This window comes from Microbulbifer sp. ABF4_148, assembly GCF_056158985.1.
The window spans coordinates 2,486,649-2,601,991 of record NZ_JBSWUI010000001.1 but is presented as its reverse complement, the minus strand read 5'-3'; the positions used below and the strand labels follow the sequence as shown (position 1 = coordinate 2,601,991).

Sequence of the window (115,343 nt, the reverse complement as noted above, 5' to 3'; positions counted from 1 at the left end):
TCGTCTGATTAAGGCTCCCCTGTTCTTTATGGCGGTCGGCAGCCAGGCGAATGTTGGTGGCGCCGCTTCCGCACCGGTGGTGGCCGCCCAATTCCATCCCTCGCTGGCCCCCGTGGGTGTGCTGCTCGCGGTACTCGGTTACGCGCTGGGCACCATTGCCGCCTGGTTCTGCGGCCAGCTACTGCAAATGGTCGGGGCGGTTTAGCCGATTCGGCTTCGGTACCAATCCATGGCAAATCGGCTCCTCGCGGGGGGCTGATGTGCCATGTCCGTTGCTTGCTCCCAGCGGGTTTGACGATCTAAAAACTGCAGAGACGAGAATCGCGCCAGATCACTCAACACAGCAGCCAATGCAACCGGTCAAAGCGACGTCAGTAGCCAGAAAGCGTGAGCAACGATGGATTAGCGATGCGAGACCGCATCAAGACAGGAAAAGGAAAGCGTGCGCCCAAGACAAGGGACGCGGAACAACAGGCGATGGCCGACCCTGGGGCCGACCGAGCCTGAGATCTTTCAGGGAGGGTCAGACGGGAACGACGTCTTCCGCCAGCAGCCCCTTGTCACCCTTCTGCATTTCAAACTCTACAGACTGCCCTTCGTTGAGGGTCTTGTAGCCCTCTCCTCGGATACTGCGGTAATGCACAAAGATATCTTCGGTTCCTTCACCACAGGTGATAAAGCCATAACCCCGGGCGTTGTTAAACCACTTCACAGTACCGGTAACGCGATCAGTCATTAAAACAACCTCATTATTGTTATTGCGCTTGCCGAACGTTGCGGCTCGCACTACTCCATATCCAGCGGCTTATCCCAAGCCAACTGTTTACCGCGTAAAAAGCGGCTACCCCTTTAAATCACTCACAGATTCTTAGATAAAATGACGCCACTGTCTAGGTTTCTCTGTGAAATTATTACTACGAGAAATGTGAATTGCGCAATAAAACATCAGTATACGGTCGATCAACGCGCCTAAGCTGTACTATTGTTCTAATCTGTCATTCCGGACTACCGCGCGGATCCTTCCACTTGCGCTAACTGCAGCGCCTCGGGAACCTCTGCGATGTGCAGCGTAGAGGTTGGGAACGCACACGATGCACCATGCCCCTCCACGATCTGGAGGATCAACAGCAGAATCTCCTGCTTGATCTCGTGGTAACGCACCCAGTCTGTCGTCCGCGTAAAGGTGTAGACAAAGAAATCCAGTGACGAGGGGGCAAAGCTGTTGAAATTGACGATCAACGTCTGATTGGTATCGATTTCGGGGTGGGACTCCAGCATCGCCTTCACATCGTTAACGATTTTTGCCATCAACGGTGCATCTTCATAGCGAATCCCGATCGTCTCGTAGATGCGCCGATTGAGCATACGCGACGGGTTTTCGACCGATATCTGATTGAAAATCGCGTTGGGGATATACAGCGGTCGCTTGTCGAAGGTACGAATTCGGGTGAGACGCCAGCCAATGTCCTCAACTGTACCCTCAATTTCCTTGTCCGGTGAGCGCACCCAGTCACCCACGGCAAACGGACGATCCAGATAAATCATCAACCCGCCAAAGAAATTCGCCAACAGGTCTTTCGCCGCGAAGCCAACCGCTAGGCCACCAATGCCTCCAAACGCGAGCACACCGCTGATGCTATAACCGAGATACTGCATGACGACCATCGCGGTCGTGATAAAGATCGAGGCCCGAACCAGTTTTCCGATCGCTCGCACCGTCGTCGCGTCCATGGGCTTGCCCATGTATCGCGGATCGCGCAAATTCTCTTCAACATTACGCGTAAAGCGCAGGGCGAACCAGGTGATCACCAGGATCACACCAATCTCACGCACCGGCTCCGCCAATTCGAAAACGGCCGCTCCAGTCGCCCTCCCCGCGCGCTCGGCCGCAAGCGACAGGCCCAGTAACCAGATCAGCGCCGAGGCGGGAGGATTGATGGCACCGACAAGCGCATCGTCCCACGCATTAACGGTACGCTCCGCACGTTGCTTCAATTTGAGTACAAAACGACCAAACATCCAGGCGGCAAGCGCCGAAGCGAACACCATCAGGAAAATGGTGATAATCCACACCCTCTGATCACCAAACCAGCCTGCCAGCGCGGCCTGTAACGATTCCAGCACAACCCCTCCGTCAGTCAGGAACTCCCTGACACCAATAGCTCAGGCCCGGCTGACAGGCCGGGCCGAGTAACAGCAGAAATATTTATTGCGAATGCGAGGCTATGAAATGGGCGGGTTGCGGTCAATATCAACAACAACCAATCGCCGGCCCGGCGGCTTCACTGAGCGCTGGCCAGCAGATGATCCAGCCAGCCACGAGTCTCAAGCCAGCGCGGGCTTTTGACCAATTCCTCCCAGGAAACTCCATCGCCCCGGGCTTGCATTCGCTCCAGTCGGCGTACCGACTCGGCGGGCTGTTCGAAGCCTGTCAGTGCCTCTGCACATGCCAACGCACCAGCACGATTGTTACACACAATCCCCATATCGCAGCCGGCATCCATCGCAGCGCGGATACGCGCGGCATAACCGCCGGCAGCACCCGCGCCCTCCATCGACAGGTCATCACTGAAGATCACCCCTTCAAACCCCAGGCGCCGGCGCAAGACTTCCTGCAACCAATAGGGCGAAAAGCCGACAGAGAGCTGATCGACCTTAACGAAGCGGATATGCGCCGGCATCACGGCATCCAACTCGCCCGCGCGAATGCACTCAATGAACGGCAACGCATCGGTTGCAAGCACAGTTTCCAGATCTCGCTCGTCTTCCGGGAGCTCTTCATGACTATCTTCCAGCACATGTCCGTGGCCGGGGAAGTGCTTGCCCGTCGTCGCCATGCCCGCTTCGTGCATTCCCTGGATAAACGGACGAACGATCTCTGCCAGAGCGGCAGGGTCGGAACAAAAACTACGATCGCCGACAATGCGGCAATGCTGGTCATCTGCATCCAGAACCGGAGCGAAACTGAAGTCCAGGCCGTGTGCAATCAGCTCCGAAGCGAGCAGCCAGCCGACATCCTGGAGCTGCTGATGTGACGCATTCCGGACGAGCCGCTGCATGGATGGAATGCGGGTGAATCCGTCTTCCTTGAAGCGTTGTACCCGCCCACCTTCCTGATCGACGGCGATGAGTATCTCGGAGCGCTCGGCACGGATCTCCGCGACCAGTTCGGCAAGCTGCTGCCGGCTTTCAAAGTTCCGTGCGAAAAAGATAAGGCCGCCAACAACGGGGTTCCTTAGTAGCTCCCTGTCTTCAGCGACCAGGCGCGTACCTTCTATGTCCACCATCAACGGACCGATATTCCCAGCCATAGCATCCTCTCAAAGTCTGGGTGACAACCACGGGCGCGGCCGACAAGCAGAAAGGGCAACCGCTTACCTTTCCTTTCGCTCACCCGCCCGACCTTTCTCTGCCGCGCGGAGCCTTGCGAGCATAGGTTATTTTGGCGCAGTCAGCATAGCGCCGGCGACTGGCACCATGCGGTCCAGAGTTTCCTCCAGGCTACTTTCGGCACCGAAATCCTCCCTGAGGATAGCGTCGATGGCGTCAAAGCTCGACAAACTGAAGATTGTCGCGCCGAGCATGAAATATAGGCGCCAGTAGAACGTGACCGGATCCACTCCGGGCAACGCCTGGGCAAGCAGCCCCGCGAACCGGCGGTAAGTATTGCCGTATTGACTGACGATAAATTTGCGCAGATGCCCCTGATACTGGGTATAGGCAAGTCCTAACAATCGCATAAAGCGCTGTGGATCCCGGCCCTCCTTAATCAGGCTCGCCAGACCACCGCTGTAAAGACTCTGAAGCAGCCCCTCTACTTCGATGTGTCCGGCCTGCTCCGCGCGGCGATTGAGCTCCTCTTCGAGACGGGCGGTAAACGGGGTAAGAAAACGCTCAAAGACTGCCTGAATGAGCTCCTTCTTGGACCCAAAATGGTAATTCACTGCCGCCAGGTTCACACCAGCCGTACTGGTGATCGTCCGCAAAGAGGTTTCGGTAAATCCGCGCTCAGCGAAAAGCACCTCGGCAGCGTCGAGGATTCTGCTGACGGTATCTGTCTGGGCCATGAGAATTCAAACCAACAATTAAAACGCTCGTTTTGATTCCGGAGGTTAGCATAATTCCCCTGACTGGCATCCTGTAGATTTGTGCGCCGCCACACCGCTTTTGGGATGCCCGACCTACCTATAGCCCCGTATTAGCGTAATTTTTACACAAAATTAACAATTAACAGATGATTTTCACTAGCCCGGTGACAACTTTTGAAAAACGAGTCACTTTCGTAATTGAATGATGAAGCCCGTCCGTGCTCACATCTCACACGTCTGCATGTATTCAATGATGATGTCAGCCGCCTCATCCACGGTGTCGACCAACTGAAACAGCTCCAAATCTGAAGAGTCGATGCACGCGCGTTCAAGCACCGTATCTATCAGCCAGCGATGCAGGCCCGACCAGTACTTCTTGTCTACGAGCACAATGGGAAACTTCTGCACTTTTTTGGTTTGCACGAGAGTCAGTGCCTCGAACAGCTCGTCCAATGTGCCGTAGCCCCCGGGCAGACCCACAAAGCCCACCGCATGTTTGACGAACATAAACTTGCGAACAAAAAAGTAACGAAAGTTCAGGCTGATGTCCTGATAGGGATTTGGTACCTGCTCAAAAGGGAGTTCGATATTCAGACCGATGGAAATCCCCTCATGCGGAAACGCCCCGCGATTGCAGGCCTCCATCAGACCCGGCCCTCCCCCGGTCATGACGGGAATACCTTTCGACGCCAGCAGCTCACCGAGACGCATGCCCTGCTGGTACTCGGGACTCCCCTGTGGAAATCTTGCACTTCCAAACACTGTCACCGCGCACTTCAATGCAATCAGGCGCTCTATTCCATCCACCAGTTCGGACTGAATCCGCAGTACGCGCCAGGCTTCCGGCATTTTTGCATCAAGCATTACGATCGTCCCTGTATCCGCTAAAAATGGGGTTCTGGTGCGCCGTGAGACTCCACTTGTCATAAAAGTAGCAGCATTTCACCCGCGGCAGGCAGGGATTGCACCGCAACGGTTTCTGTATATAATCACAGCACCTGTATAAAAATACAGACCACTATCGAGCGTCTGACGCTCTGCATTTTGATGTCACCGATGCAGTTTGCGCAGATACGCCCAAGGGACGACGGGAAACGATTATGACCAATCTCACCGCGCGACAGGCTCAAGTACTTGAACTGATCAAAAGCCACATGGATGAAACGGGCTACCCACCCACCCGAGCCGAAATTGCGCAGCAATTAGGTTTTCGCTCTCCCAATGCCGCGGAAGAGCATCTAAAGGCACTCGCTCGAAAAGGTGCGATTGAAATGGTCGCCGGCGCCTCGCGCGGGATTCGAATCCCCGACCACCAACCAGGCCTGCCGATTATCGGACGTGTTGCAGCGGGCAACCCAATCCTCGCGGAATCCAATATTGAAGACTATTGCGATCTCCCCTCAGATTTCTTTCACCCACCCGCGGATTATCTCCTGCGAGTGCACGGTATGAGTATGCGCGACGCCGGGATCCTTGATGGGGATTTGCTCGCGGTCCAGCGTACCGATCAGGCGCGTAACGGACAGATTGTCGTAGCCCGAATTGAAGACGAAGTCACAGTGAAGCGGTTCAGGCGCAAAGGCAATCAAGCCACGGTGCAGCTGCTTCCCGAAAATGACGAATTCGATATTATCCAGGTCGATATGCGGGACAAGCTATTTGCCATTGAAGGGCTCGCGGTGGGCGTCATCCGACAGACTCCCTGAGCATCCCCGCCTGGGGCCTCAGGGCCCCATCTATCTCCACCCCAAGCGCCTCGCGTCATTATTGGCTACCCGTCGGAATTGCGTCTGGCGGAAGTCAGAACCACAGCCTGAACATTGCGCATCGCTATCGGCGCGCATTAGTCAGAAACGAAAAGAAAAATGGGACGAGAGAAGTCGAACCACCAAGGCCTTGGTGCGGAAGCTATAGTGCCACCCAGCCCTGGTTTATTGCGGGGGGATTAGTGAATGGTGTGCGAGATCGGCTCAGGCTCTTCCTCGTCGAAAAACTCTGCAGACACACTGTCTAAATTTTGCACAGCATCAATTCCGGCTTCGAGCATGGCCCTGGCCACGGCAATTTTGTGCTCACGAAGAAAATCGGCGCTCATCTCGGAAAAGTGGATACGTACGAGCGGCTCTTCACCCTGTGCACCCGCCCGGCGCAGAGCGACATCACCGTTCGCCAGCTCAATGATTTCAAAAGTCTCGGAGGACATGCACTTCTCCCTCAGCGTCAATTTTCCCGCAGTGTACCACAGCAGGAGTCATCGCGCTTAAGAAGCTACCACTCCTGGGACTGTGCGCGATGGCGGGTAACCAGCTCGTTCAATGCACTACGCCACTCTCTAAGCACCCCGGCATTGAGTTCAGGCGCAGGCCTGGAAGACACCGCAATGATATCCCCACCGGCTTCAGCCGCCGCCGAATCCCCTCCCTGAAACTGCCAGAGCGATTGCCAAACGGCATTGAGCTGACTCAGCCAACTGTCGGGCTCGGATAGCAGCAACCGCATTTCCTGTGCTTCAGCGCTATAGGTGCCGCGCCTCTCAGCAGCACTCGCAAGCGCTTCTGGCGTTTGCGGCTCTTCACCCAGCTGCAATTGAAACGCCGTCTCCGCGAGAAAGGACTGCACCCCCCGCCACAGGTGGAGCACCACCGCCTCCTGTAAGGCCTCCGCTTGCAGGCGGGGCCCAGCTTCAAGATCCAGCAGAAGCTGGGCTTTCCTCAGGGCAGCGGCAACACTACCGGTATACGGATTGCTCACTTGGATTTGGACGCGGCTTTTTTAGGTGCCGCTTTCTTTTTCGGTGCCGCTTTCTTGGCAGCCGGCTTTGCCTTGCTGGCCGCTTTACCCGTCACCTCACTCTGCCACTTGCCATCTCGATAGAAAGCCCGCCATCCGGTGGCCTTGCCCTCTTCTTCTGACTGAACGTACTGCTCCTGCGTTTTGCGGCTAAATCGAATCACCGTATCGCGACCCTGATCATCCTCTGCGGGCGCAGAAAACAGGAAGCTGTACTTCGGATCAATCTCCGACTTGTGCGGCAAAATTTCTTTCACCAGCGGTGCTCGCGTCTCGCGATTTTTCGGAAACTGGCTGGCAGCAAGGAAAAGCCCGGAGGCCCCATCCCGCAGGATGTAATGGTCATCTACCTTCTGGCATGCCAGTTCAGGCATCGGCACAGGGTCCATTTTGGGCGGTGCGGGCTGACCGTTCTTCAGAAGCTTGCGCGTGTTCTTACAGGACTCATTGGTACAGCCGAAGTATTTACCAAAGCGGCCGGACTTCAGCTGCATGTCGCTGCCGCACTTGTCACATTCAATGACAGGGCCGTCATAGCCCTTGATTTTGAAGGTACCCTGCTCCACCTCATACCCGCTGCAATCCGGGTTATTGCCGCAAATATGGAGCTTGCGCTGCTCATCGACCAGATAGCTGTCCATCGCGGTACCGCATTTCGGACAACGGCGCTTGTCCCGAAGCTGGCGGGTTTCCGCGTCTTCATCCTGGTCTGCATCGATAGCCTCGTCTCCGGAGACGAGGTTCATCGTATTGGTGCAGCGCTCTTTGGGCGGCAAACCGTATCCGGAGCAACCGAGAAATACGCCGGTCGAACCTGTACGAATTTGCATATGGCGACCGCACTTGCTGCATTCGATATCGGTATCGGTGGGAGAATTGCGGCGCATTCCTCCCTCTGCGGACTGTGCCGTTTCGAGTCGGCCAGAGAAATCTTTATAGAATGCATCGAGAAGATCCTTCCAGCCTCGATCGCCATCAGCGACCTCGTCCAGAGACTCTTCCAGGCTCGCGGTGAAGCCATAATCCATCAGGTCAGTGAAACTCTCGCTGAGACGATCGGTCACGATATCGCCCATCTTCTCTGCGTAAAAACGCCGGTTCTCGAGGCGGACATAGCCCCGATCCTGAATCGTCGAAATAATCGACGCATAAGTGGATGGACGCCCGATACCGCGCTTTTCCAGCTCTTTCACCAGTGCAGCCTCGCTAAATCGCGCAGGCGGCTTGGTAAAGTGCTGCTTGGGATCCAGCTTCTGCAGTGCCAGTTTGTCCCCGACCTTGACGTCAGGCAGCAGCATATCCTCATCTTTTTTGCTGGCAGGTGGGGCCACTTTGAGGAAACCGTCGAATCGAATGACACGACCACGGGCACGCAATTCAAAGTCGCCCGCGGATACAACGATCGACGACGACGTATATTGAGCCGGTGTCATCTGGCACGCCACGAACTGCTGCCAAATCAGGTTGTAGAGACGCTCTGCATCGCGCTCAACGCCAGAAAGCATATTCGGCTGCACTCGCACATCGGACGGGCGTATCGCTTCGTGAGCTTCCTGTGCGCCTTCTTTGCTGCTGTAGCTAACCGGATTATCGGGCAGGTATTTGTCGCCGTAATTCTCCTGAATAAAGTCGCGCGCCGAATCGACAGCTTCCTTACTCAGATTGGTGGAATCGGTCCGCATATAAGTGATGTGGCCAGCTTCATACAGCCTCTGGGCCAGCATCATGGTTTTCTTTACGCTAAATCCGAGGCGATTGCTCGCCGCCTGCTGTAGCGTTGAAGTAATGAAAGGGGCTGAAGGCTTGGAGCTGGTCGGCTTGTCATCGCGACCCGAAACAACATACTCGCAGCCTTGCAGCGCAGATACTGCGGCACTGGCCTGAGTCTCATTGACTGGCTTGAAGGCACTACCAGATTGTTTTTTAACCTCAAGCCGCAGCGGATTCGCCTTGGCAGTTTGAGTATCCGCAAACAGGGTCCAGTACTCTTCCGGGATGAATGCACGAATTTCTCGTTCACGCTCCACCACCAGCTTAACCGCGACCGACTGCACCCGGCCGGCAGAAAGACCGCGGGCCACTTTCTCCCAGAGCAGTGGGGAGACCATGTAACCCACGATACGGTCGAGGAAACGACGCGCCTGCTGTGCGTTAACGCGATTAATATTCAGGCGTCCAGGATCCTTGAACGCCTCCTGAATCGCGGACTTGGTGATTTCGTTGAAGACAACACGGCGATACCGCGCATCATTCCCACCAATGGCTTCTCTGAGGTGCCAGGCAATAGCCTCTCCCTCGCGGTCCAAGTCCGTTGCGAGATAGATTTGGTCGGCATTCTCGGCCAGCTTGCGCAACTCGCTGACCACCTTCTCTTTACCCGGGAGAATTTCGTAGTGGGCATCCCAGTTGTGATCCGGATCAATCCCCATCCGTCGAATCAACTGCTCACGATTCTTTTTGCGCTTGTACTTCTCTTTCGCTTCCGGCGAGAGCTTGCGGGTCTCCGCGGCACGACGTGCCCGCTCTTTTGGATCGACCGGCTGCTTGTTACTGCCTGCGGTGGGCAAATCCCGAATATGGCCAACGCTGGACTTCACAACAAAGTCCTTACCGAGGTACTTGTTGATCGTTTTGGCTTTGGCCGGGGATTCGACGATAACCAGTGACTTACCCATAACTGCCTGATTTTAAAAGGATTTCTCTCAAGTCTCACCACCCGGCAAAAGGCCTTCTGGCGGACCGCAATGCGCGAATATATAAGCCCCGCTCCGGGCCGGGTCAAGCGAGGAGGTCAAATTACTTTTCTTTTTTTGCAATTCAGACCGTGCTTTTTGGCGACATCCGGATGCCTTTTGCGACCAGTTTTTCACCGGTTCGACACTTCCCAATCCGCCGTTTCGCCACCTGGGCCAGCACGCTTGTCACGCCTGGGACCGAGGGCGAAGCGTGGCCTCTATTTCGGGCCGATATTTCGCCAGAGACGCTTCAAGCGCCTGGACAGCGGTCTCACCGCCGATCTCCCGCCACTGAATACCGAGCCCAGCCTGAAACGCTGATAGTGCGACAGCGTCCGCCGGCAATTCGTTCAATAATTGCAGCAGTATGGGCCACGCACCTTCGGGCGCTCGTTCACGGCCCACCCAATCCCACTTGCCGTCAAAATGCATCTCATGCGACATACGCTGTACTGCCAGAGACCAGCCCGTGTGCAACTTGCGGGCGTCACCCCAGCGCGCAATATAAAAAGCCGCCGAGCCATCGCCGCACGCAGGTGGTACGGAAGACATCTGGACAATCAGACCCTGTTTCGCTGCATGCTGGCGCATTGACGCAAGTCTGCGCTGACGATCCGTGGGCCGCAGCCAAAAAATCGGTCCAATGACCAGCGCAATAGCCAGTGCAATGATGACAATCGGCCACCATCCCCCCATGTGAACATCCTCATACAAATAAAATATTTAGTGCCAATTCTGCCCTGCGGGCATGCATCCGTGTCAATTGAATTGAATTACATTAGACTCTCTTGAGCAGGAGCCCGCCATTGGAACGCCCCCTTGCCTTGATCGCAACAGGGACGTGGCCTAACGACGCAGCCCCAGGGATACAAGCAAGGAGCCGAGCCCGGATGCCAAACTACAAAAAGATACTCGTCGGTTTGGACCTGTCTGAAGACTCAAGCCAGGTTTTGCACAAAGCGGAGGAAATCGCCAAAGCGTTTGATGCTGAACTGAGCCTTTCCCACGTAATCGAGCCGCTGACGTTTGCCTACGGTGGCGACATTCCCATGGACCTTACCGAGGTCCAGGAGCAACTCCAAACCCAGGCCAAGGACCAGCTCGCGAAAGCCTCAGGCCCCCTGGGCATTCCCGAGGAACGCCAACATGTCGTTCTCGGCCAGCCAGCCTCAGAGATTCACCGGCTCGCCGAGGAAATCGACGCGGACCTGGTCATTATCGGCAGCCACGGTCGTCACGGTCTCGCACTACTGCTTGGATCCACAGCAAATGGGGTACTGCACGGCGCGGGCTGTGATGTGCTGGCAGTCAGGGTGCGCCAGGAATAAGCCCAACTTCGCTCAGACACCCGCTCCGCGGCGCGCTCTCGAGAGAGCGCAATCCCGTTGGCGGCGTCAGCCCCCCTCGTCCAGCTCCGCCCATCGCTCAAAGGCAGCTTCGAGCTCTGCCTGCCGATCAGCCAGCACCCGCAATCGCTGGTCGACGATTTGGGGATCTTGCTGGTAAAAACCCGGGCCCGCGACTTCTTGCTCGATCGCTGCGATCTCAGTTTCCAGTGACTCTATTTTTCCTGGCAGGCTGTCGAGCTCGCGCTGAAGTTTGTAGCTGAGCTTTTTTGTTTTCTGGCGCTCCGGCTTTCCCGCTTCGCTTTTCGGCGATTCCTTTTCGCCAGTGCCATCGGCGCCATCAGCGACTGTCGTCCCGATACCCGACTGTTTGATTTTGTCGAGAAATTGACCGCCCTGACGGATAAAATCGGCGTATCCACCAACATACTCGCGTACGCGACCGCCCCCCTCAAAAGCCAGACACGAATCCACCACATTATCCAGAAACGCACGATCGTGGCTGACCAGCAACACCGTTCCTTCATAATCCAGTAGCAGCTGCTCGAGAAGCTCCAACGTCTCGATATCGAGGTCATTGGTGGGCTCATCCAACACCAGAACGTTGGCGGGCTGGCTGAACAGCTTCGCCAACATTGCACGGTTTCGCTCTCCACCGCTGAGTGCTTCAACCCGGGTACGGGCTTTTAATGGCGAAAAAAGGAAGTCGGCCAGATACGACATGGCATGGCGGGTGCGTCCGCCCACGGTAATGGACTCGCGTCCCTCGGCGATATTGTCCAGTACGGTAAGGTCCGGATTCAGCTGGTCTCTCCGCTGATCGAAATATCCCACCTGCTGGCGAGTGCCGAGGCGAATGCGCCCTTGCAGCGGCTCAATTTCACCCAGCAGTAATCGTATGAGGGTACTTTTCCCAACCCCATTTGGACCGATCAAGCCGACCTTGTCACCACGCATCAGGGTAAAGTCCAGGTTCTGGATCAAGGGGTCTTCACCCGGATAGCCGAAGCCAACCCCCTTGAGCTCTGCCACAAGCTTCCCGGAACGTTCCCCTGCATCCACACTGAGCTTCGCAACGCCCTGGCGAGAACGCCTCGCTTCGCGCTGGCGTCGCAGGTCCTTCAGCGCGCGCACCCGTCCCTCATTGCGGGTTCGCCGGGCTTTGATTCCCTGACGGATCCAGGTTTCCTCCTGCGCCAACTTGCGATCGAACAGCGCCTCGTGACGCGCTTCTTCTTCAAGCAGCTTTTCTTTCTGGTCGAGAAAGCGGTCGAAACCACATTCAAATTCACGCAAGTAACCACGATCGAGATCCCACACCCGGGTCGCCAGTCGCTGTGCCAGTGCCCGGTCATGCGTCACAAAGAGAAGCGCCCCGCGAAAGCTGGCCAGGAAGTCTTCCAGCCATTCGACCGCGGCGATATCCAGGTGGTTTGTCGGCTCGTCGAGAATCAGGAGATCCGGCTCTACAACCAGCGCCCGCGCGAGCGCAGCGCGCCGCTGCCATCCTCCCGAGAGGTCCCCAACGACGGCGGAAGGATCCAGCCCCATTCGATCGATAATGCTGTCGATCGCAGGCATTTTGTCCCACCCGTGCGCCTCGTCAATGCGCTCCTGCAGGTCTGCACAAGGATCATCCCTATAGGACGCCAACCAACTGCCCACAGGACCCAGACCCTCAGCGACAAAGCGATAAACCGGATCCCTGGACGACGATGGCAGCTCCTGGGCGAGCTCTGTACATACCAGCCCGCTCGCGCACACGATTTCGCCGGAGTCCGGCTCGGTGTGGCCGGCAATCAGCGAGAGCAGGCTCGATTTGCCTTCGCCATTTCGGCCCACCAGGCACACCCGGTCTCCTCTCGCGAGTGAGGCAGAGCCTTCATCTACAAGCACTTGGGCGCCATAGCGCAATGTCACGGATTCCAACTTGAGCAACATAGAACAACTACAATATTGAATAGGTACCAGAAAATGCTGTAGGCCAATTGACGCCAGGGTAATTGGCGCAGTATTCGACTAGTACACAGAAGTTAACAAAGCTTTATTTTACGCTTTATTCGTCGCTCCGAGCAGGCCACATTGCCCCAATGTTCACTGCAGCGTACGAAAGCCTAAAGCCGTCAATCGGGTGATATGGATGTCGATTGCACAAACTGGACGCGCTCTTGCGCTATTACTCGCGTTGGCTTCCTCCGTCTCGCTGTTCATTACCACTCCCGTACCTGCACAGGCCTCCGAGAACGATAGCCAGCGCAAGGCGGAGAAGGCTGTGGCCCAACGGGCTAAACTGCAGCGGGCCCGCGAGGCCATTGCCCGCGGCGATCGGAAAACCGTCGCGCAGATAAAGAAAGAGCTGGGCGACTATCCGCTGTTGCCGTACATAGAGTATTGGGACATCAGTCGGCGCATCTCCCGCCTGCCCTACCAGGACATCGACCGGTTCATCGAGCAGTACCAGGACACGGCGATTGGTGACTGGATGCGAGTACGGATCCTGCGCGAACTGGGGAGCCGGGACAGATTCCGAAAGTATCTCGAATACTACGACCCTGAAAAAATCCGGCGCACCTCACTGCGCTGCTACTACGCGGATGCGCTGTCACGGCACGGCAATAAAGAGGAAGCCTATAAGCTCGTAGAAGACCTCTGGCTGGTGGGGCGGTCCCAGGCTGACGAGTGCGACCAGGTATTCAGCCGATGGATCAAGGATGGCGGCCTGACCCAGGAACTCGCCTGGCAACGCCATCTGCTGGCCGTCAAAAACAATAACATCGATCTGGCCAAATACATTGCTCGTCGCATGGATCCAAAACATGCCCGAATGGCCACCCTACTCCGGTCGGTTCACGCCAAACCCAAACAGCTCACAGATGCTTCTCGCTTTGTCAAAGAGCAGCCAGAATATCGCGACATCGTCCTTCATGGCCTGCATCGCCTCGCCCGGTTGGACGCCAGCGCTGCGGATGCTGCGTGGCAAAAATTCGAGGCGAGCTTTCTGTTTTCCGATGAGGAGCGCGATGGCCTGATTCGCCAGCTGGCCACCCAGTATGCGCGCCAGGATGATACGGAGGGCCTGCGCCGGCTGATAGATCGTGTTGAGAGTTTCGCTGACACACGCACTATTGGCTGGCTCGCCCGCCAGGCTATGCGGGAGATGGACTGGGAACAGGTCGAATTCTGGATCGATCGATTGCCGGAGAGCGAGCAGGAAAAGGACGTCTGGGTGTACTGGAAAGCCCGTGTCATCGAAGAACTTTACGGCAAAGGTAAAGCAGATGAGGCCATCGCGCTGTACAAAAAGGTAGCCGCAGAACGCAGCTACTACGGGTTTCTTGCCGCCGACACCCTGGGCTTGCATTACAGTTTCGTCGACCGTCCGGCACCCATCACCAGCGAGCAAGTCACCGTAATGGCACAGCAACCCGGAATGCTGCGCGCCCAGGAACTGCAGGCGATTGGTGAGCTCTATCACGCGCGTCGGGAGTGGGACTATGCCACACGGGGGCTACCGCATTCCGGGCTGCTGTCCGCTGGCAAGGTGGCCAGCTCCTGGGGCTGGTACCACAAGTCAATCCAATCGGTGCTTGCCGCCGAATACCTTGATGATCTGGAGCTGCGCTTTCCCCTGGCATTCTCGGACATCGTGGCCGACGTGAGTCAAAAGATTGGCGAATCAACCGCCCTCGATCCGTATCTGATCTACGCCGTCGCACGCCAGGAGAGCCATTTCAATCACGATGCAAAATCACATGCCGGTGCTTTGGGATTGATGCAGTTGTTGCCATCGACTGCTCGCGCAACGGCGAAGCGCGCCGGCGTCAAATACCGACGCAGCTGGGATCTACTCAGTCCAAGCACGAATATCGCATTGGGTAGTTTCTATCTGAAAACCCTCCTGAAACGATTCGATAATAATCGCATATTGGCGGCCGCCGCCTACAATGCCGGCCCCACCAGAGTAGCGCGCTGGCTCAAGGAAACGGAAAGCAAGCTGCCCTATGACGTTTGGATCGAGACAATCCCGTATCGCGAGACCCGTAAATACGTTCAGAATGTCCTCGCCTACTCGGTAATTTATGCGTACCGAAGTGGGACACAAGCCCCATTACTCCGAGAGAACGAAGCCGCCAGTAAACTATAAATGGACGAATGCGCCGCTTGCTGGCGCACACTGGAGAGAAAGGAAAACGAAACGCTGGCCCTGCCACAGGGTCGTGACAGAAGCGTGGAAGGGGTGTGGAAGGGGCCTGGAAGATTGCCAGCGATTGGCGTAGTCGAATGGGTTACTGGAGCGAACAATATCCCCTCAACGGCAAACCTACCCGACCCGCGGCCATATGGTATTCGCCATTGAGGCGATTCTATTGCTTCGGTATCCCGCGATTCGCCAACCAATCGGACAATGCGGCGGAATCAAAAGGCCAGCCAAGCACATCATCGGGATCGCCAAGACCCACCACAGGAATCGACAGGGCAAATCGATCTTCGAGTTCTGGGTCACCAGCAATATCGCGTTCCCTGAGCACCAGGCCAACCCTGGACAGAACCGGCCAGATTTCCACCTTGGCCTTTTCACACAAGCTGCAACCCAGGGTGGTGTACAGTACAAGCTCCGCCGGCATGGCTTATAGGAATCCGTTGCTGCGCGCCCAGTACACACCCATTGCGGCCGCAGCGACCAGCAATATTCCGGCCCAAACCCGGAAGCCGCCCTGCCCCGATTGCGCCATGGTGTCTGCTTCGAAGCGCTGTCGCTCACGGGTCGGTTGATCGGCGGGCACGGCAGCACTTTGAGCGCGGCTGTCCGCCTCCTGACGCACCCCAGGGGCTGAAACCGCCGGCCGCAACGTCGTCTTATCCAGGTCATCTGCTGGCCCGACCACGCTAAAACTCAAGGTATCAAAACGCAGTTCATCGCCGCGGCGTACCCTCGCTTCAGTGACCCTGCGATTGTTCAAAAAGGTTCCGTTTGCCGAACCGAGATCGGTCACAAACATCAGGCCATCACGGACCTCAAGACGGGCATGGCGCCGGGACAAATGAGATAGAGAGAACGTGATATCGCATTCGTCAGATCGCCCGACGACGCTTGTGCGCTTCACGGGAAATACTCGCCCGGCGATCGCCGGGTGATTGGCTCGCAATGCCCAGGCCACTGAAGCGTGGCTGACACCGGCCTTGGCACGCACAGCTTTGGGATCCAGAACCGCCAGATCACGGCCGCCCACTTTCAGTTTGTCATTGGGTTTCAACGTGTGATCGCCAACCACCGGCACCCCGTTGACCAAAATTTCGCCACCCTCAGAAAGGTTACGCAGCGTAAGCACACCTTGATCAACAACAATTTCGGCGTGGAGCTTGTCGACCTGATCGTCGGCAATGACCAGGTTGCAGCTGGGGGCCCGGCCGATTGTTACACTGGGCGCCACCAACCAAACACTTTGGCTGGAATCCTTTAGATCACAGAGTTTTAGCATTGAACTGGCTCCGTATGCTCTGACTGACTACCGCGGAAACAGACACCGCGCCACCAGATCCGGGGCATGCGCCCCTTCGAACCTCATCCTGACGCCCTGACTCCCACAAAAAGGTCTCATCAGGCGTCCTGTTATCGTTTGCGGCAGTTTATCACGCGTAATTACATTGGCATGTGATTGAGTTTGCAGCTTACAATCTGCCAAGGCTCTATCATGCCCCCGCGAATCGCAGTCACTCAGGCTGAGCGGTTTCGGAGGAACTGGCGCTGGATAATAAGTTACAGGTAGTTGCACGCAGTGAGTGAAGCCCAATTAGGCGATGTTTCCAAGTACCACGACTCTGGCCAACAATCGAGCCAGGGGTACCGTAGCGCCGGCAGCACGCACCCCGGATATCGTCGAGAGCAAAATGAAGACGCTTTTTGGGGCGATGAAAACCGCGGCGTTTGGATTGTAGCCGATGGCCTGGGGGGCCACGAAGCCGGCGAGATCGCCAGCAAAACCGTAGTTGAGGAAGTCCAGCGCTCCGCGGCCACAGACCGTCATTTCGAACATGCGCTGCAGCGCGCCCACGCCCTGCTTATGGGCGACGAAACAAATGCAGCGAATATGGGGTCCACAGCCGTCGTCCTCGCTGAAGAAGGCGCCTATTACCATATTTACTGGGTGGGCGACAGCCGTGCGTACCTCTGGAGCCCATCAGCCCAGAGCGGCACACTCAAGCAAATTACCAACGACCATTCCTACGTCCAGATGCTGATCGATTCCGGCGCAATTCGCCCTCAGGAAGCAGCCAGCCACCCAAATCGTCATGTGATTACCCGCTGTATCGGCGGCAGCAGCAACCCAACCCTTGAGGTCGATCGGGTTTCTGCTCCCTGGCGGAAGGGGGATCGACTATTGTTGTGCAGTGATGGCCTCAGCTCGGAGGTGGAGGAGAGCGAGATCTGCACCATACTCGCCGACAATCCTGATAATCGTCGTGCTACCGACCTGCTGATTGCCGCGGCCCTCGATGCCGGCGGAAAAGACAATATCACCGTGCAGGTGATCGACGCGCCTGCCTGTCCGGAAGATGATCTAGCGTCCTCTGGCGATTACCCGAAAGCGCTGGCACGCCCCGTCGGAAAAGGCATCACTAAATCCACTCTGGCAGTAACAATTACTGGCGCCCTGGCGGTACTGGCGCTGTCGGCAATGTGGCTTCTCGACAAGCTGCCCATTTAACGAGGCGATTTCAATGGAGGTCGTGAGTTCCGGTCAAAATTCGCTGGAGATACCCGGCTATCGCATCCTGAAGAAAATCAATCAGGGCGGTATGTCAACGGTATACCTGGCCGTCCAACGCAGCGTCGGGCGGCAGGTTGCACTGAAAGTCATGTCTCCGGTGCTGAATGCGGATCCGATATTCAGCGAGCGATTCCAACGGGAAGCCAATATTGTTGGGCAGCTCTCTCACCCCAACATCGTCGCCGTGCACGATATTGGGCGCTACCGCAGCCTCAACTATATCGCGATGGACTACATGCCCGGCGGCTCTGTTTCTGACCGCTTGGCGACCTCAACGATTGATCCGGTCGATGCGCTCAATATCACCCGGGAGATCGCTCTCGCGCTGGATCACGCGCATGGCAAGGGATATGTCCACCGGGATCTGAAACCTGAAAACATCCTGTTCCGCGAAGATGGCTCTGCCGTACTGACCGACTTCGGTGTTGCCAAAGCCGTTGCCCGAACAACGCGGATGACCAACACCGGCATGGTGGTCGGCACTCCACACTATATGAGCCCCGAACAGGCCCGCGGCGCCTCCGTGGATGGTCGCGCCGACCTGTACAGCCTGGGCATCGTTTTTTACGAGATGCTCACAAGTGTCGTGCCCTTTCAGGCCGATGAAGCCGTCGCGATTGCGATTAAACACCTGACCGATCCGATTCCGCGGCTGCCTGCGCGACACTCCCTGTACCAGGACCTGATCGACCGTTTTCTCGCAAAAGATCCCGACAAGCGCTTTCGCCGCGGGCTCGAGGTGGTCGAGGCAATTGATCTCCTACTCGCCGCGCTGGCCGGTAAACCCGCAAGCCAGGTGGCGCATCTGAATGCCGTCACGGGTGTACATTCTGCAAGCCTGCTCAAGGCACTGCTTGTCACTCTGTATGGCACCGCGAGTGACTACCTTGCGGCAGCCTGGGCCAAGTTCCGCGATCGCCCTCTTGAGCAAAAGCCGGAACGCCAGGAGCAGGAAACAACGGTGCGTTTGCGCGAAGTACTCGCGCAAACCACCAGTGAACCCATGAAAGCGGGCCGCCGAAAATACGGGCTTGCCCTGTCCATCCTAACCGTGGTTATTTTGTTCGCGTGGCTCGGTAGCGGACCCTCACCTGAAGATACAGCACCTGCGGCCATAGCGGATCCCCCTTCGCCGGCCGCGGAGAACCGGGCGCTTTCCGGAACGGGGATGTCATCTCTGAGCATCCTTGCCCAACTCACAGATCGGGACCAACCAGCCTCTGGCGCGAGCCGGGACACCGTCCCCTCAGCAGGGGCACTGAAAGAAATTCGCGTACCACTGGATCCCCGCGCAACAGCTTCTGAGACCGCCTCAGCGGCTTCCGCTCAGGTTGAGGAAATCGCCGGCAGTGTTCCGTCAGACACAACAATGGACCCGACTGACGACAAACCTTTGGCCACGCCCAGCACATCAGATGCAGCCACCGCGCCGGTGCTGGCAGACACCTTCCCACTCACCATTCGAGTCGAGCCGCGGGACGCCCGAGTGCGCGTCATGAATATCAAACCGCGCTATGTGCCGGGCATTGAACTCAAACCCGGACGTTATGATATTGAAGTCAGCAAGCCGGGTTACGATTCGGTCCGACGCTGGGTCACAGTGGCCTCTTCTGCGGTCACTTTGCCTGTCGCGTTGCAACGGCGATATTTCCCCGGTAACACCTTTACCTCACCCACCCGACAGGGTGTCAAGGGCCCGGAGATGGTCGTTGTTGGAGAGGGTCTGTTTACCATGGGTGACAACCGGCAACTCGCCGCGAGCCCCGCGCACGCCGTTGTGATCAACAGGCCGTTCGCAATTTCCACACGGGAAATCACCTTCGACGAATACGACCGCTTTGCCAGAGCAACCGGAGCCGGACTGCCCGGGGACGCGAGCTGGGGGCGCGGCGACCGCCCTGTCATTAACGTAACGTGGGAAGAAGCCCGTAATTATGCCCGCTGGCTGTCACGGCAGACGGGCCAACGCTACAGGCTTCCGACGGAAGCGGAATGGGAGTATGCATCCCGCGCAGGTACGGCCACTCCCCACTGGTGGGGTTCGGACTCTCCCAAAGGGAAGTCAAATTGCCGACGAGGTTGTGGCAGCGAGTTTGTGGGTGTATTCAACGTGAGTACTGCACCGACAGGACATTTCGATGCCAATCCCTTCGGGCTCCATGACACCTCTGGCAATGTTGCCGAGTGGACCCAGGACTGCTTTATTCGGGGATATGCCAATGCATCGGGAACCAGCGCGGCGCGCACGCAGAAAAACTGCGCGATTCGGACAATCCGCGGAGGCTCAGTGCGGGACCCGCTACGCAATGTCAGCGCAACTTACCGAACCGGCCAAGATGCCAAAAGCCCATCAAAATACACTGGGTTCCGTGTGTTGATGGAGCTTTGACACCATCCTGTTGATCGTACGCGCCTGATCTCGGCAAGGCTTCGCTCAGGCGCTATTCTCTCCCGCAACGAACTAGTTGCGGTGTTTAATTTCCCAGACATTATGGATTTTCGGGTTGCGCTCAAAATCCTTGTCCAACATCCGGCGGGACAACTCTTCCACCACGAAGCGCTCGCTCAACGCTTCCGCCATGCGAAAAGATCGCAGGTTATTGGAAAACACCAGGCGACCGTCCCTGGCCAGCAATGCCATACACTGCTCGATGAGTCGCGCGTGATCTTTCTGAATATCCAAGACTCCACGCATCTTCGCAGAATTTGAAAAGCTCGGAGGGTCCAGAAAAATCACCTGGTACTGACCACGACGATTGTGTTGTGCAGATTCGAGCCACTGCAGGCAATCGGCCTCAACCAACTGATGCCGATACGGGTCCAGGTTATTCTGTCGAAAATTTCGAGAGGCCCAAGCCTGGTAGGTCTTTGACATGTCGACACTGGTACTCTCCGCGCAACCGCCGAGCGCCGCTTGCACGGTTGCCGTCGCCGTATAACAGAAGAGATTTAACAGACGCTTCCCTGCGGAAACTTCACGCAGGTATTTACGCACGGGACGATGATCGAGGAAAAGACCGGTATCCAGATAGGACCAGAGATCTATTTCAAACTGGGCACCATATTCTGATACCCAGAAAGACTTGTTGCCCGCTTGCCCCTGACGCTTCTGATACTGGCTGCCTGCAGACTTGTGGCTATGCCTGCGCCGCTCTTTGATACTGATATTCGACATCGGCAAATCGAGTACCCGCTGGACCGCACGCACCAGTTCCCGTAATCGCCGCTGGGCTTTTTCTTCCGGGATACTGGCAGGCGCACGGTACTCCTGAATGTGCGCAAACTGTGCCCCATCCACACTTCGGTAGAGGTCAATCGCCGCGGAAAATTCTGGCAAATCCGCGTCATACAATCGGAAATTCTCTACTCCGCTGCGTCCGGCCCATTTACCAATGGTCCGAAGGTTTTTACGCAGACGATTCGCCACCATTTCCGCTTCTGCCGATAGCGGACGCGGTCCGGTTCCGATCGCTGTATCCCCTTCCCTGCGCTCACGCACAGTGAACAGCAGCAGCTGGCTAGGCAAACTACCGTTGAACAACTGATACTGTTTATGGGACTTCAGGCCTGTCTCAAATCCCAATTCCGGGTTGCCGGTAAAAATACCGACTTTCCAGCCCGGTAATTCCGCTTTGAGTTGCCCGCCAAGCTCCGCATACGTCGCGCGCAGGGCCTCCTGCTCCCCCAAGCGCTCTCCGTAAGGCGGATTCGTCAAGACCAGGCCGCGCTTGATCTCACGATGACTCGGGATCTTGAACCCGGAAACCGGCCGACAGCTCACCCGCACAAAGCGCGACACCCCTGCCGCATCGATGTTGTGTTCCGCGGCGAACAGTACTTTGGCGTCGGCATCGTACCCGCGAATCTCCGGCAGTGATTGGTCCAGTCCATTGCGCTTTCGTGTCAGTGCATCTTCTCTCAGTTCGAGCCAAATATCTGACTGGTGATTGAGCCAACGCTCGAAGCCAAAGCTCTCCCGGGTTAAGCCCGGCGCAATATCAGCCGCCATCAGGGCAGCCTCGATCAGAATCGTTCCTGAGCCGCACATCGGGTCCAGCAATGCGCCACCCTCCCGGGCAATCTCCGGCCACCCAGACCGGATCAACAGAGCAGCAGCGAGGTTTTCCTTTAGAGGCGCTGCGCCGATATGCGTGCGGTATCCACGCCGGTGCAAGCTCTCTCCGCTCAGGTCGATGGCGACTTCAAGCGTATCTCGATGTAGACGCAAGGTAACAGAAAGGTCTGGACGGTCACGATCAACGATTGGCCGCGCCCCGGAATCCCGGCGAAGACGATCGACGATCGCATCTTTCGCTTTTTGTGCACCAAATTGCGTGTTCCGGATCTCCCGGTTTGTCCCCGAAAATTGCACCCAGAGCGTACCGGAAGGGTTCAAGTGCTCTTCCCAGGGAATCGCCGCAACCGCGCGATACAGGTCATCCGCAGTAACGATCTTCTCCTGCGCCAATCGTAAAAGAACGCGGTTGGCCAGTCGGCTCCACAGACAGGCCTTATAGCCGAGCGCGAGGGGCCCGGAAAAATACACGGCGGCCGGCTGTTCACGGAGCTCTGTGGCGCCCAGTGTTCTCAGCTCCTGCGCCAGCAGGCCCTCCAGCCCTTTGGGGCAAGTCGCAGTGAAATGTAGCGAATTACTATCTAAATTACGCAAAATGTACCTATAAAAAGCAAAAAGAGCACAGCAAAAAGGTCAGTGCGGCGATAACCAGTCTCCCGATACTCGTCAGTCAATGCACCCTGTCGATCGGCAGGACCGTCCCGCAACCAGCGCGCTTTGCCTGTGATTTAAACGCCCACACAATAACCTAGGAAAAGGGCGTTCACCCGTAATCTGAGTGCAACATTGGCTAGGCTTAAACATAGAGACATGGCGGAAGCCTATACGCCCCCGCCCTTTAGTCGAAGTACGCGAAAGATAACTCTCGAGGTGCTGCTTACGATGAAAAGCCACAAACGCAACCGGGCCGACCGGGCCTTCTACAAAGGTTACCTCGCCGCAACAGAAAACCGACCGATGGACAGCTGCCCCTTTTCCAGCGAGAACTCCCACCAGGAGTGGGTCAATGGCTGGCGAGAAGGCAGGGAAGATTACTGGCGAGGATACAGCAGAGCAACCCAGGCCCAGGTTCTGGAAAACTACCGGGCGGTATCACACAGTGTGCACCACCCGGATGGCTGGAGTACCGTATAACCGTCAAACCATGCTTGCAGGCAGGTAATCTTTTCTACCTGCCCCCATCGCAGTGTGCGCGGTGTGCGCGCCGGGAAACTAGTTTCCCTGGCGGCGCACCAACGAAATCGCATCTGCCGCTTCCCTGATGAGCTCGGGGCCGCGATAAATGAAGCCGGTATACATCTGAACCGCCGTTGCGCCGGCTCTGATTTTGTCAGCAGCCGTCACCCCGTCACAAATGCCCCCAACCCCAATGATAGGAAGAGCGCCATCCAGGGCAGTCGACAGCACGCTGATCACTTCGGTTGAGCGATCGGCCAGCGGTTTGCCACTCAATCCGCCCTGCTCGCCACCGTGTAAATAGCCAGTCACAGCACCTTTATCCACGGTGGTGTTGGTGGCGATGACACCATCGATTTCGAACTCACGCAACGCCGAAGCGATACCCTCGATCGCCTCGTTGTCCATATCGGGGGCGATTTTTACGGCGAGCGGCACATAGCGATCACAGCGCTGGGCAAGCTCGGTTTGCTTGTCTTTCAGCGCACCCAACAGCTGCTTTAGCCCTTCGCCAAACTGAAGGTCCCGCAGCCCCTGGGTGTTGGGAGACGACACGTTAGCAGTGATGTAGTCGGCATAGGGATGAACCTTTTCCATACAGATACAGTAGTCATCCGCCGCCTTCTCAACAGGCGTGTCAAAATTTTTCCCTACATTGATACCGAGCACTCCCCGGTATCGCCGGCGCTGCACCTGCTTCACCAGATAGTCCACGCCCTCATTGTTAAAGCCCATGCGGTTAATGATGGCTTCCGCTTCTTCGATGCGGAAAAGACGCGGCTGGGGGTTACCCGGTTGAGGCCGGGGCGTTACCGTCCCAACCTCAACAAACCCGAAGCCCAATGCGCCGAGGCCGTTAAACGCCTTGGCGTTTTTATCCAGACCAGCCGCCAGTCCCACCGGGTTGGGGAGCGTCAGCCCCATCAGCTCGACGGGATCGTCAACAGGCTGCCGGGCAAACAACGAGATCAGACCAAGACGCTCAACGGCACCAATGGAATCGAGCGCAACGTCATGGGCTCGCTCTGGGTCAAGCGCAAATAAAGCCTTGCGCAGATATTCGTACATACAGGTTCCCTGGAAACTGTGTTAGCTCATTAGGACTCGTCGGCAACCTCTTGCAACAGGCTTGGCTGGTCCGCTGTAGCGTTGGCCAGATACATCAGCTCTCGCAAGGCTACGGTGAACATGGCGAAATCGCCCGCGGGCGCCGCACGCAGCTCAGCCAGCAAACTACTCCACCGCTGAATCGCGGGCGCCATGATAGCGCCCCAACGTGCCATCGCGCTATCTACATCGAGCTCGGCATCGCCGGCAAGCCGCAAAATATGTACCGCAAGGCTACTCAACTGGCTGTCGAGGTCATCCATGCTGGTTTCCCTGGCCTGGGCCTGCCAGAAACTGTCGACCGGCAGGTCAATGATCTGATTGCCGAACCAGTGGAGATCGAGCATGTCTGCCAGGCGGAAATAGGTCTCGGCGACCTGCTCCACAGGGCGACCACTGACGCGTGCCGACTCTGAAATACCCAACGCCGAGTACAGGTAAGACGGTGATGCTGCCAACATCGCCACAGAATCCGGCACGCCGGCCTCCAGCAAGGTCTCGTGCCGCTCCTGCCACTCGTGCAGGGGCTCGCCACTCAACACTTCTGGTAGCGCGCTGATCACACGCTGCACCGACTCACGATAGGAGACCTCTCCGCCATCACCATCGAGATCGTGACGACGATTGCGAATAAACCAACGTGTGGCCCGACGTACCCGGCCAATCATCGCGCTAACGAGCTTAAGCTGCAGTTCAGCGGGCACCTTATAGTCCAGCTGCGCAATGACCTGCTGGAACTCGTCCATCCGATACACGTCCCGAGCACTGATATACGCGGCCGCCACCGTATTGATATCGGCTCCGGTCGCGCCAGTAATGCGGTGATAGAAGGTAATCCCCATATTGTTGACCAGCTCGTTCGCCACCTGGGTAGCGACTATCTGGCTGCGTAGGGGATGGTCATATACCAGGTCGCGGTAGCGCGCGACGAGCGCAGCGGGAAATGCTGACTCGACCGATCGCATGACTCTGGGATGCTCGGTAATCGGCGCACTCAGCAGCTCTTCTTTCAATTTCACCTTAACGTACGAAATCAAAACCGAAAGCTCAGGGCGCGTCAGATATTGCTGCAGGTTCTGACGCTCTGTGATTTGTTCGTTATCAGGGATAAATTCGAGACCGCGCCTCAGACGCCCCTCGTTCTCGAGCGCATTGATGGTGCGACGATACTCATCGATTCGACCGCTCACCTGAAACTCAGCAACACTCAAAGCGCCCGTCTGATCGTAATTGTTGTGCAATACGAGATCAGACACTGACTCGGTCATTTCCTCCAGCATCTGGTTGCGCTGCTTGTCGGTGAGGTCTCCATTGGCGACCACTTTATTCAGGAGGATTTTGATATTGACCTCGTGGTCCGAGCAATCGACACCGCCGGCGTTGTCGATAAAGTCGGTGTTGCAGCGACCACCATTCAACGAAAACTCGATACGGCCACGCTGGGTCATCCCCAGGTTACCACCCTCGCCAAAGACTTTTGCACGCAGCTCTTTGCCGTCCACGCGCAAGTTATCATTGGCCTTGTCGCCAACCTCGTTGTGGGACTCCTGGGAGGCCTTCACGTAGGTCCCAATACCACCGTTCCAGATCAGGTCGACAGGGGCTTTCAGTAATGCGCTGATCAACTCAATGGGATTCAGACGATCCTCTTCAATGGCAAAAGCCTCTTTCATTTCCGGAGAGATCTGAATGGACTTTGCGCTGCGATCAAATACCCCGCCACCGCGCGAAATCAGCTCGGCATTGTAATCCGCCCAACTGGAACGCGGCATCTCAAACAGCCGCTGGCGCTCCTGAAAGCTGGTGGTGGCATCAGGGTTCGGGTCGACAAAGATATGCAGGTGATTGAAGGCCGCTTTCAGGCAAATATGCTCCGATAACAGCATCCCGTTACCGAACACATCACCGCCCATGTCACCGATGCCAATGACCGAAAAGTCCTCCGTCTGGACATCCACGCCCATCTCGCGGAAATGCCGCTGTACGGACACCCAGGCGCCCCGGGCGGTGATCCCCATCTTCTTGTGATCGTACCCCTGGCTGCCACCAGAGGCGAAGGCATCTCCCAGCCAGAAGTCATACTCCGCCGCGATGCTATTGGCGATATCAGAGAATGTTGCGGTGCCCTTGTCGGCCGCCACAACAAGGTAAGGATCATCATCATCCCGCCGCACTACCTGTTCAGGCGGTACGATCTCGCCATCTTTCAGGTTGTCAGTGATGTCGAGCAGGCCCCGGATAAACGTCTTGTAGCAGGCAATGCCCTCTTCCAGCAACGCTTCGCGACTGGCCTCTTTTGGCGGCCGACGAACCACAAAGCCCCCCTTGGCACCACTGGGAACAATCACCGCATTTTTTACATTCTGGGCCTTCACCAAGCCCAACACTTCCGTGCGGAAGTCTTCCAGTCGATCAGACCAACGCAGCCCGCCGCGGGCGACCTTGCCTCCGCGGAGATGGACCCCCTCGACGCGGGGCGAGTACACAAAGATTTCAAATTCCGGACGCGGCTCTGGAATATTCGGAATGGCACGCGGATTGAATTTGATCGAGACATAATCCTTGGCCTGATCCAGCGCGGTTGTCTGGAAGGCGTTGGTCCGCAGAGTCGCAAGAATCAAATCGAGATAACGCCTGAGTACCTGATCTTCATTCAGGTTATCAACACCATCCAGGCCCTCATGAATCTTCTTGACAAGGCGCTCGATTCGAACCTGATCCTGCTCGCTATTGTTGTTGATACGCGGATCAAACATTGCGCGGAACAAGGCAACCAGATTTCGGGTGATTTCCACATGCTTTGCGAGCGTGCCGGCAATATAGGGTTGGCTCGCGCTGAACTTGGTTTGCTTGAGGTAACGGGCATAAGCACGTAACATCGCCACCTCGCGCCAGTTAAGACGTGCGGCCAGCACCAGCCGATTAAAGGCGTCACTTTCTGCGGCACCACTCCATATTGCCGCGAATGCATCCTGAAACAGCCCGCGGGAAGCTTGCGCGTCCACCCGGGTTGGCAGGCCGAATTCCAGATAAAATTCGTGCATCCACACATCGCCGATGGCCTTGGGACGGATGGTATACGGGAACTCTCCCATCACGCGCAATCCCAGATGCTCCAGCACTGGAATCACATCGGAAAGCGGCAATCCACCGCCCCAGTTAAATACCTTGAAGCGCAGGATGCCGGGCGCAGCGCCGAGCGGCTGATAGAAGCTCATCGCCACCCGGTTTTCCGACGACAACCCCTCAATCGCAGCGATATCCTGAACAGCGATACGCGGCTCGAAGTCCTCTCGATAACCTGCGGGAAACGCACGCCCATAAACACTAAAGAGGCGATTACCCTCTTCCTCTCCATGGGTTTCTATCAGGGATTTTTGAAAAACATCTTCCCAAGAACGGGTAATATCCACGATTTGCGCCTCCAGTAGCGCTACATCAAAGTCAACGGGATCTTCCGGTGACACCCGGAATACAAAGTGCACCCGGGCGAGAATGGATTCAGAAAAATAGGTGGTAAATTCGGATTCCTGCGCATGAATCGCCTTGGCAATGTGATCGCAGATCAACTCACGCACACTGCTGCTAAACGACTCCCGCGGCACGTACACCGTCGCAGTAACGAATTTGCCAAAAGGATCGCGACGCATAAACAAACGAATGCGCGCCCGCTCGTTCATACTCAACACACCCATGCTGGTTTCCAGCAATTCCTGGGTGCTGCCCTGAAACAGCTCGTCGCGGGGAAACGTATCGAGGATACGTCGCAGTGCTTTGCCATCATGGCTGTGCGCAGAAAGACCACAGGCTTCCAGAATGCCCGCGAGCTTGCGCCGGACGATGGGAATCTTGACAGAGCTCTCGGTATACACTGAAGAGGTGTACAGGCCCATTATGGCGCCCTCTCCGATCACCTCGCCATCAGCGCCAAATCGCTTGACCGTCACATAATCGGAGTAAGCCGCCCGATGCACTCGGGACTTCACCGAAGATTTGGCGAACGCCACATAATTCGGCCCTTGGAAAAATCGCTGCTTACCCTCGTTGAACTCAGACTCTGGCATCGCCTCCGCGGGCTCTTCCAGCCTTTTGAAGATGCCGAGACGACGATTGGGCAGCTCCCGCAGGACGCGGTCTCCGTCCTCTCGATCAAACTCATACTCTCGGTATCCCAAAAAGGTAAAGTTCCCGTCGCGCATCCACTGCAGGAACGAACATGCCTCTTCAAGTACGGGATCTTTGGGGTGCGCCGGACCATGGAGCTGATCTTCCAGGGCACTGCAGGTATCAAGCATCGGCAGGTAGTCGTCGACCACCAGTTCGACGTCGCCGAGAACATCCCTCAGGCTCTCACCCAGGTCCGCCGCATGATCCAGGGAAGTGTCAAGGTTGATTTCGATGTAAACCAGCGCCTCTTCAGAGGCCCCGGGATGCCGTTCCTCGCCAAACCGGAGCCGGGGGAGGAGTTCCAGTAATTGACCGTCTTTGTCGCGACGGAGCTGCATTACCGTGCTTTTGATGGAGTGAATGACGGTATCCCGACGATTAATCTCCATCCTTGCGGAATCGACCAGAAACGGCATATCCCTTTGCAGGACACCAACGACCGTATGCGAACACTCCCAACCGTCTTCCTGCAGGCTTGGGTTAAACACACGAATCTTGGGTCCATTACCTGGACGCTGTTGAATAAACAGCCACCAGCTGTAAATGCATCCGTAAACGTCAGACACCCGGCGGCCGGCAAAGTCCTCAATAGGATATTGCCTGAGAAACTGTTCCGCGAAGGAGATGACGGTTTCGGCATCATCTCCGAGGCGTTCGCTCGCCAGTTTACTGACCTGTTCCAGCAACTCATCGCGGCTGTCGGTTATCACCGTCGCCATCGCCACTTACTTACCTCCAATACCTTTTTATTCGTGTCCCACGCATACGTAGCGGAAACACCCTTTTATGCCCGGGCCAAGACCCCGACTGTACAATTTTCACACACCATTCTCGCGAACTTTTTCCTGCCAACCGTTGTCTACTGGGTCGCGGTAGTTGCCACAGACCCGAGTGCCGGTAAAATCATCCTCTCCCCGGCATGCCCGGGCAGAAGCTATATATAAAGAAGATGATAGATAGCAGCCCCCTGGTCCGGGGACAGAATTCGCTAAATCAGAAGAGACACTATGGAATCGACGCAGACAATCAGGGAGCGCATCACCGGCCTGGGAGATTGGCTGGAAAAACAAATCATCGGGCAGGAGGCCCTGGTCAATCGAATCCTCATTGCGCTGCTGGCGGATGGCCACCTTTTGGTGGAGGGTGCACCAGGCCTCGCTAAGACCAAAGCGATTAAAACATTGGGCGAGGCAGTTGAGGGTGATTTCCATCGCGTCCAATTTACGCCGGATCTGCTCCCGGCGGATGTGACCGGCACCGATATCTACAGACCGGAAACCGGAGAGTTCCATTTTCAGCCTGGGCCCGTATTCCACAACCTGATTCTGGCGGATGAAATCAACCGCGCGCCCGCCAAGGTCCAGTCTGCGTTACTGGAGGCCATGGCCGAGCGACAGGTCAGTGTTGGCAGAAAAACTTATCCGCTTCCGGAATTGTTTTTGGTGATGGCAACACAAAACCCCATCGAACAGGAAGGCACCTATCCCTTGCCAGAGGCCCAATTGGATAGGTTTCTCATGCAGGTGAATCTTGCCTATCCCGATGCTGTGGCGGAAGCAGAAATCCTGAGATTGGCCAGATCCGAGGCTAGTCTTGGCGAAAATCACCCTAGCGACGTGATTCCGCAAAAGGTGATTTTTGACGCGCGCCAGGCGATCCTTGATATGCAAATGGTCGAGGCGGTGGAAACCTATATCGTGCAGCTGATCGTGGCGACAAGAGAGCCCGAAAAGTACGACGGAGAACTGGCCTCCTGGATTGATTTTGGCGCCAGCCCACGGGCGACGATCGGGCTTGACCGGTGCGCCCGGGCACGCGCCTGGCTCGAGGGCCGAGACTTTGTAACACCCGATGACGTTATGAATGTGGCGCCCGACATATTGCGACACCGCTTGTTGTTGAGCTTCGAAGCAGAAGCTGCGGGTATCAGTACCGACCATGTGATTCGGCGCCTCTTACAACAGGTGCCGGCCATCTGATGCGTCAGTCGCCCAATCTCACAGAGCTCAGCCCCTCTGGGGCCTATCCGGCGGTAGAGGACCTGGTACGGCTGCGCTATCTCTCTCGCCAGCTCTCCCTGTTCAAACCGCGGCTCGCCCAGAGTGATCAGGCGGGCAACCTGCTCACGCGCTATCGCGGTCGCGGCATGAATTTCGCTGAAGTGCGCAACTACCAGCCCGGTGATGACGTCCGCTCCATCGATTGGCGGGTAACTGCACGAACAGGAAAAACCCACACCAAGCTCTATCAGGAAGAGCGAGAACGCCCCATCGTCATCCTGGTCGACCTCCGCTCGCCCATGTTCTTTGGCAGTCAGCAGGCATTCAAGTCCGTGATGGCCAGCGGCGTCGCGGCGGCGCTCGGCTGGGCGGGGCTGCAGCATAGCGACCGGATTGGCGCCCTCCTATTTGCAGACCAGAAGATTCAGACCGTCCGCCCACGCAGAAGTCATCACTCCGTGCTGTCAATGATTCATGGCATGGTGGACCTTTGTGGGCAGCTGAACTCTCCTACACCGACGCAGAGTATCCAGCCCATTTCACAGCTCCTCGAAGAGGCCCGCCGTGTCGTTCGTCCCGGAAGTGCGGTATTCCTGATCAGCGACTGCCACGATTTTGACGAAACCTGCGATCAATCTTTGTACCTGCTGACGCGGCACGCGGACATGCAGGTACTGCGCGTGACTGACCCGCTGGAGCATCAGCTTCCCGCCAGTGCGCTGACCGTGTCCGATGGACGCAGCCGCACCTATCTGGGGGCTGGCGACCGGCTCTCGAGGGCCCGCTTTGAAGAGCGCCAGCAACAACGGCGGGAAAATACCGAACGTCTCTGCCGGCGGCACCGGCTGCGGTTGCTCGACTTCGACAACAGCGCCCCACTCGTCCCGGCTCTGCTGTCGTACTTCAACGGACGGGAAGCCGAAAGATCCACTTCAGCCGTGGAGAATCGGCCCGCATGATGCCCAGAATACTGAATCTGCAAAGTGCCCCACCTGCGCCAACCCCTCTTCCCGCTGATCCAGAAGCCCAGGAGTTGCTGGCGCAGCTCCGTGATATCCATGAGCCAATACCGGTGCACTGGTGGCCCCCGGCACCGGGCTGGTGGATACTTGCCGCCCTGCTGATCGTGCTATTTGTTGGACTGTATCTGTGGTGGCGCCGCCATCGCCAGCTTGTTCGCCAACGCGCCTACCGTGTCGAAGCGAGCCGCCTGCTGCGGGAACTGGATTTGACCAGTCCAATTGCGCTGCAGGACATTAATGTCCTGTTGAAGCGGGTCGCCATCGTCAGTTTCGGTCGACCGGCCTGCGCGGAGCTCACCGGTACACGTTGGCTCGAATTCCTCGACAAAACCAGTGACGGAAACCGCTTTTTGTCCCCAGAGATAAGCAATCAGGTGATCCATCATCTTTATAGCGGACAGCCCGTAGCCCCTGAGACAGCCAGCGCCTTCAGGGAATATGCCCTCTCCTGGGTCGCACACCACGATACAGCCCCGCGCACAATACCAACAGGTGCAAGGGAGGTGGCCAGTGTTTGAGTTTGCGCACTCCTGGGTATTTTTGCTGCTGCCACTACCCCTCGTGGTGCGGTCGATCCTCCCGCGCGCCAAACCGTTGACCAACGCCCTCAAAGTGCCCTTTTACACGGACTTGCAACAACGCAAGAATCAGACACCTGCGAACGGTCTCAATCTGCTGATGCTCTGGCTACTGTGGTCATTGCTGGTGGCGGCCGCAGCGCGACCACAGTGGTACGGCGAGCCAATCAGTCAAACCAGTAGTGCCCGGGACCTTCTCGTAGCGGTGGATATTTCAGGGAGCATGGAAACCCCGGATATGCTATTGAACGGGCGCCCAGCCATGCGGATCGATGCCGTCAAGGGCGTTGTGGGAGACTTTGTCGAGCGTCGGGAAGGGGATCGGTTAGGGTTGGTGCTTTTTGGCACCCGGGCGTATCTGCAAGCCCCCCTGACCTTTGACAGGGAAACTGTCGGCACGCTACTGCGCGAGGCACAGATCGGATTTGCCGGCCAGGGCACCGCCATCGGCGACGCTATCGGACTCGCCGTCAAACGGCTGACACAGCGCCCTGCCGAACAACGCGTACTGATACTCCTCACCGATGGTGCGAATACTGCCGGAGAGGTCTCTCCTTTGAAAGCAGCGGAGCTGGCCAGGCAAGCAGGTGTAACGGTGTATACCGTGGGGATCGGAGCCGATGAGATGGTGCAGCCAGGCTTGCTTGGCAGTCGTTTCGGCTCCCGCAGGATCAATCCTTCCAGGGATTTGGACAGTGAGACACTGCAGGCAATCGCCGACGAAACCGGGGGCAAGTATTTTCGTGCACGGGACCCGCAAGAGCTTGCAGAAATCTACGAAGAATTGGACCGCCTCGAACCCGTCGAACAGGATGCCGCCGTATATCGCCCGCTCAAGGCGCTCTTTATTTGGCCCCTCGGCGCAGCCTTACTCATTACGTTGCTGTGGGGCCTGATCCCTTTGCTGATGGCGCTGCGAACTGAAGCAAAGCCAAACCGGGGAACACACAGCCACACAAAGTTCTCCCGTCATTTCGGCAGCCGCGAGCGCGGGGAGCAAACCGGATGACCACTGCCAGCCTTCAAGATCTGCACTTTCTCAGGCCTGAACTTCTCTGGCTGCTGCTACCCGCAGCGCTACTGTGCTGGGGACTCGCACATACCGTCTTTCATCGCGGACAACTAGAGCGGTTTATCGACCCCGGCTTACTGCCGCATCTCCTGATGAAAGGCGGCGAGCGCCGCCCTCTCATGTTCGCCGGGATTTTTCTGGTTCTCGCTTCCCTGATTCTCGCCCTGTCCGGCCCCGCATGGCGCAAGCTGCCCACACCGGTGTACAGCAATCAGGACGCCCTTGTCATACTGCTGGATCTTTCTCCCTCGATGATGGCCACGGACCTTTCGCCAGATCGACTGACGCGCGCTCGGCTGAAGATCCTCGATATATTGCGCCTGCGCCAGGATGGCCTCACCGCCCTCGTCGCCTATGCGGGGGAAGCCTACGTCGTCACCCCACTGACCGAAGACACCGCAACCATCGCAAACCTGGTACCGGCCCTGTCACCACGGATCATGCCGGTACCGGGCAGCAACATTGAAATGGCCGTCGAACAGGGGATTCAATTGCTTCAAGATGGCGCCAACGGCCGCGGCCAACTGCTGGCGGTAACCGATGGTATTGACGATGCCGCCCTGGGGACGGTAGCAAAACTGGTCTCTCCGCAGGGCATCAATCTCTCCGTCTTAGCAGTTGGCAGTGGCGAAGGAAGCCCTATTCCACGGGGTAATGGTGGAGGTTTTATCACCGATGACACCGGAGCCATTATCATTGCCGGATTCGATGCACCGGCTCTGCGCAAACTCGCGGACAGAAGCGGTGGACGCTACGCACAGATCTCGGTCAATGACTCAGATATCGAGTACCTCCTATCCGAGAACAATGCCCCCGAACAGGCTTCTCTCACGGAGCGCGAATTCGACCAATGGTACGAAGAGGGACCCCTACTCATCCTTCTGTTACTCCCCTTTGCGGCGCTGCTATTTCGTCGCGGAACGCTCGCTGCAATACTCAGCCCCGCCCTGCTCTTGACCGCCGGTCTGGCGACAACGCCACCTGCCAGCGCCGATACATGGAGTGACCTCTGGTTGCGCAAGGACCAACAGGCGAAACGACTGCTCGAAGAAGGCGAAGCAGACGAGGCAGCCAAGTTGTTTCAGGATCCTCAGTGGCGCGGCACTGCAGAGTTCCGCGCTGGCAAATTTGATGCAGCGGGCAAGGCCTTTTCCCAGGACACGGCGCCAGACAGCCAGTACAACCTCGGTAACAGTCTGGTCCAGCAACAACGCTATGAGGAAGCCATAGCGGCTTATGATGCGGCCCTGGAGCAGGCGCCAGACTTTGACGATGCACGTCACAATCGCGAAATTGCTGAAAAGCTGAGGAAACGCCAACAACAGCAAGGTGGCGGCTCTCAACAACAAGAACAACAACCGCAAGACTCCAGTTCCGAACAGCAGCAATCTTCAGGCGGACAGCAGGATAGCGAGAGCGGAGAAGAAAACAGCGATTCCGACCAGTCCGGACAGCCACAAGGCGGCCAACAAAATCCCGGGGAAGATGGGTCCGAACAAAATAATCAGGACCAGAGCGACGCGTCGGACGAACAAGATAATCAACCTTCTGATGGCGAGCGTCAGGAGCCAGGGAATGAAGAAGGTCAGCAGGGCCAAAATGCAACAGCGGAGGCCCAAAATCAGGAGCTCGATCCCGAGACCCAGCAAGCGCTGGATCAATGGCTACGTCAAATTCCTGATGATCCAGCAGGCTTGATGCGTGAGAAGTTCAAATACGAAAGCCTCCAGCGCCGAAGGGAATACCATCGCGGCGAATGGGAGCCACCGGAGAATGGAGCCACAAGAAGATGGTAAAGACAGCAGTGTGTATTTTGACTGACATCTCCAGGACATTGACCACTTCAATACGGTGTATATTCGCGATCTTGCTGGTGTCGCTTCCCTGCTTGGCACAAGCATCAGAGCTAACCGCATCCGTTGACCGTAACCAAATTGGTATCGACGAGACCCTGAACCTGCGGCTCAGATATTCCGGCAATGAGAGCGGACAGCAGCCAGATTTCGAATTACTGGAGCAAGACTTCGATATCCTGTCTCGCCAACAATCCAACCAATACCGCGTGATCAATGGCCGAGCAGAGACATTCATCGAATGGTCGTTAACCCTGGCTCCAAAACGTGAAGGCCAGCTGTTTATCCCGTCGCTTCATCTCTACAGCGAAGTATCTGATGCAATCCCTATTACGGTGTCGGCGGCCGGCGCGGGCCCGAACAGAAATGACCGACAGGCGTTTCTGGAAGTTGATCTGGACAAAGCGGAAGTCTTTGTGCAGGAACAACTGATCGTCCGTGTTCGACTCTATACGGTGATCGGACTACATGACATCTCGACAGAGGCACTTCAAATCCCCGGAGCGCATGTCGAAAAAATTGACGAACAGCGATACGAGAGGCGAATCAATGGCGTCGCCCACGCTGTCTACGAAATCGCCTATGCGGTATTTCCAGAGAGCTCCGGAGAGCTCACTATTCCCGAGCTCAGATACGTCGCCGTCGCAGGCCGCAGGGACCCCTTCTCCCTATTCAATCGCAATACCCAACGTTTGCGGTTACGATCACAAAGTGAGACGGTCACAGTAAAGCCGAAGCCAGAATCATATAGTGGAGAGCACTGGCTGCCAGCCGCAAGCCTGGGCATCGTCCAAACCTGGAGCCAGGATCCAGAGAACTTCCGGGTTGGAGAACCCATCACCCGAATCATCACGTTGCGCGCAGAAGGCCTCCGCGCCGCGCAATTGCCCCCCCTGCCCCCGATTGAGGTCGAGGGCCTGAAAACCTACCCGGACCAGCCGCAACAGGAAGACCAACAAAGCAATACCGGCATTACCGGCAGCCGTATCGAGACCACCGCAATCGTCGCCACGAAGCCCGGCGACTATCAGCTGCCCCCTATCACCATAAGCTGGTGGGATACCAAGTCCGGACGACAGCGTGTAACCCAACTACCGGCTTTTCGGTTTTCAGTAGCTGGAACGCCAGCCACAGACCCTTCTGCTCCGAATGAGGCAAACAATGAACTTTCTGAATCGGTAAACGTTTCAAGCGACGCCCGGACATGGCGCAATATTGCTATTGTTGCGCTCGTCGCAAATCTCCTGTGGCTTCTGTACTTTCTGCATTTACGCTTCCGCGATTCCGTTCGAAAACCAACTCGTTCTCGCTCAGCACGACCAACAGGGGCTGACGAAGCTCAACAACAGCTACTGCGATGCGCTCGGGATGGTGACACAGCTTCTTTGCGTCAAGCCCTCATAATCTGGCTTTCCTGTGAACGCGCCGATTTGGCCGGGCTGAGCCTTCCAGAAATCGCTGAGAAGCTTGATATCGAAGAACTTCACAAACTCATTGCGGCAATAAATCAATCGCTATACTCGCCAGGCCGTGAAAGCCAACAATCGAGAAAATTGGATTTCTTGGTACAGAGATTGGTAAAAAATCCAATTGTCAGAACCCCGAAAGATACCAGCCATACACGTGATGGCTCGTTACCCGACCTGTTTGTCTAAGAACCAGTAGGTTGTATATCGGAATGTCAATTCACGCAGTCATAGTCACTTATCACCCCGAAATGCGCCTGCTGCGAGAATCACTCGGCGCACTTGGTGATTCAGTTGAACATACATGGATAATCGATAACGATTCTCCTGAGCACCTTCAGCTCGACTCGCTTGCCAAAAACTCCAGAAATACAAGTCTCATAAAGCTAACGAGCAATCAGGGCGTCGGCACGGCACAGAATGCGGGTATAGAACGTGCCCTTTCCGCCGGGGCAAAACAGGTACTAATACTGGATCAGGACAGCGTTCTCTCAAGTGAGTCCGTACATGAGCTTTCTATTTCTTTGACCAAATTAGAGCAGTCTCACCAGGCCGCAGCAGTTGGACCACGATATCACTTGAAGGGGCACAACGTCCCTAGCCCGTTTGTCCGATGTCATTGGTTCTATTTGGGGAGAGTTCCCGCTGCTGAAGTCGAGCGCCAGCCCTACGTTGAGACTGACTTTTTAATCTCGTCCGGCACGCTATTTTCGGCAGATGCGCTTCGCGACGTTGGCCCTATGAACCCTGATTTTTTCATCGATCATATTGATACCGACTGGTTTCTAAGGGCAAAGGCAAGACAGTATCGGATTTTTGGTGTCACCACTGCTGATATGCAACATACTCTGGGCGAAGAAGTGTTTAGAGTATGGCTTGGCCGATGGAGATCATTACCACGCCATAAACCGTTCCGCTACTACTACACATTTCGCAATAGCCTGCTTCTCGCTCGCAAAGCTCATGCACCACTGAAGTGGATATCCGCAGATTGCGTACGGCTTCTCGGGATGGCAGTGTTTTGCCTACTGTCCTCTGGTGAGCGGCGACAAGCGCTGCCAATGATATGGCTTGGACTGCGTGATGGCATTCGCGGATCATGCCCACGATTGAAGATTGCAACCCCCTAAGTTGATTACAAATTTGTGAGGGCACACGCCCTTCGGCTTGGGAGTCGGTGATGAAATTTTTAGAGCGGAAATTACTATCCTTACTTTCATGAATCTACCACCTCTCTCCTAGTAGTCTCGATCGTTCGTGCCAACTCAATTCGACCAAAAAAACCCGGCAAGTCACTGGAAAGTCTATCCAGTGCATTTTGATACCCCACCGACCTCACTGTAGAAATGTGCGCCAACGCACAAATCTGACCTACTTTCTGGCGAAACTTCCTGCTCTCTCGTCAAGCCGAAAGGTAGAGCTAGCTGCCAAATACCACATGTACGCATACCCACTCCCAAAAGAAAGGCAAACAGGCACTTTCAACGAATGACTAGCACAAAGTGTTCAAAATGTGCTGCCAGACGACGCAAGCGGCAAATTAGGCGCCAGCTTGCACGCGGATGGAAAATTGGCCAGAATTGGGGACAGAAATTTGCGAAAATTTTTAGGAAACAAGGGGTTAAGCCAGTCGATTTCGTTTTATTCAAACACTTTTCGGCAGCAACATCCGGCCTGAAAAACGTCCGCAAGCAGCATCAGCGCAAAGTGGCTTATCAAGAATTCGCTTTGTAAGGAAGAAAGCTGAATGATTAGGATTTTACAAAGCGCCTGGGCAGACATTCACTCAGCCCTCCGACTTCGCAGCGTATGGATAGCGCTCGCCAGCGAAGATATCAGCGACCAACATAAGCGAACATCTCTTGGTCCTCTCTGGCTACTGATTAATTACCTAGCCTTCGCTTTTACGTTTATTGTCATTTTTCAACGAGGCCAGGGTATTCCAAACTACCCGGCCTACATCGCCCTTGGACTATTTGTCTGGTTTTTCATTAGTGAGATTATCTCACTGAGTGCCACCCTGTTTACACGCGAAGAGGGTTTTCTAAAGGGAACCACATTGCCCATCTTCGTATACGCCCTCAGGTTACTGATGCAGTCGATAATTAGAATGGGCTTTACCCTAGTCGGCTGTATTTCTATCCTGATTATTAGCAATACGGGTATCAGCTCCGGCGCTTTCGCCGCGCTTCCGGGCATCATGATCGTGCTTCTCACCGCCCCGGCTGTTGTAATAACAATCGCATTCCTTGGGGCTTACTTTCCCGATTCTCAATATATCGTGAGCAACATCATGAGAATCGGAATGTTTGTAACTCCTATCTTTTGGCACCCTGACAACAGTAGTGGTGCACGTAGAATGCTTTATGACTGGAACCCCTTTACTTACTTCATTGAAATGGTCCGAATTCCTGTTCTAGATGGAGAAATCCCACTCTTCGCTTTTGGGATTTGCAGCCTTTTTTCAATCAGTTTTTGGATATTAGCCTTACTACTACTCGGCACCTTTCGTAAAAAGGTCATATTTGTATTGTGACGACTTCTATTATCGCTAGAAACATTAGCCTCTCCTACCGATTCCGTCAGAAGATCAGCCTTGCGCCAAAATCGCGGAAGATCTTCTCTAGTTCTGATGGCAAAATCAGCGCAAATGGACGTTCAGGAAAAGTAAAGGCTTTAGATGGTATCAGCTTTGAACTCAATGCAGGAGATCGGCTCGGTATCACCGGCAGTAACGGCGCGGGAAAGACAACTCTACTCAAAGTACTTTATGGAATCTACGAGCCGACGCATGGTGATCTATCGATCAACGGCAGAGTTGACGCTCTTTTTAGTATTAACCTCGGTTTTCGTAAAGAAGCTACTGGCCGGCGCAATATCTTCCTAAGAGGCCTGATCAACGGATGGACTCCATCACAGATTGAAGAACGAATGGACGAGATCATCGAGTTTAGTGAGCTCGGTACGTTCATCGATATGCCACTCAAGTCATACAGCCAGGGGATGGCAGCAAGGCTGGCCTTTTCCGTGGCAACTTGCCTGGATCCTGAAATCCTTCTGATGGACGAATGGATTGGTGCCGGAGACCCCGCGTTTCAAGACAAAGCTAAAGAGCGGATGGAGAACCTAGCCAACAAGGCTGGCATCATCGTTCTTGCCTCCCACAACCATAATCTCCTTAAAAAAGTATGTAACAAAGTTATTCAACTGGAACAAGGGAAGCTTGTTGCAGAGGGCTCCGCCGAAGAAATGCTGGTTTAACCTGGCCTCAAGGTAGAAACAATTCGTGAACTCAATAATCGCTCGGCCAACACGCTTGTTTATACGACTAAAAGTCTATTACCACAACAACGGTGGTCGCCGTTTAGCTTGGGCAATACTTTTTAAAGTTAAACACAAATTGAAGATACTGCTTCGAGGCGCAAGTCTTAAAGTAATGCAGCAGTCGCAAAGTCTGTATCTATCATTATTTAGGCGCTTACCAGATACTGCACGCATAGAGCGCGCCTCCCGACCAGCCCACCATCTATTCAGAACAACTTCAGTCGCGATTATCGCGGACTTAGAGCTTCCCCAGTGTCGAAAATATCGTGTTATACAGAAACTCGAAGCACTTGACGAGATAGCAATACAGTCAAATTATAGCCACTGGCGCGATATACCCAGGGCCATGGAACTAATTCAGACGGCATCAATTGTTATTTTCTATCGCCTGCAAAACAACGAAATTTTCCAATCTTATTTACAAGAATGCCAAAGACTTAACATCATCACAGCATATGACATTGACGACCCGATATTTTCTCGATCTATATATGAAAATAATATTAACCTGAAGTTCCTTGAGAAACATGAACAGCAAGAACTTCTGAACTCGACCGAACGATACCTCAGCGCATTGAAGGACTGCGATTTGGCTATCGTCAGTACACCCCGGCTCATCGAAGAAATTGACACGCTTACCGGCATACCAGTCTATCTCTGGCGCAATGCCATCGATAAGGAAACTACGCGCGCCGCCGAGTGCCGAGATAGAATTGCAAGAGATAGGATAGAGACTGCAGAGCCAAACGAAAAAATCACTATTGCTTATGCTTCAGGATCCCGTGCCCATGAAGCGGACTTCAGAACGATCGCTCACAGCTTGAAAGAGATATTCAGTCGACATCAGAATATAGAACTCTCGATTATTGGCTACTTGGAGCTCCCGGAATCACTGAGAGAATTTTCCGACAGGATAACATCTATTCCATTTACTGAATACACTGACTACATACAGAATCTAAGCCGCGCAGATATAAACATCATCCCCCTCGTTGCTGACGATTTCAACGAATGCAAAAGCGCAATCCGCTTTATGGAGGCAGCACTGGTTGGCGTCCCTACTATCGCCACTGACATTGGCGATTTTAGCAATCTAATCGATCACAAACAGAATGCACTCCTTGCTCGAGACAAAGATGATTGGATCAGTAACTTTGAATTATTGATTCACTCCTCCGAAGATCGTGCATACTTGGCAAAGAATGCTAAAGAGTTTGTATCCCGAACATTGACTACTCGAGCCATCAGCAACCTCGTCGCCAAGGATATAAAGGTGATACTAAATGACTGAACATAACAGGCGCCGAGTTCTGGTCGGAAATGTGTTTTTTTCGCCTACCTCTTTTGGAGGCGCCACAATCGTCGCCGAAAACATGGCTTTAGAATTAAAAAGTCGACATAACTGGGACGTCATTGTTGTCACGTCAATAGATGACCCCGCAATTGCCGACTATTGTATTCGTAGATACACAACCTTAGGGATAGATGTTATTGGCATAAAGGTGCCAGACTCCCACTTCGGGTCAACGGACAATTGGAACAATGAGCGATTCAATAGAGTCTTTAGCAAAATCCTCGATCTGGTACAGCCCGATATTGTTCATATGCATTGCCTACAAAATATGGGGGGGGCATGCCTGGAAAGTGTAAAACGCAGAAAAATACCCCTAGTTACGACTGTACATGACTGCTGGTGGTTGTGTGAGCGACAGTTCATGATCAACAATAAGGGACGCTACTGCGACCAACGAATAATTGACCTTGACATTTGCCGTCACTGTGTCGATGACATTCAGGTTACCCGTGATAGACAAAAAACTCTTCTGAAAGCGTTGAACCACTCGGATCTAATACTTTTTCCGAGCCGGTTTCATAGAGACCTTCACATCAGGAATGGGCTTTCAGATGAAAAGTGCGTGGTAAATAAGAATGGAGTCACTCCACCGGGGCCACTTTATTCACGACAGGATCAGCGCGACAACCCAGTGCGACTTGGCTTTGTTGGAGGCCCGGGACCGATCAAAGGGGCTGATGTCATTCAAAGTGCGCTAAACTCCCTGCCACATACAAATTACGAACTCATGATCGTTGATGCAGGAGCTACTCGAAATAGCTCCTGGAAACACGACCCCACCTGGCAAGTACCGGGAAAAGTAACATTCTTACCCCCCTATAACCAAAAGACCATAGACGATTTTTTTTCAAAGATTGACGTACTGCTATTCCCCTCACAATGGAGAGAGAGCTTTGGTTTAACCGTCCGCGAGGCAATGTTACGAGGCGTGTGGACAATCACCAGTGACGCAGGCGGCCTTGCAGAGGATTGTATCGAAGGGGAAAATTCGACAGTAATCCCAATGACGCTTGACCATAGATACCTGAGGGAAGCTCTCAGATCAATTTTCGAAAACGGCGTTCCGCACGTAAAATCCATTGAGCATATTTCAACTATTAGTGACCAGGCAGAAGAGCTAGATCAAATGCTCGCCTCCTTGATCCCAATCAGAACGAAAGCAGATGACGAGGTGCCGGCATGACAGTCCCAAAGCTATTTCTATCAGTAGGTGCGATGAAAGCTGGAACGACTTTCTTATACAATGTATTCCGTCGCCACCCTGCCCTGTATTTCACGCCTGAGAAAGAGCTTCACTTTTTTGCCCATGCTAATGGACTTTCCAAGCAACTTCAAAGACCAACATCAAAAACACTTCTCAACGGACTATCTAGCGGGCTCTCGAGGAAAGGCGCCATCCTCTCGCACGAGTTCCGCAGGCATCGTCTATCGATGGTAATGCATAATCGGTATTCCAAACTAAATGATGCTGATGCTCTCAGAGAGATCGTAAAATGGTATTCAGACAAGTATCTAACGTCACCAATCGACGACAATTGGTTCAATAGCATTTTTTCGGAGGTGGGCGACAGATATGCATGCGACTTTAGTAATTATCATTCAATGCTGCCATCAAGTGGATGGGACCATGTAAAGAGAAGCACCTCAAAACTACGAGTAATATACATCCTGAGAGAACCAGTCTCGAGATTATGGTCCCATATCAAGTTTGATCTAATTCAATCCGGTCGGCGTCACGAGCTTGAAAGCTTTAATCTCGCTCAACTAGAAAAAATTCTTAGTGCAACTGGAATTTCCTGCCACAGTAGATACGGAGACATCGTACAACACCTCCAAAATAATCTGTCACCAGACCAGCTCAAGGTCATTCCATTCGAGCATTTTATTGAGGATTTTGATTCTACTGTACGTGAGGTTGAAGATTTCTTGGAGATTGAGCATTTTGAATATGATCATGTTGATACGAGTAAGAAATCTAATCCATCACTAAACCTGAAATTGGAATCGGAATTGAGAGAACGGCTAGGAAACGTAGTGCGACCGGAGATAGAAAAACTAAAACGACTTGGTTTTGACTTACCAGAAATCTACTACTCTTAATCTACCATCCTTGGTCGAATAAAGCTTCATACTTCGAAAGCGACAACCCGACCAAGGATAAAGGGACGCAAACGATCAATTCAGAAAACAGAAAATCATGAAAGGTCGCTGTATTTCTGGAAAATCTGGCACTCTATCTTGGCAATCCTATTAATGATCACAACGGAAGCCCCAGGATGTTTCTTGTGCAACCCCCGACTCAGCCACTCGAACCAATGTCGGCCGTTACGACAGCCTCACTCGGCTGAAGTACACGTGCAGCGCGACGCGCAATCTGAGGCATCATCGCAATCTCTTGGTTTACAAAAACCAGGTTAAATTGCTGCGGACGCTGCTTATCCTTCATAACCATCACAAATCCCAAGTCGATAAAAAACTTGGCCACATCGTGGTCGAGCCACTGACCATCCCAAATAGGGCTACTCTCCACCTCAATATACACAGCGGCAGCCTTTTCCAATACCTTTTGACTACCTCTCAATACCTGCTCACAGGCGCCCTCAACGTCTATCCACGCAACCAGCTTAGAAGGCACTTCGGCATCAAATATATCATCAATGCGGACCGCATCAATCTCAACCTCCTGATGATTACGCGTATTGAGGTTCTTATGCAGACTTGCCATCTGGTTATCCAATCCACGTGGTGAATTTCGATAATCAGTTGGCACGTTCAGCGTGATCTTCCCAGATGTATGTGCAACACAGCAATTCAGATACTCAACACCTGCAGCAACAACTTCTTCCCGAAAGCGCTCATAGACAAATGGGTTCGCTTCGAATGCTATCGCACGGCACGATGGGTTCATCGATTTCACTCGACGACTGAACCCTGCCTCAAACGCACCAATTTCTAGTGAAATTTCTGGCTCGATCAGCTTGCAAAATCCATGGAACGTACTCTTCACGCGACGACCCAACTCGCCAGGTTCAATACCGGCATTTACAGACGCACTATCCAGAAACCGCGATAGAAAGGTATAGCTTGCTGCAATCTGATTAGCTTTCGAATCAACATCACTCATATTATTTTACCTTCCTGGTAATTATCAACTTGTGAAGCATGACATGCTGAACTTGTATACATCCATCTCAGTGTATCTCTCAGAGGGGTGTCCATACCAACACCCAATTCATTCCGTAGCTTTTCCTGGCTACCGACCAGCCGTGAAGCATCATTTTTACGAACGAAACGCTGATTGACGTTTACCTTAATTGCGGCCCCAGAAATTTCTTTCATTATCTGAAGTACATCGCGCAGCGAGTATGCCTTCCCGGAACATAAATTGTATGTTCTTCCCGCACATTTTCCGCGAGATATTTCCACATATGCCCGCACGATATCCCTGACATCACTAAAATCTCGATAGACATCCAAATTTCCAAGCTCAATTTGAGATTCGGATTCGCGATAATGCGATACGATCTTGGGAACTACAAAATTTGCGCTCTGACCAATGCCAATGTAGTTAAAGGGCCTTACCAAAGTGATCGGAAGCTTGTCCATCCAGATGCGGGCTATATACTCCATTGCAACTTTACTCACTGCATAATCGTTCAGGGGACATATCGGCGCATCCTCTCCGATCGGCCCACCATCATTCCCGCCATAAACGGCAGCGCTACTAGGGATGACTACGGAGCTTGGCTGGATGCCAACAGAAGAAATTGCTTCGAGTAAATTCCGAGTCCCTATAACATTTGTCGTATAAATTTCATCAACGTTTCCATGAGGAACGAATGATATCGCCGCTAAATGAACCACAATATCCGGCTGTATAACTTCTACAGCGCGCTGCATATCTTTCAAATTCTCGAGGCCGACTCCCTTCCCTGCCCCCGCATAACCGAAGGAAACTCGACGGGAAATACCGGCTACAGAATAACCCTCTTTTTCAAATTCCTCGACAAGATAACGGCCAGTAAACCCGTCACATCCGGTAATGAGAACTCTGGGAACAGTACGCATCAGTACGATGCCCCTTCCTTTACTCGCCTTAGATCTGACTCAACCATCATCTTGCAGAGTGACTCCAACGATGTTTCAGCTTCCCAACCGAGGTGATCTCTGGCCTTGGCAGCGTTACCGACTAAAAGGTCGACCTCGGCAGGACGGAAGTACTTTGGATTCACCCGAACTAATTGTCGACCAGACGAGGCACAATATCCAACCTCACTGTCACCGGTGCCATCCCATTCGATTTGAATATCAACGGCCAAGAATGCGAGTTCTGCGAAATGACGAACCGTTTCCATTCTACCTGTAGAGAGAACATAGGTATCTGCATCATCTACTTGAAGCATCTTCCACATGCCCTCGACATATTCCCGTGCATATCCCCAGTCTCGTTCTGCAGACAAGTTCCCCAGTTCCAAACAGCCCTGCTTGCCAAGACTAATCCTAGCGACAGCATCTGTGATTTTCCGCGTAACAAATTCTCGACCACGCAGAGGGGATTCATGATTGAAGAGAATCCCACTACTTGCGAATATGCCGTAGGACTCACGATAATTTATTGTCGCCCAGTGCGCGAATAGCTTAGCGACACCATATGGGCTCCTAGGATAAAAAGGGGTAGACTCCGACTGAGGGACAGCCTGGACCTTTCCGAACATTTCCGATGTCGATGCTTGGTAGAATCTAGCATCAGGACGCACGATACGAACCGCCTCCAGCAGCGTCAAGGCGCCCAATCCAGTAATCTGTGTTGTCGTTATAGGTTGATCAAAAGAGACACCAACAAAACTTTGGGCGGCAAGATTGTAGACTTCATCTGCGCCTGACATCTCCATTAGACGGATACTTGCACTTAAATCCGTTAGATCATACTCAACAAGATTAAGATTCTCGTCCGCTGTAACACCCAGTTCGTCAAGGCGCCAAAAATTTGTTGAGCTTGTTCTGCGATATGCGCCAAAAACTCGATACCCTTTCTCAAGTAGCAGTTGGGTAAGATACGCACCGTCCTGCCCTGTTACACCAGTTACGACTGCAGTTTTCATTTTCTCTCCCAATTCAGCAACCACCTTAAGCTAAGGCAGCCAGACGAAGCCCCAAAGGGGGTACGATTACCGCAATAGCGAAGCTCTCTCGGCTAGAGCACCGACATACTTTTGAGACAGACGTTGACTAAACTGACTTTACGATCACACCAGAGATTAAAAATCAGCACCGAACTCTACGTGTGGATGCTCAGCATCGTAAAATCCACAACTCAATGTCGTCCCACATTTAGACAGGAAGGTCCAATTACTAACCTAAATAATTGAAACCTGCTCGAGTCCTTTCTTCATTTCTGTAAAGCATCTGGTCTCTAAATTATCACGGAAGTCAGATAACTTCTCTTCAAGCGCATTTACATCCACCCTACTCATTAACGCCGCATGCTTTAGTCCGCGCAGAAATTCTCCTCGCTCATAGCTAACACAAGGCGCCTCGTACACCCTCTCGGTCCAATCATCCAAAATAGCTGGTATACAGAAACCAACTGAAGTAGGCACCGCGGAAGTGAGCTTGAAGGTCCGATAATCAACACGCTTCTCTGGAAGCATCGGCAATATAAAGTCGGCGCGCCCCAATGCTGAGAAATAGGTAGAGTTATCAACAAAGCCCGTAGCCGGGTCTATCGAAGCAAACCGGACATGATTTGCACAGTTCAACTCTTCGACAAGTCCTTCCAATCGATCTCTGTCAGGCCCACCACCTACTATGCCAATCTCCAATGACTCTTCGGCTTGCTCAATCAGTCCTGGAAGCGACCGTACTACCGATATATAGTCACGACTTGCAAAGTTGACCGAGCCCGGAATTACTATCCGACGAGTACCACCCTGACCGCACGCAGGTTTTTGGACCGACTGCAAGCTCCAAAAGTTGTGGGACAAAGTGCCCACTTTCGCGAATAACTTTCGTGAGTGCGATCTCATCCATTCACTGACATGCGGCGCAAGAGAAAATACCGAAGCCTGCCCCGACGCCAAAAGAGAGACACACTTGGGTTGCGCCATGAACATTTTTGGATTATGTACAATTCCCAGGATCGGCAAATTAGCTCTTTCGGCCCAATTTGCGACACCTTCGCGCTGAAAAGTATTCAGGAAAAGTGCATCATAGTTCTCGCGCTTTACAACAGCGAGCAGATTATCCCAGTCTTTTCTTGTGTTTATATCTGGATAGTGGACCCTTCCCTTGGTCTCTGGGATTCCCCCAAGCAAATCTCCTCGACGTAAACAGACGTTTGCATTGACATAAATCTCGTAGTCAACACCGCATCTTTGCAGGGCCCTGGCAACAGATGGAATCACCTCTTCGTGCACTGATTCAAATTGGATTATTGCGATCTTTGCCTTCGCCCGCTTTCCTCGTGGCGCCTCAGGGTTGGACGCCCCGATAATACGGCGGACTGCACGCTCAAAAACTCCCATCACGACTTCCCTGTATTCGTTTAAATGGCATCACTCGATAGCTTTAGCAAAAACATCCGGCTCACTAGATACCAGACTAATTCGATCTCAGAAAATCTAAATTCTTGTTCTATACCAGCGAAAAAACATCCCAGGGTAATTTTTACAACCATATTCCAAGCAAAAATTTATACTAAGAAAGGTCTGAAAATTATCATCTCGCCATCGTAAAGTATTGGATTTGGCAAGAACACTTTATCATTTTTATTACCTTTCCTTTGCCATCTAGACAGGTATCGATGGCCGGGCTTCAAACGTATAGATAAGTCACACAAAAATATATTCAATTCAGTGAATTCGAGATCAAGAGTGGACATAAGCCTAAAATCTGCCCTGGCGCAAACTATGCTCGATTAACACTCATGCTTCAACTTTGTATTCACCAGGAGATGCAAACTCCACCAGCGATTCTTCATCATACTCTTCATTTTTTCCGGAAAACTCTGAGATCTGTCTAGCCAAAGATATTGGATCCAGCAGTGATTTTTCATAGGAAACGAGTAAACATGGTCCATTCAATTGAGCCAATAATTGAATGTTTTTTGATTGGATACGATGTGCGTGCTCCAAAGCATCACAAACCGGCTTTCCCTGACGCACCATCCGGGCAGTATTTGCCAAGACATCGCGCCATACAATGATGTAGTGTGGGTTTCTTAGTTGTTCCATCACCTCGCCCAAATATGACGCTGCACGAGGAAACTTCCAACCCCAGGTCTTCTTTAACCGATTCCTTCTTTCAATTTCATTTTTGATTTCAGAAAGCGGAGCGGATGAAAATACCGGATCCTCCAAATTAATCGGCAAATTTTCACCGATATCTACCCCGACTCGCCTGGCGACCCCGGCCACCATCGTAGTACCGCCTCTTGGAACGCCAAAAATAACAATTGTTTTTGGCTGAGAATCTGTGTCTCGTCCAGTATGCACACCGTCTGGAATGTAAACAAAACCAGGCTTTCGAATATCCATTTCTCGCAAGACCACCTTATTTTGATTTGTAATCAGATCAATTTCATACCACGTCAACGCTTCAAAAACATATTAATTACTCGTCCAGCAGAATACCGCAACCAGACACAGGACCGTATAAAGTAGGATCTCTCAAAGATCTCTAGCCTATCACGTAAAGACTGACTCTCAACGCTTGATTGTTTCAAGGCCTTACCATACTCGGATAATTTTTGCTCAATCTCACGCCGCTCTCGCCCCTTCCTCTCTATTTCCGACTCACGTTCGAGCAATTCATTCTGTGTACTTGTCAAAAGTTTAATTTGATCAAGAGCCTGCTCGCTATATTTGTTTTCCCTAGCGCTCAGTTCTTCGAAAATAGCGCCACCCATCACAGAACAAACCTGGTCAAAATCACTACGGACAGATGAGACCATCTTTGCCGCAGACTTAGATTTCGATGAGGCTTCATATTTCTGAAGGGCGGAATATATCGTTTTGACCCACTCGACTAGCCTAGAGGAACACCCTATATGATTGATGGATGACCTATGGTGCTGCAGCTCAGGGGATAAAAAATCTTCAAGCTGTTCTATCTTTGAGTCGCTAACGCCATCAAATTTTAGCGCAAGCTCCGACTCAACAGCTCTTACGCTGGCTCGCCAATCTGCTAATAGCCCTTCATATGAGATCACAGCCCGACTCTCACCATCACTAAACCGTAATGCATCAAGGATGTGTCGAAGCCACAATGCTGCAGAAAAATCGGAGGTCATTTGATCCCGCATCTTTAGAGAATCAATCACCGATAAAGGATCACGATATGGAATCAAAAATTTGACATCAATATCTAGCGCCTTGAATACATCCTTATAAATCGCCGCGAGCCTGCAAATTCTTGGATCTTTTAACAGAAGAAGTGAAGAACCACTATATTCCGCTTTAATCGCTTCGCTTATTTTTGAGGAATACTTCACATATTCATCTTTTGAGAGTCGAGTGAGATCGACTTCACGCCAGTCATCCCATCGACTTCCACAAGAAGCCAGTAGCTGATTGTTTATCTCAATCAGATATTCCGCTTCCCAATGACCTGTTTTATTTCCAGAGCCAGCACCGAAAACATGGCGAGGTAATTCCGCGCCAAGCAAGTTCAAGCATCGAGTCCATGCGCTCGTGCCCGAGCGATGCATCCCCAAGACAATGATCGCAGTCCGTTTGCTAACTACTGAATCTACGACATCGCTATTAAACTGATTGTGCTCTTCCATCACTTGGTCAGATCATTCAACTCGCAGGTTTATTAACGAAATAACTAATGAGATCAATTTCTGTTGGGGAGTAACCTCAAGCTACAACGCCCCCATAATACACGCAAATGCCAGTGCAACTTGATCGACAGGTGTCTGGCGATAAATCCCTGACTCAATGAAGCTGCTAACCCTCCGGGTTACGTGCTCGCTTTTGCATTTTCTTAAAAAATTCAAAGTATCTTGGGCCTCATCAGAGAGGAGATATCGACATTTTTCCAACTGTTCCAAATTAAGCGCATTCCAGTCTCTATAACCACCGGTGATCAGCCGTATAAGCCGCATACTTTTGGCCTTTATTGACCTGTTCTCACCGACCACGTTATTAGCGTGCTGACGGTAGCTGATTCTCGCGTCGGGTGAATAGTGAACATGCCCACCGACGCCGGTCACTATCAAATAACACCACCAATCGTGACTTACAAATGTACCAATACGGGATGCCTCGGCAATCACCTGATGAGCAGCTCGATTCATTACCATCGTATTTGCACCAGCAATACTTTGGACAATGGCATTTTTAAAACTAGGTTTTTTCTTGAACAGCGGAGAATGGCCAATGATCGTACCATCCGCAGTTACTGTCCGCGTGCGGGTACAATAGAGAGCCGGAATTTCTTTAGGCTGCATTGCCAACCACTCGACTGCGGCAGATAGCTTGTCGCTATCCCATAAATCGTCTTGATCGCAAAATGCCAGGTAATCTGCTTCGACTTTGGGGTTGATTATCAAAGCCCGAAAGTTTTCCACAAACCCTTTTCCAGGACCAGTGGAAATGTGAACGCTGCCCTTCGTCCATTGATCAGCAGTTTTGGAGAGAATACTGAGCGAATTGTCGCTGGAACCATCGTCCGAAACCCACAAATCGAGGTTTGTCACATCCTGGGACACCAGTGACTGAATCTGTTGAGATAGAAAACGCTCGCCATTGTATGTTGCCATCAAAATAGCGAGCCTGGCATTGTCTGTTGATCGTATGTTCTGTACGTCCAATGCTAAATCCAGCCTGCAAATCCTTTTGACCGTCGCGGCAATAAGCTATGCCCCAACACATTTACTTCCTGTACCGCAATAAAGTGCCCGTGTTTAGCCGAGCCAACCCAGTTTCGATCTGCATGTCTCGTAAAAGTTGTGATCGAGTGGGTGAATCAGTGTCATTCTATGTGGTTTCTTATGAATTCTCACGACGTCACCAGGTTGCGTTACGACCTGATCATGCCCATCGCACGTCACATACGGCTTGGCAATGTTCTGCTCCCCGATGACGATTTTAAACTCACTGCTCCCCTCGACGACAATTGGACGGCTACTCAAGGTGTGGGGGTTAAGCGGGACCAATACAATCGCATCAAGCTTCGGATGCATTATAGGTCCACCACCGGATAGCGCGTATGCCGTTGATCCGGTAGGCGTTGAAATTATCAATCCATCCGACCGGAGCGTATAGACAAATTGCCCATCAATGAACAAGTCAAACTCAATCATCCGGATAAACTCACCGGGATGAACAACGACATCGTTTAGCGCGGAACCCTTTCCGATTGGCTTTCCATCGCGCGTCACCGACATATCCAGTAAAAATCGGCTTTCTGCCATATATTTACCGGACAGGACCTCGCCTACTTTTTGCTCAATTTCATCTGGTGAGATATCTGTCAAAAACCCCAGCCTGCCCCGATTAATACCAAGAAGCGGAACGCTGTATTTGGCCAAAGCACGCGCCGCGCCTAACAGGCTGCCATCACCACCGACAACAATTACCAGATCACAAAGCTCTCCAAGTTTATCTTTTGAAGTAGTCTGAGCTGAATGACCGACCAAAGCATCAGCGGTATGTTGCTCAAGTATTACGGTGTAGCCAGCCTGCTCGAGGAAAGACATTAGTCGGCGCAGCGATGGAATTGCACTCTCACTTCCCGTCCGTCCGATTAGGCCTACATTTTGAAATTCTGACACCAATTCTCTCTATGTCCTTGTCTAAATCCACAGTACGCTAAATTAGCGTTGTTATCTCGTCTAAATCCACAATTTTATCTAGACATCTGGTGTCGACGAATACGCATGCCGACCAATGACGCCAAATTCAACATATCCGGCCATCCAAACCACTTGGCGCATAAATCAATCAATGTTGTTATCGAACATCTACAAGGTCTCGCGCGCCCTGAAGCCCCCCCGAGTGGATGCATAAAACCGATTTTCCTTTCAAAATGCCTTTTTCTACCACCTCCATGTGCAACGCATAAAACAGCTTTGAGGTGTACACGGGATCGAGCCAAATACCACTTTGGTATTCAAACCTTTGCCTAAATACTTCCAGCTCCTCCGTAACTCTGGCGTAACCGCCGCAATGATAGCGCGTGAGAAGCTTGGGTACCTTCCCTGCGCCACGGTCAAGCGCGCACCACTTTGAAATATCCTGCTCCACAGTATCACCCGCCTTAAGCACCGCGACGCCGGTCAATTGGCTGGATGGGGCTGCCTTTTGGAGACCAGAAACGAATGTTCCTGTCCCACAAGCGGTCCAGATGCCATCGAAAGGTGTGGGCGCGGTGTACTTAATAACCTGCCCCAACAACTCAGCGCCCCTTCTACCCATCTGATTTGCCCCACCCTCCGGTATATAGAGGGCATGATCGTTCTCAACCCCGATCATCTTCAGAAAATCGCAATGACCTCGCTCTCGGTACTGCTTTCTGGTGACAAAAACGAGCTGCATACCCCAACGCTCTGCATCCACAAGTGTCGGGCTTAGTCGTTTCGGGCGCTCACCACGAATGATGCCAACGGTCTCGAACCCGAAGCGATAGCCAGCGGCAGCGACTGCGTGAATATGATTTGACCAGGCACCGCCACAAGTGATGAGCGTCTCCATCCCCTTTTCCCGCGCATGCTGCAGCGCGAAGAACAGCTTGTAGGCTTTGTTCCCGATGATGACTGGATCGATCAAGTCGTCCCTTCTAACCCATACCTCAACGCCAGGGTACAGATCGGTTTCGAGGCGCTGATAAGGTACCGACATCGATAGTTTGTAAAACTCAGACGTCTTCAACGATGTCCAGACGCGAGGCACTTGTTGATAATCAGGACTTTCGAGATGCAACGAAATTGGGTGGTCGATCATGTCAGTATTTGGATGCGGCAAAATCTAGGCCCCTAACCGGACAGCAGAAAATAGGCGCTATGATCGTACTACAGCTATGTAAGCGACGTACTTTTAGACAGCTAATAGGCTGGGAAATAGCGCTAGACAGAGGAATGGGTGGCGCTTTATGAGGTGGGCAAACTGCGCGGGAGTGATTCGCGAGTTGGTCGAGCATTCATGGCGCGTCCTTCAGTGATTAAGCAACTTTGCCTCTACGACCTGGTGGAGCTTGTGTGTGGAGTGACACGCGCCATCATCGCCCGCGCTATATAGTGCCCCCCCTGGATCGGAGTCCAACACGACTCCGGACAAATCTCTTGCGTGGCGCTTGCTCTCAGAGATCCAGTAGCAACAAAAGAACCTCACTTTCGTGAGATTCTTTGCGGATGGGACTGATTCGCGGCGTTACCGCTCACCCTTCGGGCGCCTGCGGCGTCCATCAGCGCTGCGCGCTGTTGTCGAACGGGGGTTCTCTCACACCAATCAGCATATACAAAAAAGGCTCTCACTTTCGTGAGATTCTTTGCGGACGGGACTGATTCGCGGCGTTGCCGCTCACCCTTCGGGCGCCTGCGGCGTCCACCAGCGCTGCGCGCTGTTGTCGAACGGGGGTTCTCTCACACCAATCAGCATATACAAAAAAGGCCCTCACTTTCGTGAGATTCTTTGCGGACGGGACTGATTCGCGGCGTTGCCGCTCACCCTTCGGGCGCCTGCGGCGTCCACCAGCGCTGCGCGCTGTTGTCGAACGGGGGTTCTCTCACACCGATCAGCATATACAAAAAAGGCCCTCACTTACGTGAGGGCCTTTTCGTATATGGCGGACCGGACGGGACTCGAACCCGCGACCTCCGGCGTGACAGGCCGGCATTCTAACCAACTGAACTACCGGTCCGCGGTAGTAGCATTTTCCTGACATCCAGCCTGGCTGAAGTGGAAAATGGTGGGTGGTACAGGGGTCGAACCTGTGACCTACGGCTTGTAAGGCCGTCGCTCTCCCAACTGAGCTAACCACCCTGCTCTGTGTTGTGAGGGCCTTGCCCTTCGAGCGACGCGCATAATACCGGATTGCTTTGGCGTGTCAATCATTTACCAGGTTTTTTTCCTGGCATCGACACCAACTTCGCGGCCTCATTCAATCCCTTGATCGGAGGCCGGGAGAGAAACCGGCAACGGTACCTCCTCAACGGGCTCGGCTTCCAGTTCACCCTCAGCAACCCGTTCGGCAGGTTGCCGATAGTCAGGGGCAATCAAATGACCGGCAATCGATACAGGGGATGTGCCCGGAATAAGGTCTTCACGGGGACGTGCGAGGTCTTGCAGCTCATAGTCACAGACGCCGGTTGGGAAGATGCGCTGTAGGTCTTCCAGTCGCGCAGTCGCCTGCTCGGTAGCCGCCCCATAGAGCCCCCTGGATAGCGCCTGTTCAACCGGCTGCCGCTGGCACTTGAACACATCGCCCGTCATCGGGCCTCCCGCCTCCTGTCGCGGCGAACTGTGGATTGGGAACGTCGCCATACAGTTGCCCAGGCTGCGGCCATTCCAGTCGCCATCCCAGACACCGTGACCAGAATCAATGACGTTTCCGCGACGGTCAAAGCATTGATCATTGGCGTCCACGGGGCGATTGGCAGCGACGCCCAGTTGCGGGCTTTGGATAATGTTCTGCACCCAGCGATCCATGGTATCGAGGGCTTCGTCGAGGGGCGTATAGTCCTTATGGCTCACCCAGATCAGTTGATTATCCGCGTGCCCTCGCGCGCGCCGGATACGCTCTCGGCTGGAGAATGACGCCATGCTGTGATGCATATCCAGATCTTTGTCGAGATAGTGACGCAGATCGATCACCGGGATTTCGATATCGCCAAGAAACACATGCCCGGAGCGATAAATCCCCTCAATAGCGGCTGAGCTGGCTCGACTCCTGGGCGCCGGCCGATCCAGCCCTCCCAGGTTCATATTGTGCTCGCTCCAGAGCGCGAGTTCTGCCGGAAATAGATCACCATTTAGGAACCAGAGCTTCTCATCCACCAGATCAATGGGCGCTTTCCAGCCACCGACCGTTGCATTGAGCCGCAGGAACGTATCCAGCTCGATCTCTCCACTCGCCAGGGCACGCAGCCCGTACTGGACACCTTCGTTATCCCACACGGAGTTCGCATAACCGTCCTCAGCGACGCCGTAAAAGTCTTTAAGATCCTCCCAGTGCGACCAGTGCGTTTTTTCTGCCACTGCATCGACATAGCTGCGGGTAAAGTGCGCAAAGTTTGGGTTGTTGACCAACGGCACCAGGCCGCGCCACCCCTCCGTACACTCGGTTGCCCCGGATCGGCTTCGATAACGGCCATCAAATAATGCCGCAGCCGCCGTTAACGGACTCAACCTGCTATCAATTTCTTCACTCGCTGGCAGCCCCTGAATAATGGTGCGCTCTGAGGCGTCACGCCAGCGCGGGTTGGCAGCGTCGACAACGTCGAAGAAGTACTCCAGCGGCTCACAGTCAAATACGTAAATGGTCTGGCTCACCATATCCGGATAGGAGTACAGCGGGATTGCCGCGTCGAGAAGCCCTGGTGCATTTTGCGCGAACAGATATTGCTGAATCGCACCACCGGAGCCACCCACACCTACGGTATAAAGCGGATCGCCATAAAGCGCTGAGAATTGCCGCTTCAGGCGCCATGCGGTGTCCTCGGCAAGCCAGATATTGTAATGATTGCTGGTTTGATTCGCCGTCGAATACACAATCGCGTAGCCGCGAGCGAGTTGATCCGCGCGGCGAGTGACAATATCGCCTTTGGTAATATCTCCCTGTCGACGACCAATACCGACGCCGCCGCGTAGCTGGTAAATCAGGCGACGGTTCCAGTTACTGGCATCCGGCTTTTCGGCACTTTCGTTTTCACCACGCAACACCGCGATCGCATAAAAATGGCGATTAATAGTCCCTGTCTCTAAACGCACGACAAAGTCGACAGAGCGGCCATTGACCGTCACCTGATCAATATCCGCTGGGTCTTTCAGATCTTTCAGCGCGCGAATGTCGCCGGTCGCTGCACTGCGGTAATAGTACGTCACCTGTGTTTGATGACTGCAATCACGGCTGTATCCAATGACCTGGTCGGTTTGCTCACCATCTTCTGTCACCGCATATACGGGCACCCCTTCCTGTTCCTGGTTGTCGACCAGCGGCTGAAGATCAGTGACATTATTTTCGCCACAGAAGAAGGGATAAACCGACGGCCCGGAAAAGAGTGTCTCCGTCGGCCCCACGTCACCCACACGAATGGGAAAGGGGAAATATTCTGGCGGGCGCTCAATCGTCCGCGGATGCGGTCCGTTGTACGCTGGCTGTGGCATGCGATCCAGTGCACCCTGAGGAACACCAACTACAGGCGCCTTTGGCACGCCTGGAATCCGCGGTAACTGTTGAAAACCTATCCAAACTGCGAGGGCAGCGAGCACTGCTGCTACCACCGCCAGTACAGAGAGAATCCTTACCCTCCGTCCAAACATTCTGTCGCCTCCACATCTTATATGGCTTCCGCTTTGCATTGAGTATATGTACGGACTCGGAGAGCGATTTTAGAATTGGCGCCAGTCACTACACGGGAAGTGAACAGTCAGCCACCGGCCGTTGGCTGCACCGGGATAAGAGAAAAAGAACTGGTGGCAACGAATTTTAATGAAGCCAGAGAAGCGGGAAAGCTGTGCCAGAGGTTGGGCAATTCACCTCCCTACTGGTCCACTCGCCAAAAGAAAAGATGGGCCGAAGTCACTCAACTGTGAGCGAAACAAAAAAGGCGCCCTAAGGGCGCCTTTTTTGTCGATTGAGCGTTAGACAATAATGCCGCGCTCTTGCAACGCCTGAATGATGGTTTCGACCTCTTCTTCCAGGCTCATTTTGTCGGTACGCAAATGAAGTTCAGGGGACTCCGGCGCTTCATAGGGATCGTCGATTCCAGTGAAACCACGAATTTCACCGGCGCGCGCCTTCTTGTACAGGCCTTTCGGGTCACGAGACTCCGCCTCTTCCAGCGGACAATCTACGAAGACTTCCAGGTAAGGTAGGTCGCCTTTCTCGTGGATCTCACGAACCATATCGCGGTCTTGGCGATAAGGGCTGATAAAGCTGCTCAGCACAACGACACCAGTGTCAGCGAAGAGACGAGAAATCTCACCGACTCGGCGGATATTTTCCTGGCGATCTTCCGCAGAAAAGCCCAGGTTAGAGTTGATGCCGAGACGGATATTGTCACCATCCAGACGGTAGCTCAGCACACCGCGGGCGGCCAACGCTTTCTCCAATGCAACAGCCACGGTGCTCTTGCCAGAACCGGACAATCCGGTGAACCAGAGAGTCACACCTTTGTGACCCAGAATGCTGGCACGGTCTTCCCGATTAATTTCCCCATGATGCCAGTGCACGTTAGTTGCTTTTGGCTCTGCAGTAACTGTCACGAAATTCTCCCTTATCCTCAAAATTACAAATCAACAATACTTTCCATGTGCTTAAGCACCGCTTGCGAGAATGCAAAAAGCCTGCCCGGGAAACCCTGAGCGTGGCGCATTTTATCAGATTCCCGGCCATTCTGAACGTTTTATAGGCAGAACTGCTTTGTCGAAATCGACTTTTTAGTCTTCCGCTGCGCTTAATGAAGAAAAACGAAAAAGCCCCGCACTGGGCGAGGCTTTTAAGTCCTTGATAAACAAGGATTTTGTATGGGGTGGCCGACGGGGATCGAACCCGCGACCTCAGGAGCCACAATCCTGTGCTCTACCAACTGAGCTACGGCCACCATTAAACGTGACTACTGCAATGCCCTGTGGCTGCATTGCCTTGTTCGCCAGCCCTTTGGGCCAGCAGGGATATCTTGCGACATGAGCCTCCTAGCGGGAGACCGAATCCACCTGGTCGAAACCACCTAAAGTAAGGATGGCACGCCCGGCAGGACTCGAACCTGCGACCATCCGCTTAGAAGGCGGATGCTCTATCCAGCTGAGCTACGGGCGCAAAGAAACCCGGTGAATCTGGTCGGGGCAGAGGGATTCGAACCCCCGACATCCTGCTCCCAAAGCAGGCGCGCTACCAGACTGCGCTATGCCCCGATATCGACGTGGGTGACTGCTGCCTCCCTGTCGAGTGCGCGCATAATACTGACAGCCCCCGAGGGAGTCAACGCCGCTAAGCTATTCTTTTTGCAGAATTTTTGCAGAAACACAGACATCGGCCTGAGGACCGCGACCAGATAGGGAAATTATTCGCGGCCTGTGCGAAAATGGCGCCCCTCACCGACCGGGACCCTGACTCGCTAGATGTCTCGGCTCACTGTTTCGTCAACAAAATGTAGATTCACCCGTCTGCATGCACCAGATGGCAGCAAACCGCGCCCTCGTGAATTGGCGAAACCGGAACAAACCAATCAACCCTTTGGAAGAGTAAGTAGAGACCCCCTATGTCAGCACTGGTTCTGGACGGCAAAGCCCTGGCACAGAAAACTGAAGAGGAACTGTCTGCGCGCGTCGCGACCCTGAAGGAAAAGAGCGGTGGCCAGACCCCGATTCTCGCCACCATTCTTGTCGGTGACGACCCCGCTTCTGCCACCTATGTAAAGATGAAAGGCAACGCCTGCCGCCGGATCGGCATGGATTCCCTTCAGGTAGAGTTGCCCTCTTCCACAACTACCGAACAGCTTCTCGCGAAAATTGAAGAGCTGAACGAGAACCCGAATGTACACGGTATCCTCCTGCAGCATCCGGTACCGGAGCAGATTGACGAGCGTGCCTGCTTTGATGCCATCCGTCTGGATAAAGATGTCGATGGGGTGACCTGTCTCGGCTTTGGCCGAATGGCCATGGGTGAGGAAGCCTATGGCTGCGCCACGCCCAAAGGCATCATGCGCCTGCTGGAAGCCTATCAAATCGAGCTGAGCGGCAAACACGCCGTGGTCGTTGGTCGCAGCCCGATTCTCGGCAAGCCCATGGCGGCTATGCTGCTCAATGCCAACGCCACCGTCACTATCTGTCACTCCCGCACACAAAACCTCGCTGACCACATTCGCCAGGCCGACATCGTCGTTGGCGCAGTGGGTAAGCCCGAATTCATCAAGGCCGAATGGATCAAAGACGGTGCGGTCGTCGTGGATGCAGGTTATCACCCAGGTGGTGTTGGTGATATCGAACTCGCCCCCCTGGTAGAGCGTGCGGCCGCGTATACGCCGGTCCCTGGTGGTGTCGGTCCGATGACCATCAACACATTGATCTATCAATCCGTGGACTCTGGCGAACGTAAAATTGGCTGATCTCAGACTCGACAAAGCCGTCAGCCAGGTAACCGATCTTTCCCGCGCGCAGGTCAAGCGCGCGGCAAAGTCGGGCCTGATCACGGTCAATGGTGTGGTGGTCAAAGATCCGGCGACCAAAGTGAGCGACGCTGACGAGTTGTGCCTCGATGGCGAGCCACTGGCGGAACCTGGCCCGCGCTATTTTATGCTGCACAAGCCGCTCGGTTACGTCAGTGCGACCAAAGATAGTGAGCACCCGACCGTGCTGGACTTACTCGATGAGCCCAATAAGCAGAAACTGCATATTGCCGGCCGCCTGGATATCGATACGACCGGCCTGGTGCTCATCACCGACGATGGTCAGTGGTCTCACAAGATCACTTCTCCAAAGCATCACTGCGATAAGGTCTACTATGCGCACCTTGCCGAACGCATTGATGAAAGTGCAGTGGACAAATTTGCCAAGGGTCTCTGGCTCGAGAATGAAAAGAAGCGCACCAAGCCTGCAGCGCTTGAGATTCTCTTTGCCAACGAGGTGCGGGTCTCTATCTCCGAGGGGCGCTACCATCAGGTAAAGCGCATGTTCGCAGCGCTGGGCAACCGCGTGCTGGAACTTCATCGCGAACGTATTGGCGACATCCTGCTGGATGAAGATCTGCAAGAAGGCGAATATCGCTCACTGACCCCCGAAGAAATAGCCTCGATAACCTGACGCGTCCCATGCTTGATTTACTCAGCCAATCCCTTCTTCGCAACCCATCAGAGACACTCTGGATTGCAGATGAAAACAGTAAAGCGTTGATGCAAGGAGGCTTTGCGTTTTCGGGAGATGTGCTGACCAATCGCTGGGATATTGCCAAGCTCGCAGAGAAGCATGCGGAACGTTGCTTCTTCAATGACTTTAATCTGGCCGATACCGAGCGACACTATCGGCGCGTGGTATTCCCGGTTTCCAAAGAAAAAGCCTCGGTCCATTACGTTATCAACGAGATTCCTGAATATCTCGGCGAAGGTGGCGAATTGATTCTGCTGGGCGGCAAGCAAAGCGGCATCAAGACTTATGCCGCGAAGGCGGCACAGCGATTGAAAAGCCATAAGCAGGTCGAGAAGCACGGCAACGACTATCGGAGCGTTACCGTACGCAACGGTATCTCGCAGGAACGGCTGGATGATCAGGATTACCCGACTCTGAGACAACCTCCCACACTGGGGGGGCTCTTCAGTAAACCCGGCCAATTTGGATGGGACAAGGTCGACCGGGGTAGCGCATTGTTGGCGGGGCAAGTCCGGGGGTTTCTCCCGGAAAGCGGCGCGAATATTGTTGATCTGGGATGTGGCTACGGCTTTCTCTGCCGAGAAATAGCGCAACTGGGTGATTTTCACTTCACTGCAACGGACAACAATGCCGCCGCTTTACGAGCCTGTGCGAGAAACCTCCAACAGCTGGGGCTCGCAGGGATCGCCACGCCCTCGGACGCCGGCGCAGAACTGGCCCCCGCGATTGCTGATCTGCTCGTTTGCAATCCGCCGTTTCACCAGGGGTTTCAAGTGGAAGGAGACCTGACAGAGCGTTTTTTGCAAAACGCCGCTCGATTGCTGAAGCGAGAAGCTTCCGCTCTATTCGTGGTCAACGAATTTATCCCTCTGCCCCGCAAGGCCGCTTCCTATTTCACTACGGTGAACCAGCTGGCACGACAAGACGGCTTCGCAGTCTATCGACTAAGCGTTTAACCCGTCTGGGTTAATAGTCTCTCAAATTGTAGAGATTCATGGCCAGAGTGTGTTCTTCGAGCTCTTCCAGCTCCAACAGGCGCTCGAACGCCTTTCGAGCAGAGGGCGTGTCCGCGCCTTGTGCAAGATCGCGATACTGATCCGCAAGATAGACCTCGATATCCATTGCCAACTTGGCAATCGCATCCAGATCATCCAGATCGACATTTCGGAGACGCTGCAAAAATTCGGGCTCGCGTCCCTCCGGGGCAAACTGGACCCAGGTTCGCAGTGCACCGGGGGAAATATCCGCACGGAAATTTTCCAGCGAATGGGTCATCGCCTCTTCCCTTCGCCGTAACTGGTCAAGCAGCAGCTCGATACGACGATCGGTCACTACCTGTTCATACTCGCCATATTGACGCGAGAGCTGGGAATGAAACTCCCTCCCCTCCTGAATCACATCTTCTACCGTTTTGTAGCGCATTCACGGAGCCCCAAAAAACGTCTACCTACTCAGGAGTATAGTCAGCATTCTGCGATTGGAATGAATTTACGCCACGGCAGAGTATTGAAAACCCGCGTTTGAAACCGAGCAGTCAACCTACTCCCAAAGCAAAGGTCAGGCGAGGCGACGAAAGTGGCAATCTAGCCGGCACGCGGGGTTAGCGGGATTGATCGCAGCGGGGGCACGCGCTTTCAGCGACCGCAGCAACAACGGGGCGCGGGAAACCGCAAGAATCTCGTTCTCGTAGCCAGGTAACGTAAGCCGCCAACGGCCCTTCATCGCCGAAGAAATCGGCGGCTGCCGCCAGCCGCTGGCTGCCAACTCGCGAGGACCGGCAAAATTGCTCACTACAACACCGTCAGGTGACAACAACTTGAGCAGTGCGCGGCACCAGGGTTCGTCGGCCGTAACCGCCCGACTGGCTTCACCATCCGCATGTCCAAACAGATCATCAATGATCAGGTCAAACTTCTGCTCGCCGTCCGCCTCTCGGACAAAATCTTGCGCATCGGCGCAAATGAGATCAGCACCTCGCACCCCAAAATGGTTCCGAGCCACCTGCAGGTGCGTACGGTCCAGCTCAACGCCAACGATGACCTCCGGGTCAAGGTAGCGCTGCAGCAATTTGATCACTGCGCCGCCCCCGACACCGAGAACCAGCACCGATCGTGGATGACCGGCAGGCAAAAAGAAGGCGGGCAACAACAAGAGCTCCCAGAGGGAGCCCTTTAACGGATCCCGAGGATTCCACTGCGAGTGGAATACCCCGTTACTATAGAGACGTATGCTGGCGCCATGGCGGCGAACCTGATAATGGCTGTCCTTTACACGCTTTTCCCAAACCAGTGCCATTGGCTAGGGGGCCCTATTTCGGCAGGTCAGAACAGGACAGTAACATCTTGGCAAACTTCTCTAGCCCAACCACGTCCGCGGGGCTAAACCGGGCAAGAGAGGGACTATCAACATCCAATACCCCAAGGCAGCGGTCTCCATCGTAAAGCGGGATAACCACCTCAGAAGCCGACACCGCATCACAGGCGATATGCCCAGGGAATTCATGCACATCCTCTACCAGCTGGGATTCGCCGTTGGCAACGGCCGTACCACAAACGCCGGCACCCACGGGGATGCGCGTACAGGCGGGCTTACCCTGGAAGGGACCGAGCCTCAACTCGTCACCGTGCAAAAAATAGAAGCCCGCCCAGTTGATATTCTCGAGCTCCATGAAAAGCAACGCACTCGCATTGGCCGCGTTGGCCAACCAGTCGCGCTCGTCAGTGAGCAGACCTTCCAGTTGGGCGCAAAGGGAAGCGTAGAAATCAGAAGACATATTTGTACCTTACCGCTGAGGGGATGATTGGGCCCTGAAGCTACCAGGTCGGCAGTGTACTGTGAAAAACAGAAAAGGCCACAGTATTAGAACACTGTAGCGTCATCGCGGTGTATTGTAGTCTGCGCCAGCCGCAAAATCGCTGGCGCGGACAGGATCATCTTCGACCAGTACGAAAACTACTGGTAAGGATCAACGGCTGCGCCCTGATCGTCAGCCCGTTCTGTCCGGTAGGCTTCCGCATCGACAGTCGGTCGACTCCATTCGCGATCCTCTTCTGATGCTTCGCGATCGCTGATCGCTGGACGGGTGGGCGTGACATCGCCAGCGCTAAAACGGGTGCGCTCAGTGGAAGCGCTCTCGGAACGAACGCTGGGCTTGGATTGCGGCGCGCGAGCTGGTGCAGCCTGACGCGGTGCACCGGCTGAGGCCAGGGTCTTGAGGTCGGGCCGACGTCGGTCTGCCAGTTTTACAGATTCCAGTTCACTGTTGAGGCGGTTAACTTCCGCCTGCAAGTCACCCACCTTTGCCTGCAAGTCGGTCAACTGGGAGAGCACCCCTTTCACCTTGCGGCTTTCCTGCTCATAAAAGACAGCTGCACCGCCAAAGGCGACAGCAATAATGACCAACAATGGAAAATGACGCATAACGAACAACCCCCTTTAAAATCCCTTTTACTACAACTCTATTCTTTGGCCCTCTCCGGGACTCAAATATATTCGACTAAGCATGCCACCTGACGCAAGGGTTTAGACGCCTATTTTGTGACCAGAAACACACTTATCGGACGGTGAGGCCCCTGCTGGGGCTCAAATACCATTAAGACTCTTCCAGCAACTCCATAAAGTCCAGAGAAGCCTGCTGACGGATCGCGCGGCGATGGTTGGCCCACAACTCGGCGATACGCTCGGTATTGCATACTTTGCGATCAACATAGACCCGCGTATTCAGCTGGCCCACGGGCTTGGCGCTTGGGCACTTGCTGAACACAAACTGGTTGGAAATAAGGTCCATAAACGGACCCGACTTACTACTCGGCATAATGAACACCAGCTGCAGACCCAGCGTTTCGGTCAGGTAACGAATCACTTCACGCGAGCGTGTCTCATCCATCTTCGAGAAGGCTTCATCCACCAGTACCATCTGCAGATGGGTATTGCCCTCATTAAATCGGAATGCTGAGGTGACCGCCGCGGAGCGAATAATGTACGCCGGTGTTTCCAGCTGGCCTCCGGAGCCCGTGCCGTATTGACTCAGCGCGATCGGCTCCTTGCCCTCGGGCTCTTTGAAAATTTCGTAACTGCGGTAGTTGCGGTAATCGCTAATCCGATCCAGCTCACGCCGTGCCAGCTGCTCGTCCTCGGTCAAAAGCATATCCAGCAACTTGTCGCGCACCTGACGATGCTTCGCGCCAAGGTCCGCATCAAACAGACTCTGCTCTTCCCCAAGGTTCGGCAGTTCGATCACCGCTTTAAAGAAGCCCCAGTACTCGCGGAACTCCGGCACCCAGTTGTAGGCAAAGCGGAAACGCTCTCGATCTGCACCGAATCGGTGATGTTCCAGCTCTTTGTTCAGGTCATCCAGTACCCGTTTGCCGTCGTTGATCGACTGATAGATGGCATGACACAGGTGGGTGACAAAGGTCGTGTTAAAGGACTTCTTCAGGCCCTGCAACTGCTCGTGGCGATCCACCAGCATATTGTTTTTCAGCCGGTTTCGCAGCGCCTCGATCTGGCTGTGCAGGTTGCACACCAGCTTGAACAACGCTTCGCTATGCCCTGCGCTCAAATCCGGTTCAAAGACCAGCGTGTCGCCACCAGACTCGGTACCGTTGTAATCCATCACGGCCCGATCCAGGCGGCGACGATAGGTATCCAGGTTACCGGTCCAGACCTCGATATCTGCGCTGAAATCAAAGCGCTCGCCGGCGTTTTCCGCCTGTTCGTCAGCCAGCGCGAGGGCGGCCTCGACATCGTACTCGGGATGGAAATGCACGATGCGGCGTACCGCCGCCTCGCAATCGCTGAGGACCTCATCGAGGCTGTCCAGGTCCGCAGAAAGCGCATTCAGCTGTTTGCCGGTGTTCTCCAGATCCCGCTCGAGCTTACCGGCTTCCTGCAACAGTGCACTGTGCCCCTGCTGCTTCTCTGCCAGCGCTGATTTGAGCTGGCTCAATTGCTCTTCCAGCGCCTCGCTGTCCTGAAGGTCGAGGTTTTCCAGGGATTGCTCGGCGTTACGCCACTCGCGCTGGGCAGCCATGGCGATATCCACCACCGGAGTGAGTTCCAGTCGGCTGAAATCACGTACCGCCTTGGCCACGCGCCGGAAGCGCTGTTGCTGCTCATTGACGGATCCAGCCTCCAACAGCAACTGTTCCTGCGCGCGCAGCTGCGCCGCAAGCGCCCGGGCCCTAGCACCCTGCCCAAATACCAGATCGGAATCATCGATGTCACAGCGCCACATGGAGTAATTGCCACTGGCCAACCCTTCTGCCGTTAGGCCCCGGCGCGTGCCACGGAGCGCCTGGGCATCACTGACCTGCTGGACAGAACCATAAGAGGCGCGCAGGTAGTACTCCGCGGTCTTATGGGAGAACGACATCAGTTCGACAATGGAGTCTTTCGCCAGGCTCGCGCGCTCTGCATCACGTCTGGCTTTATCCCCCTGAATCACCCGTGCGCGACTGTTTTTCCCGGGCAAGTTACGCACAATACTAATCGCTGTAGCCTCGTGCTCCGGCTCCACCAGTATCGCGAAGCGGGCGCCGCCGAGATAGCCTTCGATCGCCATCTGCCAGCGCTCATCCAGTACTTCGACAAAGTCGCACAACACCTGGGGCTCTGCCTGTGGGCATTGCTCGCGAATCGCCGCAAGCGCCTGCTCGACGGACTGCGGATAGCGCACGCGATTGGACTGGAGGTGCTGAATACGGTTTTCCTGAGCCTGCAACTGTTTCTGCAGTTGCTGCACTTTTAGCTGCCAACGGGTGCCCTGCTGACTGACCTGCTCGCGCAATGTGCCTTCGTCCGTTTCGCTTTCCGCGAGCAACGTATACAGTTGGTTTTGTGCCGACTGGCTTTCTACCGCAGCAACGCGTAACGGCTCCAGTGCACTCAGGTCAATCCAGTCCTTGCCCAGCAATCGCTGCAGATCCGGCAAGTCCTCTTGTCGAGCGACCTCCCGAACCAACCGCGTCAGTGACGCATCGCGCAGGCCGGGAATATCCAGGCTCGCGGAGCTGCCATTCAACAGGTCCAGTAACTCCACTGCCGCTTCACGGTTACGTTGCCATTTTTGCTGCTGTTCAACCAGCGGCCGACCTTGCGAGGAGAGCTGCTGGTGCGCACGGGCAATACGCTGCTCGAGGGCGTCCTTGTCCCGCAACGCGGCAACGCCCAGACGCTGCGCCTGCAGTTCAACCAACTGGCGGTTCAGCTCTTCCAGTTGTGCTTCTGTCGCACTGGTGTCGCGACTATTGGATTCCTGTCGGGCTTTCAGATCCCGCTGGCTGGACTTGCCGGCCAGATAGGTTTTCTGCACACGTAGATGGCGATGACGTGCCTGCAGGTACTCCTGCAGGCGCAGTTGCAGCCATTGCTCGCGATACAGTTCTGCGGATTCCGCGAGCTGCTGCAGGGCATCAACCCGCTCAACAATATGCCGGGCCTCCTGCTCCATCGCATGGATGGTCTTCATCAGTTCGGAAACAGAGCGAATCGCCTCGCCCAGATCGCGCTTCTCCAGCACTTCCTGAGCCACAAAGTCGTTGATGCTCTTGACTGGCTTGTACGCCATAAAGTTAGAGAAAGTGCGGGCCGCGTGCATCGCTTCGCGATCCGGGACTGCATCCCGGCGACCGCGCAATGCGCCGTACAATCTGCGCAGATAGGCCTTTTTCTTGTCGTACTGCTCTACCTTGGCATTGGCAAACTGTTTGGACAGGACAGCAAAGAACTTATCCAACGGCAACAGGTGCTTACCGTCTTTGTATTCGCGAATAAAATCGCCAATCGCGAGCTGCTCGCCTGGGAATATAAAAAACTTCAGGTCACTTTGACGGGCCTGGGCCGGTTTACTGCTGGTATCCAGGTGTGCGCGAATCGCCATTACCGAAGTAAAGGGTTCACCCTCTTCCCCATTGGTCGGATAGAAGACCCCGGCGATATAGCAATCCGTTGGCTGCAGGCGAGCGAAACTGCCATCGTCACAACCCAAGACATAAGACGCCAGAGTACGCACCTGTTTACCGCCGCGGCCACGCTGAGTGGTCTCATCCTGCCCCGGGTTAAACGTAAACAGGGTATCATGCGCGGCCGTCATCAACGTCTGGATCGCATCGGCTGCAGTCGTCTTCCCGGAACCATTGCCTCCGGAAAAAAGATTGATCGGACCAAAATCATATTCCAGTTGCGGAATATTGCCCCAGTTAATCAGGATGAGTTTCTTCAAAAACATAATATTGGTCGCAGGTTCTTTGCCTGTTCTCTATTCCTGTGGCGGTAGTGCAGTTGCCCTACTCGCTTTCCTTTTCGGTCTGGGTGTCGGCAAGCAAATCTTCATTGCCAAACAAGCTGTGCTCTTCCATCACGGGTGTGATTCGCTCAACCGGCTCGGGTACATCCTCGTCCGTGTTCCCGCTCGTCTCCATTGCGGAAGCCGCCTTCGAAGTCGTTGCAGCAACGTCTTCACTGGCATCGGCCGCAACAGCTGCGGTCTCCGAGACAGGTCCAGAGGCTTCCTCTGCATTTTCCTCGAGCGGCTCATTGAGCAGCTGCCGAATCGTGGACTCCGTCACGAAGTGCGCGATGGTTGGCCGAATGCGCAGCCAGATTTCCGCTACGGACTCACCATCCTCGCCCGACAACTGCACCAGGCGCAGTTGACGTAATTTTTTCAATAGCGCCCGGCGATCCAGCAACTTGTCTGGCAAAGACATCTTTAACAGGTTGCGAAGCCCCAACTCGAGCGCTTCCAGCGACAGTGCAACACAGCCATGCTCATCCACCTGCCCTTCGCGCAGCGCCTTGTCATACTCCACCCGCAACACGAGAATCGCGGCCACTTCCTGCTGACTCAGGCGTCCTCGGAAACCACCGTGATGGGGCTCTTCCTGATCAGGCATTGCCGGCACCTCGGCCCCGGGCGGATAAACCCGAATGAACTGGAAGCGACTATCGTGTAGCAGCCGCAACCCCAGTGGCGACAACCACTCGCGCACCAGCTGCTCACAACGCTGAAAGCGGTCATACAGAACCGTTTCCACCTGACTTTCGTCGCGACAGATCACGCCATAATCGAGCAGTCGCACTAACAACTCGGAAAATTCTGTGCGGGACAACTGACACTTGGTCAACGCCTCTTCGAGGGCCTGTTCAATCACTTTCTTTTAGCTCGAGATAGTATTCGTCAAATTGGGCGAAAAATTCATTGCTGGCGGTTTCCCCGGTGAATTCAACCTTGATCGCCGCACTGCCAGACTGGTTGACCGCGGCGGACTCCAGCGCATGGCTCATCGCCAGTAGATCCCGTGCGTCTGTCAATGGCAGTTCACGACTATGGATGCGGCGCCCACTGCCCAGTGCTTTCGACAGGTAGTCCCGCAGGTCAGCGCTATTGAAGTTGAATGCCTGATCGAGCATCTGCTGTAGCAGGATGTCACGGCGGTTATCGTCTCCCAGATCCTCCACTTCTTCGACCAGGGTGTTAACCGGCTGACGTCGCTGCCGCTGCCACAACTGGGTTTGCTTTGGGTCAAAGAAGCGCAATTGGAAACCACCCAGCCGGGCACCCAGGCTATCGAGTAGTTCGTCGCGACCAGGCGCGTCACCTAACTGCTGGCAGAGGTCCGAAAATTCACCTTCTGCCTGGCTATTGATGTAACTGAGCTGGCGAATAATGATGTCCGCGCGCTTGGTAAAGCCCTGCAATGCACGGCGCAATGCCGGCAACTTCACTTCACAGGCGCGCTGCATGCGGTCCTCGATGGTATCGAGCATTAGCCAGAGTAAAGATCGGCCAGGCTCTGCCAACTCAGGCAAGAGCTGACGCAGGCGTTTTTCCCACTCCGCCTTTTGCTCGCGATCTTTGCGTCGGATCTTCGCAATGACCTTGCCAATCGAGTCGCGATGTTTCTCCACGCTGTCTGCGGACAGCCGAATGGCCAGGTCCGGCTGGAAACGGCTCTCCATAAACGAAAAGAACTCATCGGTGGCCTGTTGCACCAGCAGCTGCGCCTCCACTTCGCGCACCAGTTCGCGCTTACGCTCTTCGAGCTCTGCGATCATGTCAGTGAAGTCGGCAACGATACGCTCGGAGTATTCCCAGGCATCGATCAGATCATGGATTTCCCCACGGGAGGCAAATGCGTCCAGCGCGTTGAGGGTATTGCGGGTATTGCGATGGCGGGTGCGCACACGAGTGCTATTAGCCTCCACCAGAGGCTGCGTGAACAGGCGCCCGCGTCGGCTGAACGGATAGGAGGCGGTCAGGGTCGCTCCATCGACCTGCTTCTCCAGCCAGCCGAACTCAATCAGGCTATTTAAGACCCATCCCGCCTGCTCGCGCAGATTGCGGAATCGCCCTTCGGGCTCTCCCGCGCTGTCATCACTATCGAGCTGGGGCGCGCGCGTCAGGGCTTCGGCAAAGATCTCGAGAATCTGCTCCCGCGAGAGGGATTCCCCATAATCAGCCTTGGCGGTATACAGGCGCTCATACAGCAAACGGAGGCACTCGACCACCTGCTCCCGGTATTTGCCGGTCAGTGGTCGAAAGAAGTGCTGAAACGAATCCGCGAAAAACAACTTGGCGGTTCCGCTATTACTCGGGCTTTTGGTTCAGTACGCAGAACTTGGTGTAGTCGCCGGCGTCTTCGAAAGTCCACTGGCCCTTCGGCGTCTCGTCCATTTTCTTGCACCATGCATCAGAACCACGCTTGGGCTCACAGGCAGTCAGGAAAACAACAGCAATGGAAACGGTAATCAAAAGACTAAGTTTTTTCATGGTCTCGCCATTCTAGTTTTTATCGTTGGGTTGCCCGGTGCCAACACCGGGCAATGGTCAAATTCTATCTAACGCATCGGCAGTAGCGCGGGCGCCAAAGTACAATCGCTTATTCGCGACGCCACTTGGTACCTTCCCGGCTATCTTCGAGAACAACACCTTTGGCTTTCAGCTCCTCACGGATCTCATCCGCGCGGGCAAAATTCTTGGCCTTTTTGCTCTGCTTACGCTCCTCAATGAGCGCCTCGATTTCCTCCTCGGAAATCGCATCGCCGCTGTCGCCACCGCGTACCTGCTTGAACCAGGCTTCGGGATCCTGCTGCAGGATCCCCAGCAGCGCCCCGGCCTGTAGCAATACCGCCTTGTGACGCATCTTATCCGCACCCTCAGCCTTGTTCAGATCCCGCGCGGCCTGGTGCAGCGCGCTGATGGCCAATGGGGTATTCAGGTCGTCGTAGAGCGCGGCAATAAAATCACTACCGGCCAGATCCACATCGTCCACAGCGACTTCAGCGGCATCGCGCAGGAAACCATACAGAGTATCCAGACTACGCCATGCCTGATCCAGCAGATCCGCACTGAAATTGAGTTCAGAGCGATAGTGGGCAGAAAGCAGCGCGAAACGCAAAACTTCCCCGGGGTAATGCTGCAGCAGATCATTGACCATGCGGAAGTTGCCCAATGACTTGGACATTTTCTCGCCGTCAATGTTGACGTAGCCGTTATGCATCCAATAGCGTACAAAATCCACACCATTGGCGCAGCAGCTCTGTGCACGCTCATTTTCGTGGTGAGGGAACGTCAGGTCCCGACCGCCACCATGAATATCAATGGTTTCACCGAGGTGCTTTTTGATCATCGCAGAGCATTCCAGATGCCAACCCGGACGACCTCGGCCCCAGGGGCTGTCCCAGCCTGGCTCATCCTCATCGGAAGGCTTCCACAAGACAAAATCACCGGCGTACTTCTTGTACGGCGCTACTTCTACGCGGGCCCCTGCCAGCATATCGTCAAGAGAGCGCTTCGACAGCTTGCCGTAATCGTCCATCGATTCAACCGCAAACAGCACATGGCCCTCCGCGGCATAGGCGTGCCCTTTTTCGATCAATGTCTCAATCATGGAGATCATTTCTGGCAGGTGCTGGGTTGCATACGGAATGACATCCGGCTCAAGGTTGTTGAGCGCTGCCATATCGTCGAAATAGGCCTGGGCAAAGCGCTCTGACAGGATACTGATATCTTCGCCCTGCTCCTTCGCCGCCTTCATGATCTTGTCATCGATATCAGTGATGTTCCGTGCGTAGACCACATCGGCAAACTCGCGCTGCAGCACCCGGTAGAGCGTATCGAATACAACCGCCGGCCGAGCGTTGCCAATATGCACACGGTTGTAAACGGTTGGCCCGCACACATACATGCGCACGCGATCCTCAACCAGCGGCTTGAAGGGTTCTTTCTTTCCTGAATAGGTGTTGTAAAGCTGTAAGGCCATAACTTCCGATCAAATTCCTGTTTGTGGCGCCATCTGATGACGTCCAGTCAGCGGCAACCGGCTCCGCTCGGGCGGAGCCCCGTTCCGATGGTTTTACTTACCCTGTTCTTTGGCCCAGCTATCGCGCAGGCCGATGGTGCGGTTGAAAACCGGCTGCTCAGCGCTACCAAACTTGCTGTCCCGGCAGAAGTAACCGTTTCGCTCAAACTGATAACCCTGCCCCACTTCCGCATTCGCCAGACTGACTTCGGCCTTACAGCCGGTCAGCACCTTGAGATTGTCGGGGTTCACATGATCCAGGAAGTTCTTGCCACCGGCATCCGGCGCTGCGTCGTCGAACAGGCGGTCGTACAGACGAACTTCGCAGTCGACATGCTTGTCGGCAGACACCCAGTGGATCACGCCCTTCGGCTTGATGCCGTCGGCCGGATCGACGCCACGGCTATCGAGGTCAACGCTGCACAATACTTCGACGATCTCACCCGCGTCATTCTTGATCACTTCTTCCGCAAGAATCACATACGCGTTACGCAGGCGAACCTTCTTGCCAAGCACCAGACGCTTGTACTTCTTGTTGGCTTCCTCGCGGAAATCCTCACGTTCGATATACAGCGTGCGACCGAACGGGAGCTCGCGCTCCGGCAGATCGTCACGGACCGGATGCCCCGGAGCGGTGACGGTTTCCGTCTGGCCTTCCGGGTAGTTGGTCAGGGTAATCTTCAGCGGGTCCATCACGCACATGGCACGCGGCGCATTCTTGTCCAGGTCGTCGCGGATGCTGTACTCGAGCATGCTCACGTCGACAACAGAGTCGGAGCGGGTCACACCGATCATTTCACAGAAATTGCGAATCGCTGCCGGGGTGACGCCGCGGCGACGCATCCCGGACAGGGTTGGCATGCGCGGGTCATCCCAGCCGTCCACATGGCCCTCGTCGACCAACTGCTTCAGCTTGCGCTTGGAAACCACGGTGTAATTCAGGTTAAGGCGCGCGAATTCGTACTGGTGCGGCTGCGCCGGCACCGGCAGATTTTCGATAAACCAGTTGTACAGCGGCTTGTGGTCTTCGAACTCCAGCGTGCAGATCGAGTGGCTGATGCCTTCGATGGCGTCGGACTGGCCATGGGCAAAGTCGTAGCTCGGGTAGATGCACCATTTGTCACCGGTCTGGTGGTGCGCCATTTTCTTGATGCGATAGATGATCGGGTCGCGCAGGTTAATATTGGGCGCGGCCATATCAATTTTGGCACGCAGGCTACACTCGCCCTCTTCCATCTCACCGTTTTTCATCTGTTCAAACAGCGCGAGATTTTCCTCCACGGAGCGATCCCGGTAGGGGCTGTTCTTACCCGGCTCCTTTAGCGTGCCGCGATACTCGCGCGCCTGCTCCGGCGACAAATGGCATACATATGCCTTGCCCTCACTGATCAGATGCAGCGCCCAGTCAAACAGCTGGTCAAAGTAGTCCGAGGTATAGCGCACATCGCCGGCCCAATCGAAACCGAGCCAGGACACGTCCTGTTTGATGGCCTGAACAAACTCTTCTTCTTCCTTCGCCGGATTGGTGTCATCAAAGCGCAGGTTACAGGTGCCGCCGAATTCCTGTGCCAAACCGAAGTTCAGGCAAATGGATTTGGCGTGGCCGATATGCAGGTAGCCATTAGGCTCCGGCGGAAAGCGCGTTGCCAGTTGGCTGACGCGGCCTTCGGCCAGGTCTTCGCGAATAATGTTCTGCAGGAAGTGAGCGGGTTTGCTCTCGGATGTCATAGGAATCTCAACTACAGCGGTCCAAAGATAAGCGGCGGATTATAGCGTAGTTCAGGCCGCCGGCACCGGTTTTCCTTTGCCCAATTCATGCCACAGAAATGCGCACGCTTGGCACCCAACCCGACGCTCAATTTTTAACCAGAACAAAAAACAAACACCTGCCCCACCCCTGCAACGGCCACACCGAAAATGTCGTTTTACTGGCCACCCCAAACGGGTATCATGCCGCCCCAAACTCACCCGGATTAGGATGTTTTATGATCACCCTGCACACCACCCATGGCGACATCAGCATTGAGCTGGACTTCGACAAAGCGCCGAAAACTGCCGCCAATTTCCTGCAGTACTGCCGTGACGACTTCTACACCGGCACCATCTTCCACCGAGTGATTGACGGCTTCATGATCCAGGGTGGCGGCATGACCCCGGATATGGAACAGAAGGCAACCCGCGAGAACATCGAGAACGAAGCCGACAACGGCCTCAAGAACGACACTGGCACCCTGGCCATGGCCCGCACCATGGACCCGCACTCTGCCAGCTCCCAGTTCTTTATCAATGTTAAGGACAACGACTTCCTGAACTTCCGCAGCAAAGACCAGCAGGGCTGGGGCTACTGTGTGTTTGGCAAAGTCTCTGACGGCATGGACGTGGTCAACAAGATCAAGGGCGTGAAGACCGGCACCCGCGGTTTCCACCAGGATGTACCCGTGGACACCGTTGAAGTTACCGGGATCACCATTTCCGACGCTTACGCCGATAAGTAAGCCTCGAACCACCCCTCCTGATTTCCGCCGGCCTTTGCCGGCGGAATCGTTTTGACTGCCAGGGAATGCAACTTGACCAGCTACCTCATCTCAGACCTGCATCTGGACGAGAGCCGCCCGGAAATCACCGAAGCTTTCTACCAGTTCCTGAACACCCGCGCCGCCGGCGCCGAGGCCCTGTATATCCTCGGGGACTTCTTCGAGGTCTGGATTGGGGATGACGATGATGCCCCCCTGGTGTCGCAGGTAGCAGAAGCACTCAGCGCATACAGCGCAACGGGTGCCGAGGTCTACCTGATGCACGGTAATCGCGATTTCCTGATCGGCCAGTCATTTGCCCAGCGCGCTGGCGCAACCTTGCTGCAGGACCCCACCATTGTTGAGCTGGCAGGGCAAAAAGTCCTGCTGATGCATGGCGACAGCCTGTGCACCCGCGATGCCGAATACATGGCTTTTCGCCAACAGGCGCGGAATCCACAGTGGCAGGCGGCGTTACTGGCCAAAACGCTGGACGAACGCCGGGCGATCGCCGCACAGATCCGCGCCGCGTCCAAATCCATGAATAGCCTCAAAGCCGAGGACATCATGGATGTCACCCCGGAAGAAGTGGTCAATATCATGCGTGACCACGGAGTGCGCACCCTGATCCACGGCCACACCCACCGCCCGGCTCGCCACAAGGTCGATATCGACGGTGAATCTGCCGAGCGCATCGTGCTCGGCGACTGGGGTGAATCCGGCTGGTGCATTCGCGCCAGCAAAGACACCCTTGAACTGGACCACTGGCCCGCGGCATGATGACCTGAACGTCATTCCTGTTTGGGACGGTCATGAAGAACCTTAAAAAGCGCGTCCTGATCCTCGGCGGCTACGGCAACTTCGGAGCCCGTATCGCGCGCATGCTTAGTAACGAGCCGGACATCCAGCTGATCATTGCCGGGCGCGACAAGGCGCGCGCCGACTTGCTCGCCTCCCAGCTGCCTGGCCTTGCCGAAGGCATGCGCCTGCAGCGTAAGGCGATTAATCTCGATCGACTGCTCAAAACCCTGCATCTCGACCTGTTAATTCATTGCGCGGGGCCGTTCCAGCGGCAAGATTACAGCGTTGCCCACGCCTGCCTGGCTTCCGGCACACCCTATATCGATATCGCGGACGACCGTCGCTTTGTGTGTGATTTCGGGCGACTGGGAAACGCCGCCGAAGCCGCGGGCATCACCATGGTGTCTGGCGCCAGTACCCTGCCCGCACTGAGCTCCGCGGTGCTCGCTGAGCTCGAGCACGAATTCAAGGCACTCAACCGCGCGGATATCACCATCGCCCCGGCTCATCGGATCCAGCGGGGGCTCGCCACCACCAGAGCGGGATTCGAGAGTCTCGGCGTGTCTTTCCCCGTTCTGAAAGATGGCACCTGGCGCGAGGCATTTGCGGGCGGAGGCTTGCGACGCGTTGAACTGGCCCACCCGGTTGGGGAGCGCTGGGTGAGCGATTTTGATGTTCCGGACCTGGAACTGTGGCCACGGGCGAAGCCTCAACTGCAGACCGTCACCTTTGGCACCGGTGTGCAGCCACGAACGCTGCAACTTGGGCTGTCCGTCTGTGCGCACCTGTCACGCCGGCAACTCCCGGTCAGTTCGCCCACCATGGCGCAACTGGGACACAAACTCGCCGCTGCCTGGCCGGGCGGATCACCCAATGGCGGACTCAAGATTCGACTGGAAGGTATCGACGAACACGGCCAGCCGATGATCTACCACTGGCAAGCACTGGGCCTGAATGGGGATGGACCCTGGATTCCCGCCGCTCCGGCAGCCGCACTCGCGCGTAAAATGCTCAGGGGCCAGGGCCCCCAGGCTGGCGCACACGCGTGCTGGCAGCTGCTGACCCTGGAGGAGATTCTGTCGGAACTGACCTCGCACTCAGTGGTGACCGCGGTGCTACGCGATACCATCGAGGAAAAAGCGCTACGCCAGGCTGCAGCCAGCCTCGCATGAGCATTTATCTCACCCTGAAGACGGTACACATTCTCAGCGCCATGATTGTCCTCGGTACGGGCGTGGGCATTGCATGGTTTTGCCTGCGTGGATGGCTCAGTGGTGATGACACAGTGCGCAAATGGATCAGCGAGGAAGTGGTCGTCGCGGACTGGATTTTCACCGGTCTTGGTGGACTTTGCCTGCTGGCCAGTGCCGGTGGCATGTTGGCGATCAACCCCGGCTGGCTCGCGCAAAGCTGGGTGCAGCTGGCGACCACATTGACCGCGGTGGTTTTTTTACTTTGGGCAATCGTCGTGTGGCTGCAATATCAACTGCGCGCAACCGCGTCTGGACAGCATGAAGCCGACCCTACGGCACGCGTCGTTGCGACCTCAGCCCCTTTGAAAGCCTGGTGCATACTCGGAGCCATCGCATTTCCATTGATGTTGATGATTCTTTACCTGATGGTCGCGAAGCCGACTTTCTAAGATCGGCGCGCTGTCGCGATTCAACGCACCAGCCAGAACATTACCAGGTGGCACAGAACCACGATCAGGCTAACGCGCATCCGCATGCGGAAATACCCGTAGAGCCCTGCCCGGTTCGGGTTGAGATAGGACTCGGCACACACCAACAGGGCAAAAGCAAACCCCAGAATCAGCACCCCCCACGCACTGCGGTAGGCAAGTAGCCCAATCCATCCAAGCATACAAATCGTATTACTCCCGATAGCGAGTAAAGACCGATGCGGATGGTGGGGACGATTCAGTGCTGCGGCCCACCATACCCCACAGAGAAAGCTGAGAATGGCGCAACTGTAAGCGCAAAACAGGAAAATACCGTCAACGCCAAACACGGCCCGGTTGCTAGACTGAAGAAATAACCCCGCCAGAAATGGCAGGATCCCGGCATAGGCCAGCCCCACAAACAGGCTGCCCTTCTCGGCCAGCCGGTTTTGATTGCCCTCTGGTTGCACAGCGCGCCCTCCTACTCATTGCCCTAAAGATAGGAGATCTCTACGCAGTAACGGGCAAGAACTATCAAAGACGAAAAGGAAAACCCGTGGAACTGGAACAAAAAGTCGACGTAATGCAGGCGCTACGCGTGTTTGACCGGGCCACGAAGGAAGGGGAAAAGCGGGAGGACGGCTGGCACTATCACGGTATTGTCGCGAGCACCGATTTCGATGGTTACACGGTGTTTATGCGTACACCCAAGGTCGAGCTCACCATCTTCTTCCACAACAAATACTCGGTGGACTGTAGAAACGCCCTGGACTTGCAGGAGTTTGTCGAACTCCTGCAAAAGCTCGACCGCGACTAGTTCAACATCAGAGAACGCTTCGCCTGCCTGTTAGCGCGCGGTGGGAACGCCACTGTGGAAGCGAAACTCACCATCGCTGCCCTCTACCAGCTGACGCTCTACCTGTAGGAGCTCCTGCACGCGCGCGCTGATATCGGTGTCACTCATCTTCTGCGCCAACCCGAGATAATCGCGGAAATGCCGCGCTTCGGACTTGAGCAGTGATAGATAGAATTTCTGCAATTCCTCATCCAGGTGAGGGGCCACCTTGGCAAAACGCTCGCAAGAGCGCGCCTCGATAATCGCGCCGCAAATCAGGGTGTCGACCAGGCGCCCCGGCTCAGCGCTACGTACTTCCGCACGCAAACCCGCAGCGTAACGGGAAGCTTTCACGTGAGGATAGGAAATACCACGCGCCTGCATAATCGCCAGCACCTGCTCAAAGTGCCGCAGCTCTTCACGGGCAAGACGGGACATTTTATTGAGCAGCTCGAAGTCGCTGAGGTACCGGAACATCAGGTTCAGGGCCGTGCCCGCCGCCTTCTTCTCACAATTGGCGTGATCCACCAACAGCATCTCCGGCTCCTGCAGAGCAGCCTCCACCCAGGCGTCGGGCGTCGGGCACAACAGGAATTCATGGATGGCAGAGAGATCTGGAACGGGCGCGCTCATGAGTGGGGACCGGGTAAACTGCTGAAAAAATGGTCAAAATGCGAGAGCGCGGATTATAGCGGCAGCCGCTCCCCATCGAAACCCTGCCGCTCAACCAAAGAGCAAAGCCCCGGCTCTGACTGATCGCGCTGTGCCGTTCAGGCAGCCCGTTTGTCCATCCGTTCGATACGCACCGCCAGCGCGTCCCGGTAGTCCCGCCACCCATGAAGCAGCTGACCCAGCTCGCCTACCACCCGGCCGCGCTCCGCATCCTCAACGAAGTCCGTGACCAGGTGCCAGGCGACCTTCCGTCGCCCGCGCAGCGTTTTACGGCGCAGGTGGAAGAATTTCAGCGCTTTGGGATCTACCCCGTAGAAACGGACCAGCGGGTGCGCCCGGTCAGAGTAGTCCGGTGACGCCACCGCAGGATCAAACAGGTTGCGCTCCCACGGCATAGCGGGCAAAAACAGGCTGGAAGTCGCCACCCCAATCGCCCAGCCATGACGACCGGAGTTCGAGCGAAGCAAACTTTGAAAGACCTCGGTAGACGGCAGTAATCCGCAGCTCCCCAAAACCGGGCGTGAAACGCCGAGCGCTTCAAGCAATGCGCGGTACAGACTGGCGTGGGGCTCAGTCTCGGTCAACTGGCCCGTCTCTACTTCATAGACATCCCGCGCCATCTCAGCCCGCACCTTCTCTAGCGGGCATTGGGCACTGGCATACGACAGTAAACGGCCGTAATCGCGAATCCAGGCCAGGTAGTCCTGCACCAACATTTCGCGCACGCCCTCCGGAGAGAGACGCCCCGTTAGCAGGGCTTCATCCAGCGGGTGCTGTTTACGCTCCACTACACGTAGCAGCGCTTCACGGAATTCGAGACGGTTCATATCCCGTCATACTAGGGCGCCGTCGTTCAACTCCGTACTCCGTTTCGACAGAGCACCCCGATCGAGCACGCAAGCGACGCTGACCTCGGCAGCCAGCCCCCCCACTACTGATTAACCAAAACATGCACCGCAGCCCATGCGATAATGTATTTGACAATTTGATAACGACTTAATAATTAGTAATATATATGCAATTCCATTAGTCGGAAGCCACCTGTGACAACCGTCAAGCCCTCATTAAACGCCCGACAAACCAGCGCCGCGGCCATTCAGTCCACTTTAAGACAGGTGGAAGATGCGCTGTTACCGCTGTGCAGCGCCCTCCAGGCAATCAATCAGTCGGCGAGCCACTTCGAACATTACCTGTTACATCCCCCATTCGCGCAAAGCGCCGCTGAGTGGCTTGGGGGAGAATTCGACAGACCTTTTTCCCTCTGCGCAGCCCTGTTCGGGCAGCTGGACTATCTCGATGCCGAAGGCGCCCCGGCAGATGCGCGCACTACCCTGCAAATCCCCGGCCTGCTCGCGGTGCCACAGGAGATCATCGATTACGCCCAGACTCTCAACATCGCCAAGCAACAATTTACGGATGCCATCGCAGATTTCCGTGCAGCGTGGTCCGACAAGCCCGCCCACGAGGTCGACCGGCAACTCCGCGAGCAGCTTGCCACGGCCGGCCACCCCCGCCTGCACCTGCGCCAGACCTACCGGCAGGTATTACTGTGTCCGCAGCACCCTGACGCCCTCTCGCTGAGCTGGATCAAAGCGCGTAAATCCATTCGCAAGGTCAGCATACGCTGGTGCGAGAAAAAGCTGATCCAGCTGGACCCACAGGGATCTGACCCGGGTATTCAATACCAGTTACAGTTGCTCGCCGACCTCCCCGCAAATCAGGGGGAGCTGCTCCGACAGGTGCAGATACAGAGTCGCCCCAACCTGCAGGTTGCCGAAATTTTTCGTGGGGAAGATGGTGAGGAAGACACTTACCGTCAGGTGGGATACGCCACCATGCCAGTACTGGTAAGGGCCGACCCGGGCGGCCGCCTGCCTGAATTTTCGCGGGTTGATCATCAGCCTGCAGCAGGGCGCCGCCGCCAGCGACGCGACCTGGCTCTGGGTCGGGATCCATTTCTGCCCGCGCTCAGGGTCTATCTACGTGAAGGGTAAGCAACCCATCCAACTGAACCACAGAGAGCAGCGCGCGCTTGCGGAAAAAGAGCCTCAGGCAGAGCGCATGCCAGGCGCTACGAAGCGCTGATAGTACGCCACCGACAAACCGAAAAAATCTTCATCGATACGCTGGCGGAGCTCCACCAAAGGCACTCCCTGCCCTTGCGACGTCGGGCGCAAACCATAGTCGGCAGGGTTCTCAATTTGGCTGGCGCCTGCACGCAGTAACTCGAACACCCAGCAATACGGGTTGAGCGATTCATCAAAGCGGATTTGCTGGTGGCGCAGCTGGGCCAGCAACAAATCCTGGTTCACGATCTCCAGCTGGCTGCGTACCGCATTGACCAGATAGCCCTCGCGGCGATCGGCAATCGTGCGGCGCTGCTCTTCCGTATAGGCATTCCAGTCAATCACCTCGTGGGCGAAGCGCTTGCAGCCACGGCAGACGTTGTCACCAATACCAGTGGAGCAAACGCCAATACACGGTGTGCGGACTTTCTTGTACATCGGGAGGACTGATACTCAAACGGAAACGATCAAGCGGTATTTTGCCTGTGGGAACCACGCTGACGCCAGACTATTTTTCCCGAGATTTGGATCAGATAATGACTGCTCAAAAAACAAACTGTATTTGTTTGGTGAATATTGGCAATTTACGTAACTGATTGATTTTTCAATAAACTTAACAGGAATGCGGGTTTCCTGTAGAATTCGCGCCCGTTCCAGCGGCCCAGAATCCGGCGCAAACGCCCGCGTACTATTTCCGTGGTGAATTCCGCCAGCTGTTGGTCTCACCTACAACAAAGAGGGACTTATCCGTGCTTGAAGCTTATCGCAAACACGTCGCCGAACGCGCCGAACAGGGAATCCCGCCCAAGCCTCTGGATGCAGAGCAAGTGGCTGGCCTGGTCGAGTTGCTGAAAAATCCCCCCGCCGGCGAAGAACAAGAGCTGGTTGAACTGCTGACCCACCGCGTACCGCCGGGCGTTGACGAAGCTGCTTACGTAAAAGCTGGCTTCCTGTCTGCCATCGCCAAAGGCGAGACCGAGTGCAAGCTCATCGACCGCAAGCACGCTGTTGAACTGCTGGGCCAGATGCTGGGCGGCTACAACATTTCCACCCTGGTTGAGCTGCTGGACGACGCCGAGCTGAGCGAGTTGGCTGGCGAACAGCTGAAAGGCACCCTGCTGATGTTCGACGCCTTCCATGACGTCGAAGAAAAAGCCAAAGCGGGCAACGCCACTGCCAAGGCTGTTATGCAGTCCTGGGCCGACGGCGAATGGTTCACCAAGCGTGACAAAGTGCCAGAGAGCATCAAGGTAGCCGTGTTCAAGGTAACCGGCGAAACCAACACCGATGACCTGTCCCCTGCCCCGGATGCCTGGTCCCGCCCGGACATCCCGCTGCACGCGCTGGCCATGTACAAGATGACCCGCGACGGTCTGGAGCCAGAAGAGCACGGCGTTACTGGCCCGCTCAAGCAGATTGAAGAAGTAAAAGCCAAGGGCCTGCAGGTAGCGTTCGTAGGTGACGTCGTTGGTACCGGTTCTTCCCGTAAGTCTGCCACCAACTCCGTACTGTGGTACTTCGGTGAAGAAATGCCGGGCGTACCGAACAAGAAAGGTGGCGGTATCTGTATCGGCGGTAAAGTAGCCCCGATCTTCTACAACACCATGGAAGACGCCGGTGCGCTGGTCTTCGAAGCACCCGTTGATGACCTGGGCATGGGCGATGTAATTGAAATCCGCCCATACGACGGCAAGATCCTGGCCGAAGATGGCAACGTGCTGTCCGAGTTTGCCCTGAAGTCCGACGTATTGCTCGACGAAGTACAGGCTGGTGGCCGCATCAACCTGATCATCGGCCGCGGCCTGACCACCAAAGCGCGTGAGGCCCTCGGCCTGCCCGCTTCTGAACTGTTCCGCAAGCCAGAGCAGCCTGCCGACACCGGCAAGGGCTTCACCCTGGCACAGAAGATGGTCGGCAAGGCCTGCGGCGTAGACGGTATCCGCCCGGGCACCTACTGTGAGCCGAAGATGACCACCGTTGGCTCCCAGGACACCACTGGCCCAATGACCCGTGACGAGCTGAAAGACCTGGCCTGCCTGGGCTTCTCCGCCGACCTGGTCATGCAGTCTTTCTGTCACACCGCGGCTTACCCGAAGCCCGTTGACATCGACACCCAGCACAAACTGCCGGACTTCATCATGAACCGCGGTGGCGTTTCCCTACGCCCGGCGGACGGCATCATCCACAGCTGGCTGAACCGCATGCTGCTGCCGGACACCGTCGGTACCGGTGGTGACTCCCACACCCGCTTCCCGATGGGCATTTCCTTCCCGGCCGGTTCTGGCCTGGTCGCGTTCGCCGCTGCCACCGGCGTCATGCCGCTGGATATGCCGGAATCGGTTCTGGTGCGCTTCAAGGGCGAAATGCAGCCGGGTATCACCCTGCGTGACCTGGTCCATGCCATCCCTTACTACGCGATCCAGCAAGGTCTGCTGACCGTTGAGAAGAAAGGCAAGAAGAACATCTTCTCTGGCCGCATCCTCGAAATCGAAGGCCTTGAGAACCTCACCGTTGAACAGGCGTTCGAACTGTCCGACGCCTCTGCCGAGCGCTCCGCGGCTGGCTGTACCATCAAGCTGGGCGAAGACACCATGTCTGAGTACCTGCGCTCCAACATCACCCTGCTGCGCTGGATGATTGCGGAAGGCTATGGTGATACACGCACCCTCGAGCGTCGTGCACGCGCCATGGAAGCGTGGCTGGAGAAGCCGGAACTGATGGCAGCGGACGCCGATGCCGAGTACACCGCGGTTATCGAGATCGACCTGGCTGACGTCAAAGAGCCGATCGTTTGCGCACCGAACGACCCGGACGATGCACGCCTGCTGTCCGAAGTCGCCGGCGACAAGGTAGACGAAGTCTTTATCGGCTCCTGCATGACCAACATCGGTCACTTCCGCGCGGCCGGTAAACTGCTGCAGCAGAACAAAGGCAGCATTCCGACCCGCATGTGGATCGCTCCGCCCACCAAAATGGACGAGCACCAGCTGATGGAAGAAGGCTACTACAACATCTACGGCGCTTCCGGTGCCCGTACCGAGATGCCCGGCTGTTCCCTGTGTATGGGTAACCAGGCGCGTGTAGCGGCAAACAGCACCGTGCTGTCGACCTCTACCCGTAACTTCCCCAACCGCCTGGGCGATGGTGCCAACGTGTACCTGACCTCCGCGGAACTGGCCTCCGTCGGCGCTATCCTGGGTAAACTGCCGACTCCGGCTGAATACCAGGAATACGCCAAGAACATCGATTCCATGGCAGCGGACATCTACCGCTACATGAACTTCGATCAGATCGAGGAGTTCCAGAAGTCCGCCGAAGAAGGCAAGCGTATTGCCGCAGTTGAGATCCAGAATGTTGCTGTATAAGCAATAGCCTGATCCCAAAAAGCCCTGCCCTCACCGGCGGGGCTTTTTTTTGCGCTGCGCAAGCCCAAGTTCAGCAGCACTGGTCACGCAAATCAGCCTAAACACCGTAACTCTTTGATTTCAGAAGCAACTCGGATAGCATCCTTTCCAGAAATACGCCGAATTATAGAGAAACTCTGCTGCTTAACTTTGGCAAAAAATTTTGCAATAGCCACATGGTGTTGATTTTCAAAGAGAAATCTGCCAGTCCCGCGCAAGAGCTAACGGAATTATAGAGAACCAAGTTATACAGCAGCGTCTTTTGAATAAACTGTTATGCGGTAAAGACATGAAGCAATTTTCAGAGTTAGCGATAAAAATTTTTGCGGCATATCTAGTTCTTAGCAACTTAGGAAATGTCATACCCTTGCTCTTCCCGCCTGCTGCATGGGGAACTCAAAGTGACGTGCCCATTTGGCCTCTAATTGGCTGGTTGGGCATTCCTCTGATGATCGGTATATTTCTTTGGTTTTCGGCATCAAAAATCGCACAAAAAACAATCGGAAATGATGAGAACGACGCGTCACTATCTGAAGACGGCCTGGTAGCAGCAGGAACATTTCTTATCGGAACTTATTGGGGATTGAAGTCTATAGGGACTGTCGTCGGCCAACTGTCATCCGTAGGCACTTTGAATTACGGATACGTCACTGTATTTGCAATTTCAATGCTCATGATATGTGGTAATAAAACTATCACCAGAATATATCGTAAACTTCGCACTGCGGGGGTTACCGCATAACAAGCGGTTGTAATCGCCGCGAAAGACGCGGCTGGGACGGCTTACGCTATGCTCCAGCCGCCCCTAAACCGAGCGTTAGGCGCTGAAGATGACTTACTACAAAGATTTCACTCAGTGTGGCTACTGTGAAAATGTTGATTTTGCATGTCGTCTTATGGCCGTAGGCTGGATTGAAAATAAGTACCCTTTTGAAACCGGAGAAGTTCCCCAAGGACTAGTTGATTCTTTAAAGAGTCTAAAGAAGGGTTTTGAGGAAAAGCGGTTCCATGGAACCGTTTATAGGGGGCTTCATACCTGCTCAATTTGCAATGAAACTCTAGGCGGATCGCATTGTAATCTATATGTTCCACATAGAGGTTTCATTTTCGTCGCCCCAGGAGGCATAGATCATTACATAGAAAAACATGGGTATAGGCCTCCTGAAAGCTTCATACATTCGGTCAGTCATTGCCCTGATCCGCGTTCGGAGAAATATAGGGAGAAGATACAGTCCTCTAATCGTGGGCATGATGCAAAATATTTCTTTGATGGTCCTAGAACGTATAGAGACTTCCCGGAGTAAAAGGAATTTGGGCTGCCGTCGAGGCGCCTAACAAGCGCGTGAAGAGCGACACCTTAAGCTTTGCTTCGCTTTTGTGTTGCTCGCTGCGCTCACAATTTAAACACAAAAGCGGCGCGCCGCTTGGTGCGCCTTACGCGGGCGTTAAGCGAAGATGAACATCGAAGCACCGATTGAGATAAAGGCCGAGTGGTCCCAGTACGAAAGTCTAAGAGATTCTGGTTTAAAGAAGCAGGCTAACAAAGCATTACTGTCAGTTATTTCCAAAATAGAGGGGACTCAGTCTGGCTCCATCAATGAGTTCTTATTATCTCTTTGCGAAATTGGATTGGGTCAGAATCTTGAAGTCAAGATTCAATACCCACTATATGTACAATGCATACTGCCAATACTATTAGATGGTTTAAAACGAAAATCGGCACGAGAGATATCTTATATTGTAAGGTCTAATTCATGCGGTTTTGGGAGGGAAATCTACGATTCAATAGGCGACATTAGCAATCGAGAGCTTCTTCAAGTAGCGCTTGAATCAGAGCCCAAGAATGTAGGTGTAATTAATCAATTGGTTTACGATTATATCGATGATTTATATTTTGGTGCCCACCATCTACCTGAGGGGCTGATAGTAGAATTAGAGTGTGCACAAGAAACAATTAAAGAGAGTGCGGAGTTTATTCTTAAAAACCGCGAATACGTCCGAGAAGAACTCATCAATGAACATAAATATTATTCGGGCTTATATAAAGACTATGCAGACTGGAAAAACAATACCAAAGGGGAAACATTTGCAGACTGGTGTTCGTTAAAAGGCAAAAACTATAGTTGGGTTACTACCGTTTACTATGAGAAGTAGAGCCCGCTTAACAAACACAGGCAAGGGACGTCAAAAAGCTATACTCGTCCCTCGCTCCACTTTTTGCCGCCCCTGCTGTGGGCGTTAAGTGTAAGACTTACCCACGTTTAGTAGACACCCTGTATAGTTAGGTTTCGGCCTAACACGGAGGTGTACCATGGGTAAGAAAAGAACTCAGGCGTATACGGAAGAGTTCCGCAGAGAAGCGGTTAAGAGGGCAGAGAGGCCCGGTGCGACAACCGCATCAGTTGCTCGGGAGCTTGGTGTCAGTGCCCAGCAGATCTATAACTGGCGTCGACAGTTTCGGCGACTGTCCGAAAAGCAGTTCAATAGCCTGGATGGCGTTGACTATTCCAAACAGGAAAGTGCGGAAGTTCGCAGGCTGAAGAAGGAACTGCATGAGGCTCGGCAGGAGGTCGAGTTCCTAAAAAAGGCAGCTGCGTACTTTGCGAACCACCAAGAGTAAAGTACGCACTGATACAGGAGCATGTGGGACTATTCCCGATAGGCTTGATGTGTCGGTGTTTGGAAGTCTCAAGATCGGGATATTATCGTTGGCTCGGCCGCTTGGTGTCCCCTAGAGCTCTGAGAAGGGTTCGGATAGCCGAGAAGGTGAGGGAGACCTTTGCAGAGTTTAGAGGCCGCTATGGAGCGCCCAGAATCACTCGGGAGCTTCAAGAGGCGGGTGAGCCATGCTCAAAGAACTATATCGCTGCGCTTATGCGAAAGGAACATATAAGAGCGAGAAACGGCAAAGGCTTTCGATACAGCAAACCGGCTGAAGCCAATATCAACGTCGCGGCCAACTTGCTTAAGCGCTGTTTCAATGTGGATCAGCCAAATCGCCGTTGGACTAGTGATATTACATACATCTGGGTGCGAGATCGCTGGTTGTACCTGGCCGTAGTGATGGATCTCTACTCTCGGCGTATCATCGGCTGGGCGTTCGATTCCCAGATGAGCGATGAATTGACGCGGCGGGCGTTGAAGATGGCTTTGGCGCAGCGACAATCGAGGCCTGGATTGATTGTTCACTCTGACAGGGGGGTCCAATATCGGTCGCAGAAGTATCAGGATCTATTGTCTGAGAATAAGTGTAAGCCCAGCATGAGCCGTCAGGCCAACTGTTGGGATAATGCCGCAATGGAGTCCTTCTTTAGTCGACTAAAAGTTGAATTGGTCTACGCAGACCCGTTCCAAAGTGAAGAACAGGCGAAATCCGAAGTGTTTGAATACATCGAGGTTTTCTACAATAGGATCCGTAGGCACTCCGCCTTGGGCTATGTGAGCCCGGCAGAGTATGAGCGCAAATGCGCATAGTTAGAATGTCTACTTTTTGTGGGTAAGACCAGTGTCACAAGGGATCAACGTGATCGAGCAAGTATCAAAGAATAATTTGAGGGAAATATTGCCTCTATTCCGCGAGTATCAGGAATTCTATGGGGTCAAAAGTATCTGTGACGATAAAAACTTCGAGTTTCTGTCACAGTTTTGCGATTCGTCTGATCTTGGTGGCCAGTTTTTGTATCGCCACAATGAGAATGTAATCGCCTTTGCGACTGTCTATTTTACTTTCAAATCAACAATTACCTCAAAGGTCGCTGTGCTCAATGATCTATATACTTCGCCAGGTAACCGAGGCGTCGGAGTGGGCCGCAAGCTTATTGAGCACTGTCGTGAGTTCGCGAAGCATAGAGGTGCAGCCAAGCTACAGTGGGCAACTGATCTTAATAATGAGGCTGCCCAAAAACTATACGACTCAATGGGTGCGGCGAAAAGTACATGGCACTTCTACACATACAACACTTAACAATCACGGGCAGTGAGGCTGCGGCCCCTCGGGCCTCCGAGGGACGGCTTACCTTATGCTCGTTCTGCGCAGGTCGCTTCGCTCCCATTTTCGCGCAAATCGCGCATAAGGTAAGCCGCCCTTGCGGTGGGCGTTATGTGAATATTTATGAATAGAGCAAAAATAGTAATCGGAATATCGGTTCTCTTTCCCCTCCTGTTAGCCCTATATTTGTGCGGCAAAAGCATGAGTAGTTGGGAAGTCTTGGAAGACGAAGGGAGAACTGAGCGAGCCTATATTGCATTAGCTTCTGAAGTAGAGGCTGGAGAATATACGAACGCAGAAATTTCCGATAAGTTTCGTGCGCTTGCGGCGGCTGAAGGTAAGATAAGTGAGGGTGCTAGTTTGGCAAAGCTAAGCTACTACTATTGGGCAGTAGCGTTTATTGCGGTATTCATGCTTCAAGGCTTTATCTTAACCCGGGTGCTGGACTCACATAACAAGCGGTTGTAGTCGCCGCAAAACACGCGGCTCGGACGGCTTACGCTGTGCTCCAGCCACCCCTAAACCGAGCGTTATATGTAAATGAAAACTGACGAGCTAATCATTTGGATCCTTTTGGCCATCGGCCTCGTGATAACCCAATATGTCACATGGAAGAGACTCATATGTGGCTTTTTAATTGTAAAAGCCTATAAAAATTATCAAGGAAAATACTGTTCGCATAGAAGATCGCCGTTGATGGTGGTACTCAAAAATAATTCCTTTAGAGAGCAGATCGTAGGAAGAATCGATTTCCTTGACCGTATGAGAAACCTTGTGTACTCCATGGATATGAAAGACACCAGTATCAAGTCTGGTAGAAGCTCATGTATAGATATTGGGAGATTGGAGTCACGGTTTGGAAACACGTCAAACCCAACGTGTTTTGTAAGAGTATTGATGCGGAGCGGCAAGGAATATCACGGAAAAATTAGTGAAAAACAATGGTATCACATATAACAATCGCAGGCAGGATGCTCCGGCCCTTCGGGCCTCCGTGGGACGCCCAACGCGATGCACATTTTGTGCAGGTCGCTACGCTCTCATATTCGCACAAAATGTGCATAGCATTGGTCGCGCCTGCTGCGGGCGTTAACTGGCTAGGCGCTATAACACCATGATGGAACCTGTAATAAGAATAGATGGCACAGGAGCAAATGCATGCGAAGGCCGCGTTGTTTTTGACCTCCGTAAATCATTCTGGAATCTTGGAATAATTTTATGCGCGATATGCTTTGCGCCAATCACTTTCTCGCTAACTTCTTTTATTCTATTTTTAATACTCACCTACACCACGTTATTGATAGGTCATAGCGCTGGCATGCATAGAATGATGATTCATCGTTCTTATGAGTGTAAAAAACCAATCGAAAGAGCACTTATTTATATTGGCGTACTCGTGGGCATGTCCGGGCCGCAAGGAATAATTAAGATTCATGACTTAAGGGATTGGGCTCAGAGACAAACGCAATGTCATGATTTCTTTTCACATAATCAAAATTATATTAAAGATCTTTTCTGGCAATTAACATCAAACTTTAGGTTCGATCATCCTCCAAAGATCAACATTGAAGACAAATATGTGTACGACCCATTCTACAAGCATTTGGAAGACTATTGGCAACTACATCAAGTATTGTTTGGATTTATTCTATACGGCATTGGTGGTTGGTCTTTTGTAGTTTGGGGTATTTTCGTAAGGGTATCAATCAGCATTATTGGCCACTGGACGATCACATATATATGCCACAATCCCGGACCTGGGCGATGGCGGGTCAAGGGTGCAGCCGTCCAAGCATCAAATATCCCAGGTCTTGGTGTTTTGACCTACGGTGAATGCTGGCATAACAATCATCATGCCTTTCCTGAGTCAGCAAAGATTGGACTAGAACACGGGCAGCATGACCCATGCTGGCTCTTCATATCTTTGATGCATCGATTTGGCTACGCGTATAATATTAACTTACCTCGTGACAAAGAAAGTCGGGAAGATTTATATACAGCCAGTTAACAAGCGCATGCAGTACGCTCGCGTTGCTCGCCGGAATCGTATTGGTTACGATAATGTTAGACAAGCATGCGCTTCGCGCTAAAACGCTTGCCATTATCTCCATCAACACTCCCCGCTGATGCGGGCGTTAGCATTTGATAGAAGCTTGAATATCGTAGATGGAAAAATATAGCCAAAAGTTCAAAACAGCAGTTTCAAAAACGAAAGAGCTTGGTCTGAACCAAGAATGTAAATTTCATGCTTACCAGCAAAGCTATAGCTGTGAAAATGTGGCTAAGAGCGCAATTCTTCACTTTTATCGTCGCGGATACTCTGCGAGAGACTTAAGTCAAAATTGCGCAAAAATTCACGCTGAAATTTATTACCTATTAAAAAGCCACAATGAAAATATATACCTTACCATCGGTAATGTGGTTATAGACCGGTGTCCATGGCTAAAAACGAGTTCTAAAATTTTGGAGTCCGAGCTACAAAAAGGTCCGAATAGATCGGAAATGAACATGCATGTCTGGCTGACTTTTCCTAATATGGCAATTCTTGATCTAACAATAGGTCATAACCTTGATTTAAATAATGGCTTTGAACGTCGCCTAGAAGATTCGCTAGTATATTGTCACCCAGATGAACACGATGAGCTTCACTATTATGAACCAATCTTGGTTGGGAATGAGTACTTGGAAAGGATTGGGGCTTACGAGGTCCGCGGCATATGCTAACAAGCAGCGGAAGAGCGACAGCCAGCGCTACGCACCTTTTGTGTTACTCGCTGGCGCTCAAGAATTAACAAAAAAGCTGCTCTGCGCTGGGCGTTAAGTGCAATATGACATATTCACGAATTTCAAAAATACTTGCGGCAGCAGCAATTTTTTTGCCTCTCCTGATGTTCGGCCTAATGGAAATGTCGTACGGCCTGGAGTGGTATGAGCTTGGCGAAGTGTTCTCCACCTTGTTTGTCTTGAGCTGCCCATGTTGGCAAGTTCTTTGGGGGGTGATGGCTGATCCAAGCAGCGCATCTCTGTTTGTAGGCTTGTTCTCCCAAGCACTGCTTGCGAATATTATTATTTACGAATTTATTGGATTGGGCGTTTTGGCGCTAGCTAGAAAGCTCGCAGCACTTAACAAGTTTAGGCAGGCGACGCAATAATACGCACGCCTGCTAAAGGCGTTAAGGTTTCGCATGGATCGACTTGATAAGGCGATTAAAAATTTAGGTATGATCCGCCTCTTAAAGCTTGAAAGTAGAAATATCTACCTGGCGGTTCTTTTAAAGAAAGAGGCATGGAAGCATTTGTCTGCTCCTTGGTGGCGGGGAAAAAGCGCTTCTATTGTTGGTGTAGATCTAGACGGTAACTTTGTCCTTTGCAAAAGCTCCGGTGAGTTTGTGCTTTGGGACCATAAGCTGGCGTCAGAGGTTTCCATATCCAACAACCTAGATGACATGCTTTCAATGTTAGAGCTAGATCCAGCCACTGTACCTTAACAAGCGCAAGCATACTGCTCCCGCCCTTAGGACCTCCGCGGGCGTTAATACTCCTATCGATTATGGATATTAAGTACGTAACTCAGATACAGAACGGAAAAATCGAATTATCGGATCAGGATAATTTTCTGCTGTATGACTCAGAAAAAAAGCTGGTTGAGCAAGTCAAAAGACCGATAGCAGATGGCTACGCATTTACAGATCAGCCAACCGGATGGCCACCAGCATCAGTATTGAAATATCTCAATGCTAAAAGGTCTACTCAACAAGACATTTAGGGCAATAACCTGGAGAGCACCTAGTGAGTACCGAATTTACGAGGTGGCGTAGCGCTAATAAGCACAGGCAATCTGCCCCTGCTTTGGGCGCTATGCGTAGACCAGTATGAAATTAGTTTTTTTCCTCATAGCCCTCCTTTCAATGATGGCGACATCTTTCTTCTTAGGTATGAAATGGGAAAAATACCGAATTTTGGAGTCGGACAGCTTGGAGCTTAAGACTCCATTCGTTCTGCAGTCGGATAAAGGCAATGGCCAATTGCCTGTTGGCACCATTTTATATCCATATTCATCTGGGCCTAGCATAGATACCTTTGTCGTCTTCATTAATACAAAAAACGGGGATTCATTAGAACCATTTTCATTCGAAAAGCCCTTCACCAGGGTTCCATTGGATGTATACCAAGAGTGAAACACATAACAAACACAGGCAGCATGCTACGGCCCTTCGGGCCTCCGCCGGAGTTGAGCAAAATATGAAAAATGTATTTCTAGCAATGTTAATAGGGCTCCAGATATTTTACCTCTGGGCATTACTTGGATTGTTTCAAACTCTGACAAATGCAGTCATGAGTTTTTCATCTGGGGATCCTGATCTACTAGCTGGCCTACTTTCTGAAGGTATAATTTTGTCTATTCTTCGATCCCTCATTGGCCTATTGGGACTAATTCTTAGTGTTGCGGTTGCATATAAAGTACAACTGTTACCAATCTGGTATACAAAAATAACCATCTATATGAGTTATCTTTGGGTGATATTTATACCCATAGGTACAGTATTGGCCGCCGTTCAGTTAAAAAGACTTAGGGCTGTAAATGCTTAGCAAGCGACTTTAGTCGCCACGCAAAGCATAGCTGCGACGGCTTTTTCACTGCTTCGCCGTCCAAATCCGTCCCTAATCCGGGCACTGTGGGTCGTTTATGGAGAATGATTGTTAAATTGATGAAGCTTCTATGGGTGGTTTACGGCCCTATAATTAAGTTAAAGAAAGTAGAGCGTGGTGCTGGCGGAGCCATAGGTCGCATTGCAGGCTTGTTATATATTTTATTGGCCCTTGTCCCTGTAGTTTTTTTGGACGTCTTGGGATTTTCAATTTTTTTCACAATAAAGATTCTTGTCACTTACCTCCTAGTCTTCGTATCACTAAGCTTTGTTGCTGACACTTATTTTCTCTCCAAAAAAAATATTGACATTTTCTATAAAAAATCATTGAAAAATCAAGATCTAAAGCCAGTGGTAAATACTTGCCTCTCGTTGACTTATTTTTGGGCATGGCTTTTTTGTCTATTTCTATTACTAGTAGTATTTTTTTCAATTCACTTCTATTATCTTGATAATTTTTTGCCTCAGTAACAGAAAGCAAAAATTGTCGAGCTAACTTGATAGTCTTAGATTCAAAGAGAGCCGATTAAGGGGGTTGTTAGAGCATGCGATGCGTTCAAACCATAACAATGCCAGACGGGATCGCGAAGCGTCTTCGGAGCTGGGTTGGACAGCCTACGCTGCGCTTCGGCTGCCCCTGCTAGCGGCGCTATATTTTTCGAGGATAAAGTGGAAAAGTCAGACAAGCAGACACTAGATAACATTGAGAAGTTTGGTTGCCATGTCCTAGGTGTATTGGAAGACGAAGAGTCACCAACGTTTACCTACTCCATAGGCATATATGAAACTCAGTCCAAACCTGAGTTATTGATTGTTGGCTTGGAGCCGAAACTTTCACAATCAATGGTGAACGAGTACTGTCAGCGACTTAAGGCTGGTGAGTCCTTTGAAGTTGGTCGATACTACTCAGGCTTTCTCGAGGGGTTTGATGTTTGCTTTATAGAGGTGGATAAAAAGTACCATGACGAGTATCCGCTTGCCTGTAATACGCATTATGGTGAATTGCCATACATTGTGTACCAGTTAGTATGGCCTACAACCTCAGGAGAATGGCCATGGGATTCTGGCACATCGGATTTTTACCAGTGGTCTCAACCAATCTTAAACCGCACCGGGGTGCTAGAAAAAATATAGCAAGATGCTGCAGGGGACGCTACGTGACTGAGAGTGTATGGAAGACGAGCTGTCAAAATTGGTTCTACGTTTAGAAGAATTCGATGATGTCTATGTCGAGACTCCTTGGGCTAAGCACCCAGGTATTGATCCTATCGAATTGAAAATTGCCCATTTTACTTCTCTGACGTTGCATGCGGAGACATAGTTTTAGCAGAGTATTCGGAAAAAGAGGAGCATCCGGTTTTTCTAAAAGTATTGGAATCGTCAGGCCATAAACTAGTCAGCATGATATTTGACCACGCAGTCAATGAAGAGGGTCCAGAAATGGATCATCTTGAAAATTTGATGGCTTTAGGTTGCACTTATGAGGGCGCAAACCCCAAGTGCATTTGCCTGGACATCTCTCCGGAAGTCGAGCTTGCAAACGTTACCGAATACTTGATCATTAACGGGTTAAATTGGTAACACGCAGCAACCTCGTATGAGACCATCTATATCAGTTCCGCGTAAATACCCAACAAGCAGAAGCAGAGCAACAGCCCACACTGGGCGTAAGGAATAAGTGTATGGACAAATCGTTAATCGCAAACATAGCTCAATGGAGTATATGGGGCGTTTTGATGGTCCTCGTAATGGGCTGGCTAAATCGAAGCCGCTCAAAATTACGGTCAGCAAACGAAACTAGAAATCTGAGACACCCCCTAAGCACGATAATAATCGGAGGAGTGTGCTTTTCGTTTTTTTTGGGTGCTGCAATACTGTCAAATGTATTTTCTAACGGCACAGAAACTTGGTGGACAACTGCGATATTTATAGGATTTTCCGCTTTATCTTTACCTCTTGTTGTCGACTATTTTGCAGCTAAGCATACCCTAGGCGAGTCTGGGATAGACTTCGGCCGTTTCAATGGTCAAAGGGTGTTCGTACCGTGGGACGAGATATCAAGCGTAAGGTACGCCTATATAATGAAGTGGTTTGTGATAAAAACTAAGAATGGAAAAACCATTAGAGTTTCGGCCATGCTAATGGGGTTGCCAGAGTTGGCAAAGAGTTTATTGGCTCTAAGCAAGATGGCTTCAATTGACGACGACACAATCGAGATTCTAAAGGAAACAAGCGATGGAAACCCTCCTTCCGTATGGACGTAGAAATTCCACAAAATCCGCTCAAGGCTGAGATTCTAGCGAAGTTTGTACCTCTACTGCCTCATACATTTTGTTCTTTAATAGCACAAATTATTCAACTCAGTTCCACGCGATTATAGCGACATGAGGCATTACTAATAATGGCGCAAGTAAGTAGATCGAGTGCCTCGTTGCGATTGATTGGTGGCACTCTTAACCCCACCGAGATATCCGCTCTTTTTGGGGTTGAGGGTACAACTATGTTTGCCAAAAGTGATGGTCGAGTTATAAAAAGAACAGGAAGAGAGATAGAGCGCAAAAGTGGTCATTGTTCACTGACTGTCTCTGAACACGAGCCAGAGGATATTGATGGTCAAATATCGGAAATACTTAGTTAATTACCGAGTGATCTAGACATCTGGAATGAATTGGCAAGTAAATACAGTATTGATCTGTTTTGTGGGATCTTCATTGAGAAAGAAAATGAGTGTATGGATATATCACCCAAAACTCTGACAGCCCTTGGCAACCGGGGCATTTTGCTGGCTCTAGACATTTACGATGGTGCAGAGTAACCCCAATGCCTAGCAAGTGTATCACCCATCGCCTCTGCGTGACTGGACAGCCAAACCTGCGCTTTGGGTTCTGACTATAAAGGCGCTACTAGAAATAAGGAAAGTACGTGGGAATCACTGTACATTTTGAGGGACAACTAAAAGACGAAGCCTCTTTTGAAACCATCCGCTCAAATGCAGAGGCATTTGCTAAAGAAATGGAATGGTCGTTTTCATTAATTTCTGAAGAAGAGGTAAAACTCGAAAGAGTTCGTAAAGAAGAGGATTGGGACTATATTGGCCCAGTTAAAGGCATCGAAATATTTCCACATGAAGCATGTGACCCATTTCGCCTGGAGTTTGATAAATATCTCTATATTCAAGAGTATACAAAGACTCAATTTTCACCGGTTGAAATTCATGTTCTTTTAGTTGACTTTCTCCGCTCTAATCTAGAACTGTTTAAGTCCTTCGAAATAATCGATGAGGGTGAATTCTTTGAAACATCTAATCTCGACCTACTCAATAAACATCTACAAGCCTGCAATGAGCAACTTAAGCATTATCTAGGGCAACCCGAAAAGTATTACGGCCCAGTAAAGTTAGAGACTGGTCGTATCGTTGACATTATAGAGCTTTAATGCCTCGCAATCGTTAATTGCCATATAGAATTGAAGTTATGCGCATAAAATTAAAAAAGATAGCCGACAATCTGAGCGATGAGGAACATTTGCACATCGCTGAAGAAATTCGCCAAGGAGAAATTGATGGAATATCCCTATCTCACCTTGGCGGCGCTTTTGGTCCCACCTGGTCTGCAGGTAGGGATTATAAACTAGATTTCTTGAAATATTATTCTGGCATACGGGCTTTAGAGATTTTTCTTCCTGCGCTAACAAGTATTAACGCTATTGCTGAGCTTTCGAATGAAATAGAGTTTCTGAGTCTGGGAGAGTTTAATACAAAGACTGTATCCTTAAAACCTCTATCAGATCTGAATAAGCTCAATTATCTCAGCCTGGTCAGAAACAAGAAAGATATTGATTCTATTGCTTCACTATCCAGCCTAAGATCGCTATGCCTTACAGGGTATCAGGATAAACAAATCCGGCATATAGCCAGTCTAGGAAATTTAGAAAGCTTATACTTTGGGTTTGGCACACTTGAGGATCTAAATGCCGTTAACGATTTATCAAAATTAAAAAATCTGGAAATACTTTGGGTGAAAAAATTACATGATCTAAGCGCACTGAAAAATTTGATATCTCTCGAGCGACTGAGTTTAAGTACTCTAAAGCAAGTCACATGCATTCCAAGCATTTCCAACCTCAGCAATCTTAAGAGCTTGATCATGAACACCATGAATGGGCTTTCCTCTTTGTCAGGCATTAACGGAAGCTCAATTAATGAACTGGCTATAATCAATTCAAATATCAACCCCTCAATATTTTCTGACCTAAATAGTCACTTGCCAATGTTACAACGACTTGTTCTTGGCCTAGGCACCAGAGAACAAACAGGAGAAGCAGCTAGTTTCTTTGATAGGGCTATTATATGTGACACACTTAACGATTTAGAATATGACACAAAAACAAGCTCTCGAATTGAGTACTGTAGTTAAAAGACAGCAGCAACAAGATACCAAACCAGAAACCCAACTTTCTGTAAAATTACTCACCACCTTTTCCAGCAGCTTACTCATCGTTATTTTTCATGGTGCAACGATGACAATATCTTATACGGAAAAACTGGATGGACTGCTCGAAGAATGTACGGCAGAGCCTGCCGGAGACGATTATTTCGAGATAGAATTATCGACCCTTAGCCAAAGCAATTATTGAGAGTGGGTGTCTCATCGCATGGGCTGGGACTTCAGTGATTGGACCACAGCCAATAACTTTGATAGCCAAGGGGGCTAAAAATGGTAGCCACTGGGAGCTCGTATCGCTACCGCGGACATCTCTCATTCGAGATTTAAGAAGGCACGCTTAACAATACACGCCTTTTCCCTTTCCCATCTGGCATTGTGGCATTTCTATCGATTTCCGTACACAGCGGATCGCTCAAAGTGACCTGGTGTTTTCACAACCTGCGTCAAATTGTTCTTCTCAAGAAAGCAGACCAATATTTTATGGCCGGAACAGTTTAGCGGTCTGACAGTTGACACCTTTCCTCCTGGCCACGACATAAATGCCTTTTGGCTGGCAATCTCAGATACAGTGTTTTTTGGTCTGTGGCGCTGTGTCGGTGAAATGTGCCGACCAAGGCAAGGTAACGAATTTTGGACGCTGTCAGGACAGCCCGGTCATCCAGCCGTAATCTTCTGACGCCTTCCAGCCACAACTTTCCTATAGTGGTGCTTACCCCAGAAGAAATGCGGGCAACTGAGCAGCCTCCACGTAATGATCCTGACGCTTAAACTCGCTTCAGCAGCACTGTTATTTACCTGCGGCGTTGCCGGAGGGATGCTGCCGTGGTGGGTGCAGTCAGGCGCGCGAGGCAGGCGCTGGCTCAGCTGGGGTATCGCGTTCGCAGGTGGCGTGTTACTCAGCGCGGGGCTCATTCACCTGCTCGCAGAGGGTAATGAGGAGTTCCAGCGCCTATGGCCTGACAGTGATTACCCCTGGGCCATGTTGTTGGCTGCGTCAGCATTCTTGCTCCTGCTCTTTCTGGAACGCGTGGCACCACGCGTCGCTCGTGTACCCGTTGGAACCAGTATCACCGATGAATTCCCGCGGATGATAAACGCGGTCGAGGCATCAAACTCTTATCCTTACCTGCTTCTACTCACCCTTTCTGTCCATTCTTTACTGGCCGGGCTGGCAATGGGTGCCCAAGCGTCCCTGAGCGATTTTGCAGTCGTGTTTCTTGCTGTGATCGCTCACAAGATCAGTGCCGGGTTTGCGCTAGGCGCCAGTCTCAACCGAATTGGGTTGCCGCGTCGCCGCGCGCTCGGGCTCATTACAGGCTTTGCCGTGATGACGCCCCTCGGCCTGTTGATTGGCACTCTTATATCGCAATTTCTGCAAAGCCATGGTCAGCTGTTGTTTGAAGCCATGTTTGATGCCATCGCAGCGGGCGCCTTTTTGTATATCGCCACGTTTGATGTCATTCGCGAGGAGTTTCTGCCCCCTCCACCTGACCGGCTCAGCAAATGGTTTGCGGCGGTACTGGGGTTGTCGCTGATGGCTGTTATCGCGGTCTGGACCTGAGCCCCGGCATAACAGGGATTGAGTCAAGCCGGCACCCCTTGACAGCCCGCGGACAGACCAAACACGATTAGCGCACCGCATGTCTAACTCGGAGGCGCCAACTATGCAGCAGGGGAACCTATTTTCAGATATTCCAAATGGCGCTTTTGATGCCGAACAGTTTCTGCAACTCGGCGGCTCGAGCCGTACCCTGATCGAAAGGATTCTCTCTCGGGGGCACAAGTCTGCGGAACACGACTGGTACGACCAGGAACGCGCGGAATGGGTGGTACTGTTGGCAGGGGCAGCAGAATTGGAGTTTGTGGACGGTTCGACGGTACGACTCGAAAAAGGTGATTATCTGGATATCCCCGCCCACTGTAGGCATCGGGTCAGTTGGACCTCAGAGGAGGAAACCTGCATCTGGCTCGCTATTCACTATCAATAGATATACCTTGCGGTCATTCTGATATGCAGAACATAGTGGGCGAGACCGACAAAGACCCTGCCCACCTACGTTCTCAGGTGACCTTACTCTTTCGGTTAAATTGCTCCGCCCGATAGAGTGCCTTCGCCATGACATGTCCCAGCTTATCTACCGCCTGCGCGACATCCTGGTAGCGCAGAAACAATGGCGAAAAGCCAACCCGTAAGATATCCGGCGCACGAAAGTCCGCGATGACTCCCTGCGCGCCCAACGCCTGACAAATCGCATAAGCATCCGCGTGTTTGTAGGCTAACTGCCCTCCCCTTACTGCATGATCCAGCGGGCTAACCAATTCGAGACTGTCCAACACTGGATTCTGCATCAGTAATGCGGCGAAGAAGTCTGCCAGACCCAATGCTTTTCTGTGGATTTGTTGCATGGATACATCCTCGAATAGACCCAGTGCGGCATCGAGGACACTCATGGATAGTACGGGAGGTGTGCCAGCAAGAAACTGGCGAACACCCGCTGCTGGATGGTATTCCGGCGAAAACTCAAAAGGCGATTGATGCCCCATCCAACCAGCAAGAGGCTGCTGCAAAGCCCCCTGGTGTTGGGTCGCCACATAAACAAAGGCCGGCGCCCCTGGTCCGCCATTCAAATACTTGTAACCACAGCCCACAGCGAAATCTACCTGCCAATCGTCAAGCTGTAGTGGCAGCACACCCGCGCTATGGGCCAGGTCCCAGATCACCAGCGCACCGCTTTCATGGGCGAGCCGCGTCAAATGCTGGATATCGTGCGTAAAGCCGCTGCGGAAATTCACTTGTGTGAGGAGGAGTATCGCAACCTCCTCATCCAGGGCGCCTGCAACCTGATCTTCTTCAACCTCGACCAGCATGCAGCGCTGCTGGCCAAGTAACTGCTGTAGCCCCTGGGCGACATATAAATCGGTAGGGAAATTGTCGCGCTGTGAAACGATCTTGTGCCGACCCGGATTGAGCGCCAAAGCCGCTGCGATCAGCTTGAACAGGTTTACGGAGATAGAGTCACAACAAATCACCTGGCCGGGGCCAGCACCCAGTAGAGGGGCAATTTTTTCTCCGACGGATTCAGGCAAATCAATCCAGTGATGCTTGTTCCAGCTGCTGATCAGGTCACGTCCCCACTGCTCGTCCACCACCTCGCGGGCGCGCTGCTGCGCAGCGTAAGGCAAAGGCCCGAGTGAATTGCCATCGAGATAGATGGTTTCACCGGGCAACGCAAACTCCTCACGCTTGCGTGCTAAAGGATCATCCCGATCCAGTTCTTCCGCCGTCGGTAGTATGGTCGAAGCGGCACCTGACGCACCGCATCGCTTAACGGATCGCTTGAGAAGTTCCAGCTGACTCATTGATACTCAAATCTTGTGTTGCCGTTTCGGTTGGTATGGCGTCCAGAACCGTTACTAACGTTTGAAATGCGGGCGTACCGGGGTGCACCCAGTCAAAGTGGCCAGCCCCGGGCTGAACTTTTTTGACAATATTGCCGGTCTTGAACCGGCGAAACTGATCCTCTGGAACAATCTGGTCGCCGTCACCCCGCAGTAATGCCACCGGTGATGAAATAACCTTCCCTACTGGATTGGCCGCTGCGTAGTCGTCGATCAGGTCTACGGGTGAACCGCCCATAAAAGCCTTCGCCGCCTGCTGACAACCACTCTCCCCATTGGCGTACTGAGCGATGTCCGTGATGGCTGCAAGCCCAACCGTTGTGACTCGCGGTGCGTTCTCCGGGAACATCTCGGACCAGCTCGCCGCCAATAGTAGCGCCAGGTGTCCACCAGCCGAATGCCCCACAATGACGACGTTATCGTTAGTCACGCCGTAACCATTGAGACGGGCGATCGCTTTCACTCCCTCACGCAAGTCGTCGTAGCTGCGAGGCCAGGAGCCACTTGCTTGGTCAGAGCGACGGTATTCCAGGTTCCAAACCGGATAACCCGCCTGTGCAAGTGCGGTAGCCAACGGATAGGTATGTTCGATGTCATACGCGTTCAACCAACACCCGCCGTGTACCAGAATGACAATTGGCCGCGTTGTCTCCACGGGCTGTGCCGGCAACCACAAGAGGCCGTACTGATCGGAAAGCTCACCGTATGGGATCTTGTGGTCATACGGGCGAAACGCGAGTGCCGTGACGTCACCATAGGTGGGGTTCCCGGGTACAGAGGCGTAATCGACAAATTTCGATTCCCCCAAGGTACCAGCCGATACACATAGAACCCCGCTTGCCAGCAGGCACTTCCACCTTTTCACAGACTCACCCTCCAATATCCCAAGTCAGATCCAGATCCGTTCCTGTCCTACCTCATTGACACCATGCTACAGGAAACTCGTCTGCTGTATCGCCAAACCTCTCCTGGAAAGAGTCCAATCTGAACCAATGGGTAAACGGTGGAGTGATCCGAGTAACAGAAGCGACGACCACATTTGCGCAATGTGAGTGATACGACTCTGCGCTTGGCGCGGATCTCCACGGCCAGCACCCCAGTCTATTTTCTGAGCACTAAATACTTATGCCCATCCGCCCTTAACAACCGGCGCAGTAGATTCGGGATTTCACGGCCTGCCGGCCTGGCACGCGCAAGGGAAGATCATGAACCTCGAATATCGCGACCTACGTTTTTCAGCCCTTGAAATCGGGTTCTGTGTTCGTTTAGGATTCGCGCCCCGCACAACCAGCATCAGGAGGTGCAACATGCAACCCACCAATACCTCAAGCAACTTCTTTTTTCGAGCCTACCAGTAAGCGAAGAAAGGGATTCCCGTCAGAAACCCAGGTCAAGCGTGGCGTACGCGTCGTTCACAAGGAAAAAGAGCTCCTCGAAAAGCTTGGCAGGAAAGACCCTTGCCCTTGCGGTTCCGGCCGCCGCTTTCAAAGCGTGCTGCATGCGTAATGGCAAGTACGAAGGTTCGCTAAGGGACCACTATTTTTAGGGAAATTTCATAGCCCCGCCGGCTTCGTTCTGGCGAGTAATGCTATGGCAGGCGCGGCCGTCCGCTATGGGCGGCCGGCGGCCTTAGTCCAGAGAGTAATGGAAACCTGTGACAACCACTGGGGGAACTGAGCCTCTCCAACAGGTTGGCCTTTGCCACGGACCGGCTAATGCATTCCGTAAGACCCAAAGTAAATCGGACTTGGGTGCTGAGATCGGATTGGTCACAGCTTGATGACCTATAAGGTCATACGTGAACAACCATGGCGATGTATTTTTGCAGTGCTAACTGCAAGATGCTCTGGGACTTACCGCCGGCGGACCTGGCGAAAACCTGCGCAGGTGGCTTGGCGCGACTGATTATAGAGAGGGTCTATCGTCGGGCGATGGCGGACCAAAAGCTTTCCGGAATACCACAAGACAACTTCAAGGGCAGCGTCTGGCATGGGATACAGGCTTTACAGCCGATATTTGACGTACGACTGCACAGCGAGAACGGAAACGATGTAGCTATCTGATCAAACGGCGAGTGTCAGCGCCGCAGATATCCTCCTCCGTTGGCCGGACAAGAGGATACTTGCGGCACGACGCCGCCGATGGGCGAGAGGCCCGACTAGTTCGGTAGCGTCTCGATTGGCCCGTGATCATCACAATGGCCATTGTGGGCGTGATGCAGACGGCCGTCGACGATGTAGTCGATATGGTCGCCATGAGGGACAGCCTCGTGACCGCAGCCAGGGCCATGCACGTGGTCACCGCAGGTATGCACCGGCTGGCAACCATCCGGATTGGCATCACTGACCTCAATCACATGGCCGTCACAGTGGTCTCCGTGCGGATGGTGCAGTTCGCCATCCAGGAGGTAATCCGTATGATCTCCATGGCGCACGGCGGTATGTCCACAACCTCTACCGTGTTTGTGCTCTGGATGTGAATGGGTGTTTGAGCAAGACATAGTCGTGTCCAGTTTGATGAGTTTTTCAATAGACTATTGGCAGCTTAGACCACTTACGGAACATCTGGCCGCTGACCAGTGGGTTCGCAATTCATACTAAGCGATGCTTCGAACATTTACGAACTGAAGCATTTCATTGGCACCGAAAGTATTTATTCTCTGCCGATCCGCAACGGTTATTCAGATCTCGGCCTGAAATCCTAGTGTACGGTCATGAGTGATTCAGATTTTCCCGGTAAACCTTTACCATATACAACCACTTTTAGAACGTTGAGCTTAAGGCGTACAGGTCCATCCGATGAAGTTAAAAGTCTATCTCTCTGGCGAAATCCACACCGACTGGCGCGAACAGATTATCCAGGGCTGTGAGCATCGTGGCATCGACGTCGCGTTCACGACCGCAGTCACCAACCACGAAGCCAGCGATGCCGCCGGAGATTGCCTTGGCAACGAGAGCGCACAATTCTGGCGCGATCACAAGTCGGCCAAGGTTAATGCTATTCGTATCCAAACAGCCATCAAGGATTGCGACATTGCAGTGATTCGCTTCGGCGACAAGTACAAGCAATGGAATGCGGCATTCGATGCGGGCTATTGCGCCGCGCTGGGAAGGCCCTATATCACGTTGCATGACGAAGCACTGATCCACGCCCTCAAGGAGGTTGATGGGGCCGCGCAAGCCTGGGCGACCAGCCCCGCCCAAGTTGTTGAAATCCTCTCATACCTGACCTCCCAGACCTGAGGAGGTCCGCCCGAAAATCTGATTACAGGGCTTGTCCGTGGCCGGCAATCGCCGGCCACTACCCACTCATTATTTATCGCCGCCCAGCTAGCAGTCTGCAGCCGAGCCATGTCTGTGGTGTGTATACTGTACCTGTCTGTTCGCGCCGATCGGAGACCTGCGCTATGTGCCGAGTATCTGAACGAAGTCTTGCTGCCCTATTGATTTGCGCCCTGCTCTCAGTGCCTGGACTGGCCGCAGAGCGGCTGCGCGATTATCAGTGGAAGCAACGCCTTCTTCTGATTCAGGCATCGGACAGCCCGGCTCCCCTTGTAAAGCAACTTGCTGAACAAAAATCCGAAATTGACGACCGTGATCTGATTTGGTTTCTGGTGACCCCCAACGGGATCAAAAGTAACTGGACGCAAAGTGCTCCCGCTACACTGCGCGATGAAATCAAAGAGACATTACGTCGATCAGGGGATGCCTCGATTCTACTGATCGGCAAGGATGGCGGTATCAAGGCACAATACACCGGGCTCGATCTACCCGCCGTCTTCCAGCGAATCGACAGTATGCCCATGCGGCAAGAGGAAATGTCCAATCAGTAATTGTCGCTCTGGCCCAGGTTGCATCTCCGATTCCGGTGCAAAATAATGACGGGCTGTTAAACCAAATAGGCAAGCCACCAGCATGACGAAAACGGCGATGGTACTGGGCGCTACCGGGCTGGTAGGTCGATCACTGGTGGATCTACTCGCGGAATCCGAAGCATTTTCCCATATCGTCACCCTCACAAGGCGATCGGCCCCACATCCCTCATCGAAGGTCAACAATATCGTTGTGGACTTCGAAGCGCTTACCGACCACCGGCCACAATTTACCGTGGATTGTGTATTCTCCTGCCTGGGCACAACCCGGAAACAAGCAGGATCTATCGAGGCCCAGCGTCGCGTGGACCTCGACTATCAATGGCAGGCAGCGCAGTTAGCGGCGGACCAACAGGCAGGCCACTTTTTACTGGTATCTTCTAGTGGTGCCAACGCCAACAGCCTGAGCCCCTATCTCCGCATGAAAGGTGAACTGGAGGAAATGGTTCTCCAGCTGCCACTCCAGCGGATCAGCATCCTGCAACCGTCCCTGCTCCTCGGGCACCGCGATGAAAAACGATTCGGCGAGCAGCTCGCAGCCAGGTGGCTCCCTCTGCTGTGCAAATTGCCGGGACTGAGAAAGTATCGCCCCATCACCGGAGAGCAAGTAGCACAGTGCCTGCTTTCCCAAACCCTTGAGTCCGGGCCTCCGCGCCAGACATTGGTCCTCGACGAGCTCTTCTAGCCCGGTGCTCTCACGGGTGTCGGGCGGCTTGCAGCCCCACGGGAAAGAGACAGCCACCATGGCACGCCCCATTTTCCCTGCCGGTTGCCACCGCGTCGGTTTCCGGGCTTTAATGATCCTGATGTCGACGCTGTTCCGGTCAGACTGGAAACCCAAACGCACATCGGAATGATTGAAGGGGGCGTTATGCACTCTCTGCGCGCAACTCGTTACCTGGTCGCGTATATCCTGCCACTGCTGGTCTGGATAGGCCTCACATTTGGCGGTCTCTGGACATTTGTTCCGCTGCTTTATCTGTATGGGCTGATGCCAATGCTGGACTACCTGGTGCCGGCGCCGACCGCCAATCTCAGCGAGCCCGATGAACAAGCAGTTCTCAGCGACCCCCTGTATGACGCCCTGCTCTATCTCGCCCTGCCGGTACAGTATGGGCTGCTGGCCTACTTCTTTTTCCGACTCCCGGACTTGCACGGTGTAGCCCTCGTTGGCGCGGTTACCAGTGTGGGGTTAATGTGCGGTTCCTTTGGTATCAACGTTGCGCATGAGCTGGGCCATCGCCCCGATCGAGCCGCCCGACTCACCGCCAAGTTGCTGCTGCTCTCCTCTCTCAACACCCAGTTTTTCATCGAGCATAATCGCGGCCATCACAAACGCGTCGCGACGCCTGACGACCCTGCCAGTGCCCGACGCGGGGAGCCCCTATATCAATTTTGGATTCGTTCGATTCGCGATGGGTATATCTCTGCCTGGAGGCTGGAAAGCCGGCGACTCGCCAAACAGGGATGTCACTGGCTGTCTCCCCGCAATGAAATGCTGTTCTGGCAAGCAGTCCAGATACTGAGTGTATTTCTGATGTTTTGGCTTCTGGGGGCCAAGGCCGGTTTCTGCTTCCTCATCGCTGCACTGAGCGGAATTCTGCTACTGGAGACCGTCAATTATATCGAGCATTACGGGCTGTCGCGGACACTGACTGGCAGTCGTTATGAACGTGTCACCCCGGTACATTCCTGGAACTCCAATCACCTGCTTGGGCGCCTCAGCCTGTTCGAGCTGTCGCGCCATTCTGACCATCATGCGCGCGCGAGCAGACCTTACCCAGTGTTGAGACACCACAACAATAGCCCTCAGATGCCTACTGGATACCCGGGAATGATGATGCTGGCTTTGGTTCCTCCACTCTGGTTCCGTGTCATGGATCGCCAACTGGAGAACCTGGAAGCGATTCACCCTTAGGAAAACAACGATAGTGCAATTCAGGATCATACTTTTGTGAATCATGCCGCCCCAGGAGCAGGAAGAGAGATTGTCCTGCTGTATGACAAGCAGTGTCCAATGTGCGATTACTATTGCCATCTGATACGGATTCAACAAGATCTGGGCACATTGAAGCTGGTCGATGCGCGGGACGACGGTACTCTGATGGAGGAAGTCACCCGTCGCGGGCTGGATATCGATCAGGGCATGGTGTTGCAGGTCGGCGACAATCTTTACTACGGTTCAGAGGCCATTCACATGCTATCCCTGCTCGGGGGAAAAAGCGGTCTGTTCAACCGCATGAACTACTGGATATTCCGCTCGAAACGCGTCGCTTCAGTCGTATACCCCGTTCTGCGCGCAGCGAGGAATTTGGTCTTGAAAGTCCTCGGTATCACCAAAATCAATAATCTGCAGCTAAAAGACAATGACAGATTCTAGGCCCACTCAGCGTGTCACCGAGCAAAACCGTGATGGCCTGACTTTGCTGCCTGCTGTCGAGACTGATTTTGAAGACGTCCTGGCCCTAAACAGAGCGTTTGAAGTTGAAACCAGCCCGCTTACTGCCGCGAAGCTGCAATCTCTCCATGCTCAGGCTTGCTACCATAAGGTCGCCAGTGTTGGCGGTACCACTAAGGCCTTCCTGATTGCTTTTCGTCAGGATGCGCACTATGAAAACGCTAATTTCCAATGGTTCGCGCAGCGCTATACCCACTTTATCTATATCGACCGAATTGTTGTCGCCGCAGACACAGCTGGCATGGGCTTGGGTACTGCCCTCTATCATAATCTGTTTAAGTACGCTTCAGAATGCCAAGTCCCTGTAATCACCTGCGAGTACAATCTGTCACCGCCTAACCTGCGATCAAAGCGTTTTCACGACCGTCTCGGCTTCCAGGAGGTTGGACAGCGGCGATTACAATGCGGAGAAAAACTCGTCTCGATGCAGGTCAAGACACTATAGTGCCCGGCAATCCATGACTATCTGCAGGAGAAGTCATAAACCATCATCTATCGGGAGAAAAAGCGGATAACGTTGACCAGAATAGTCAACACAATGGAAATCAAAATCATGGCCTTCCAGGGAAAAAATACCTTCACCCTTGGCCGATTCGAGTCTTCATGCTGCTCAATCGCTTTACGCGTATATTCTTCAATCTTCTTCTGCGCCTTGCTGGCCGCTCTCGGGAATAGTATGGGTAGTAAATTAACAAGGGTCGTCAGGACAATCGACGCCACCAATGAATAGATAATGAACTCTGCCATCTGGTACCCGTCTCCAATCCGAGTATTAACCTGTGTTTGCCTGCCAGCATAGCCTGCCGGCGGGAACCTCCCTAAGGACCTGCGACGCCAAGAATGAGCCGTAGGCATGAAAGTTGCTTTATACTGCGCGACGCTGCATCACTTACTGGAGTATCAAGTGAACATCCTGCTCGACGACCTCAAAGCCCCCCAGATTGCACAATTCCTCGAAGAGCATATCGACGATATGCGTGCTATTTCACCACCGGAGAGCGTGCACGCGCTGGATCTAGAGAGCCTGCGCCATCCCGACATCACTTTCTGGTCAGTTTTTGATCATCAAGAGCTGGTCGGATGCGGTGCATTACGTGCACTGGGTCCGCAGCACGGCGAAATCAAATCCATGCGAACTGCTGCTCATGCAAGGGGAAAAGGCGTCGCAGGCACACTACTTAAGCACATGCTGAACACCGCCAGAGAACGTGATTATCTTGAGGTCAGCCTGGAAACCGGGTCCCTACCATTCTTCTACCCTGCACATCGACTTTATCGACGATTCGGGTTTGCCGAGTGTCCCCCATTCGGCGACTATTGCGAAGATCCCAACAGCCTGTTTATGACACTCAAACTCTAATTGGAATAGCGCCATCTCTACGAGCTGAACCGCATATTTTGGCGCTTATTCTTTTAAATTCAGGGCTGCTGACAGCGAGACTGCTAGGCTTTTTTGCTGTCAGGCAAAAAAGGTTACCTCAATGTCACGCCAAATCCGGATGGCGCTCATTGCTGTATTGATCGTCCCTTTACTCCTCCTCACAACCGCGACGCAAGCCTCGGAGGCGCCAACAACCGAGGAGCCCCAGAAGCGCGCCAATATCCTACTGGTGGTTGCCGATGACCTCGGCTGGACCGATCTGGGCGCTTACGGCAGTGAAATCAAGACACCAAATCTCGACCAGCTGGCCAAGCGGGGCGTGCAATTCACCAGTTTCTATGCCTCGGTCAGTTGCTCCCCTACCCGCGCCATGCTGATGACCGGTACGGACAATCACGTCGCTGGCCTCGGTACCATGAGTGAGCTGCTTACCGAATCACATGCCGGAAAACCCGGCTATGAGGGTTTCCTGAATCAGCGGGTGATCACGCTCGCCGAGGTACTCCGCCATCATGGTTATCACACCTATATGGCGGGCAAATGGCACCTCGGACACCAGGCTGGACAATTCCCTTTTGATCGGGGGTTTGACACCGCCTTTTCGATGCTGTTTGGTGGCGCCAGCTACTGGCGTGATCGATTCGGCTTACTGGCTGGGCAGGAGGAATTTGCCGAATACACCTTAAACGGTAAACGCCTGGAAACCTTGCCGGAAGACTTTTACGCAACTCGAAACTATACCGATTTCCTGATTGAGGCCATTCGCAAAAATCGGGGTGACGGAAAACCCTTTCTCGCCTATCTGGCTTTTACCGCCCCACACGACCCGATGCATGTACCGGAACCGTGGCTGAGCATGTACCAGGACGACTACAACACGGGCTACGACCAACTCAAGGAAGCGCGCGCGAAGTCGGCGCAGCGCCTGGGCGTCATACCCAGCGCACGTGTTCCGGCTGCCCCCGAGAAAATGACCAAGTGGGAAGCCCTGTCACCCGAAGAAAAAGCTCTCAGCGCAAAAGGTATGGAAGTGTATGCGGGCATGGTAACCAACATGGATTACCACTTTGGCAGGGTCATGAACTTTCTCAGCGATATCGACGAACTGGAAAATACCATTGTGGTCTTCCTTTCGGATAACGGTTCAAATCCCTGGTTCAGTGAAGACTACCCGGGCAACCGCGGTAGTGAATGGCTGGCACAGTTCGATAACTCCGTCGGCAACATTGGCCACCCCGGATCGAACTACGCATATGGTATTGGCTGGGCACATGCGGGCTCGGGCCCTCTCGATCTATTCAAAATGACAGTGGGCGAAGGCGGCATTCGGGTACCGCTGATTATGGCCGGGCCCGGCATCAATGGCGGGCGACGCAGTAACGCCCTGAGCTATGTCTGGGACATCATGCCGACCCTACTGTCCTATGCCAATGCGCCTCATCTGAACGAGTTTCGTGGCCATGCGGTGGAACCGATGAAAGGTCGCTCTATGAGACAGTTATTGGCCGGTGATACGGCTGCACTCTACGCGCCAGAAGATCCGATCGCGGGAGAAATGGGGGGTGGCAAATGGATTCGCCGTGGCGATTTCAAAGCGGTATCCATTGCACCGCCTTACGGCGATGGTGAGTGGCAACTGTACAATATTGCCAAAGATCCCGGCGAGACCCGGGACCTATCCAGCGCACGCCGGGAAGTTATGCAAGAACTGATAGAACAGTGGAAAGCCTACGCACAAGAAGTCGGCGTGGTACCCTGACCGATCTCGCAACCCATCCGCCACCCCCTCGACTTGACCGAGGAACCTTTGCTCTATCCCAGCGGATTTCAAACAATGCATCGCGCTCTTTTTTCCTTATGGTTGTCGATACCATGTATGGCTGCAGTGATGAACTGACGTCGACAGGAACACCAGTTAAACTGTACGCCCAATAACAACAACCTATCCAATGGGACTACGTTTTATGCCCCCGAGTGCCGCCCTCTCTTGCTCTCGCATCTCAAAATCTACGATTGCAGGCGTTCTCCTGAGCGTATGCATGCTGTTGTTAACTACAGGATGCAGTCAGGAAACGGACTCCAAGCCGATTTTGTTTTATGGAGGAAATATCCTCACTATGGTAGAGGGAAGTCACCCCGAGGCGGTATTGGTACAGGATGGTTTCATTCAGGCAGTAGGCGCCCGCGAGGATTTACTTGCGCAGAGCCCACCACGCACCGAGCAGATAGATCTTCAGGGGCGAACCCTGATGCCCGGCTTTATCGACGCCCACACCCATCCGGATGTTGCCGCGTTTTCCAATAGCTTTCTCGACCTGAGTGGTTTCACCAATGAAACACCGCAACAGGTTTGGGAAAAACTGGAAAATGCGGCAGCCAAGGCAGAACCGGGTGAATGGATCTTTGCCAGGGGGTTCGACCCCATGCTGGTTGCGGGACTGGAAGCGCCAACACTCGACTACCTGGATACGATCGGCAAAGAAAATCCGATATTTATCGTCGCCCAGAGTCTTCATTCCGCCTGGGCCAATTCAGCAGCCTTCACAGCACTCGGTATCACCAGGGACATCCCTGACCCTGGCAATGGCAGCTACTACGAAAAAGACGATGATGGCCAGTTGACCGGTTTTATCGCGGAAATCGCTGCAATGGAGCCCTTTACCGAACAAGTACTCGAACTCGTCGACGTCAAGAGTGATGCGGTAGCGGTATTGGATACACTGGAAGCACGCGGTTTTACCAGCATTGCCACCCTTGGGTTGTTTGACAAGGACGGCCGCTCACTGCTGATGTATGACTACGTCTCCAGTCGAAAAGATTCTCTCAAGCACAGGATACTGGAGCTTGTCGGCCTGTTACCTGAACGCAAGGCACAACTGAGAAACTTCGTCTATTTGGTGGAGCCCGCTTCAGCGCGCCTGCCAGCCTCGCCTGAAAATGGTGATGATTTCTTTAAGGTGCTGGGTGTCAAACTCTGGTACGACGGATCTCCCTACACTGGCTCCATGTATCTGAAGGCCCCCTACCGTGACTCAAGGCTCATGCGCGACGGCCTGAAAATTCATGCCCCCCACACTGGTGAACCCGTGGTTCCACCCGAAGTGCTCGAAGGCCAGATTCGTCAGTTCCATCAGGCCGGATGGCAGGTCGCTGTGCATTCCCAGGGCGACGCCGCTGCGGCCGACGTGATACAGGCTTTCCGCAAAGTACTGAGCGACGCGCCCCGCAGCGATCATCGGCATCGAATGGAACACCTTTTGTTCCTGCCACCACCACAACTGGCCCAGGTCGCAGAATTGGGGCTCACCCCTAGCTTCCATATCAACCATATCTATTACTACGGTGATGCCCTTTCTCAGGACATCCTCGGGCCTCAGCGGGCACAACAACTGCTACCGGCGGGCAGCACAGGGCGTGCTGGCGTCCGGTTTTCCCTGCACGCCGACGCGCCCATGTTTCCTGCCGACCCGATGAGTCTGCTTCAAACCGCGGTCACTCGTCATACGCGCACGGGTAATCCACTAGGCGCAGACGAGGCGCTATCTGTACAGGAGGGTCTACGTGCCATGACGATCGATGCCGCCTGGCAGCTCCACATGGACGATCGGATCGGTAGTATTGCGCCCGGCAAGTATGCGGATCTGGTGATTCTCGATAACGATCCGCTCACTACACCACCTGAAAAGCTCCGTGAAATCGGCATATACCGAACTTATGTCGCCGGTGAACAGGTGTTCCCGGATATGCCAAACGCCGCGCGGCCTTAGGTTGAAATCTCCGCATCACCGAGGGAAATCTGGCAGCTGACCCAACACAACCCCACCCTTCGCACAGGCCGGCGGCGCAGGACCTCTACACTCCATAGTGCGCCCCTTTAACTTTGAATCGCGTTCAACCATTGTGTGGAGTCTCTCGATGGCCAAAAACAGGCTCACCTCACGTCTTTCTATTGCCGGCATATTGCTCTTCATGACCTCGCTCGTGCCAGTCATGACATCAGCCGCGGAAAAACCCAACATTCTTGTAATCTGGGGTGATGATATTGGCGTGTGGAATATCAGCGCCAATAGCAAAGGGATGATGGGCTACAAGACTCCCAACATCGACCGAATTGCCAAAGAGGGTCTTTCTTTCACTGACTACTATGGCCAGCAATCCTGTACTGCTGGACGCGCTGCCTTTCTCGGGGGAAATGTCCCCGTACGCACGGGCATGACCAAGGTCGGGCTACCGGGTGCCAAAGAAGGCTGGCAAAAAAGCGATGTCACCATTGCCACTGTGCTGAAATCACAAGGCTATGCAACGGGACAGTTTGGCAAGAACCACCAGGGTGACCTGGACGAGCATTTACCGACCAACCACGGGTTTGACGAGTTTTTTGGCAATCTTTACCACCTCAATGCCGAGGAGGAGCCGGAAAACCGTGATTACCCGAAAGATCCGGAGTTTCGCAAAAAGTATGGTCCCCGGGGCGTCATCAAGTCCTTTGCCGGAGGCAGCATCGAGGATACCGGGCCGCTCACCAGAAAACGTATGGAGACCATTGACGAGGAAACGCTAGCTGCCGCAAAAGACTTTATTCGCCGTCAGCATGAAGCCGACAAACCGTTCTTCGTCTGGTGGAACGCGACGCGAATGCATTTTCGCACGCATGTAAAAGAGGAGCACACGGGACTATCCGGACCCCATGGTAACGAATACCAGGATGGCATGGTCGAACATGACATGCATGTGGGTGAGCTGCTAAAGCAACTCGATGACCTGGGCATCACGGAAAATACGATCGTATTCTATTCCACTGACAACGGGCCACACTTCAATACATGGCCAGATTCCGGCACCACGATCTTCCGAAGTGAAAAGAACTCCAACTGGGAAGGCGCTTACCGTGTTCCGGCATTCGTACGCTGGCCGGGCAAGTTCGCAGCCGGAAAAACACTGAACGGGATTGTCTCCCATGAAGACTGGCTACCCACTTTCGCGGCTGCAGCCGGTGCACCCAACATCAGGCAATCTCTCGCCAAGGGCGTTCGCCTCGATGGACGCAAGTATCGCAATTTCATCGATGGCTACAACATGCTCGACTACTTCAAAGGTTCAGCAGAAGAGTCACCACGTAAAGAATTTATCTACGTCAACGATGACGGGGAGGTGGTTGCGATGCGCTACAACGCCTGGAAGGCGGTCTTCCTCGAGAACCGAGGGCGTGCGTTTGAAGTATGGCGTGAGCCGTTTGTACAGTTGCGCATTCCTTTGTTGTTCAACTTACGTCGGGACCCCTTCGAGCGGGCCCAGCACAACTCCAACACCTACAACGACTGGTTTCTTGATCGTGCCTATGTACTGGTTCCGATGCAGCAATACATTGGTAAGTTCCTGAATACCATGCAGGAATATCCACCTAGCCAGAAACCCGGCTCGTTCAATCTGGAAAAGATCCAGAAGCAACTTGAGTCGGGCGTAGGCAGTCGATAACACACGTCTTGGGGCTGCTATGCAGTCCCATTCGATTCCACGATGGATCACGCAGGCTGCGTTAAGAACCTCTATGAATGCCCGCTACATTAGCTCAATCATAATGGCCGCGATCCTTGCGGTGCTGGTCGCTTTCGCCCACGCAGCCCCCCGTCCTGGTGACAGTGCAAAAGGCAAACTGCAGTCGTGGAGTGATGGCAACGCCAGAACAAAGATCGTTGAGTTTGTCGAAGGAGTTACTGACCGGACAGCCAAGACCTATGTCAAACCGAGTGAGCGCATCGCGGTTTTTGATAATGATGGTACCTTGTGGAGCGAGCAGCCGATTTACGTACAGCTGGCATTTGCCATTGACCGAATCAAGGCGCTCGCACCAGAGCATCCCGAATGGAAAACCGAGGAACCCTTTGCTTCCATCCTCCGTGGAGATATTCAAGCCGCATTAAAGGGCGGCGAAAAATCCATGATGGAGCTGGTCATGGCGACTCATGCGGGAATGACCACAAAGGAATTTTCCGAGACTGTCACCGACTGGTTGAAGACCGCACGTCACCCGAAAACCGGGAAACGCTATACCGACATGGTTTACCAGCCGATGCTGGAATTGATCCGCTACCTTCATGAAAACAATTTCAAAGTCTTCATTGTATCCGGTGGTGGTATTGAGTTTATGCGTCCCTGGACGGAGGTCGTCTATGGCATACCGCCAGAGCGCGTCGTCGGTAGTTCTCTGGAAAGCATTTATGAGTATCGCGATGGCGACCCACGGCTGATTCGCCAGCCAAAGCTCCACTTCTTCAACGATGAAGGAGAAAAGCCAATAGGAATTCACCTGCATATTGGGCGCCGGCCGATTGCGGCATTCGGCAACTCTGATGGTGACCTGCAGATGCTGCAATGGACCGCGACAGGAGGCGGGCCGCGCCTTCCGGTCATTCTGCATCATACCGATGGCAAGCGAGAGTGGGCTTACGACCGGGAATCGCACGTTGGTCGTCTGGACGAAGCTCTGGACCAGGCCAAGGAAAATAACTGGTTGGTCATCGATATGAAAGAAGATTGGAAGACGGTGTACCCGCCGGAGTAAGCGACCATGACCATAACTATGCTGAGGCCGATGCCGATGCCACGCATTCAGGTGCCTGCCAGCCTCGCCCACACACTTCAATGCATTTCCTGGTCGCCGGAGCAGAACAGACTCCGCCGCGTCCTCTGACATGCCAATGCGACAATGGCCGATGGCCCTGGCGGTTTCTCTCAGTGGATTGCTCTCGCTACTCGGCCTGAGCAACGACGGACAGGCTAGCACCGGCAGAAAAATTACTCTGACGGCAGAAGTCACTGTCGAAAACCGCTCGCGCCAAGTCGTAGAGGGATACATTCACCGAATTGCGATGCCGGTATCCGGGCATCGGCAGCAATCACTCCTCAATGTGCGTTACGGGCCGCAAGAACACCACCAACAGAAAGAGCGATCGGCCGGCCGGGGTCGCTATGTTGAGATGCAGTGGGACATCCCTCCCCTGACCGAATCGACGAGAACCGTATATTTTGACCTTGAGTTAAAACCCTACAACTTAGCCCCCAAGTCCGTAGCCGACGGCGGATTTCGCCACGCCAGTCCGCAGCCGACTGACACCATTCCCGGGCGATATGTTGAGTCTGACACTGAAGCCGTCGTGCGGATCGCACGTTTGATTCAACGCTCGTTCAACAATGACGAGAGTCGGTTGCGCGCCGCCTTCCTGATTCCACAGGAACGACTCGAATACAAAGTCATGCCTTCACGAGGTGCCCTTTACGCACTGAACGAACGTCAGGGGGACTGCACCGAGTTCGCTGCACTGTTCGTGGCGATAGCCCGAGCAATGGGATACCCGGCGCGGGTGACCTCCGAGTTCCTGTTCCGCAAGCGGCAGGTATTTCGCCAACCAAATCACCATGCAGCAGAGGTATTCCTGAACGGCGAGTGGATTCCCGTGGACCCCAATCTGGCGCTGGATCCTGAATTTGGTTATGGCTTTGGGACTGGAGGATCTGAAAAGGTCATTCTCACGCGCAACTTCGGCTGGGTCTGGTCGAACTCCTGGCCCAAGGCATTCAAAGACCAATCCCATTTGGTGGACGTGGAGGTACGCTGGACCATTAGCGAGTAGCATTCTAATGAGTCGGATAGCGCAAATTCCCGCCTGAATACGATGAATACTGCAGCAGCCAAGCTGCATTACTGGAATCAGAGAGTTTTCTAATGGAAGAGAAAATCCAAATCGAAAGTCTGTTCAGGGACCGTTTTTCCCAGGAGCGTTTGTTGAACAGTGAATTACTCGAGGAAGAAAATGATTTCTCTGGCTCGCCCTATTTCTCTATGCAGGGGGATATCGACCAGCTACTGATTACCGAAACGGCCCGATTGCGGGGACTCGATTTAAACTATCTCACCAAGAGCATCTACACGGTTTCGGGCGCTGGCAA

At 53.6% G+C, this 115,343-nt stretch carries 108 protein-coding genes, 5 tRNA genes and 1 pseudogene (2 of these 114 cut by a window edge); 66 read left to right on the top strand and 48 right to left on the bottom strand.

The genetic code is table 11. The features are described from left to right. Window positions 1–205: the final stretch of a DUF819 family protein gene (locus ACXAD0_RS11435; RefSeq protein WP_475088526.1), read on the top strand. 1,031 nt of this gene lie to the left of the window's left edge; the window shows 205 of its 1,236 coding nt (coding positions 1,032–1,236); its start codon lies off the left edge, out of view; its stop codon occupies window positions 203–205. A gap of 318 nt (window positions 206–523) precedes the next feature. Here ACXAD0_RS11435 and ACXAD0_RS11430 read toward each other — a convergent pair whose 3' ends face one another. The 5 genes from ACXAD0_RS11430 to ACXAD0_RS11410 all read right to left on the bottom strand — a co-directional run bounded on the left by ACXAD0_RS11430 (window position 524) and on the right by ACXAD0_RS11410 (window position 4,952). Continuing rightward, a complete protein-coding gene (locus ACXAD0_RS11430) occupies window positions 524–736 on the bottom strand; it encodes a cold-shock protein (RefSeq protein ID WP_475088525.1) in 213 nt (70 codons plus the stop codon). 269 nt (window positions 737–1,005) lie between these two features. Beyond that, entirely contained in the window at window positions 1,006–2,121 is a 1,116-nt protein-coding gene (locus tag ACXAD0_RS11425; protein WP_475090369.1) for a mechanosensitive ion channel family protein, read from the bottom strand. Between the two features lie 161 nt (window positions 2,122–2,282). Next, the gene (gene nagZ / locus ACXAD0_RS11420) at window positions 2,283–3,311 is read right to left on the bottom strand and encodes a beta-N-acetylhexosaminidase (protein WP_475088524.1); all 1,029 of its coding nucleotides are present in this window, start codon (window positions 3,309–3,311) and stop codon (window positions 2,283–2,285) included. A 126-nt stretch (window positions 3,312–3,437) separates the two neighbouring features. Continuing rightward, the gene (locus ACXAD0_RS11415) at window positions 3,438–4,067 is read right to left on the bottom strand and encodes a TetR/AcrR family transcriptional regulator (RefSeq protein WP_475088523.1); all 630 of its coding nucleotides are present in this window, start codon (window positions 4,065–4,067) and stop codon (window positions 3,438–3,440) included. Window positions 4,068–4,310: 243 nt separating this feature from the next. Then, complete coding sequence (locus ACXAD0_RS11410; RefSeq protein ID WP_475088522.1) at window positions 4,311–4,952, bottom strand: LOG family protein; 642 nt, start codon at window positions 4,950–4,952, stop codon at window positions 4,311–4,313. 236 nt (window positions 4,953–5,188) lie between these two features. On the opposite strand from ACXAD0_RS11410, the gene lexA reads away from it, so the two are divergent. Continuing rightward, window positions 5,189–5,794, top strand: coding sequence for a transcriptional repressor LexA (lexA, locus tag ACXAD0_RS11405; protein WP_475088521.1), 606 nt, complete (start codon window positions 5,189–5,191; stop codon window positions 5,792–5,794). 239 nt (window positions 5,795–6,033) lie between these two features. Here the strand turns inward: lexA and ACXAD0_RS11400 are convergent, their stop codons facing one another. The 4 genes from ACXAD0_RS11400 to ACXAD0_RS11385 form a co-directional block, all read right to left on the bottom strand. Next, entirely contained in the window at window positions 6,034–6,291 is a 258-nt protein-coding gene (locus ACXAD0_RS11400) for a hypothetical protein (RefSeq protein ID WP_475088520.1), read from the bottom strand. Window positions 6,292–6,356: 65 nt separating this feature from the next. Then, window positions 6,357–6,839: a DUF6586 family protein gene (locus tag ACXAD0_RS11395; protein WP_475088519.1), complete on the bottom strand. Its 483-nt coding sequence runs from the start codon at window positions 6,837–6,839 to the stop codon at window positions 6,357–6,359. Continuing rightward, complete coding sequence (topA, locus tag ACXAD0_RS11390; RefSeq protein ID WP_475088518.1) at window positions 6,836–9,553, bottom strand: type I DNA topoisomerase; 2,718 nt, start codon at window positions 9,551–9,553, stop codon at window positions 6,836–6,838. Before topA ends, ACXAD0_RS11395 begins: the two co-directional genes overlap by 4 nt. A 246-nt stretch (window positions 9,554–9,799) precedes the next feature. Continuing rightward, complete coding sequence (locus ACXAD0_RS11385) at window positions 9,800–10,309, bottom strand: hypothetical protein (RefSeq protein WP_475088517.1); 510 nt, start codon at window positions 10,307–10,309, stop codon at window positions 9,800–9,802. 194 nt (window positions 10,310–10,503) lie between these two features. Between ACXAD0_RS11385 and ACXAD0_RS11380 the strand changes: the two genes are divergently transcribed. After that, complete coding sequence (locus tag ACXAD0_RS11380; RefSeq protein WP_475088516.1) at window positions 10,504–10,941, top strand: universal stress protein; 438 nt, start codon at window positions 10,504–10,506, stop codon at window positions 10,939–10,941. A 66-nt stretch (window positions 10,942–11,007) separates the two neighbouring features. Here ACXAD0_RS11380 and ACXAD0_RS11375 read toward each other — a convergent pair whose 3' ends face one another. Then, entirely contained in the window at window positions 11,008–12,900 is a 1,893-nt protein-coding gene (locus ACXAD0_RS11375) for an ATP-binding cassette domain-containing protein (RefSeq protein WP_475088515.1), read from the bottom strand. A gap of 199 nt (window positions 12,901–13,099) precedes the next feature. Here ACXAD0_RS11375 and ACXAD0_RS11370 point away from each other — a divergent pair, with 199 nt between their 5' ends. Continuing rightward, window positions 13,100–15,103, top strand: a complete 2,004-nt coding sequence (locus tag ACXAD0_RS11370; protein WP_475088514.1) for a transglycosylase SLT domain-containing protein — start codon at window positions 13,100–13,102, stop codon at window positions 15,101–15,103. Window positions 15,104–15,323: 220 nt separating this feature from the next. Here the strand turns inward: ACXAD0_RS11370 and ACXAD0_RS11365 are convergent, their stop codons facing one another. Together ACXAD0_RS11365 and ACXAD0_RS11360 are read right to left on the bottom strand one after the other, a co-directional pair. Beyond that, window positions 15,324–15,584 carry a glutaredoxin family protein gene (locus ACXAD0_RS11365; RefSeq protein ID WP_475088513.1) on the bottom strand — a complete coding sequence of 87 codons (261 nt, stop codon included), beginning with the start codon at window positions 15,582–15,584 and terminating at the stop codon, window positions 15,324–15,326. Between the two features lie 3 nt (window positions 15,585–15,587). Continuing rightward, entirely contained in the window at window positions 15,588–16,439 is an 852-nt protein-coding gene (locus ACXAD0_RS11360) for an FHA domain-containing protein (RefSeq protein ID WP_475088512.1), read from the bottom strand. A 297-nt stretch (window positions 16,440–16,736) separates the two neighbouring features. On the opposite strand from ACXAD0_RS11360, the gene ACXAD0_RS11355 reads away from it, so the two are divergent. Then, the gene (locus tag ACXAD0_RS11355) at window positions 16,737–17,666 is read left to right on the top strand and encodes a PP2C family protein-serine/threonine phosphatase (protein WP_475088511.1); all 930 of its coding nucleotides are present in this window, start codon (window positions 16,737–16,739) and stop codon (window positions 17,664–17,666) included. A 13-nt stretch (window positions 17,667–17,679) separates the two neighbouring features. Then, complete coding sequence (locus tag ACXAD0_RS11350; RefSeq protein ID WP_475088510.1) at window positions 17,680–20,118, top strand: bifunctional serine/threonine-protein kinase/formylglycine-generating enzyme family protein; 2,439 nt, start codon at window positions 17,680–17,682, stop codon at window positions 20,116–20,118. Window positions 20,119–20,190: 72 nt separating this feature from the next. Here ACXAD0_RS11350 and rlmKL read toward each other — a convergent pair whose 3' ends face one another. Continuing rightward, window positions 20,191–22,398, bottom strand: a complete 2,208-nt coding sequence (gene rlmKL / locus ACXAD0_RS11345; protein ID WP_475088509.1) for a bifunctional 23S rRNA (guanine(2069)-N(7))-methyltransferase RlmK/23S rRNA (guanine(2445)-N(2))-methyltransferase RlmL — start codon at window positions 22,396–22,398, stop codon at window positions 20,191–20,193. Window positions 22,399–22,686: 288 nt separating this feature from the next. On the opposite strand from rlmKL, the gene rmf reads away from it, so the two are divergent. Then, window positions 22,687–22,938 carry a ribosome modulation factor gene (gene rmf, locus ACXAD0_RS11340; RefSeq protein WP_475088508.1) on the top strand — a complete coding sequence of 84 codons (252 nt, stop codon included), beginning with the start codon at window positions 22,687–22,689 and terminating at the stop codon, window positions 22,936–22,938. Between the two features lie 78 nt (window positions 22,939–23,016). Here rmf and ACXAD0_RS11335 read toward each other — a convergent pair whose 3' ends face one another. Together ACXAD0_RS11335 and ACXAD0_RS11330 are read right to left on the bottom strand one after the other, a co-directional pair. After that, window positions 23,017–24,048 carry a quinone-dependent dihydroorotate dehydrogenase gene (locus ACXAD0_RS11335; protein ID WP_475088507.1) on the bottom strand — a complete coding sequence of 344 codons (1,032 nt, stop codon included), beginning with the start codon at window positions 24,046–24,048 and terminating at the stop codon, window positions 23,017–23,019. A 29-nt stretch (window positions 24,049–24,077) separates the two neighbouring features. Next, window positions 24,078–28,973, bottom strand: a complete 4,896-nt coding sequence (locus ACXAD0_RS11330; RefSeq protein ID WP_475088506.1) for an NAD-glutamate dehydrogenase — start codon at window positions 28,971–28,973, stop codon at window positions 24,078–24,080. Window positions 28,974–29,261: 288 nt separating this feature from the next. On the opposite strand from ACXAD0_RS11330, the gene ACXAD0_RS11325 reads away from it, so the two are divergent. The 12 genes from ACXAD0_RS11325 to ACXAD0_RS11270 all read left to right on the top strand — a co-directional run bounded on the left by ACXAD0_RS11325 (window position 29,262) and on the right by ACXAD0_RS11270 (window position 43,023). Beyond that, window positions 29,262–30,233: an AAA family ATPase gene (locus tag ACXAD0_RS11325; protein WP_475088505.1), complete on the top strand. Its 972-nt coding sequence runs from the start codon at window positions 29,262–29,264 to the stop codon at window positions 30,231–30,233. Next, on the top strand, window positions 30,233–31,213 hold the full coding sequence (locus tag ACXAD0_RS11320) for a DUF58 domain-containing protein (protein ID WP_475088504.1): 981 nt from the start codon (window positions 30,233–30,235) through the stop codon (window positions 31,211–31,213). Before ACXAD0_RS11325 ends, ACXAD0_RS11320 begins: the two co-directional genes overlap by 1 nt. Next, window positions 31,210–31,794, top strand: coding sequence for a DUF4381 domain-containing protein (locus ACXAD0_RS11315; protein ID WP_475088503.1), 585 nt, complete (start codon window positions 31,210–31,212; stop codon window positions 31,792–31,794). The genes ACXAD0_RS11320 and ACXAD0_RS11315 overlap by 4 nt, the downstream gene beginning before the upstream one ends. After that, a complete protein-coding gene (locus ACXAD0_RS11310) occupies window positions 31,787–32,863 on the top strand; it encodes a vWA domain-containing protein (protein WP_475088502.1) in 1,077 nt (358 codons plus the stop codon). Before ACXAD0_RS11315 ends, ACXAD0_RS11310 begins: the two co-directional genes overlap by 8 nt. Continuing rightward, window positions 32,860–34,722 (top strand): VWA domain-containing protein, encoded by a 1,863-nt coding sequence (locus ACXAD0_RS11305; RefSeq protein WP_475088501.1) that lies wholly within the window; start codon window positions 32,860–32,862, stop codon window positions 34,720–34,722. Before ACXAD0_RS11310 ends, ACXAD0_RS11305 begins: the two co-directional genes overlap by 4 nt. A 92-nt stretch (window positions 34,723–34,814) precedes the next feature. Beyond that, window positions 34,815–36,434: a BatD family protein gene (locus ACXAD0_RS11300; protein WP_475088500.1), complete on the top strand. Its 1,620-nt coding sequence runs from the start codon at window positions 34,815–34,817 to the stop codon at window positions 36,432–36,434. A 23-nt stretch (window positions 36,435–36,457) separates the two neighbouring features. Then, on the top strand, window positions 36,458–37,375 hold the full coding sequence (locus ACXAD0_RS11295; RefSeq protein ID WP_475088499.1) for a glycosyltransferase family 2 protein: 918 nt from the start codon (window positions 36,458–36,460) through the stop codon (window positions 37,373–37,375). A gap of 617 nt (window positions 37,376–37,992) precedes the next feature. Continuing rightward, complete coding sequence (locus ACXAD0_RS11290) at window positions 37,993–38,781, top strand: ABC transporter permease (RefSeq protein ID WP_475088498.1); 789 nt, start codon at window positions 37,993–37,995, stop codon at window positions 38,779–38,781. Beyond that, complete coding sequence (locus ACXAD0_RS11285; RefSeq protein WP_475088497.1) at window positions 38,778–39,506, top strand: ABC transporter ATP-binding protein; 729 nt, start codon at window positions 38,778–38,780, stop codon at window positions 39,504–39,506. The genes ACXAD0_RS11290 and ACXAD0_RS11285 overlap by 4 nt, the downstream gene beginning before the upstream one ends. 25 nt (window positions 39,507–39,531) lie before the next feature. Beyond that, entirely contained in the window at window positions 39,532–40,860 is a 1,329-nt protein-coding gene (locus tag ACXAD0_RS11280) for a glycosyltransferase (protein ID WP_475088496.1), read from the top strand. After that, window positions 40,853–42,106 carry a glycosyltransferase family 4 protein gene (locus tag ACXAD0_RS11275; protein ID WP_475088495.1) on the top strand — a complete coding sequence of 418 codons (1,254 nt, stop codon included), beginning with the start codon at window positions 40,853–40,855 and terminating at the stop codon, window positions 42,104–42,106. The genes ACXAD0_RS11280 and ACXAD0_RS11275 overlap by 8 nt, the downstream gene beginning before the upstream one ends. After that, window positions 42,103–43,023: a sulfotransferase gene (locus ACXAD0_RS11270; RefSeq protein WP_475088494.1), complete on the top strand. Its 921-nt coding sequence runs from the start codon at window positions 42,103–42,105 to the stop codon at window positions 43,021–43,023. The genes ACXAD0_RS11275 and ACXAD0_RS11270 overlap by 4 nt, the downstream gene beginning before the upstream one ends. A gap of 199 nt (window positions 43,024–43,222) precedes the next feature. Here ACXAD0_RS11270 and ACXAD0_RS11265 read toward each other — a convergent pair whose 3' ends face one another. The 16 genes from ACXAD0_RS11265 to ACXAD0_RS11190 all read right to left on the bottom strand — a co-directional run bounded on the left by ACXAD0_RS11265 (window position 43,223) and on the right by ACXAD0_RS11190 (window position 58,001). Continuing rightward, the gene (locus ACXAD0_RS11265; protein WP_475088493.1) at window positions 43,223–44,047 is read right to left on the bottom strand and encodes an FkbM family methyltransferase; all 825 of its coding nucleotides are present in this window, start codon (window positions 44,045–44,047) and stop codon (window positions 43,223–43,225) included. Beyond that, window positions 44,044–44,991: a GDP-mannose 4,6-dehydratase gene (locus ACXAD0_RS11260; RefSeq protein ID WP_475088492.1), complete on the bottom strand. Its 948-nt coding sequence runs from the start codon at window positions 44,989–44,991 to the stop codon at window positions 44,044–44,046. Before ACXAD0_RS11260 ends, ACXAD0_RS11265 begins: the two co-directional genes overlap by 4 nt. Beyond that, complete coding sequence (gene gmd / locus ACXAD0_RS11255) at window positions 44,991–46,025, bottom strand: GDP-mannose 4,6-dehydratase (RefSeq protein WP_475088491.1); 1,035 nt, start codon at window positions 46,023–46,025, stop codon at window positions 44,991–44,993. The genes ACXAD0_RS11260 and gmd overlap by 1 nt, the downstream gene beginning before the upstream one ends. Before the next feature lie 255 nt (window positions 46,026–46,280). Next, window positions 46,281–47,447: a glycosyltransferase family protein gene (locus ACXAD0_RS11250; protein WP_475088490.1), complete on the bottom strand. Its 1,167-nt coding sequence runs from the start codon at window positions 47,445–47,447 to the stop codon at window positions 46,281–46,283. 399 nt (window positions 47,448–47,846) lie between these two features. Continuing rightward, on the bottom strand, window positions 47,847–48,458 hold the full coding sequence (locus tag ACXAD0_RS11245; protein WP_475088489.1) for a hypothetical protein: 612 nt from the start codon (window positions 48,456–48,458) through the stop codon (window positions 47,847–47,849). Window positions 48,459–48,511: 53 nt separating this feature from the next. Further along, window positions 48,512–49,711, bottom strand: coding sequence for a sulfotransferase family protein (locus ACXAD0_RS11240; protein ID WP_475088488.1), 1,200 nt, complete (start codon window positions 49,709–49,711; stop codon window positions 48,512–48,514). A 78-nt stretch (window positions 49,712–49,789) separates the two neighbouring features. Then, entirely contained in the window at window positions 49,790–50,740 is a 951-nt protein-coding gene (locus ACXAD0_RS11235; protein ID WP_475088487.1) for a glycosyltransferase family 2 protein, read from the bottom strand. Between the two features lie 93 nt (window positions 50,741–50,833). Further along, complete coding sequence (locus ACXAD0_RS11230) at window positions 50,834–51,703, bottom strand: NAD(+) kinase (protein ID WP_475088486.1); 870 nt, start codon at window positions 51,701–51,703, stop codon at window positions 50,834–50,836. A gap of 178 nt (window positions 51,704–51,881) precedes the next feature. Then, complete coding sequence (locus ACXAD0_RS11225) at window positions 51,882–52,871, bottom strand: 1-aminocyclopropane-1-carboxylate deaminase/D-cysteine desulfhydrase (protein WP_475088485.1); 990 nt, start codon at window positions 52,869–52,871, stop codon at window positions 51,882–51,884. A gap of 839 nt (window positions 52,872–53,710) precedes the next feature. Then, window positions 53,711–53,787, bottom strand: a tRNA-Asp gene (locus ACXAD0_RS11220). Window positions 53,788–53,833: 46 nt separating this feature from the next. Continuing rightward, window positions 53,834–53,909: transfer RNA gene (locus ACXAD0_RS11215), tRNA-Val, on the bottom strand. A 114-nt stretch (window positions 53,910–54,023) separates the two neighbouring features. Beyond that, window positions 54,024–56,300, bottom strand: coding sequence for a DUF6351 family protein (locus tag ACXAD0_RS11210; protein ID WP_475088484.1), 2,277 nt, complete (start codon window positions 56,298–56,300; stop codon window positions 54,024–54,026). Window positions 56,301–56,729: 429 nt separating this feature from the next. Next, complete coding sequence (gene cysC / locus ACXAD0_RS11205; protein ID WP_475088483.1) at window positions 56,730–57,353, bottom strand: adenylyl-sulfate kinase; 624 nt, start codon at window positions 57,351–57,353, stop codon at window positions 56,730–56,732. A 262-nt stretch (window positions 57,354–57,615) separates the two neighbouring features. Continuing rightward, a tRNA-His gene (locus ACXAD0_RS11200) sits at window positions 57,616–57,691 on the bottom strand. Window positions 57,692–57,829: 138 nt separating this feature from the next. Then, window positions 57,830–57,906, bottom strand: a tRNA-Arg gene (locus ACXAD0_RS11195). A gap of 18 nt (window positions 57,907–57,924) precedes the next feature. Continuing rightward, a tRNA-Pro gene (locus ACXAD0_RS11190) sits at window positions 57,925–58,001 on the bottom strand. Window positions 58,002–58,348: 347 nt separating this feature from the next. On the opposite strand from ACXAD0_RS11190, the gene folD reads away from it, so the two are divergent. The 3 genes from folD to ACXAD0_RS11175 are packed head-to-tail and all read left to right on the top strand — an operon-like array spanning window position 58,349 to window position 60,907. Further along, window positions 58,349–59,194, top strand: a complete 846-nt coding sequence (gene folD, locus ACXAD0_RS11185) for a bifunctional methylenetetrahydrofolate dehydrogenase/methenyltetrahydrofolate cyclohydrolase FolD (protein ID WP_475088482.1) — start codon at window positions 58,349–58,351, stop codon at window positions 59,192–59,194. After that, complete coding sequence (rsuA, locus tag ACXAD0_RS11180; RefSeq protein ID WP_475088481.1) at window positions 59,187–59,888, top strand: 16S rRNA pseudouridine(516) synthase RsuA; 702 nt, start codon at window positions 59,187–59,189, stop codon at window positions 59,886–59,888. Before folD ends, rsuA begins: the two co-directional genes overlap by 8 nt. An 8-nt stretch (window positions 59,889–59,896) precedes the next feature. Next, a complete protein-coding gene (locus ACXAD0_RS11175) occupies window positions 59,897–60,907 on the top strand; it encodes a class I SAM-dependent methyltransferase (RefSeq protein ID WP_475088480.1) in 1,011 nt (336 codons plus the stop codon). Between the two features lie 10 nt (window positions 60,908–60,917). Here the strand turns inward: ACXAD0_RS11175 and ACXAD0_RS11170 are convergent, their stop codons facing one another. From ACXAD0_RS11170 to ACXAD0_RS11125, 10 genes are all read right to left on the bottom strand, one after another. Then, a complete protein-coding gene (locus tag ACXAD0_RS11170) occupies window positions 60,918–61,373 on the bottom strand; it encodes a hypothetical protein (protein ID WP_475088479.1) in 456 nt (151 codons plus the stop codon). 135 nt (window positions 61,374–61,508) lie between these two features. Continuing rightward, window positions 61,509–62,246 (bottom strand): spermidine synthase, encoded by a 738-nt coding sequence (locus ACXAD0_RS11165; RefSeq protein WP_475088478.1) that lies wholly within the window; start codon window positions 62,244–62,246, stop codon window positions 61,509–61,511. A 13-nt stretch (window positions 62,247–62,259) separates the two neighbouring features. Then, window positions 62,260–62,724: a GAF domain-containing protein gene (locus tag ACXAD0_RS11160; RefSeq protein ID WP_475088477.1), complete on the bottom strand. Its 465-nt coding sequence runs from the start codon at window positions 62,722–62,724 to the stop codon at window positions 62,260–62,262. Window positions 62,725–62,903: 179 nt separating this feature from the next. Continuing rightward, window positions 62,904–63,371 (bottom strand): hypothetical protein, encoded by a 468-nt coding sequence (locus tag ACXAD0_RS11155; RefSeq protein ID WP_475088476.1) that lies wholly within the window; start codon window positions 63,369–63,371, stop codon window positions 62,904–62,906. Window positions 63,372–63,543: 172 nt separating this feature from the next. Beyond that, the gene (locus tag ACXAD0_RS11150; protein WP_475088475.1) at window positions 63,544–67,179 is read right to left on the bottom strand and encodes an ATP-binding protein; all 3,636 of its coding nucleotides are present in this window, start codon (window positions 67,177–67,179) and stop codon (window positions 63,544–63,546) included. A gap of 58 nt (window positions 67,180–67,237) precedes the next feature. Further along, window positions 67,238–68,104 carry a DUF4194 domain-containing protein gene (locus tag ACXAD0_RS11145; RefSeq protein WP_475088474.1) on the bottom strand — a complete coding sequence of 289 codons (867 nt, stop codon included), beginning with the start codon at window positions 68,102–68,104 and terminating at the stop codon, window positions 67,238–67,240. Further along, window positions 68,097–69,524, bottom strand: coding sequence for a Wadjet anti-phage system protein JetA family protein (locus ACXAD0_RS11140; RefSeq protein WP_475088473.1), 1,428 nt, complete (start codon window positions 69,522–69,524; stop codon window positions 68,097–68,099). Before ACXAD0_RS11140 ends, ACXAD0_RS11145 begins: the two co-directional genes overlap by 8 nt. Window positions 69,525–69,540: 16 nt before the next feature. Further along, window positions 69,541–69,723 (bottom strand): DUF3012 domain-containing protein, encoded by a 183-nt coding sequence (locus ACXAD0_RS11135; RefSeq protein ID WP_475088472.1) that lies wholly within the window; start codon window positions 69,721–69,723, stop codon window positions 69,541–69,543. A gap of 109 nt (window positions 69,724–69,832) precedes the next feature. Continuing rightward, window positions 69,833–71,215 carry a cysteine--tRNA ligase gene (gene cysS, locus ACXAD0_RS11130; RefSeq protein WP_475088471.1) on the bottom strand — a complete coding sequence of 461 codons (1,383 nt, stop codon included), beginning with the start codon at window positions 71,213–71,215 and terminating at the stop codon, window positions 69,833–69,835. A 93-nt stretch (window positions 71,216–71,308) separates the two neighbouring features. Next, window positions 71,309–72,982 carry a glutamine--tRNA ligase/YqeY domain fusion protein gene (locus ACXAD0_RS11125; protein ID WP_475088470.1) on the bottom strand — a complete coding sequence of 558 codons (1,674 nt, stop codon included), beginning with the start codon at window positions 72,980–72,982 and terminating at the stop codon, window positions 71,309–71,311. A gap of 257 nt (window positions 72,983–73,239) precedes the next feature. Here ACXAD0_RS11125 and ACXAD0_RS11120 point away from each other — a divergent pair, with 257 nt between their 5' ends. From ACXAD0_RS11120 to ACXAD0_RS11105, 4 genes are all read left to right on the top strand, one after another. Next, window positions 73,240–73,749, top strand: coding sequence for a peptidylprolyl isomerase (locus ACXAD0_RS11120; protein ID WP_475088469.1), 510 nt, complete (start codon window positions 73,240–73,242; stop codon window positions 73,747–73,749). Between the two features lie 72 nt (window positions 73,750–73,821). After that, window positions 73,822–74,547 carry a UDP-2,3-diacylglucosamine diphosphatase gene (locus tag ACXAD0_RS11115; RefSeq protein WP_475088468.1) on the top strand — a complete coding sequence of 242 codons (726 nt, stop codon included), beginning with the start codon at window positions 73,822–73,824 and terminating at the stop codon, window positions 74,545–74,547. Between the two features lie 32 nt (window positions 74,548–74,579). Next, entirely contained in the window at window positions 74,580–75,740 is a 1,161-nt protein-coding gene (locus ACXAD0_RS11110) for a saccharopine dehydrogenase NADP-binding domain-containing protein (protein ID WP_475088467.1), read from the top strand. Next, the gene (locus ACXAD0_RS11105; RefSeq protein ID WP_475088466.1) at window positions 75,737–76,210 is read left to right on the top strand and encodes a DUF2269 family protein; all 474 of its coding nucleotides are present in this window, start codon (window positions 75,737–75,739) and stop codon (window positions 76,208–76,210) included. Before ACXAD0_RS11110 ends, ACXAD0_RS11105 begins: the two co-directional genes overlap by 4 nt. A gap of 20 nt (window positions 76,211–76,230) precedes the next feature. Here ACXAD0_RS11105 and ACXAD0_RS11100 read toward each other — a convergent pair whose 3' ends face one another. After that, complete coding sequence (locus ACXAD0_RS11100; protein ID WP_475088465.1) at window positions 76,231–76,698, bottom strand: DUF3429 domain-containing protein; 468 nt, start codon at window positions 76,696–76,698, stop codon at window positions 76,231–76,233. Window positions 76,699–76,784: 86 nt separating this feature from the next. Here ACXAD0_RS11100 and ACXAD0_RS11095 point away from each other — a divergent pair, with 86 nt between their 5' ends. After that, window positions 76,785–77,045, top strand: a complete 261-nt coding sequence (locus tag ACXAD0_RS11095; protein WP_475088464.1) for a DUF3081 family protein — start codon at window positions 76,785–76,787, stop codon at window positions 77,043–77,045. Window positions 77,046–77,075: 30 nt separating this feature from the next. Here ACXAD0_RS11095 and ACXAD0_RS11090 read toward each other — a convergent pair whose 3' ends face one another. Continuing rightward, entirely contained in the window at window positions 77,076–77,696 is a 621-nt protein-coding gene (locus ACXAD0_RS11090; RefSeq protein WP_475088463.1) for a MiaE family protein, read from the bottom strand. Between the two features lie 137 nt (window positions 77,697–77,833). Beyond that, window positions 77,834–78,562 (bottom strand): thiaminase II/PqqC family protein, encoded by a 729-nt coding sequence (locus tag ACXAD0_RS11085; RefSeq protein WP_475088462.1) that lies wholly within the window; start codon window positions 78,560–78,562, stop codon window positions 77,834–77,836. A 216-nt stretch (window positions 78,563–78,778) separates the two neighbouring features. On the opposite strand from ACXAD0_RS11085, the gene ACXAD0_RS11080 reads away from it, so the two are divergent. Then, a complete protein-coding gene (locus ACXAD0_RS11080; protein ID WP_475088461.1) occupies window positions 78,779–79,729 on the top strand; it encodes a hypothetical protein in 951 nt (316 codons plus the stop codon). Window positions 79,730–79,783: 54 nt separating this feature from the next. On the opposite strand, the gene ACXAD0_RS11075 is transcribed toward ACXAD0_RS11080, so the two are convergent. Beyond that, on the bottom strand, window positions 79,784–80,239 hold the full coding sequence (locus ACXAD0_RS11075) for a DUF1289 domain-containing protein (protein ID WP_475088460.1): 456 nt from the start codon (window positions 80,237–80,239) through the stop codon (window positions 79,784–79,786). 311 nt (window positions 80,240–80,550) lie between these two features. On the opposite strand from ACXAD0_RS11075, the gene acnB reads away from it, so the two are divergent. The 23 genes and pseudogenes from acnB to ACXAD0_RS10960 all read left to right on the top strand — a co-directional run bounded on the left by acnB (window position 80,551) and on the right by ACXAD0_RS10960 (window position 98,275). After that, window positions 80,551–83,166: a bifunctional aconitate hydratase 2/2-methylisocitrate dehydratase gene (gene acnB, locus ACXAD0_RS11070; protein ID WP_475088459.1), complete on the top strand. Its 2,616-nt coding sequence runs from the start codon at window positions 80,551–80,553 to the stop codon at window positions 83,164–83,166. Between the two features lie 301 nt (window positions 83,167–83,467). Then, entirely contained in the window at window positions 83,468–83,947 is a 480-nt protein-coding gene (locus ACXAD0_RS11065) for a hypothetical protein (protein WP_475088458.1), read from the top strand. A gap of 88 nt (window positions 83,948–84,035) precedes the next feature. Further along, window positions 84,036–84,509, top strand: a complete 474-nt coding sequence (locus ACXAD0_RS11060; RefSeq protein WP_475088457.1) for a DUF7919 family protein — start codon at window positions 84,036–84,038, stop codon at window positions 84,507–84,509. Window positions 84,510–84,660: 151 nt separating this feature from the next. Next, entirely contained in the window at window positions 84,661–85,359 is a 699-nt protein-coding gene (locus tag ACXAD0_RS11055; RefSeq protein ID WP_475088456.1) for a hypothetical protein, read from the top strand. Between the two features lie 157 nt (window positions 85,360–85,516). Then, window positions 85,517–85,825 (top strand): transposase, encoded by a 309-nt coding sequence (locus ACXAD0_RS11050; protein WP_475086650.1) that lies wholly within the window; start codon window positions 85,517–85,519, stop codon window positions 85,823–85,825. Between the two features lie 8 nt (window positions 85,826–85,833). Further along, window positions 85,834–86,679 carry an IS3 family transposase gene (locus ACXAD0_RS11045; protein WP_475090290.1) on the top strand — a complete coding sequence of 282 codons (846 nt, stop codon included), beginning with the start codon at window positions 85,834–85,836 and terminating at the stop codon, window positions 86,677–86,679. A gap of 49 nt (window positions 86,680–86,728) precedes the next feature. Then, a complete protein-coding gene (locus tag ACXAD0_RS11040; RefSeq protein WP_475088455.1) occupies window positions 86,729–87,169 on the top strand; it encodes a GNAT family N-acetyltransferase in 441 nt (146 codons plus the stop codon). Window positions 87,170–87,394: 225 nt separating this feature from the next. Beyond that, window positions 87,395–87,661 carry a hypothetical protein gene (locus ACXAD0_RS11035; protein ID WP_475088454.1) on the top strand — a complete coding sequence of 89 codons (267 nt, stop codon included), beginning with the start codon at window positions 87,395–87,397 and terminating at the stop codon, window positions 87,659–87,661. 646 nt (window positions 87,662–88,307) lie between these two features. Beyond that, the gene (locus tag ACXAD0_RS11030; RefSeq protein WP_475088453.1) at window positions 88,308–89,201 is read left to right on the top strand and encodes a fatty acid desaturase; all 894 of its coding nucleotides are present in this window, start codon (window positions 88,308–88,310) and stop codon (window positions 89,199–89,201) included. A 158-nt stretch (window positions 89,202–89,359) separates the two neighbouring features. After that, complete coding sequence (locus ACXAD0_RS11025) at window positions 89,360–89,917, top strand: hypothetical protein (RefSeq protein WP_475088452.1); 558 nt, start codon at window positions 89,360–89,362, stop codon at window positions 89,915–89,917. Between the two features lie 104 nt (window positions 89,918–90,021). Then, window positions 90,022–90,345: a hypothetical protein gene (locus ACXAD0_RS11020; protein ID WP_475088451.1), complete on the top strand. Its 324-nt coding sequence runs from the start codon at window positions 90,022–90,024 to the stop codon at window positions 90,343–90,345. Between the two features lie 33 nt (window positions 90,346–90,378). Further along, window positions 90,379–90,681, top strand: coding sequence for a hypothetical protein (locus ACXAD0_RS11015; RefSeq protein WP_475088450.1), 303 nt, complete (start codon window positions 90,379–90,381; stop codon window positions 90,679–90,681). A 384-nt stretch (window positions 90,682–91,065) separates the two neighbouring features. After that, window positions 91,066–91,371 carry a hypothetical protein gene (locus tag ACXAD0_RS11010; protein WP_475088449.1) on the top strand — a complete coding sequence of 102 codons (306 nt, stop codon included), beginning with the start codon at window positions 91,066–91,068 and terminating at the stop codon, window positions 91,369–91,371. 1,077 nt (window positions 91,372–92,448) lie between these two features. Beyond that, complete coding sequence (locus ACXAD0_RS11005; protein WP_475088448.1) at window positions 92,449–92,976, top strand: DUF4262 domain-containing protein; 528 nt, start codon at window positions 92,449–92,451, stop codon at window positions 92,974–92,976. A gap of 37 nt (window positions 92,977–93,013) precedes the next feature. Then, window positions 93,014–93,163: a hypothetical protein gene (locus tag ACXAD0_RS11000; RefSeq protein WP_475088447.1), complete on the top strand. Its 150-nt coding sequence runs from the start codon at window positions 93,014–93,016 to the stop codon at window positions 93,161–93,163. Continuing rightward, window positions 93,115–93,423 carry a DUF4265 domain-containing protein gene (locus tag ACXAD0_RS10995; RefSeq protein WP_475090368.1) on the top strand — a complete coding sequence of 103 codons (309 nt, stop codon included), beginning with the start codon at window positions 93,115–93,117 and terminating at the stop codon, window positions 93,421–93,423. The genes ACXAD0_RS11000 and ACXAD0_RS10995 overlap by 49 nt, the downstream gene beginning before the upstream one ends. A gap of 101 nt (window positions 93,424–93,524) precedes the next feature. Further along, window positions 93,525–94,106: a hypothetical protein gene (locus ACXAD0_RS10990; protein ID WP_475088446.1), complete on the top strand. Its 582-nt coding sequence runs from the start codon at window positions 93,525–93,527 to the stop codon at window positions 94,104–94,106. A gap of 389 nt (window positions 94,107–94,495) precedes the next feature. Next, window positions 94,496–94,657, top strand: a pseudogene (locus tag ACXAD0_RS10985) (hypothetical protein); the annotation flags it as partial. Window positions 94,658–94,764: 107 nt separating this feature from the next. Next, entirely contained in the window at window positions 94,765–95,277 is a 513-nt protein-coding gene (locus ACXAD0_RS10980) for a hypothetical protein (RefSeq protein WP_475088445.1), read from the top strand. Between the two features lie 38 nt (window positions 95,278–95,315). After that, entirely contained in the window at window positions 95,316–96,257 is a 942-nt protein-coding gene (locus ACXAD0_RS10975; RefSeq protein ID WP_475088444.1) for a hypothetical protein, read from the top strand. Continuing rightward, window positions 96,217–96,477, top strand: coding sequence for a hypothetical protein (locus tag ACXAD0_RS10970; RefSeq protein ID WP_475088443.1), 261 nt, complete (start codon window positions 96,217–96,219; stop codon window positions 96,475–96,477). The genes ACXAD0_RS10975 and ACXAD0_RS10970 overlap by 41 nt, the downstream gene beginning before the upstream one ends. A gap of 561 nt (window positions 96,478–97,038) precedes the next feature. Next, window positions 97,039–97,848, top strand: a complete 810-nt coding sequence (locus ACXAD0_RS10965; RefSeq protein ID WP_475088442.1) for a ZIP family transporter — start codon at window positions 97,039–97,041, stop codon at window positions 97,846–97,848. A 103-nt stretch (window positions 97,849–97,951) separates the two neighbouring features. Further along, the gene (locus ACXAD0_RS10960; protein ID WP_475088441.1) at window positions 97,952–98,275 is read left to right on the top strand and encodes a cupin domain-containing protein; all 324 of its coding nucleotides are present in this window, start codon (window positions 97,952–97,954) and stop codon (window positions 98,273–98,275) included. Window positions 98,276–98,348: 73 nt separating this feature from the next. Here ACXAD0_RS10960 and kynU read toward each other — a convergent pair whose 3' ends face one another. Together kynU and ACXAD0_RS10950 are read right to left on the bottom strand one after the other, a co-directional pair. Continuing rightward, window positions 98,349–99,647 carry a kynureninase gene (kynU, locus tag ACXAD0_RS10955; RefSeq protein WP_475088440.1) on the bottom strand — a complete coding sequence of 433 codons (1,299 nt, stop codon included), beginning with the start codon at window positions 99,645–99,647 and terminating at the stop codon, window positions 98,349–98,351. Continuing rightward, a complete protein-coding gene (locus ACXAD0_RS10950; RefSeq protein ID WP_475088439.1) occupies window positions 99,613–100,551 on the bottom strand; it encodes an alpha/beta hydrolase family protein in 939 nt (312 codons plus the stop codon). Before ACXAD0_RS10950 ends, kynU begins: the two co-directional genes overlap by 35 nt. A gap of 455 nt (window positions 100,552–101,006) precedes the next feature. Here ACXAD0_RS10950 and ACXAD0_RS10945 point away from each other — a divergent pair, with 455 nt between their 5' ends. The 8 genes from ACXAD0_RS10945 to ACXAD0_RS10910 all read left to right on the top strand — a co-directional run bounded on the left by ACXAD0_RS10945 (window position 101,007) and on the right by ACXAD0_RS10910 (window position 106,460). Continuing rightward, window positions 101,007–101,192, top strand: a complete 186-nt coding sequence (locus ACXAD0_RS10945; protein ID WP_475090367.1) for an SEC-C metal-binding domain-containing protein — start codon at window positions 101,007–101,009, stop codon at window positions 101,190–101,192. A gap of 679 nt (window positions 101,193–101,871) precedes the next feature. After that, window positions 101,872–102,165, top strand: coding sequence for a hypothetical protein (locus tag ACXAD0_RS10940; protein ID WP_475088438.1), 294 nt, complete (start codon window positions 101,872–101,874; stop codon window positions 102,163–102,165). Between the two features lie 319 nt (window positions 102,166–102,484). Then, window positions 102,485–102,928 (top strand): YtoQ family protein, encoded by a 444-nt coding sequence (locus ACXAD0_RS10935; protein ID WP_475088437.1) that lies wholly within the window; start codon window positions 102,485–102,487, stop codon window positions 102,926–102,928. Window positions 102,929–103,092: 164 nt separating this feature from the next. Then, the gene (locus tag ACXAD0_RS10930) at window positions 103,093–103,518 is read left to right on the top strand and encodes a DUF4174 domain-containing protein (protein ID WP_475088436.1); all 426 of its coding nucleotides are present in this window, start codon (window positions 103,093–103,095) and stop codon (window positions 103,516–103,518) included. A gap of 82 nt (window positions 103,519–103,600) precedes the next feature. Beyond that, window positions 103,601–104,242, top strand: a complete 642-nt coding sequence (locus tag ACXAD0_RS10925) for an NAD-dependent epimerase/dehydratase family protein (protein WP_475088435.1) — start codon at window positions 103,601–103,603, stop codon at window positions 104,240–104,242. 186 nt (window positions 104,243–104,428) lie between these two features. Continuing rightward, complete coding sequence (locus tag ACXAD0_RS10920; RefSeq protein WP_475088434.1) at window positions 104,429–105,475, top strand: alkane 1-monooxygenase; 1,047 nt, start codon at window positions 104,429–104,431, stop codon at window positions 105,473–105,475. Between the two features lie 36 nt (window positions 105,476–105,511). Further along, on the top strand, window positions 105,512–105,937 hold the full coding sequence (locus tag ACXAD0_RS10915; RefSeq protein ID WP_475088433.1) for a DCC1-like thiol-disulfide oxidoreductase family protein: 426 nt from the start codon (window positions 105,512–105,514) through the stop codon (window positions 105,935–105,937). Further along, on the top strand, window positions 105,924–106,460 hold the full coding sequence (locus ACXAD0_RS10910; protein ID WP_475088432.1) for a GNAT family N-acetyltransferase: 537 nt from the start codon (window positions 105,924–105,926) through the stop codon (window positions 106,458–106,460). Before ACXAD0_RS10915 ends, ACXAD0_RS10910 begins: the two co-directional genes overlap by 14 nt. A 47-nt stretch (window positions 106,461–106,507) precedes the next feature. Here ACXAD0_RS10910 and ACXAD0_RS10905 read toward each other — a convergent pair whose 3' ends face one another. Further along, window positions 106,508–106,762 (bottom strand): DUF2905 family protein, encoded by a 255-nt coding sequence (locus ACXAD0_RS10905; protein WP_475088431.1) that lies wholly within the window; start codon window positions 106,760–106,762, stop codon window positions 106,508–106,510. Window positions 106,763–106,868: 106 nt separating this feature from the next. On the opposite strand from ACXAD0_RS10905, the gene ACXAD0_RS10900 reads away from it, so the two are divergent. From ACXAD0_RS10900 to ACXAD0_RS10870, 7 genes are all read left to right on the top strand, one after another. Next, window positions 106,869–107,375, top strand: a complete 507-nt coding sequence (locus ACXAD0_RS10900) for a GNAT family N-acetyltransferase (protein WP_475088430.1) — start codon at window positions 106,869–106,871, stop codon at window positions 107,373–107,375. A gap of 121 nt (window positions 107,376–107,496) precedes the next feature. Beyond that, entirely contained in the window at window positions 107,497–109,155 is a 1,659-nt protein-coding gene (locus tag ACXAD0_RS10895) for an arylsulfatase (RefSeq protein WP_475088429.1), read from the top strand. Between the two features lie 358 nt (window positions 109,156–109,513). Further along, complete coding sequence (locus tag ACXAD0_RS10890; RefSeq protein ID WP_475088428.1) at window positions 109,514–111,163, top strand: amidohydrolase; 1,650 nt, start codon at window positions 109,514–109,516, stop codon at window positions 111,161–111,163. A 148-nt stretch (window positions 111,164–111,311) separates the two neighbouring features. Continuing rightward, entirely contained in the window at window positions 111,312–112,871 is a 1,560-nt protein-coding gene (locus ACXAD0_RS10885) for an arylsulfatase (RefSeq protein WP_475088427.1), read from the top strand. Window positions 112,872–112,890: 19 nt separating this feature from the next. Beyond that, complete coding sequence (locus ACXAD0_RS10880; RefSeq protein ID WP_475088426.1) at window positions 112,891–113,958, top strand: HAD family hydrolase; 1,068 nt, start codon at window positions 112,891–112,893, stop codon at window positions 113,956–113,958. Window positions 113,959–114,094: 136 nt separating this feature from the next. Next, window positions 114,095–115,027: a transglutaminase-like domain-containing protein gene (locus ACXAD0_RS10875; protein WP_475088425.1), complete on the top strand. Its 933-nt coding sequence runs from the start codon at window positions 114,095–114,097 to the stop codon at window positions 115,025–115,027. Between the two features lie 92 nt (window positions 115,028–115,119). Beyond that, window positions 115,120–115,343: the start of an ATP-grasp domain-containing protein gene (locus tag ACXAD0_RS10870; protein WP_475088424.1), read on the top strand. It continues 1,873 nt past the right edge of the window; only the first 224 of its 2,097 coding nucleotides appear in the window; the start codon lies at window positions 115,120–115,122; the stop codon falls past the right edge of the window.

Coding starts and splice junctions, on each gene's coding strand:
- ACXAD0_RS11430 (WP_475088525.1), bottom strand. CDS start 736: ATGACTGATCGCGTTACCGGTACTGTGAAGTGGTTTAACAACGCCCGG.
- nagZ (WP_475088524.1), bottom strand. CDS start 3,311: ATGGCTGGGAATATCGGTCCGTTGATGGTGGACATAGAAGGTACGCGC.
- ACXAD0_RS11415 (WP_475088523.1), bottom strand. CDS start 4,067: ATGGCCCAGACAGATACCGTCAGCAGAATCCTCGACGCTGCCGAGGTG.
- ACXAD0_RS11410 (WP_475088522.1), bottom strand. CDS start 4,952: ATGCTTGATGCAAAAATGCCGGAAGCCTGGCGCGTACTGCGGATTCAG.
- lexA (WP_475088521.1), top strand. CDS start 5,189: ATGACCAATCTCACCGCGCGACAGGCTCAAGTACTTGAACTGATCAAA.
- ACXAD0_RS11400 (WP_475088520.1), bottom strand. CDS start 6,291: ATGTCCTCCGAGACTTTTGAAATCATTGAGCTGGCGAACGGTGATGTC.
- topA (WP_475088518.1), bottom strand. CDS start 9,553: ATGGGTAAGTCACTGGTTATCGTCGAATCCCCGGCCAAAGCCAAAACG.
- ACXAD0_RS11385 (WP_475088517.1), bottom strand. CDS start 10,309: ATGGGGGGATGGTGGCCGATTGTCATCATTGCACTGGCTATTGCGCTG.
- ACXAD0_RS11380 (WP_475088516.1), top strand. CDS start 10,504: ATGCCAAACTACAAAAAGATACTCGTCGGTTTGGACCTGTCTGAAGAC.
- ACXAD0_RS11375 (WP_475088515.1), bottom strand. CDS start 12,900: ATGTTGCTCAAGTTGGAATCCGTGACATTGCGCTATGGCGCCCAAGTG.
- ACXAD0_RS11370 (WP_475088514.1), top strand. CDS start 13,100: ATGTCGATTGCACAAACTGGACGCGCTCTTGCGCTATTACTCGCGTTG.
- ACXAD0_RS11365 (WP_475088513.1), bottom strand. CDS start 15,584: ATGCCGGCGGAGCTTGTACTGTACACCACCCTGGGTTGCAGCTTGTGT.
- ACXAD0_RS11360 (WP_475088512.1), bottom strand. CDS start 16,439: ATGCTAAAACTCTGTGATCTAAAGGATTCCAGCCAAAGTGTTTGGTTG.
- ACXAD0_RS11350 (WP_475088510.1), top strand. CDS start 17,680: ATGGAGGTCGTGAGTTCCGGTCAAAATTCGCTGGAGATACCCGGCTAT.
- rmf (WP_475088508.1), top strand. CDS start 22,687: ATGAAAAGCCACAAACGCAACCGGGCCGACCGGGCCTTCTACAAAGGT.
- ACXAD0_RS11335 (WP_475088507.1), bottom strand. CDS start 24,048: ATGTACGAATATCTGCGCAAGGCTTTATTTGCGCTTGACCCAGAGCGA.
- ACXAD0_RS11330 (WP_475088506.1), bottom strand. CDS start 28,973: ATGGCGACGGTGATAACCGACAGCCGCGATGAGTTGCTGGAACAGGTC.
- ACXAD0_RS11325 (WP_475088505.1), top strand. CDS start 29,262: ATGGAATCGACGCAGACAATCAGGGAGCGCATCACCGGCCTGGGAGAT.
- ACXAD0_RS11320 (WP_475088504.1), top strand. CDS start 30,233: ATGCGTCAGTCGCCCAATCTCACAGAGCTCAGCCCCTCTGGGGCCTAT.
- ACXAD0_RS11315 (WP_475088503.1), top strand. CDS start 31,210: ATGATGCCCAGAATACTGAATCTGCAAAGTGCCCCACCTGCGCCAACC.
- ACXAD0_RS11305 (WP_475088501.1), top strand. CDS start 32,860: ATGACCACTGCCAGCCTTCAAGATCTGCACTTTCTCAGGCCTGAACTT.
- ACXAD0_RS11295 (WP_475088499.1), top strand. CDS start 36,458: ATGTCAATTCACGCAGTCATAGTCACTTATCACCCCGAAATGCGCCTG.
- ACXAD0_RS11290 (WP_475088498.1), top strand. CDS start 37,993: ATGATTAGGATTTTACAAAGCGCCTGGGCAGACATTCACTCAGCCCTC.
- ACXAD0_RS11275 (WP_475088495.1), top strand. CDS start 40,853: ATGACTGAACATAACAGGCGCCGAGTTCTGGTCGGAAATGTGTTTTTT.
- ACXAD0_RS11270 (WP_475088494.1), top strand. CDS start 42,103: ATGACAGTCCCAAAGCTATTTCTATCAGTAGGTGCGATGAAAGCTGGA.
- ACXAD0_RS11265 (WP_475088493.1), bottom strand. CDS start 44,047: ATGAGTGATGTTGATTCGAAAGCTAATCAGATTGCAGCAAGCTATACC.
- ACXAD0_RS11260 (WP_475088492.1), bottom strand. CDS start 44,991: ATGCGTACTGTTCCCAGAGTTCTCATTACCGGATGTGACGGGTTTACT.
- gmd (WP_475088491.1), bottom strand. CDS start 46,025: ATGAAAACTGCAGTCGTAACTGGTGTAACAGGGCAGGACGGTGCGTAT.
- ACXAD0_RS11250 (WP_475088490.1), bottom strand. CDS start 47,447: ATGGGAGTTTTTGAGCGTGCAGTCCGCCGTATTATCGGGGCGTCCAAC.
- ACXAD0_RS11245 (WP_475088489.1), bottom strand. CDS start 48,458: ATGGATATTCGAAAGCCTGGTTTTGTTTACATTCCAGACGGTGTGCAT.
- ACXAD0_RS11225 (WP_475088485.1), bottom strand. CDS start 52,871: ATGATCGACCACCCAATTTCGTTGCATCTCGAAAGTCCTGATTATCAA.
- folD (WP_475088482.1), top strand. CDS start 58,349: ATGTCAGCACTGGTTCTGGACGGCAAAGCCCTGGCACAGAAAACTGAA.
- ACXAD0_RS11175 (WP_475088480.1), top strand. CDS start 59,897: ATGCTTGATTTACTCAGCCAATCCCTTCTTCGCAACCCATCAGAGACA.
- ACXAD0_RS11170 (WP_475088479.1), bottom strand. CDS start 61,373: ATGCGCTACAAAACGGTAGAAGATGTGATTCAGGAGGGGAGGGAGTTT.
- ACXAD0_RS11165 (WP_475088478.1), bottom strand. CDS start 62,246: ATGGCACTGGTTTGGGAAAAGCGTGTAAAGGACAGCCATTATCAGGTT.
- ACXAD0_RS11160 (WP_475088477.1), bottom strand. CDS start 62,724: ATGTCTTCTGATTTCTACGCTTCCCTTTGCGCCCAACTGGAAGGTCTG.
- ACXAD0_RS11155 (WP_475088476.1), bottom strand. CDS start 63,371: ATGCGTCATTTTCCATTGTTGGTCATTATTGCTGTCGCCTTTGGCGGT.
- ACXAD0_RS11150 (WP_475088475.1), bottom strand. CDS start 67,179: ATGTTTTTGAAGAAACTCATCCTGATTAACTGGGGCAATATTCCGCAA.
- ACXAD0_RS11135 (WP_475088472.1), bottom strand. CDS start 69,723: ATGAAAAAACTTAGTCTTTTGATTACCGTTTCCATTGCTGTTGTTTTC.
- cysS (WP_475088471.1), bottom strand. CDS start 71,215: ATGGCCTTACAGCTTTACAACACCTATTCAGGAAAGAAAGAACCCTTC.
- ACXAD0_RS11125 (WP_475088470.1), bottom strand. CDS start 72,982: ATGACATCCGAGAGCAAACCCGCTCACTTCCTGCAGAACATTATTCGC.
- ACXAD0_RS11120 (WP_475088469.1), top strand. CDS start 73,240: ATGATCACCCTGCACACCACCCATGGCGACATCAGCATTGAGCTGGAC.
- ACXAD0_RS11110 (WP_475088467.1), top strand. CDS start 74,580: ATGAAGAACCTTAAAAAGCGCGTCCTGATCCTCGGCGGCTACGGCAAC.
- ACXAD0_RS11105 (WP_475088466.1), top strand. CDS start 75,737: ATGAGCATTTATCTCACCCTGAAGACGGTACACATTCTCAGCGCCATG.
- ACXAD0_RS11090 (WP_475088463.1), bottom strand. CDS start 77,696: ATGAGCGCGCCCGTTCCAGATCTCTCTGCCATCCATGAATTCCTGTTG.
- ACXAD0_RS11085 (WP_475088462.1), bottom strand. CDS start 78,562: ATGAACCGTCTCGAATTCCGTGAAGCGCTGCTACGTGTAGTGGAGCGT.
- ACXAD0_RS11075 (WP_475088460.1), bottom strand. CDS start 80,239: ATGTACAAGAAAGTCCGCACACCGTGTATTGGCGTTTGCTCCACTGGT.
- ACXAD0_RS11060 (WP_475088457.1), top strand. CDS start 84,036: ATGACTTACTACAAAGATTTCACTCAGTGTGGCTACTGTGAAAATGTT.
- ACXAD0_RS11055 (WP_475088456.1), top strand. CDS start 84,661: ATGAACATCGAAGCACCGATTGAGATAAAGGCCGAGTGGTCCCAGTAC.
- ACXAD0_RS11050 (WP_475086650.1), top strand. CDS start 85,517: ATGGGTAAGAAAAGAACTCAGGCGTATACGGAAGAGTTCCGCAGAGAA.
- ACXAD0_RS11035 (WP_475088454.1), top strand. CDS start 87,395: ATGAGTAGTTGGGAAGTCTTGGAAGACGAAGGGAGAACTGAGCGAGCC.
- ACXAD0_RS11030 (WP_475088453.1), top strand. CDS start 88,308: ATGATGGAACCTGTAATAAGAATAGATGGCACAGGAGCAAATGCATGC.
- ACXAD0_RS11025 (WP_475088452.1), top strand. CDS start 89,360: ATGGAAAAATATAGCCAAAAGTTCAAAACAGCAGTTTCAAAAACGAAA.
- ACXAD0_RS11020 (WP_475088451.1), top strand. CDS start 90,022: ATGACATATTCACGAATTTCAAAAATACTTGCGGCAGCAGCAATTTTT.
- ACXAD0_RS11015 (WP_475088450.1), top strand. CDS start 90,379: ATGGATCGACTTGATAAGGCGATTAAAAATTTAGGTATGATCCGCCTC.
- ACXAD0_RS11010 (WP_475088449.1), top strand. CDS start 91,066: ATGAAATTAGTTTTTTTCCTCATAGCCCTCCTTTCAATGATGGCGACA.
- ACXAD0_RS11000 (WP_475088447.1), top strand. CDS start 93,014: ATGGAAGACGAGCTGTCAAAATTGGTTCTACGTTTAGAAGAATTCGAT.
- ACXAD0_RS10990 (WP_475088446.1), top strand. CDS start 93,525: ATGGACAAATCGTTAATCGCAAACATAGCTCAATGGAGTATATGGGGC.
- ACXAD0_RS10975 (WP_475088444.1), top strand. CDS start 95,316: ATGCGCATAAAATTAAAAAAGATAGCCGACAATCTGAGCGATGAGGAA.
- ACXAD0_RS10970 (WP_475088443.1), top strand. CDS start 96,217: ATGACACAAAAACAAGCTCTCGAATTGAGTACTGTAGTTAAAAGACAG.
- ACXAD0_RS10965 (WP_475088442.1), top strand. CDS start 97,039: ATGATCCTGACGCTTAAACTCGCTTCAGCAGCACTGTTATTTACCTGC.
- ACXAD0_RS10960 (WP_475088441.1), top strand. CDS start 97,952: ATGCAGCAGGGGAACCTATTTTCAGATATTCCAAATGGCGCTTTTGAT.
- kynU (WP_475088440.1), bottom strand. CDS start 99,647: ATGAGTCAGCTGGAACTTCTCAAGCGATCCGTTAAGCGATGCGGTGCG.
- ACXAD0_RS10935 (WP_475088437.1), top strand. CDS start 102,485: ATGAAGTTAAAAGTCTATCTCTCTGGCGAAATCCACACCGACTGGCGC.
- ACXAD0_RS10930 (WP_475088436.1), top strand. CDS start 103,093: ATGTGCCGAGTATCTGAACGAAGTCTTGCTGCCCTATTGATTTGCGCC.
- ACXAD0_RS10925 (WP_475088435.1), top strand. CDS start 103,601: ATGACGAAAACGGCGATGGTACTGGGCGCTACCGGGCTGGTAGGTCGA.
- ACXAD0_RS10920 (WP_475088434.1), top strand. CDS start 104,429: ATGCACTCTCTGCGCGCAACTCGTTACCTGGTCGCGTATATCCTGCCA.
- ACXAD0_RS10910 (WP_475088432.1), top strand. CDS start 105,924: ATGACAGATTCTAGGCCCACTCAGCGTGTCACCGAGCAAAACCGTGAT.
- ACXAD0_RS10905 (WP_475088431.1), bottom strand. CDS start 106,762: ATGGCAGAGTTCATTATCTATTCATTGGTGGCGTCGATTGTCCTGACG.
- ACXAD0_RS10900 (WP_475088430.1), top strand. CDS start 106,869: ATGAAAGTTGCTTTATACTGCGCGACGCTGCATCACTTACTGGAGTAT.
- ACXAD0_RS10895 (WP_475088429.1), top strand. CDS start 107,497: ATGTCACGCCAAATCCGGATGGCGCTCATTGCTGTATTGATCGTCCCT.
- ACXAD0_RS10890 (WP_475088428.1), top strand. CDS start 109,514: ATGGTAGAGGGAAGTCACCCCGAGGCGGTATTGGTACAGGATGGTTTC.
- ACXAD0_RS10885 (WP_475088427.1), top strand. CDS start 111,312: ATGGCCAAAAACAGGCTCACCTCACGTCTTTCTATTGCCGGCATATTG.
- ACXAD0_RS10880 (WP_475088426.1), top strand. CDS start 112,891: ATGCAGTCCCATTCGATTCCACGATGGATCACGCAGGCTGCGTTAAGA.
- ACXAD0_RS10875 (WP_475088425.1), top strand. CDS start 114,095: ATGCGACAATGGCCGATGGCCCTGGCGGTTTCTCTCAGTGGATTGCTC.